The following is a 109993-nucleotide window of genomic DNA, read 5'->3' as shown; positions in this document are numbered from 1 at the left end:
GGCGGCACCGGGCCGATTGCGTCATCGGGCGTCACCCAGCCACCGCTGGCCGCCACTATGGCGCGGCGGGTTTGGGACAAGGACCGTGCGGCCGGTGAGGTGCGCCTTCGTGCTCTGTTCCCGGCCATGCTGGCCTGGCATCGCTGGTTCATGGCGTGGCGTCTGGATGAGCACGGCGCTGTCTGCACCACCCATCCTTGGGAAGCCGGGCGCGACAATGCGCCGGACTGGGATGGTGCGATGGCGGGGATCGATGCCTCGGATGTGGGCGAGTATCAGCGCCGCGACACCAGCCATGTGAACAGCGCCGACCGGCCCACCAAATACGACTATGATCGCTATATCAAACTGGTGAAGATCGGGCGCGAGGTTGGTTGGGATCAGCAGAAACTGCTGGAGGTCAACCCGTTCCGCGTCGCCGACCCGACCATGAGTTTCGCCACACTGCGCGCCGCCCGTGATCTGTTGGCGATAAGCGAGGAACTGGGGATCGAAGCCGAGGGTCTTGACGCGGATGTGGTCCGGCTTGAGGCCGGTGCACGGTCGCTGTGGAATGAGCCGCTGGCTGCCTTTGATGCCCGCAATGCGCATACTGGCGAATGGGCCGAAAGTGTCTCTAACGCAAGCTATTTGTGCTGGTTTGGAGGGATTGAAGCCCCTCAGATGCTGGACCGTGTGAAGACTGTGCTGACCACCGTCCCGCACCCGATCCCCAGCTATGACCCGAACATGCCCAAGTTTGATGAGCGCCGGTATTGGCGCGGGCCAACCTGGGCTTTCATGAACATGCTGATAGGGTTCGGACTGGCGGAAATGGGCCACGGTGTCGAAGCCGAAACCTTGCGCCTGAAAACCGCGCGTCTGATCGCGGGCCACGGCTTTGCGGAATATTACGACCCGATCACCGGCAGCCCGGCCGGGGGCAATTCGTTCACTTGGACAGCCGCCGTCTGGCTGCATTGGGCAGGGAGGAACTGATGGGCAGCATCGAGCTCAAATCCGTCGAAAAATGGTTCGGCGAAGTGCAGGTGATCAAAGGCATCGACCTGCAGATCGAAGAGGGTGAGTTTGTCGTCTTCGTCGGCCCCTCGGGCTGTGGCAAGTCCACCCTGTTGCGGATGATCGGCGGGCTCGAGGATATCTCGCGCGGGTCGCTTCTGATCAACGGGAATGACGTCACTGATCACCCTCCCTCAAAGCGCGGGCTGACGATGGTGTTCCAGTCCTATGCGCTCTATCCCCACCTGACCGTGGCCGAGAATATGGGCTTTTCGCTGAAGGTGGCAGGTGTTCCGAAGGCCGAGATAACCGAGCGTGTGGGCAAGGCCGCCGAAGTGCTCAAGCTGGAACCTTATCTGGAACGTCGCCCCAAGGACCTGTCCGGTGGGCAGCGCCAGCGCGTGGCGATCGGGCGTTCGATCGTGCGCGACCCCACCGCATTCCTGTTCGACGAGCCTCTGTCCAACCTCGACGCCGCTTTGCGGGTCGAGATGCGGTATGAGATTGCCAAGCTGCACCAGAGCCTCAATCGCACCATGATCTATGTGACCCATGATCAGGTCGAAGCGATGACCCTGGCCGACCGCATCGTCGTGCTGGAATTCGGCAAAATCGCGCAGGTCGGTACGCCGCGTGAGCTATACGAGCGCCCCGCCAACCTGTTCGTGGCACAGTTCATCGGCAGCCCGAAAATGAACGTCCTGCCCTGCACCGTGTCAGGTGACCAGTTCCAACTGGAAAACGGCGGCAGCGGACCTTTCGACCGCACCGGTACGGCCACGATGCTGGGCATTCGCCCGGAGCATATCAGTGTGGTCGAACCCGGCGCGGGCCACAGCGACGGGCTGGTCGAGGTGGTCGAATACCTCGGTGCCGATATGTTCGTCATTGTCGATTGCGGCACCGAGGAGAAAGTCACCGTCCGCCTTGGTGGCGATACCGAGATCAAGGCCGGAGCAAAGATCGGCCTGCACTTTGCGCCTGAAAAGCTTCAGTTTTTTGATGAGGAGGGGCAGGCGCTGTAGGTGACATGGGATGGAGCGTATCAGTGCAGCTCCATTCCTTCGGGCCAACTGAGTTTGGTATCCAATTGAATCGTCTCCGATTGACCCGGCGCCAGCTCCAGCTCCCATGCCAGAATGCCGCGCCGGTTGTCTACGTTTTCTTCGTTTGGTTTCGGCTGGGCAGTCCAGGTGATCTCAAGATCGTCCTGTTCGGAAAAAGGCACGCGGTCCAAAATGCGGAGCGGCCAGGTTTCGCCTGTCAGATTTTCAATCTTAATCTGGACGCGTTCCTGACTTTGATTGGAGCGTGAAATAAGACCAACATCGCCTTGGCTACGCCCCAGGATGTTGCGGTTGACGGTCAGGGCGTAAAGCGGGCCAAACCCCATCTCAACCTCTTCCCGTGGACCAATGCTTGCGGTGCTGTCCGCTGCCACCAACACTCCGTTGACCCGCCATCTGGCATAGTTCGCCGACAGCAACATCTGGTCGTAAGGATTGGTGAAACGTGCTGTGCGATACGCCGTTTCATCGCGACGTGGGTTTGCCAGCGCAAACAGTTCAACCGACTGGGTCATGCTGTCCAGGGCGAATTCGGCAATCTCAGACCCGCTCGCGATCGAGATCGGCTCGGACAAGGTATAGGTAATGCCGGTGCCCTGAACGGATGCGGGATCGGGTGCAAAGCCCGCAGTTTCCTCCACCACCACCGGGGCTTCGACAACTGGTTCTTCAAGATTTGCAACGTATTCGCTGATTGACCTGCGTTGGGAAAAGATACGCGATGCGCTGTTTTGCCCAACGGGTTGAAGTGTCGACACGCTAAGCCTGACGTCCTGCCAGTTCTCGCCAGTCTCCTGCGTCACCAGAACGCGTCGGTCGATCCGGACTTCGGGCGTGTCTGTGGTCTTCAGATCAAATTCGTACCCGGGTTGCCATCCTGCGTTGTAGAATTCGATGTAAGACAGGGAAATAGCGCCCTCGGACGCCGCTTTGGCAGTGACGTCCACAGCGATGAACAGTCGCTCGTCCGTTTCTGGCAGCAAGGCAGCCAGATCGGCTTGTGCTGCGTCCAGTTGCTCTTCCAGATCGACCAGTTTCTCTTCGATTTTGCGTGCTTCGATTTCGGCGGTTTGGGCAGTGTTCTCGGCGTTCAGAGATTCTTCTCCAACCATTTGAGCAATTCTGCGCAGGTTTTCAGCATCTGAACCTGCCAGACCCTCGTTCCGGCCCAGATTGGACAGGAATGCGATCTTATGACGGGCCGCCTCGGCCCTGAGCCGCGCAGTTTCGGCCCTGTCCTCTACCGCCGCGATCTGGTTTTCGATATCAGTGACGCGATCCTCGGCCTGTTTGACCTCATCGCTGACGTAGTCATGCCAGGGCACATCATCTCCGCGAACAATGAGCGCGGATCGGCTGAGCCCATCGGCCTGAACCTGCATCGTTGACAACTGGGTATCCGGATCACTGGCCGGGACGCCCAACAGTACCAGCCGATGTGTGCCGGCAGGGATCGAATAGCTTCCGGTTCGAAGAACTTCGACTCCTTGTGGGTATACTGTCACTTCGCTGACTTTGGTGTCGATTGTGAAAGTTTCGGCAGACAGCAACGTCGGCGCAAGCGCCAACAGATAAAACAGGTTTTTCATAAGTGCTCGCAGAGAAAAGGTTCCGGCTACCCGCAAAGGTTGCAGGCGCTTTATTTCACTACAAGAAAAAGAAAAAGGGCCACCCGGATTTGGTGGCCCTTGTGGCATTTCTGTTGGAACGGGTTCAGCCCTTTTTCAGAACTTCACGACCCAGCAATTCGGCGATCTGCACTGCGTTCAGTGCAGCACCCTTGCGCAGGTTGTCCGAGACGCACCACAGGTTGATGCCGTTTTCAATGGTCGAGTCCTGACGGATGCGGCTGATGAAGGTGGCGAAATCGCCCGCACATTCGACCGGCGAGACGTAGCCGCCGGCCTCGCGCTTGTCGATCACCATGATGCCCGGTGCTTCGCGCAGGATGTCACGGGCTTCGTCTTCGTCCAGGAATTCCTCGAACTCGATGTTCACAGCCTCAGAGTGGCCAACGAAGACCGGAACGCGGACGCAGGTTGCCGTGACCTTGATCGACGGATCGACGATCTTCTTGGTTTCCACAACCATCTTCCACTCTTCCTTGGTCGAGCCGTCTTCCATGAAGACGTCAATCTGCGGAATGACGTTGAAGGCGATCTGCTTCTGGAACTTCTTCGGTTCAACCTCGGTGGTGGGGTTGTAGACCGCTTTGGTCTGATCCCACAGCTCGTCCATACCCTCTTTACCGGCGCCCGAGACCGACTGATAGGTCGACACCACAACGCGCTTGATCTTGGCGCGGTCGTGCAGGGGCTTCAACGCGACAACCATCTGCGCAGTCGAACAGTTCGGGTTGGCGATGATGTTCTTGTTCTTGTAGTCGTGGATCGCCTCAGGGTTACATTCCGGCACGATCAGCGGAATCTTCGGGTCATAGCGATAGAGCGACGAGTTATCGATCACCACGCAGCCAGCCGCTGCCGCCTTGGGGGCATACGTCTTGGTTGCGTCTGAGCCGATGGCAAACAGAGCCATGTCCCAGCCGGTGAAATCGAAGGTGTCGATGTCCTGGGTCGTCAGTGTCTTGTCGCCAAAGCTTACTTCGGTACCCAGCGAACGACGGCTTGCCAGGGCGGCAAGTTCATCGACCGGGAACTGGCGTTCCGCCAGGATGTTCAGCATTTCGCGGCCCACGTTACCCGTGGCGCCGGCGACAACGACGCGATAGCCCATTTCATGTCTCCAAAGTTAAGGACGCGCGTTCATAGCCGCGCGGCGAGAAAGAAAAAAGGGTTTTCGGGGCGATATTCCCCCAATGACGCCGATTTTACGCGGCAAGGAGCGTCAGGCGTCGTTCAGAAGCCGTTCGTAAAGCGCCACTAGGGTCTTGGCCTCGCCATATATATCGAAATTCTGCTCGACATGGGCGCGGGCGGCGATGCCGGATTGCGTCAGGGAATCGCGGTCGGTCAGCATTTCGGCGGCGGCATCAGCCAAGGCGGGGATGTCACCGGGCTCCACCACGCGGCCTAGCGACGGGTTGGTGACAATCTCGGAAAACGCGCCCACATCGGTGGCGACAACCGGCACGCCGCAAGCCATCGCCTCCAATGGGGTGAGGCCGAACCCTTCCCACCGTTGCGGGGCGATGAACAGATCCAGCACCTGATACCACTCGGCGATCTGGTCCACGGTCACCTCGGGTTTGAACAGGATACGGTCGGACAGGCCCGCCTTGGCGACCTTGTCTTTCAGTTCGGCCAGAAAGTCGGTGTGTTTCTCGGTGGCGCGGCCCATGACGATGCCGTGCACGTCTTCAAAGCGGCCACACAGGTCGATCATCGCATCAACGAAGGCGTCGGTGCCTTTCTGGTGGCGAATGCGGCCATAGCAGCCCAGCAACAGGCCTTCGGGCAGGTCCAGTTCTGCCCGAACAGCGGATTTGTCTTCGGGCGGAGTGAAATCCTGCAGGTTGATGCCATGCATGATCACCTGCGCGTCGCGCTCCAGATACCCGGCCGTCTTGCGCGAGGTGGCGACCACCGCGTCCATCTTCTCGATTAGCCATTTGGTGTAACCGGTGTGGGCCCGTTGCGAGGCGCTGGTGAAAAGCAGTTTCAGCTTCAGCCGCAGGATGTTGCGCAGGAACAGGCCCAGCAGCATCTCGGTGTTGCGGCGGGCGTGCCAGACACGCTGGGTTTTGCGCGACAGAAAGGGTAGGCGGCCCAGAGGGATATGCGGGATGTCCGATGGCAGGCCCGGCCCCGTCGCGGCGATGTCGATCCATTGAACCTGCAGCGGCACCAGCCGGGCAATCGTCGCCGTCACGCCCGAAAGCCTGCGTTTTAGATTGGGGGCAATGACGCGCGGGTCGGACATGGGTGCTCCTGACGGTTTCAGCGTCAGTCGACGCTGTCGCGGCTGAATAGGTAGATCACGCAGCCAATGGCAAGCGTGATCGCGAAAAAGCCGAATATCGCTGTGTAGGGCGCGGTCGGGCTGATGTCCACTGTGGCCGCATGGATGCGTCCCGTGACGAATTGCGCAATGCCAACGCCGCCAATGCCAAAGAGGTTCAGCAGGGTCATGCCCCGCCCCACCAGATGCGGAGCCACAAAGGCGCGGCCATGCGCCATGATGACCGGAAAGCTGGCCCCGAGGAAGCCAATCACCGCCATCAGCAGTACTGACAGCCAGACCGCGCTGTCGATCCACAGGCACAGCAGCACCAGCGCCGCCGTGCCCAGCGCATTGCCGCCGAAGATCACCCATTTCCGCGTACCCAGCATCCGGTCAAGCGGACCATAGGCAAAGGTGCCCGCAATCATCGCCGCCCCCATGATCAGCGTCGCCGTACCGATCTGGGTGGTGCTGAGTTTGAAGATATCGCTCAGATATGGCCCGGCCCACAACCCACGCGTGGCCGCCGCGGGCGCATAGGCCACCAGCATCAGCGGCAGGATCGCCCAAAGCGCGGGTTCCTTCAGCAGGTCCAGCACAGACCCCCGGTGCTCGGTCTCAACCCGTTTTGGATCGTGCACGGTGATCCAGATGCCCAGCGCAATGGCACCCGAGAACAGCGCCAGCACCCACATCGTCGCGCGCCACCCCATCAGCTCGACCGCCAGCGCGGTGGGGTAGGAGGCCACCAGATTGCCCACCGAGCCCACGCCCAGCATCACCGCCGCCAACGTCGCAAAGCGCGCGGGCGGGTATTCCCGCGCAAAGATGTAGTAAGATGCCATCAGCACCGGAGAACACCCGACACCGATCAACCCCATGGCGACAGCGACATGAAACGGTGTACTGGCCAGGGCAAACAGTGCCGCGCCGCCCGCGCCGCCGACCAGCAACAGAACTGCTGCTGTCAGGCGCGGCCCGATCTGATCCAGTGCCCAACCCACTGGCAACTGCATGGCGGCAAAAACCAGAAACCAAAGCCCCGAGGCAAAGGCCAGATCCTCGGGCGTGGCGCCGATATCGCGGCCCAGATCAACGCTCAGCACCGCCAGAAAGGCGCGAAAGAACTGGCTGAGCACATAGCCCAGGCACAAGACTACCAGACCTGCCTTCATGAACCGCCCCTTCTCCCCCAAGCTGCGCAGAAACGCTTGGCACGTCCCGGTGCGCCACACAAGCTTGTGTGTTATACTGTTTTCACCGGACAGCGTTCACATTCGGGCTATTTGTTCCGATACCCATGATCCCGAGGTGCCGATGAAAGACGCACAGGCCGCCTTTTATGACAGCCTTCCCCGACAGCGGGACTTCACCAGTTTGGCGCAACCAGCGAGGTTTACGCCCGTGCCGGGTGACTGGGCGCTGGGCGTGGCCGATATCGTCGATTCCACCGGTGAGATTGCAAGGGGTCGTTACAAAACCGTCAACATGGTGGGCGCGGCGGTGATCTCGGCAATGATAAACGCGCTGAAGGGGCAGGAGTTTCCCTATGTTTTCGGTGGCGATGGCGCCGGATTTGCGATCCCCGCAAGCGCCGTCGATACCGCCCGCACGGTGCTGGCCGAGCTGCGGCGCTGGGCCGATGAAGAGTTCTCGATCGCATTGCGCGGGGCATTGGTGCCGGTATCCGAAATCCGCTTGACGGGCCGGGACTTGCGAGTGGCGCGCTATGCGCCCTCGGACGGGGTGGATTACGCCATGTTCTCGGGCGGCGGGCTGGTCTGGGCCGAAACGCAGATGAAATCCGGTGCGTTCGAAGTGCCGCCCGCCGAACCGGGCGCACTGCCTGATCTGACCGGCCTGTCCTGCCGCTGGTCCAACAGCAAGGCGCGTCATGGGCAGATCGTTTCGCTGGTGGTGCAGCCGACGCAGAAAGCGACCGAGAGCGATTTTGCCGATCTGGCCCGGTCGGTTCTGACCGCCTCGGAACGGTTGGAGCGTGCCGGCCACCCAGTGCCGGAAAACGGCCCTCCGATCAGTTGGCCACCCCCGGATGTCGAGCTTGACGCGCGTGTTTCCCGCGCTGGGCGTAACCTGCTTGGGCAAAGGATAAAGCTGCTGGGGCAGAACTTGCTGATCGCGCTGTTGTTCAAAACCGGTAAGCGGTTGGGTGAGTTCGATCCCGGCCACTATAAACATATGGTCAGTCGGAACGCAGACTTCCGCAAGTTTGATGACGGGCTGAAGATGACACTGGATTGCGATCCGGCGACGCTCAAGCAAATCAGGATTATGCTGGAACAGGCGCGCGAACAGGGCAAGGTCCGCTATGGGTTGCACGCACAGGACGAGGCGATGATGACCTGTTTTGTGCCCTCGGCGATGCGGGACGACCATGTGCATTTCGTTGACGGGGCTTCGGGCGGTTACGCGCAGGCTGCTGCTGCAATGCAGGGTTAGCGCGCTATTTTGCCTTCCACTTAGCAGCCAGTGCCCTTGCGGCTTGCGCCAGCAGCATCACATCAATCCCAACCGCCAGAAACTGTGCACCCATCTCCAGATAAGCCTGATTGGTTTCGTCATTGGTGCCCAGAATGCCGGGCGCTTTGCCCGCGGCTTTGATCCGCACGATTGCATCGGCGATGGTGGCGCGCACCTCGGGCGCGGCGCTGTTGCCCTGAAATCCCATATCGGTGGACAGGTCCGCCGGGCCGATGAACACGCCATCGACGCCATCAACCTGCAGAATGTCGTCCAGTGCCGCCATCCCGGCGCGGTTTTCCACCTGCACCAGCAGGCAAATCTGCTCATCCGCGGTCTGAATATAGTCCGAGACCGAGCCATAACCCGTAGCCCGTGCCGCCCCGGCACCGACCCCGCGCAGGCCTACGGGCGGATATCGGCAGGCCCGCACCAACTCGCGTGCCTGTTCGACGCTGTTGACCATTGGCACCAGAATGGTCTGCGCGCCGATATCCAGCACCATCTTGATCAGTGCGGTATCGCCCACCGGCACCCGCACCACCGGGTGCGAGGGGCTGGCGGCAAGCGCCATCAGCTGATCCCGCAGCGAGCGGATGTCATTCGGCGCGTGCTCTCCGTCGATCACCAGCCAGTCGAAACCTGCGGTGCCCATGATCTCAGCCGCGACGGGTTCGGCAAAACTGCTCCAGCAGCCGATCAACTGATCTCCCTTTATTAGAGCCTGTTTAAACGAGTTATCAGGTGCAGCCATATGGGAACCTCTAGGTAAGTGAGCGGGCGATTTCGGTGATAACATCATAGGCCATGCGGACGTCATCCTCGGTGGTTTCGAACTGACCGACCTGAAAGCGGATCACCAGATCACCATCGACGCGGGTCTGGGTTAGATAGATGCGGCCATCATCGTTGATCGCGTTGATCAAACGCAAGTTCAGATCGTCCAGGTCCGTATGCCCATCGGGTATGTAGCGGAAGGTCCAGAGCGACCACATTGGCGGAGTGACGATTTGAAAACCCGGCGCAGCCGCCAGCCGGTCATGCAGGTCAATGGACCAGTTGACATGGTTGCGCAGCCTTTCGCGCAGCCCCTCCAACCCATAGGCGCGCAGCACGAACCACAGTTTTAACGCTCTGAACCGACGGCCCAGAGGCACTGACCATTCCGAATAGTTGATGATCCCGTCCTTGCCGTGCGTCTTGAGGTATTCCGGACTGATCGCCAGCGTCTGCACCAGATCGTCGGGGTTCTTCAGGAAATGCGCACAGCAATCGAACTGCACGCCCAGCCATTTATGCGGATTGAACACGATGCTGTCGGCCTGCGCGATCCCGGGCCAATAGTGGCGGTATTCCGGACAGATCATAGCTGACCCCGCCCAAGCCGCGTCAATATGGGAATACAGCCCGTATTTCTGCGCGATCTTCAGGCATTCATCCACCGGATCGGTCGCCCCGGTGCCGGTTCCCCCGACACACAGAATGACACCCGCGGGCTGTTGACCAGAGTCTAAGTCGGCTTGAATCGCCGTTTCCAGCGCCTCGGGGTCCATGCCGCGCCAGTCTCCCTTGATCGGGATGCGCACCAGATTGTCCTGTCCGACCCCGGCCACCCAGATGGCGCGATCCACCGAGGTATGTACTTCGGCCGAGCAATAGACGCGCAGTGGCTTCTGCCCGAACAAACCCTGCTGGTTTCCCTGCCAGTTCAACGCCTTTTCCCGCATGGTCAGCACCGCCGCCAGCGTCGCCGAGGAGGCTGAGTCCTGAATGACGCCGGCAAACCCTTTGGGCAGGTCCAGCGCCTGACGCAGCCAGTCCATCATCCGCGTTTCCATCTCGGTCGCGGCGGGTGAGGTCTGCCACAACATGCATTGCGGCGCGATGGCGCTGGTCAGAAACTCGGCCAAAACCGACGGAGGCGATGTGTTGGCATTGAAATAAGCAAAGAACCGGGGGTGTTGCCAATGGGTGATCCCCGGCATCACGATATCCTCGAAATCGCGGAAGATATCCTCCATCGCCTGCGCCTGTTCCGGTGGATGGGCAGGCAGGGCGTCCAGAACCTCGCCCGGTTCGGTTCGGGCGCGAACGGGCCTGTCACCCACGGTCAGGTGGTAATCCTGCGCCCATTCGGTAATTTTCTTACCCCAGTCAGTGAACTCATCCCACTTCATCGCAGACCTCATTATTGACCCGGCGCACGTCTTACATGGCCGGATTTTACTCCGCCGACAGTGATGGTCATCCGTGGCCTAAGGTCAACGATCTTTCGATCATGTAACCTTTCAATAGCCCTGAACACAGTAAATTGCGCATGACAATTCAGTGTCTATTTTGGGCTAAATCCGCATAAACACCCAGAAAAACGGATTGGCCCGTTGCAGTGCAGCCGGAATTCGGCGAGAATTTCCTATGACCAATGAAGTACCATTGACGTCACGTTCATTGCCCATTGCATTACTTCGGGCCAGAGAACGGGTCATGGGGCCCATTCGCAAGATGCTGGCGGATGTCGGTGTAACCGAACAGCAATGGCGCGTATTGCGCGTTCTGGAAGAGGAAGGCCCGCAAGAGCCGACCCATCTTGCGGACCGGGCGTGCCTGCTGTTGCCCAGCCTTACCCGCATTCTGCAAAAGCTCGAGGTCAAGGGCCTGATCCTAAGGGAAGTCCACCCCGGTGACAGGCGCAGGCAGATCGTCGACATTTCGGCAAAGGGAAAGCAGATTATCCGCGACAACATACAGGTGACCATTCATCTGGCCGAGGATTTGCGCACCAAGCTGGGCCCGGAACGGCATGAGACGCTGCTAGATCTGTTGAATGAACTGCGTGATCTGGAAACGTGACGCCTCACCTTCGAACCCCGCCGGAGAAAGGTATTATCTCCGGCGGGGCGGCCAGACGTGTACTGGATTATGTGCCTGGCCCGAGGCCGGTTGCGTCGGATAGATACCGACGGTCCGGCCTGCGCTTCAGAAAACGTGCCGGACCGAAATAACCCGGCTCTCTGACGCAAAGTCTTTGGGGGTAAAGTCTTTGGCCGTAGTTCTCTGAAGTATTCGCACCCGGTAACGCCGCGTGGTTCGCGGGATTATAGGATGTCTTCACGTCCAGACGGGTGCATGTTTACCCGCCGTACTTGTGAGCGGCGGCCAGAGCTCGCCGTACCCCGATTAGTCGGCGAAATCGCTCTGCCACTCATCAATTTAGAACTGTTCCGGTGGTTTCCAAGGCAGAACGCCTGGATTGTGACAGATATTGCTCAAGTTTTCTTGGACTGACAGTTTGTTCTGCTGCACTTGGGCATGCGCAATACCGAGAGTCTTGTCCTACCCGATAGCGGCACCAAGAAGCGGGCTGCCTGAAATAAATGGAAGCCATGATGCCAGTCACTGTGTTTTCTCTTCCCGAACCGATTGCAATTCCGGTTCAAGGGCAGCAGGCGGCGTATCCGGTGGGGCGGATCTTCTGTGTCGGACGCAACTACGCGATACACGCGGCCGAAATGGGGCACGAGGTCGATCGTGAGGCTCCGTTCTATTTCACCAAATCCGCCCCAAATGCGGTGCTGACCGGGGCGACCTTGCCGTATCCGCCGGGCACCGGGGATTTTCATCACGAGATGAAACTGACGGTGGCCCTTGGCAAACCCGTCTTCCGCGCCACCAATACGCAGGCTTGGGATGCGGTTTACGCCTATGGCTGTGCGCTGGACATGACCCGCCGCGACCTGCAAATCTGCGAGCGAAACAAGCAGCGTCGCTGGGATCTGGTCAAGGACCTTGAGGCCGGAACTGTGTTTGCGCCGCTGACTCGTGCGGCGGACTGGTCGCCGCAAGATGCCACCCGCATTCATCTGAGCGTGAATGGCGAAATCCGTCAGGATGCAAAGCTGAGCGAGCTGATCTGGAAGATTGACGAGATTATCAGCCATCTGCCCGGCTACTACCACCTGCGGCCCGGAGACCTGATCCTGACCGGCACACCTGCCGGTGTCGGCCCGGTGCAGGCTGGCGATGTGATAGACGGTGGTATTGATGGGTTGCAGCCGATCCAATTGACGCTGACGGATGCAGAATAGAACTTATTTAGGGTCTTTCAGCCAGTCTGTTTCAAATTCTACGTCATCCAGCCCGGCAAACCGGCGGACCCGGTCCAGTTCCGATTGCAGCCGCCGAGTACGGGCATCCGACCAGCGCACGGATCGTTCCGGCCACAGTGCGCTGACTTGCAGAATACCCCGGTCACGCTGCGCCTTCATATCGATGCGGCCGATCATCCGGTCGCCCTCCAGCAGAGGGAAGACATAATACCCGTAGGTCCGCTTGGCGGCAGGGACGAAGACCTCGATCCGATAGTGGAAGCCGAACAGCCGTTCGGCCCGGTTGCGGTCGCGCAGCATGGGGTCGAACGGGCTGAGAACCCGGATACGGCCCGGTGATGCGGGCAGGTCAGTCTCGGTCAGCCCTGGTCGGGCCAGCAGTTTCCGCACCTGCCCGTTGGCGCAGGTCACTTCGATTTCCTCCAAATCCCCGCTTGTTAGAGCCTGTTGGCACCAAGTTTTCGCCTCGGACACGCTGACCGTGTCCCAAAACGCCGCCAGCTCTCCGGACGTGGCAAAGCCCAGCCGGTCCAGCGCGGCATTGCACAGCCAGTCCGCGGTCGCCTCGGCATCGCAGTGCATGTTGCCCGGGCACAGATGCGTGTCGATCACCCGTTCCGTCAGGTCATAGCGTTTCTGAAACCCGTTGCGGCCAATCACCGTCAGGGCCCCCGACCGCCACAGAAACTCCAGCGCAGTTTTCGAGGGGTGCCAGTCCCACCAACCGCCCGATCCTTTCTTTTCGTCTTTGCCCACATCGGAGGACGATACCGGCCCGTGGTCGCGGATATGTTGCAGGACAGTGGCAAATTGCTGTTCAAAACCGTCGCGACGCCAGTTCTTCCAGCGAGATTTCAGCAGATCGGCATCCCGTTGAAACCGCAGGTGCCAGTGCGGATAGAACTCCATCGGAATGACCGCTGCGTCATGGGTCCAGTGTTCGAACAATGCCTTGTCGCGCTCATATAGACGTTTGAGGTTCTTCGCGCGGTAAGAAGGCCGCCGCGAAAACAGGATCATGTCATGGGCGCGGGCGACGGTGTTGATGCTGTCCAGCTGCACAAAACCCAGCCGGTGGATCAGGTCCAGCAGGTCCGCACCCTTGGCCCCACCCGAAGGCTGTTCGGCCAGCGCGTGACGGTCCATGAACAGAGCACGAGCCGCCTTGTTGTCCAGCCGTGGCAACGCCATGGCATTAGCGCCGTTTCAGAGTGTCACCAAAGCTGATCTTGGGGGTCAGGGTCACGCGGGTGTCGATCTCGGCTTCCGGATCGGCCAGTTGCCGGGCGATGATCTCAGCCGCCTTCCGTCCAATCTCCAACCGGCAGGCATCCATCGTGGCCAGCTTGCGCGGCAGGCCTTGCAGCAGCTCGACATTGTTGAACCCGGCCAGGCCGATCTGCCCCGGTATGTCGATGCCCTGTTCCAGCAGGTACAACAGTCCGCCCGCGCCAATCATGTCGTTGGAATAATAAAGGAAATCCAGATCCGGAGAGCGATCAAGCATGGCCTGTGTCATCTCACGCCCTTTGGCAAGGGCCGAACCTCCGGAATAGAACTCGCGATCCTCGATCTCGACACCGTTCTTGCCGAGAACTTCGGTGAAGCCTTCAAAACGTTTCCGCGCGCGGTGGTCCAGCGGCATCTTGGTGCCCATGAAACCGATATGTTCGTAACCCGCTTTCAGAATCGCCTCAGCCATTTCACGCCCGGCCCGGCGGTGCGAGATGCCAACCATTGCGTCCACAGGTTTGCCATCGGTATCCATGATCTCAACCACCGGAATACCTGCCGAATCCAGCATGGCACGGGCGGCCTCGGTATGCTCCAGCCCTGCGATTATCACCCCCGAAGGCCGCCACGAGAGCATCTCGTACAGGACCTTTTCTTCCTTTTCGGGCAAATAGTCGGTGACGCCGACCACGGGCTGCAATTCGGTATCTTCCAGCACCTGATTGATACCGGTCAAAACCTCGGGGAAGACCATGTTTGACAGTGACGGGATGATCACCGCGACCAGATTCACCCGGCTTGAGGCCAGCGCGCCTGCGATCTTGTTGGGTACGTATCCAAGCTCTTTCGCGGCGGCCAGAACGCGTGTGCGGGTGGCGTCGGACACGTCGCCCCGGTTTCTCAGAACCCGGCTGACCGTCATCTCTGACACTCCGGACGCTTCCGAGACATCACGAAGGGTAAGCGGGCGTTTTGTTTCTGTGGTCACGGAGGGCACCTGCACTGTTGTTTTGCCTGATGGTAGCGTGAACAGGACGCGTTTTACAACTGTTGTGCAAAACTCATGACAACCGAAAAAAACCGCGTTACAGAGGGCCTTGCGCGGCCCCGTGGCTCAACTGGATAGAGCAGCCCCCTCCTAAGGGGCAGGTTGCAGGTTCGAATCCTGCCGGGGTCGCCAGTTTCAGGCTGTTTCGTTCTGCAGGCGAATGGTGCTCCAGACGCAATCGTGGTCCGACAAGGGGGTGCCTGAGGCGGAAATAGAGGTCAGAAGCCCGCTTTCGACAGGTGCGAATCCGCGACCTGCCAGCCAGTCCAGTTTCATTTTTCGGTTCGGGTGCGGGGTGATCAGGCTTGGCCGCGTCGTGTGCCCCGGCGGGGTGAAAGCCCAGGAATAGCCGTGACCCTCGGCCAGATCGAACAGGGTTTCCTGCCGCCAGTCGAAATCGGGCGGAAGGTGGTTGCCGGTGTTCAGGTCTCCGCCGATGAGAACCGGGAGACCGGGTGCAAAAGCATCCACGGTTTGCAGCAACCGTTCAAACTGAGCATGCCGGTGCGCCGTGTCCGCGTTGCTTTCCAGATGTGTCGAGACCACGCAGACAGGGCCGCTGGCACCGGGGATCACTGCGGCGATGGCCATTCGACCGCCGACACGGGGTTGATCGGGGTCGACCGCGCCGGCCTCGGGCGTGAACCAGTGGCCGTGATCGTCCAGACGGATCAGGGCAGTGCGTTCAAACGGGACCGAAGACAGGATCGCGTTGCCGTGCCAGCCCCATTCGTTGAACGCATCGGTGCAGAAGGATCGTTCGGTCGGGCCGCCCAGGTCGAGCTCGTGAAATTCGACCCCGAAGGCGTAGACCATGCCCAGTGCGCGCGCCATCTCTTCGGTAGTGTGGCGCTGCGCGGTGCGGGCCATGCCGTAATCAACCTCAGACAACAGAACAACGTCCGGAATGATCGGTTTCAGGTGGGCGGCGGTGTCTTCGGGGAACAGACAGCGTTCCACATTCCAGGCGGCCACGGTGAATTGCGCGGGTAACTGAGTAGCCGAAGCGTCACCCCCTACCTGCAGAGCGTTCATGGCGGGCAGGCCGGACAACAGGCCCCGGTGAGCCTCAGACGTGCGTGGCGCGTCCAGAATTTCCTGACGCTGATCCGGAGTCACAGCGGGAAGAACCTTCAATATTTCAGTAATCAAAGGACTTTTCCCGTTTCCACATCGAACAGCCTAAGAGCGTCTGGCTTGAGGGTGACGCGGATCTCACCGGTTTGAACTTCGTGGTCCTTGCCGACCATCACAGTAAAGGGCTGATCCGCGATCGCGCCGTGCAAAAGGCGGTGGGCGCCCAGTTCTTCAAGAATGTCGACACGGAACGTGACGGAACCCTGATCGTCCAGTTCTACATCCTCGGGTCGGATGCCCATTGTGACGGGGCCGACATAGGCGGCGGGGGCGGGCATCAGCCCGTCATACCCGTTGATCCGGACCTGCTGTTCAGCCACCTCAGCCTCGATCAGATTCATCGGTGGTGCGCCCATGAAGGATGCAACAAAGGTCGAGGCCGGGTTGTGATAGATTTCATACGGGGTGCCGATCTGTTCGATCTGACCTGCATTCAGAACGATGATGCGATCCGCCATCGTCATCGCCTCGACCTGATCGTGGGTCACGTAGACCGCAGTGGTGCCAAGGCGGCGCTGCAGGGCCTTGATCTCGATCCGCATTTGGTTGCGCAGCTTGGCGTCGAGGTTCGACAGCGGTTCATCAAACAGGAACAATGCCGGATCGCGGACCACCGCGCGGCCCATGGCAACGCGCTGACGCTGACCGCCGGACAGTTGTGCTGGCTTGCGGTCCAGGTACTCGGTCAGGTTCAGCATCTTGGCGGCGTCTTCCACCTTGGCCGCGATTTCCGCGGCCGGTGTGCCGCGGTTCTTCAGCCCATAGCCGATATTCTTGCGCACCGTCATATGCGGGTACAGAGCATAGTTCTGGAACACCATTGCAATGTCCCGATCCGCCGGGTCCACATCGTTGACCACCCGATCGCCGATTTTCAGAGTACCTTCGGTGATATCCTCGAGCCCTGCGATCATCCGCAACAGGGTGGATTTACCGCAGCCCGAGGGGCCGACCAGAACGACGAACTCGCCATCGTGAATGGTGAAGCTGGTGCTTTCTACCGCCTTAAAGCCGTTGGGATAAACCTTGCGGATGCCCTCTAAAGAAACCTGAGCCATGCGCGTATTCCTTATTTGTCGGATTCTGTGAGGCCCTTGACGAACCAGTTCTGGAAAAAGATGACGATGGCCACAGGCGGGATCATCGCCACGATGGCCAGCGCCAAAGCCTGTCCATGTTCGGGGATCTGGCTGTCAGTATAGGACAGTACGATCTGCTTGATGCCCCGGACCAGGGTGAAGAAGCTTTCATCGGTGGTGATCAGGGTCGGCCACAGATACTGGTTCCAGCCAAAGACGAACATGATGATGAAGATCGCCGCGATCATCGTCCGGCTGAGGGGCACGAGGATGTCGATGAAGAACTTCCACGGGCCTGCACCGTCGATGCGGGCGGCCTCGGCCAGTTCCTCAGGCACGGACATGAAGAATTGACGGAAGAAGAAGGTGCCGGTCGCCGAGGCGATCAGTGGCACGATCAGGCCGGTATAGGTGTTTGTCAGGCCCAGCTTCTGAATCGCTTCGTAGGACGGCAGGATACGCACCTCGAGCGGCAGCAGCAGAGTGGTAAAGATCATCCAGAAGGCCAGCGTGGCAAAGCGGAGGCGGAAATAGACGATTGCATAGGCGGCCATCATCGAGATGATGATCTTGCCCACCGCAAAACCGATGCCCAGAATGAACGAATTCATCAGCATCAATGTGCCGTCGACCGTCTGGGTGAAGCCGCCCTTTTCAAGCATGGCAGCGTGGAAATTCTTGCCCAGATCGTCGCCCAGCGTCAGTTGCAGCCCTTCGCGGTGGATCGTCACCGCATCGTGGCTGGCTGTGGTCAGCGCCAGCAACGGCGGCAGGATCATCAGCAGGGAGCCGAGGATCAGGACGACGTGATCTCCGACTGTTTCCCAGCGAATGCGGCGGGGGCGGGTCTCGGCGGTTGTTTCAAGCGTTGTGTCAGCCATGACAAGCCCCTCAGGTATAGTGAATCCGGCGTTCAACAAGCCGGAATTGAAAGACGGTCAGGATCAGTACCAGAACCATCAGGACAACGGATTGCGCCGAGGAACCGCCAAGGTCATTACCCCGGAACCCGTCCAGATAGACCTTGTAGACCAACGTCATCGGGTTGTTGCCGGGTTCGCCCTTCATCAGCGCGTCGATGATGCCGAATGTGTCAAACAGCGCATAGGTGATGTTGATGATCAGCAGGAAGAACGCGGTCGGCGCTAGCAGGGGGAAGGTGACTTGCCAGAACCGTCCAGTGGCCGAGCGGTTGTCGATCATCGCCGCCTCGCGCACGGAACGCGGGATGGATTGCAGGCCCGACAGGAAAAAGATGAAGTTTACCGGAATCTGCTTCCAGACCGACACGATGATCATTGCGGTCGCGGTGGCGTTGTAATCGACGCCCAGTTTGAAATCCCAGCCGAACATCTGGAAGAACTTGGTCATCGGGCCGGTGCTCTGGTCGAAAAACAGGATGCCAAGGAAGCCCGCGACCGGCGGCGCAATGGCGTAGACCCACATCAGCAGCGTCCGATAGGTCTTGGCCCCGCGCAGCACTTTGTCGGCCTTCACCGCCAGCAACAGCGCGATGGCCAGCGAGAAAAAGGTGACCAAGACAGAAAAGACAACGGTGAACCATGCGATGCGCTTGTACTGATCATTGCCCATAAGCGAGGTGTAGTTGTCTGCCCCGACAAAGGTCGATCCGAACCCGAACGGGTCCTGCAGAAAGAACGATGATTGCAGCGCCCAGCCCGCGGGCCAGTAGAAGAAGATGCCGATGATCATCAATTGTGGCAGCAGCAGCGCCACAGGTAGCCAGATATTGTCGAAGCCCGCGCGTTTCATGACCCGTCCGTTCAGAATAGAAGTGATGGCCGCGCCGAGAAGACGCGACCACCCTGGGGGTGATCCCGGGGCTTAACCCTGGGTCTTGGCGAAGCGGGCCAGCAGTTCGTTGGCTTCCTCTTCGATGGTTTTGAAAGCGGTTTCCACGTCGGTTTCACCAGTCAGGATACGGCCATATTCGCGGTTCATGATGTCGCGGATCTGGACGTAGAAGCCCATGCGGTATCCCTTGGTGTTCTCGCCGGCTTTGTCCTGCAGCTGGTTCACACCAACTTCGGCGGCCGGGAAACGGTCATAGTGGCCTTCTGTTTTGGCAAGCTCATAGGCGGCCTCGGTGATCGGTACGTAACCGGTTTCCTGATGCCAGAAGTATTGGGTTTCGGGCGCGGTGAGGAAGCGGAAGAATTCGGCCGTCGCCTTGTTTTCCTCGTCCGACTTGCCCGACATCGCGAACAGGGCAGCACCACCAATGAAGGTTTGGGTCGGCTCAGCTGTCACGGCTTCCCAATAGGGCAGTTCAACTGCGCTGAATTCGAAGCCAAGGTCTTTCTGCAGCAGACCGCCAAACGAACCCGACGAGCCCAGCCACATGGCAACTTTGCCTTCTTCGAACGGCTTGGCGTTGTCACCCCAACCGGTGCCGTACCATTCGAACAGGCCGTTGTCTTTCCACTCGTTCACGGCAGTGAAATGTGCCTTGATCGCATCGTTATTGACCAGAATCTGTGTGTCGGTACCGTCATAGCCGTTGTTGTTGGTTGCAAACGGCAGGTCATGACGCGACATGAAGTTCTCGGTAAAGATCCACGGCAGGTGTGACTGGCTGAGCGCAATGTAGCCCGCTTCTTTCAGTGCCGGAGCGGTGGTCGATTGGAACTCTTCCCAGGTTTTCGGCGGCGTCACGCCTGCAGCTTCCAGCGCGTCGACGTTGTAATACAAAATCGGCGTCGAAGAGTTGAAAGGCATGCCGATCATTTTACCATCGCTGTCGGCGTAGAAGTAGCGAACACCAGCGATGTAGTCGTTGATATCAAAATCAACGCCGTTATCGGCCAGCAGGTCCTGAACCGGAACGGTCGCGCCTTTGGCGGCGATCACGGTGGCAGCACCGGCGTCGAAAACCTGCATGATGTTTGGCTGTTCTCCGGCGCGGAAGGCCGCAATACCTGCGGTCAGCGTCTCTTCGTAGCTGCCTTTGTAGATCGGAGTGATTTTGTATTCGTCCTGTGAAGCATTGAACTTCTCGGCAACCTTGTTGACGGTTTCCCCCAACTGTCCGCCATGGGCGTGCCACCAGGTGATTTCGGTTTCTGCAAAGGCCGCAGTCGCGGTGAACGCGAGTGCTGCGGCTGTTGCGCAAAACTTCAGGTTGGTCATTTCGATCCTCCGGTTCGATTTCGGCCCCTTGCAGCAAAGAGACCGGTGGCAACAGATGCCAGGTTGTTGCGCAGGCTCTCCTGCAGCGTTGTTCAACGTGCAGCCCTCCGACCTGCATGGCGAGCCGTGTCTGGATTCTGCACACGTGCTCACATAATGTTAACGTATGACAGTTCGATGAAAGATTTCTAGCAATATTGACAAATTAATCCAAAAAAGAGGACAGATTTGGCGTGACAGACGACAGCAGCAAATCCGCCGAAAGGCCCCGCCGCGTGACGGCGCAAGCCGTCGCCGACGCGGCTGGAGTGTCGCGTTCCGCCGTCTCACGCGCCTTTACGCCGGGCGCTTATCTTGATGTAAACAAAAGAAAAAAAATCCATAAGATAGCCGCGCGCATGGGTTATCAGCCCAACGCTTTGGCGGCAGGGTTAAAGGGGGGGCGGTCGCATCTGGTGGCAGTTTTTGTCGGCAACATGCGCAGTACGTACGATTCCGAATTCGTGAACCGTTTGGTGGGTCGGCTGAACGCATTGAACAAGTGGCCGATTCTGATTGATGGCGGTGATGACCGCGCCGAAGCAGCAATTGACCAGGTGATGCGATACCCGCTGGACGCCCTGATTCTGCGCGGCGGTAGTATGCCCGGACCGCTGGTCGAGCAGTGCAGCAAGTTCGGCGTCCCCATGATCTCATCCGGCCGTATCGTGGATGCGCCGGGGGTCGATAACGTGTGCTGTCGAAACGCCGAGGGTACGCGGATCGCGACGCAAACACTTATTGATCGCGGACGCACACGCTTCGGGTACATCGCAGGCGCGACTTGCTTTGCTTCGTCCGCTGACCGCCGGGCGGGTATTTTGGCTGTCCTTGAAAAGGTTGGGTTATCCCTGATCGCGGAAGAGACCGGGGAATTTACCGTCGAGGCCGGGTATAAAGCGTCGATGAAACTGCTGCGGGATCACCGCCTGGATGCGCTGGTCTGTGCCAATGATGCCAGCGCAATCGGCGCGCTGACCGCGGCGCGGGAAATCGGGCTGGATGTACCCGGTGCGCTGTCGATTGTAGGCTTCGACGATATCGAAATGGCCCGATGGCCCACCTTCAATCTGAGCACCGTGAACAATCCCATCGACCAGTCGGTCGAGCACGTGATCCACTTGCTTGAACGCCGGCTATCCGAGCCCGGCAAGGCGAGCGAAACCCTTCTGATCGATCCCTATTTCGTGCCGCGCGGGACCCACTGATCACTTGCGGTGCTCGCGTTAAGGTTTGAGTTTCTTGGTGCTCAGCCTGTTGAAATCGGAAGGTTCGGGGAACCGGGCACGCGTGCGGTTGGCGAACGCCACCAGTGACAGCATCACCGGCACTTCGACCAGAACGCCCACCACGGTGGCCAAGGCGGCGCCCGAGTTCAGTCCGAACAGGCTGATGGCGACCGCGACCGCCAGCTCAAAGAAGTTGGACGTGCCGATCATGGCGCAAGGGGCGGCAATACGATGGGGGATTTTCAACGCATGGGCCGCTGCATAGGCCAGGGCAAAAATCCCGTAGCTCTGAATCAGGATCGGTACGGCGATCAGGACAATCACCAGCGGTTTCGCCAGAATGGTCTGCCCCTGCAGGCCGAACAGGATAACAACGGTGGCAATCAGGCCCAGCACCGACCACGGTTTCACCTTGGCCGAAAACGCGTCAATGGCGTCTTGCGAGCCCAGTTTCCACCGCGTGATCAACCCCGCGATCAGGGGCAGCACGACATAAAGCACGGTCGCCAGCACCAAAGTCTTCCACGGGACCGCGATATCGGTGACACCCAGCAGAAATGCGACGATGGGTGCAAAGGCCACGACCATGATCAGATCGTTGACCGAGACCTGCACCAGCGTGTAGGTCGCATCCCCCTTGGTCAGTTGCGACCAGACAAACACCATCGCGGTGCAGGGGGCCGCGCCCAGCAGGATCAGACCGGCGGTGTATTGCGCTGCGTCTTCGGGGCGAATCCACGGTGCGAAGACATAGTCGAAGAACAACACCGCCAGCAGTGCCATGGTGAAGGGCTTGATCAGCCAGTTGACCACCAGTGTCACGATCAACCCTTTCGGCTGGCGTGCCACGCCCGCAACCGCGCCGAAATCGACGCTGACCATCATCGGATAGACCATGGCCCAGATCAGCAGGGCCACCACCAGATTAACACTGGACACCTCGGCCGAGGCGATCAACCCGACTAAACCCGGTGCGGCCAGACCGATTAGTACGCCTCCAACCATAGCAAGGGCGACCCAGACGGTCAGGTAGCGTTCGAAAATGCTCATGAGTAGGCCTCGGTGGTCTGATCGGTCAGTTTGCCCGACGTCAGCGCCGCCAGCGCGACCATCACGGTGGCGGTGCCCAGAACCAATGCCAGCCCGCCGATCTGATAGGTCAGCCCGGACAGCACGGTGCCCACAAGGCGACCCGTCGCGTTGGCCATGTAATAGAAGCCCACATCCATTGTCACCCGTTCGGATTTAGTAAACGCCAGGATCAGGTAAGAATGCAGCGAAGAGTTGACCGCAAAGATAGCCCCGAACACCAGCAGGCCCATAACCAGCGTGACGGTCAGCCATGTCTGCGGACCCGAGGACACCAGCACTGCAACCGTCAGCGCTGCCGGAACACAAAATAGGGCAGTGGCCCAGCTGCGGGCGGCGTAGATCAGGTCGCCTTCGCTGCGCTCCGACGCGCGCAGAATTTTGGGTGCGCTAGCCTGAACGGCTCCGTAGAGGATAACCCAGACGGCCATGAAAGTGCCGATCATAAAAAACGCAGCGCGGTTGCCTTCTTCGGTGCCGTCGGACAGGACCGCATAGAAATAGATCGGGATGCCGACCACAAACCACACGTCCCGCGCGCCGAACAGAAACACCCGCGCTGCCGACAGCCAGTTCACATTTGACGATTTCGAGAAAACCTCGGAGAATTTCGCTCCCTTGCGCCCCTTGGGCAGGCCGGGTGGCATCAACAGGATGACGGCCACCAAAATAACCGCCAGCACAATCGCCATGGCCAGCGTGGCCCAGACAAAGCCCAGAGTGGCCAGTAACGCAGTGCCCAACAAAAAGCCCAGTCCTTTGACGGCGTTTTTCGAGCCGGTGAGAACAGCAACCCAGCGAAACAGCCCGCTGCCCTCGGTCGGCGCCAGCAGCTTCACAGCGGATTTCGAGGACATCTTGGCCAGATCCTTGGCCACGCCACTGGCCCCCTGCACGATCATCACAAAGGCAACTTTGGCCGGAATCGCCCAGTTAGGGTCTAGTTGGGTTAGAACAAGCAGCGCCCCCACCTGCAAAGCCAACCCAGCATACAGCGTCGAAGTCAGGCCGAACCGCGCCGCGATCCAGCCCGCCGCAAGGTTCGTCCCCATCCCGGCGATTTCATAGAGAACAAACAGATATGCCAACTGAACCGGCGAGAAACCCATCGTATGAAAGTGCAGCAGCACCAGCATCCGCAGCGCCCCGTCGGTCAGCATAAAGGCCCAATAGGCCGCCGTGACCGCAAAATAGGCCGACAGTCCTTCGGGCCGGGATGTCACAGCAAGGCTCCAACCTTGAGCGCGACATCGACCAGACGGTGCGCATATCCCATCTCGTTGTCATACCACGCATAGATTTTCACCTGCGTCCCGTTCACCACCATGGTTGAGGGCGCATCGACGATCGAAGACCGCTCGTCATTGGTGTAATCGGTCGAGACCAGCGGGCGCGTTTCATAACCCAGAATGCCTTTCAACTCGCCCTCGGCTGCGGCTTTGAAGAAGGCGTTGACCTCTTTGACGGTGGTTTCGCGCTCCACCTCGAAAACGCAGTCGGTCAACGAGGCGTTCAGCAGAGGCACTCGTACCGCGTGGCCGTTCAACCGTCCCTTCAGTTCCGGATAGATCAGCGTGATCGCGGTGGCCGAGCCGGTGGTGGTCGGGATCAGCGAATTCAGCGCCGAACGCGCGCGGCGCAGGTCCTTGGCCGGGCGGTCCACGATGGTTTGCGTGTTGGTCACGTCATGGATCGTGGTCATCGAGCCGTGGCGGATGCCTAGGTTTTCGTGGATCACCTTGACCACAGGGGCCAGACAGTTGGTGGTGCAGGACGCCGCCGTCACGATGTGATGCGTGGCCGGGTCATAGGTGTCTTCGTTGACGCCCATGACGATATTGGCGGTGGGACCGTCCTTGACCGGAGCCGAGACGACAACCTTTTTCACACCTGCTGCGAAATAGGGGGCTAGCTTGGCCTCGGTCTTGAAGACACCGGTGCAGTCGATCACCACGTCCACACCATCCAGAGGCAGATCGTTCAGACTCTTGGTGCCGATAAAAGGCAGGCGGGTGCCGTTGATGGTGACGCCGTCCGCGTCGTGCGAGAACTCCGCGTCCCAGCGCCCGTGTACCGTGTCGAACTCCAGCAGGTGCGCGTGCATCTCGGGGTCGCCGACCCCGTCATTGATCCAGGCGATCTTTGCGCCCTTTTCCAGCAACGGCTTCAGGACCAGTTTTCCCATCCGGCCCAGGCCGTTTACAGCGTAAGTCGTCATTTCGTGTCCTCAAGTGACGTTCTGCCGATGTCATCGACAGCAGTTTGCAATGCGATTCGGTCCAGGCTTTCGACCGGGAGAGAGGTAAAGGCCTCGATCCGGCGCTTCAGCGCGCCATAGGCATTCTGGAAAGCCAGGCTTTTTTCCGCATCGGTACCGGTGGCTTTGACCGGGTCCACCATGCCCCAATGGCCGCTGATCGGCTGGCCTTCCCAGGCCGGACATTCTTCGTTGGCGGCCTGGTTGCAGACGGTAAAGACAAAATCCATTTCGGGCGCGCCCGGTGCGGCGAACTCGGACATATGCTTGGAACGCAGGACCGAGGTATCGTGCCCCTTGTCGCTCAGCACCTGAACAGCAATTGGATTAAGCTCGGTCGCTGGCTGGGTTCCAGCGGAATATACATTGAACCGATCGCCGCCCAGTTCGCGCAGCAGCGATTCGGCAAAGATCGAGCGGGCAGAGTTACCCACGCACAGAAACAGTACATTGAACTTGCGGTCCGTCATGGTGTCACTTCCTTGGCTGAAAGGCATGCAGATATCAGGGCGGCCACGGCAGCAATCGAGGACCAGAAAATCCAGCATATGCTGCACGTTCTTCATATCGACCGAATAGAGCAGAGAGGTTCCCGACCGTTCCTGCGTCACCAACCCCGAGCGTTGCAACGCGTTCAGGTAGTTCGACAGGGTGCTGGCCTTGATATCCAGCTCTGCCGCCAGCTCTCCGGCGGGCACAGTGTCAGGAAAACGTCGCATCAACATGCGAAACACCGAGATGCGCTGCGGGTGCCCGAGGATGGCAAGTTGGTCAGTTACTTGTTCTATCATATTTCATGAAATATAGAAATAATAATGGCACGACAATCCGGGAAATGCGCCGTTACAGAAATTTCACAGTCAGAACTTGCAGGCGTCGTGGCTCGGGTCAAAAGATCTGGTTGCGTTGGCGGTGTGATACTGTGAATCGCCGCAATCGCTGCGGGAAAAATCACAAAGATCAAGACTTGCGCGCGCTACCCCGACCGTTTAAACGGGCCATCGCTTGCCTCAATAGCTCAGCTGGTAGAGCAGGTCCTTCGTAAGGACAAGGTCGGGGGTTCGAGTCCCTCTTGAGGCACCACGACAAAGAAATTAAAAGTCACTTTTCTCACACTTAGCATTTTTCATAGTGAAGCAATCCACCTTTCAAACCACCTTTCTACAGTCGATGTAGTTAGTTTTTAGGGTTTCTAAGATTGAAGGTAGCGATAGCCATTCTGGGTTTAGAAACTCTTCGTTAAACTAATGACACTTCAGTCTAGTGAAATTGGAAAATGGCTCGAATAGCGCCAAGCACGAGCTTCTGATTGTTTACCCATAATTGTCATGTCTTTTACATGTTCTGGCCAAAGTGACAGTAGAAATCCTCTACTTTTACTCCCGGAAGGCATTGGTATTTCAACGATGTTTCCCGTGTCATCCTTCCACATTGCGATTGAGTGGTTTGCGGGTAAGTGTCCTTGCTTGTTTGATTTCTCGATCAGTCCATACGACGTAAATGTCAAAACAGAGTTACCCGGATCGTCGGCAAGGTTGGATGCGTACTGTGCTGGCCAACGGTTCCGAATCTGAGGACCATCAGGTGTGGCTTTGGCTGGAACAGTTGACTAATAAGTGCCGTTCTACTTTCCTCCACGTCTCATGCAGGCAAAAGCCGCCGCACACTACCTTGGCGTTTCAGCATCCAAGCTTAGAACTTTGGGAATTCCGGCTAAGGTGTGTGTGGGAAACAAGTTGTATGACATTAGAGATCTTGATGCTTACGCGGATCAATTGTCATACGAGGATGAATACACCGAGGCCACAACAGAGGCTGACAAAGAATGGGGTGGCACAAAGAATAGTTCGAATGCATGGTAGTCGGATTTGCAATCCGCTGCTGAGCAGGCTCATCTTTTCGCATGTTGGAGATAAACTGATTGCTCGTATTCATCGATGAAACCGGCGATCCTGGCTTTAAGCTGGAAAAGGGTTCATCCCCAAAAGAATTTCAATCTGATTCGTTAATCGCCCGGGATAAGCAATCGTGATCGACTGGGTTACGCCCACCTGACAGCATGGCAATTTCAGCGTCCCTCTGGGACGTCACGAATGTCATAGTTTTTCGGCCAATGACTGAAAGCTTCTCAATCATACAATCGGCCAATACGATGTTTTGTTGTTCTGACAATTCCTCCCGAAAGAGATACCGAAAATAGTTGTCCTTGGCTTTTTGCTTAGTGGAATCGGCTGCTGCCGGTGCCGTTGAAAGGAGTATGATGCAAACTGATTGCAGAACTCGCACTGTCTGATTTCCTAAGTTGAGGTGAAGGAGTTATCACTAAAAGCAGCCCAGCAGTTTCAAACAAGAAAAACCGAAGTGTGTAATCCTCATCACTGACCAACCCCGCAGAATCGGCCAGACTGATTGCAGTTAACGAGTTGGCGCTCATGGTGTTTTGAGAGCGCAGTTTTTCATTATCTTCCCTGCATCTGGGGCGCGCTTGTGGTGAGCGCGCCCTAATTCTTGTTTCCAGCCCCTTGTCGTACCCCTGATGGAGTCTCTGGCTTCCTAAAAAAGAAGAGGCCCGGATAGTGTATGATTAACACAGCGTGAATGACGTGTTCTCGCTGAGTTCAGCCATGCTGGGGCATTGTTTCCAAATGTGTGAAAACAAAAGGCACGAGTTTAGGGGTGGCCGTTATGTCAACTGGTGTGAACTTTGATCTGAGCGATAGCCAAAACAAGTGGTCTGAATGGACTATGCGCCCAAAGAAGCGTGAGCGAAAACTAACGGACTACGCCTCTGGGTTTGTCGTCATACTTTCGGCAATTGTCGTAAGTGGTTTACCTCAAGACTTGCCGTTCTGATAATACGAAACAAACCTCCCGGATTAGGTCGCGGGCCTCTTGGCACACCAGCTCGGCGCGGGAAACTGCGCGGTTGTCCCCGCCAACTGCGTTGCCGAGCGCCGTTGTTAGCTCCGAAGCGTTTGAAACGTTGAATGTGGTCATGATTGCCCCAATTCGCGACCGTGCAAGCTTCGTCGCCACCCTGTTGTTTACGTGCAATTAGGTAACCAGCCATCCCACACAAAGCAAGAACAAGAACGGAACAAGGGCGGAACAAATAGGGTCGAATACAACTAAGGTGCCGGTGGGTTTCTTGGCTGCGACGATCAATTCGGTTAGGCTTTCTGTATTCGCTTCAAGCCAAATTGTAATTGGAGCCACCCCAATGAAATTCGATTCAGTACTTGCATTTTTGCTTGGGTTTGTTTTCAGCCTGTCCGCCTGCAGCGATGTCTTCCATGCAAATTTCGAAAATGGAACGCCCGGCCAGTCGCCGCTTTCAAACCCGCCCGGCCCACCTCCAGGCGACAGCATCAGCGTGGGATCAGACGAGTTCTTCTTTGTCGGGACAGCCGACGCAATTGAAGGCGACCTCTCCCTCAATTTCCGCGAGCGACCCCCTGCTACAGACACTTCCGGGGACCACATCATTTTCAGAACGTCGCCCATAAACGACGACGCTGCGCCAATCTACATAAGGTGGCAGGGGCAGTTCCTCGATGCCGGAGGAATGATAATAGATAGCGGCGTAGTGGGGGAATACTTTGGCAGAGTGATGTTCGATAACGGCCAAGTGTTGATGTTCGACACCCCAGTCGGCAGCTACAACATTGGTGACAGTCACACTGTCTTAATTTCCCTGTTTCCAGAAAACATGGTGTACCGCCTCGCTATGTTTGGCGAGACATCGTTGGATTCAGGATTTGCAGAAGCAGACCTGAGAGAACTAGACGGGGCACCGCAGAACGAGGGGTTCGTAGATATCTCTGTGACCGCCTCTTCGGACCAAAACCGTTTCTACGTAATGGACGATTTGACGGTTTCGCTTCGCGACCTCGGCAAGTGAAAAGAGTTGAACGGTGCACTTTGCTGGACGGATGGCCTCCCCAAAAATAGCGAGTGTACCTGGATTGGTTAACAGGATGCACTTAGACCAAGCTGCCGCCGAGAACCGAATCCGCCTGTCACGTCAATTTAAAGGTGATGGGTGGAGTGAGGGGCTGGACGAGGGGGTAAAGCCAGCCCCTCAAACTCTGGGGGTCCCGGAGTTGTGTGTGTGGTTGCTCCGTTAACTCAGAATTAACGAACTATGCGTGTCCGCGATATTGGGGGTTCCCCGTATTTGGCAAAATTAATCTTTCGAACACATTTCGGACAGAGCCAGCAGATACCAAGAGGACGCGGCGCGCCTGATGGGGATTAGCGATTTCAACGAGGGGGTACGAGTTCGGCGTGTCGCATCTTCAGTTTTTGCAAGCGAAGCGCCATCACTTTCAAATTACCATTTGTAGTGCGGAGCCCGCTCGCCATTCCAAAACCGCGCAACGTCCATCGTATCAATGATCAGCGAAGTCGTATTGAAGCCGATAAGAAGGATGACCCACCAGTAAAGCGCGGGTTCGGTGACAGCGTTTGGCAGATTCGTCAGGAAATAGGGTATCATTGGAATCCACAGAATGTGGCCTATACCAAGCAGCCTCACAAACCCTAGCCTCAGGTAAATTGCTATCATTATGGAAATGCCGACCCCGACCGACAACAGGTTGAACCAGGCATAGAAGGTATTGAGGAACAGCAGGGAGGCCAAATTTACGAGAATTAGGCAGACTACCCAAACTCTCGCAACCGGGTTGAACCTGAAAAGGACGATCCAAAGAATTTCAAACGCGCGCATTTGGCCGATCCTATCAATTCAACATCACAGTTGTCATTAATCAGCGGTCCAGCTTTAGAGCCGGGGTCGGATTTGCCAGGATCGTGCCCACTGCCGGAGCAATGCCTTCAACAGACGCACCATCACAAAACCGAACTTGGCCGGGAACGGTTGCCCAAGTTTGTGCTTAATCCCATTCAAATCCACTTGGCACTCCAAAGCAAAGTCACTGATGCTCCGGCTCTACTTCCTATCTGCGCGCCCGTTCGATCAAAACGGCGCATGAATTCAGCGCCTGACTCGCCTTCTTTTCGCTCCAAAGTGACAGTTTCCTCTGAATCCGAAACGCTCACGATGGCACGATGGACATCTTCCTCCAGATTTTGAGGATATTCACCCTCTGTTGAGATTGGGTTTCCTTGTTTGTCAAAGAACTCACCCTTAGTGATGACGACTTTGAATTCGTCGCCAGACTTCTCTTCCAGCTTGTTGATACGGTTCCTGATGTTCGCTTTGCTGCCTCCAATGCTGTGATCCGGCGTTTAAGTTCTGTGGTTTCAAGCACCCGCCTGTACTGCTCGACCAGCCCCATGACAGTTGCCCCCTCCAGCGGCGTGATTTCCCCCTCAGAAACCGCCTTCAGCACCGCCTGCGAGGCTTTTGAGGCCTCGCCAGCAGTACTGATTGGCGGAAGCTCAAAGCTGATAGGAGCGTCCTTTCGGGTGGGCGCTATTCGCTCAATGCTGAGACGCAGGGCCGTGCTGTCTCCCTCCAGCGCCATCTCAACGGCCTTCTGGGTGATTGCTTCAGATTGACCTTCAAGCAGTTCCTCCACAGCACGAGTGACCCGGTGAAGGCCCAAGGCAGTGCCCACGGGTGACTACAATGAAGCCCCGCTCAATCAGGGTTTCGAAATAACCGGCGGCTGTTTTCCGGCTAGGGGCAAGTGTGTCTCTGATGTCTTTCTGGTCCAGTTCGACAACAGGCACTTTACCAAGCTTGGGAAGCACGTGCAGTTCCAGAGGCGAATACCACCATCCGGCTTTGCCATCACCCTTATGCTCTGCCTTACAGCTTTCGAACGCGTCCTCAGCTATGTCTTTCAAAAGGTGCAGCTTGCTGGCTTCCTCGCGCTTGAGGCGTTCCCGTTCCTTGATTGGGTCAATGCCCTTGCGAGCAACAGCCCGCCAGTTCTCGGTTTCCTGGCGGACATCACGTCAAGATATGAGTCCAGACCCATTTCACGCCGGCGCCTGTGGACAGTGACGCGGAGGAACCACTGCACCCCGCCGTCCTCACGTCGATGAAATCACAGCCCACGGCGTCAGAGCACTTCCCCGGCGAAGCCGACCTTAGAGTTGCAGCGCTGAGCTTGTTTAAAGTCGTGGCACTCATCCACCTCTCTATCCACCCTCTACAAATAGTATAGGCGGGACACAGTGGCACACAGTGACATTGAAAAATCACTGAAAATCAATTTTTTCGCGATTTCTTGAGATGCGGTGAAACGCCGTGAAACAAAGATTGGATGCCCTCTTGAGGCAACACGTTTATCCCGATTGGTGAGATTGCTAACGCTTAAGCGCGTTTTTCGCCGATGGTTGTCACGCCCAGAACCGACAGCACCTTGGCTTCGATCTGTGCGGCGTTCATACCCGCGACAGCGTACATATCCGCTGGGCTGGCTTGGTCGATGAAGATATCCGGCAACACCATCGAGCGGTATTTCAGCCCGTGATCAAACACGCCCTCATCCGCCAGCAGTTGCGCCACGTGGCTGCCGAAGCCGCCGATCGCGCCTTCTTCGATGGTGATCAGGGCTTCGTGGTTCGCCGCCAGATCAAGGATCAGCTCGCGGTCCAGCGGTTTGGCAAAGCGGGCATCTGCGATGGTAGGGGTTATCCCGCGGGCTGACAGCGCCTCGGCCGCCTTTTGCACTTCGGCCAGACGGGTGCCAAAGGACAGCAAAGCCACCCGTGCGCCTTTCTGGATCATGCGGCCTTTGCCGATTTCAAGCACCTCACCGCGTTCGGGCAAATCGACGCCCACGCCCTCACCGCGCGGATAGCGGAAAGCAATGGGGCCTTCATTATGGGCAGCGGCAGTGGCCACCATGTGCACCAGCTCCGCCTCATCCGCTGCGGCCATCACGACCATGCCGGGCAGGTTGGCCAGATAGGCGATGTCAAAAGACCCCGCATGGGTTGCCCCATCGGCACCCACAAGCCCCGCGCGGTCGATGGCAAAACGTACTGGCAGGCGCTGGATCGCCACGTCATGAACCACCTGATCGTAACCGCGCTGCAAAAAGGTCGAATACATCGCGCAGAACGGCTTCATCCCCCCGGCGGCCAGCGCCGCCGCGAAGGTCACGCCGTGTTGTTCGGCAATTGCCACATCAAAACAGCGCGAGGGGTAGCGCTCCGCAAACAGGCTGAGCCCGGTGCCATCGGGCATCGCGGCGGTCACTGCCACGATCTTGTCATCGCGCCCGGCTTCTTCGACCAGCGTTTTGCCGAAGACCGAGGTATAAGATGGCGCGTTGGATGGCGCTTTGTGCTGCTGGCCCGTCACCACGTCGAATTTGGCCGTCGCATGGCCTTTGTCCCGGGCCTGTTCGGCAGGGGCGTAGCCTTTGCCCTTCTTGGTCAGCACATGGATCAGGATCGGACCGGTCGCCCGCGCCTTGACCGTGCGCAGTACCGGTAGCAACTGGTCCATGTCGTGGCCGTCGAGGGGCCCGATATAGGAAAAGCCCAGTTCTTCGAACAGCGTGCCGCCCACGGCCATGCCTTTCAGCATTTCCTTGGCACGTTTCGCCCCTTCGCGGAAAGGTTCGGGCAGTAGCGACACGGCCCCCTTGGCGGCGGCTTTCAGGTCGTGGAACGGGGCTTCGGCATAAATCCGCGACAGGTAGCTGGACAGCGCGCCGACCGGGGGGGCGATGCTCATCTCATTGTCGTTCAGGATGACGATCAGGCGTTTCCTCAGGTGGCCCGCGTTGTTCATCGCCTCGAACGCCATACCCGCTGACATCGAACCATCGCCGATCACCGCAATCGCATCGCCCAGACCTTCGGGCGTGACGCCGCCCAAATCGCGAGCGACGGAGAATCCCAGCGCCGCGCTGATCGAGGTTGAACTATGCGCCGCGCCAAACGGGTCATAGGGGCTCTCGCTGCGTTTGGTGAAGCCGCTCAGGCCGTCTTTCATACGCAGGGTGCGAATACGATCGCGCCGCTCAGTCAGGATTTTATGCGGATAGCACTGGTGGCCGACGTCCCAGATGATCTTGTCGCGTGGTGTGTCAAACACGGCATGCAGCGCAGTAGTCAGTTCGACCACACCCAGACCTGCCCCCAGATGCCCACCGGTGACCGACACGGCCGAGATCGTCTCGGCCCGCAATTCCTGCGCCAGCTGATGCAGCTGTTTGTCCGAGAACTGTTTGAGATCCGCAGGGCGGTTCACAAGGTCCAGCAGGGGCGTGTTCGGGCGGTCAGACATGTGGCGCATTCCTGGCTTAGCTGTCCCGGGCAATAACGAAGCGGGCGGCGTCCTTCAAGGTTTCAGCCGAAGGTCCGTACCCATCCAGTGCAGTGCAGGCCTGATCAATCAGCTCCGCAGCACGGACTTTTGCCGCGTCCAGACCCAGCAATGAGACAAACGTGGCCTTGCCGGCCCGAGCATCCTTTTGCAGGCGTTTCCCGGCCTTTTCGGCATCACCTTCCACATCAAGGATGTCATCCGCGATCTGAAAAGCAAGGCCAAGAGCTTGGGCATATTGGCGCAACGGGGCCGGATCGGACTGCGCCAGCCGAGCCCCCGCACAGGCGGACCATTCGATCAGGGCGCCGGTTTTACCGGCCTGCAGACGGGTGATTTCGGCAAGTGTCAGCGGAGCAGCAGCCGACTCCGCCGCAATATCCAACGCCTGCCCCAGCACCATGCCTTGCGCCCCGCTGGCCTTGGCCAGTGTCAGGGCCAGGTCCGCGCGGACCTCGGCATTGCCGACCTCGGGGCGGGTACATAGTTCGAAGGCCAAAGTCTGCAATGCATCCCCGGCCAGAACGGCGGTGCCTTCGTCCCATTTCACATGCAAGGTCGGGCGCCCGCGACGCAGGTCATCGTCATCCATACAGGGCAGATCGTCATGCACCAGCGAGTAGGCGTGCAGCGCTTCGATCCCCGCCGCGGGCCAGATAGAGCGGTGCGCGTCCACGCCAAGCAGACGCGCGCTTTCCAGCACAAGAAACCCGCGCAGCCGCTTGCCGCCTTCGGTGGCATAGGCCATCGCCCGGGTCACATCCAGATCGTCCAGCGCGCTCAGAACCAGATCGAACTGATCCTGAATGCGCGCCGCGTCCTGCGCTAGCCTTTCGCGAAACATTTACTGACCTTCGACAGGGGTCGTCCCGGTCGGCTGACCATTGGCGTCCAGCGTGATCGCGGCCACCTTTTCCTCGGCCCGCTTCAGCTCATCTTCACAGCGCTTCTTCAATGCCGCCCCGCGTTCATACAGCGCAATGGATTGGTCCAGCGCCACGTCACCGCGCTCCAGCTGGCCGACCACGGCCTCCAGCTCTTTCATCGCCTGTTCGAATGTCATTTGATCAACGGGGGTATCGGTCATCGGGCTGCCTTCATCAATTCTTCCACATGGGCGCGTGTGGCCTCGGCCAGTGCGTTCAGATCATACCCGCCTTCCAGAGTCGAGACGATACGTCCCTCACACAGCTCATCAGCAATCCTGCACAGCTCAGCGGTGACCCAGGCGAAATCGCCGGTGGACCAGTTCAGATTGGCCAGCGGGTCGTCCTGATGGGCGTCAAACCCGGCCGAGAGGATGATCAGTTCAGGCCTGAAAGCGCGTAGGCGAGGGAAAGCCAGCGTTTCATAAGCCGCGCGCATCTCGGCCCCACCCGTACCTGGGGCCAGGGGAATGTTCAGAATTGTCTCATACGCGCCGGTCTCGTCCGGGCGCCCCGATCCGGGCCACAAAGGCATCTGCTGGCTGGTGATCACCAGCGCACGTTTTTCATCCCACAGCAAGTCCTGCGTGCCGTTGCCGTGATGCACGTCGAAATCCACAACGGCGACCCGGTTCAACCCGTGATGATCCAGCGCATGCTTCGCCCCCAGAGCGGCATTACCAAACAGGCAGAACCCCATTGCCTTGTCGGTTTCAGCATGATGCCCTGGGGGCCGGATCGCACAAAACGCATTCGGAGCGTCTCCGCCCAGCACCATGTCCACCGCCCGTACCACGGCCCCGGCAGCGCGATAGGCCGCATCCACCGAGCCCGGAGACATGAACGTATCCCCGTCAATCTGGGCGAACCCCTCGTCCGGGCGCGCGGCGCGAATGTCCCGGATGTAGCTTTCCGAATGAACCCGCAACAGATCTTCATCTGCCGCCAGAGGCGCCGTCACCCGGTTCAGGTCCAACCCCTCAAGCGAATGCAGGATATGCTCCAGCCGTGCGACTCGCTCTGGGTGCCCATTGGGCGTCACATGACCCAAACAATCCGCATGAGTCAGAAGGGCAGTTTTCATCACGATCCCCTGTTCATCTGCCTAAGATCAGTCCGGCGCCAACATATATCCGGCGCCGCGCACCGTCTGCAGATACCGAGGCTGCTTGGGATCCTGTTCGATCTTGCGACGCAGGCGGGTAATCTGCACATCCACCGCCCGCTCCTGCGCCTGACCCTTGTCGCGGCCCAGATCTTCGACCAGCTTGGCGCGGCTGATCGGCTCTCCCGGCTGGGCCGAGAAGATCTTCATCAGTTGGCTCTCGGTGGCGGTCAGCCGCACGGGATCTTCGCCCTGCCACATCTCGCCGCGTTCCACGTCATAGCGGATCGGGCCAAGGTTCAATATCTTGGTCGCGGTGTCCTGCGCCGGTGTTTCCGGCATCCGCCGCAGTATCGCATTAATCCGCAGCAGCAGCTCTTTCGGCTCGAACGGCTTGGCCAGATAGTCGTCCGCCCCGGCCTCAAGCCCAGCGATGCGGTGCTCGGTCTCGCCCCGTGCGGTCAGCAGCAGGATCGGTGTAGTATGGGTTTCGCGCAGCGTCCTGGTCAGGCTCACGCCATCTTCACCGGGCATCATCACATCCAGCACGATCATGTCAAAATCCAGCCCCGACAACACCCGCCGCGCATGGGCTGCGTCGCGGGCGGCGGTCACCAGAAACCCGCTCCGCATCAGGAATTTCTTGAGCAGATCACGAATACGCTCATCGTCGTCGACGATCAGCAGATGGGCATCCAAATCGCTCATGAGGTCGTATCCCGTAGTTTCGTGTAAGCATGACGCATATCAGCATCCATCATCGCTTCAAGCACTTTACGAAATCCCGACACGGCCTCGGGACCTGCATCTTTATACGCCGCGCGCATCCGCACGCGCTGGGCCTCGGACAGTTTGGCCTCAAGCGTTTTGCCCTTTTCGGTCAGAAACAGATGACGCTCGCGCTTGTCCACCGTGCCTACGCGACTTTCGACCAGGCCATCCTCGATCAAGGTCCGCAGCACCCGGTTCAGCGATTGCTTGGTGACCCCAAGTATAGCCAGCAGGTTGTTGACCGTTGTCCCCGGCGCCCGGTTGATGAAGTGCACGGCCCGGTGATGCGCACGGCCATAAGCCATCTGCGCCAGAATGCGATCGGGGTCTGCGGTGAAACCGCGATAGGCAAAGAACATCGCCTCGATGCCTTGCCGCAGTTGTTCGTCGGTCAGAAACAAAAGGCTTTCACCGCCAAAGACTTGTGCGGGGCGCGTATCCGACATGGTTTGCCTCATTCGTTACTCCGGACCGACTTTATGTCAGCGTTGTTGACATTCCAAGAGTGGACAGGTATCGAACCGCAGTTTCTGCGCAACTTTATGTCCGCATCGGACTTAATTGGCGCAATAATCGGAAAATTCAACCCGAGGCTGGAGGTTTCGCATGGCGGGGTATGATGATCTTGATGGCACCATCTGGTTGGATGGCAAACTGGTCCCTTGGCGCGACGCCAATGTGCACATCCTGACGCATGCGATGCACTACGCCTCATCCGTGTTCGAGGGTGAGCGCGCCTATAACGGTAAGATCTTCAAAAGCCGCGAGCATTCTGAACGTCTGATTGCCTCGGCCGAGGCGCTGGACATGCCGATGCCCTATTCTGTCGATGAGATCGAAGCGGCCAAGGAAGAGGCGTTGAAAGCCAGCGGTCTGCAGGATGCCTATGTTCGCGCGCTGGTATGGCGCGGCTCGGGTGAGGATATGGGCGTGGCTTCGGCCAGGAATCCGGTGCGGATGGCTGTCGCGGTCTGGCCCTGGGGGGCCTATTACGGCGACGCCAAGATGCAGGGCGCCAAGCTGGACATCGCGGAATGGAAGCGCCCCAGCCCGGAAACCATTCCGGTTCACGCCAAGGCGGCGGGTCTTTATATGATCTGCACCATCTCCAAGCACAAAGCCGAGGCCAAAGGCTGTTCGGACGCATTGTTCATGGATTGGCGCGGCTACGTGGCCGAGGCGACTGGGGCCAACGTGTTTTTCGTCAAGGATGGAGAGGTTCACACGCCGCTGGCCGATTGCTTCCTGAACGGCATCACCCGCCAGACTGTAATCCAGATGCTGAAGGACAAGGGCATCACCGTTCACGAACGCCGTATCAAACCTGAGGAAATGGCTGAATTTGAGCAGTGTTGGCTGACCGGTACAGCCGCCGAGGTTACCCCGGTCGGCCAGATCGGTGACTATACGTTTGAGGTCGGAGACCTGACCCGCGAGATCGCCGCCGAGTATGAGGCGCTCGTGCGCGCCTGATCCGCGCAAGCTAATGCTTTTTTTGAACCTCCGCCAAAGGCGGGGGTTTTTCTTTGCCTGACGTTCAAACTTTTGTGCAGATCGTTCAGCTGGCTGGACGAACGCACAACTGAGGATAGGTTAACCTCATGTTAGACCTGCTCAGCGATATCCTCACCCGCCTGTCCCTGCGCGGTACATTCTACTTCCGCACCTCTTTCACGCCGCCATTTGGGATCCAGGTTCCTGCTTTTGAAAATGTGGCCCGATTTCATTTCGTACAGCGCGGAGAGCTGAAGGTTTTCGTCTCTAACACGGGGGAAACACTTCGCCTAAGGCAAGGTGACCTGATCCTGATCCCACATGGCTCGGCCCATGCGCTGCTGTGCAACGAAGTCAGACCGATGGACGCGTTGCCGCTTGAGCAGGTGTTGGATGACGCCGGGTATCAGGGCGATGGCGTGCTGATTTATGGTGGAGAGGACAAAAGCCGAGATACGCAACTGATCTGCGGTCATTTCTCGTTCACCGGCCCGCCGGGGCGGCAGGGCACGGGTCATATGCTGATTGACCGGCTGCCGCCCTACATCCTGATCGAGAACTACGGCGAAGAGGCCGGAGCCTGGATCGAGGCTACACTGCGCATGATCGGGTCCGAGATCAGCGGTGCCCGGATCGGTGGCGACCTGATCGCCCTGAAACTGTCCGAGGTGTTGTTCGCCCAGGCCATCCGAGCTCACCTTGAACATCAAAGCCCCAGCGAGTCCGCTTTGGCAGGGTTCGCTGATCCGCGGATATCCCGCGCGCTGACCGCATTCCATCGGGCCCCGGCTGAGGATTGGAGTGTCGAATCGCTGGCCCGGGAAGCTGGTATGTCGCGCACTGCCTTTGCTCAGCTTTTTGCCGAGAAGATGGGCACCACGCCCATGCAATACTCGACCGACTGGCGGATGCAGATCGCCTGCCACGGCTTGACCGAGAACCGCTGGAATGTGGCCGACGCTGCGGCCGAGGTCGGCTATGCGTCAGAGGCTGCGTTTTCCCGTGTGTTCAAAAAGCAGATCGGCCTGTCCCCCGCAGCGTATCGATCCATGCACTGATCCGACCCAATTCTGAACGATCTGCACGATTTCACGGACGATCCGGAATTAAGCGTCCGAGTGTTCCTTCCTAGTTTGGGATCATGCCAAACAAGGAAAGGAAATTTCGATGTCTGTTCGTTTCGTTACCCGCACCATACACGCTTACCTGGATTACCCTGTCGCCCTTGCCCTGATGGGGCTGCCCTTTGTGCTGGGGTTGGGGCAATCCAATCCGATGGCCTTGTGGCTTTCCGTAGTCACCGGCGTCGCGGCTTTTGTGCTGACCGTACTGACCGATCACCATCTCGGCGTCTGGCGGGTGCTGCCCTACAAGTTCCATCTGGCCGTTGATCTGCTGGTCGGTGTCGTGTTCCTGGCTGCACCGGGTCTGTTTGGGTTCTCGGGCCTGGATGCGATATACTACTGGTTGAACGGCGCGGCGGTGGTCGCTGTCATATCGCTCAGCACACCGGAACAAGGTGTGGTTGCCTGAGCAGGTTGTCCACAGGTGTCACAAAATCATCGTGATACTTTCAAGAATCTGAGCCGCTTGTTTTACAAACAGGCGGCTCACTGCCGCTCACCAATCGCGTGGCCAACAACGGTTACCAGACAGGAGAGCCCCAATGACTCCAATCCTTCGCCCCAACCGCCGTGCCTTTCTGGCAGGCAGCACCGCCTTTGCCGCGTCGCTGTCCATGCCTGCGATCAGCCGTGCATCATCCCGACCCGCGTTCACGCACGGCGTTCAGTCGGGCGATGTCGACATGAGTTCGGGCATGATCTGGACCCGCACGGACCGTCCGGCCCGGGTGATGATGGAGGTGTCGACCACCGAGAGCTTTGCCGACGCCCGCAAGCTGACGCCGATGGATGCCATCCCGAACAACGATCTTGCGGTGAAGCGGCTGGTCGAAGGGCTGCCTTCGGATCAGGATATCTTCTACCGTTTCGTGGCCGCTGATCTGGGCGATATCAACATCGTATCAGAGCCTATTATTGGCCAATTCCGCACTGCACCCTCTAAGCGTCGCAATATCCGCTTTGCGTGGTCGGGTGACACCGCCGGGCAGGGCTGGGGCATCGATGACGACGGGATGCGCACCTATGCCACCATGGCGCAGCATCGACCGGACTTCTTTATCCACTCGGGCGACACGGTCTATGCCGACGGCCCGATGCGGGACCAGGTCGAGAAAGATGGCCAGCTGATCTGGAAGAACACCACCTTGATTGACGAGAAACGCAAGGTGGCCGAAACGCTGGACGAATTCCGCGCCCAGTGGAAATACAACATGATGGACACGCATGTGCGGGCGATGAATGCCGTCTGCCCAACTTTCTTCCAGTGGGATGACCACGAGGTTGTCAACAACTGGTCGGACGCCAAGGACCTGATCTCGGACGACCGCTATACCGAAAAATCGGTGCATGTCCTGCAATCGCGCGCGGGCCGTGCGTTCCACGAGATGACGCCGCTGCGGATCACGCCGGCCGAGCCGGGGCGCGTGTATCGCAAGATCTCGTACGGGCCGATGCTGGACGTGTTCTTTCTGGATTTACGCAGCTATCGCGGGCCAAACGGGCCGTCGATGGAGGGCGAAATCACCGATCAGTCCCGCATTCTGGGGGCCGAGCAACTGGCCTGGCTCAAGCGCGCGCTATCTGCGTCTCCGGCCACGTGGAAGGTGATCGCTTCCGACATGCCGATCGGTCTGATCGTTTGGGACCAGTGGAAGGATCAGAAGGGGGCCGAGGCGATCTCGAACGGGGATAATGGCCCGGCAAAGGGCCGCGAGCTGGAGATTGCTGATCTGCTGCGCTTCATCAAGACCGAAGACATCACCAACACGGTCTGGTTCACGGCGGACGTGCACTATACTGCGGCGCACTATTATGATCCTAACAAGGCGCAATTTCAGGAATTTAACCCGTTCTGGGAGTTCGTCTCCGGCCCGCTGCACGCAGGAACATTCGGCCCGAACGCGCTGGACGGCACTTTCGGGCCGCAGGTGAAATTCGTCAAAGCGCCAACCGAAGAGCAAGGCGCCAACCTGCCGCCCAGTGCGGGCCTGCAGTTCTTTGGTCTGGTCGATATTGATGGTGCGACCCAGCAGATGACCGTGCGCCTGATGGATCGCGCCGATACCGAGCTGTGGTCGGTGACACTGGACCCGCAGCGGCAAGGAATCTGAGCGCCCGCCACGTCGCGCCCCAGAGAGATCTTTGGGGCGCATTTTTACCCTTGAAATTCCCGACTAAAATAGTCAGATAGTGTACAACGCCAGATGCGCGGGTATCCGGCACGGGGTTTCGAGGCGGTTTGCGGGCTTAGCGCATGAAATGGTGAGAGCCCGCCGCCGCCTCGAAAACGAATGATCAGGGTAAAACATGGGTGATCCGCTGGACGAAATCATGGCACGGCACGAGGCAGCCACCGCTTGTGGTTGCTGCTGCGACGATGATTTTTGCGCCTATGTCGACAAGACCCCAGAATCAGAAAACCAGCTGCCGGAAATCCTGCCGACCAGCGTCACAAGCCGTCGCGGATCGGTTCGGTTTCTCAATGAAACCTCGGCGGGGTAACAGCCCTGGGCCGGGGCTGTTCAATCTCTAAACTTCAGAAATCCACGCCGCGCTGGGCTTTGATGCCGGCTTGGAACGGGTGCTTTTCCTCGGTCATTTCCGTGACCAGATCAGCATAGTCACGCAGCGCTTGCGGGGCATCGCGGCCGGTCAGGAACACGCTGGTCTTGTCGGACCGCTCATTCAGCCCGTCGATCACCTGATCCACCGACAGGTATTCGTAGCGCAAGGCGATGTTGATCTCGTCCAGAACCACCAGATCATACTCACCGCTGGCCATCAGCGCGCGGGCCTTGTCAAAGGCGGCGTTGGCGGCGGCGATGTCACGTTCCTTGTCCTGCGTGTCCCAGGTGAAGCCTTCACCCATTGTGTGCCAGGTCACCAGATCGCGCTCTTCGAAAAAGCGCCGCTCGCCGGTTTTCCACTTGCCCTTGATGAACTGCACCACGGCAACTTTCTGGCCCCAGCCCAACGCCCGGATCACCACGCCAAACGCGGCCGAGGATTTGCCCTTGCCCTTGCCGGTGTTGATCAGAACCAGCCCGCGCTCCGGGTCGACGGCTTCGGACACTTTCTTGCGGTGCTGGGCCTGCACCTTCTGCATCTTTTCCTTGTGATCTTGTGCGTCGCTCATCGGCGGAACCTCTCTTGATTTGCGCCCAAACTAAGCGAAGTTTGACAAAGGTAAAGATCAGGCCTTTGGGTCCGGGGCCGATTTGTCCTTGCCCCGATCCACGCCCAACTGCCGTTCGCGCAGAATGACCAGCACGTTGCCAGCAATGACCAGCGCCGCACCACCCAGCATGACAAGGGTCGGCAACTCATCGAACCATATATAGCCGATGACAATGGCAAACAGCATGGTCGTGTAATCATATGGCGCCAGCATTGACGCCTGCCCGAAACGATAGGACGAGGTCACAAGGATCTGCGCCACGCCACCGATCAACCCGATACAAGCCAGTATCAGAGCCTGTTCCAACGTCGGCATTGTCCATCCCCAAAAGGCTGTCAGGGATGATAACAGCGTGGCGGTCAGCGAGAAATAAAAGACCACAGCAGCGGGATGGTCGACCTGCACCAGTTGCCGGATGTGGATTTGCACGAACGCCCGCGCGATGGTGGCCGCCAGCACGCAGAGCGCGCCGATGGTGGCCGCGGTGTCCATGTTGTTGCCGCCCAGCCGTGGCCAGATCATGATCAGCACCCCCAGCAGACCGATGGCGACCGCGCCAATGCGGATCATGCGGATCCGTTCGCCCAGCATGACCGCGGCCAGAATCAGCGTGAAGATCGGCGTGGCATAGCCAATCGCCGTGACCTCGGGCAGGGGCAGCAGGCTGAGGCCGGTAAAGGTCAGGCCCATGGCACTGGTGCCCAGAACGCCGCGCCAGAAATGCCCCACGGGTTTCTTGACCACCAACCCCTGCACCAGCTCACCCCGATAGACCAGCCAGCCGATGATCACCGGAACCGCAAAGAGCGAACGGAAGAACACCATCTCTCCGGGCGGGAAATCGACCGACAACGCTTTGACCAGCGCCTGCATTGCCGTGAACAGCACCAGCGCGCAAAGTTTCAGCGATACGGCCAGAACCGGTCGATGCGATGTTAAGGGTTTTGCCATCGGCGCGACCCTGCGCTTTTACCTTGCAAAGATCAACGGTCCGAACGGTGGGTCGCCCAGGATTGAGGCAGGGGGCTGCCGATCTCTTCTGCAAATTCCTCAAGGAAACGGATCATACGCTGAACGCGCTTCTTGGCGATCCGCTTTCCCGCGTCTGTCAGCATGTCATCCGGAAGGTTCAACAACTTCACCTTCCAGTGGTCGATCGAATAATGGAGATCTTCAAGAGGACGGTTTGCGGCGAACGGGTCCGCCGCATCGTATAGTGTCCGCCCCAGTGCGCCCGATACGGAAAAGTTTCGTGCCACCCCGATTGCCCCAAGCGCATCCAGCCGATCGGCATCGCGCAGAATACAGGCCTCGGGCGTTTCCGGGGTGATATTTGCCGAGAAACTATGCGCTTCGATGGCGTGTTGAATCGCGCTGATCTGGGTCTCGTTGTAGCCCAGTTCCCTCAGGATAGGCTCTGAATCTTGTGCCGACTTGCGCGAGGCCAGATGGCGTTCGGGGTCGTCTTTCGGCAGATTGACCAGATCATGCAGATAACTGGCGGCCAGCAACACGGATCGGTCCGTTACCTCATCGGCAATGTTCTGAGCATTCACCCAGACACGGTCCAAATGAGCCAGGTCATGCGCGGGATCGGTCTCCATCCGCTGCGCGACCACTGCGCGCAGGCGCGAGCGCAGATCAGCCGATCCGTCCACGGTTCTCTCCGATCTGGCCACGGTGCAGCAGCAGGTGGTCGAGGATCACGCAGGCCATCATTGCCTCACCCACTGGCACCGCGCGGATGCCGACGCAGGGGTCGTGGCGGCCTTTGGTGATGATCTCGGTTTCCTCGCCGGACTTGGTGATGGTCTTGCGGGTGGTCAGGATCGACGAGGTCGGTTTCACCGCAAACCGCACGACGACGTCCTGCCCGGTCGAGATGCCGCCCAGAATGCCGCCCGCGTGGTTGCTGCTGTATTGCGGGCCATCCTGACCCATGAAAATCTCGTCAGCATTGGCCTCGCCGGTCAGTTCGGCGGCGGCCATGCCTTCGCCGATCTCGACACCTTTGACGGCGTTGATCGACATCATCGCTGCGGCCAGATCAGTGTCTAACTTGGCATAAACCGGTGCGCCCAGCCCGGCGGGAACGCCGCGGGCCACGACTTCGACCACAGCTCCGACCGAGTTGCCGGATTTGCGCAGGTCGTCCAGATACACGGCCCAGTTTTCGGCGGCCTGCGCGTCGGGCGTCCAGAACGGGTTCTGTTCGATCTGCGACCAGTCGAAATTGGCACGGTCGATCTTGTGCGGGCCGATCTGGGTCATGTATCCGGTGATCTGCACGTTCGGCGCGATCTGCTTGATCGCCTCACGCGCCAGCCCGCCCGCCGCCACGCGCGATGCGGTCTCACGGGCCGAACTGCGCCCACCGCCGCGATAGTCGCGAATCCCGTATTTCTGCCAATAGGTGATATCGGCGTGACCCGGACGGAACTTGTCCATGATATCGCCGTAGTCTTTCGAGCGCTGATCGGTGTTCTCGATCATCAGCTGCACGGGGGTGCCCGTTGTCTGACCTTCGAACACGCCCGACAGGATTTTCACCTGATCGGGCTCGCGCCGTTGGGTGGTGAACTTGTTCTGCCCCGGTTTGCGCTTGTCCAGCCAGTGCTGGATCATCGCCGCGTCAATCGCGACGCCCGGCGGGCAGCCGTCAACTGTGGCACCCAAGGCGGGCCCGTGGCTTTCACCCCAGGTGGTGACGCGGAAGAGGTGTCCAAAGCTGTTCATCGACATGGGGCGTGCTCCTTTGCGCGACGTGATTAGCGGGCAAGGCTCGCGGCCTCAAGCGGATTTGCGGTTGGGGCGGGGTCGCCCCAACCAGGTGTGCCTATGCCGCACGGGTCAGAGTGGCGCGGGTTTTAGTGATATTCAGTGCTGCCTGTGCAGCCTCACGCCCCTTTTCCACGAAATGCGCGCGGTAAATGGCGTTGTGGTGATCGGTTTCCTGATATTGGTGCGGGGTGAGCGAGACCGAGAGGACGGGAACGCCTGTATCCATTCCGGCACGCATCAGGCCGTCGACTACGGCTTGTGCCACGAAATCGTGCCGATAGATGCCCCCATCCACCACAAAAGCGGCACAGGCGACGGCAGCGTATTGGCCGGTTTGTGCCAGATCGCGTGCGATCAGCGGCATTTCGAACGCACCGGGGACGTCGAAAACATCAACCTGTTCGGCAGGGATGAGTTCAAGGAACCCGTCCAGCGCGCGGTCGACGATATCGGAATGCCAGTTGGCTTTGACAAAAGCATAGCGGGTGTGTGTCATCATGATCTCCTTTCGTAACAGACACGTCACCCAAGGCGATCACGAGCAGACGCGCCGCATCACCGGCACGCTGCACGTTCTCTTTCATCCGGACTGTAACCGTCGGCTCTGGCCTCTCACCAGATCTGCTTGTCACCCCGGCACCGGGGCCGCTCGCGGGCTTACGGGTCGTGGCCCGCATACCGCCGGTGGGGAATTCCACCCCGCCCTGAGAACGAGGTGGAATTTGCCAAGACGCGTTCACTTCTGCAAGGGGGTTCGCGTCCGGGCAATTGACGGGTTTTGTTTCCATGGTCGTCCTGTAAGGTCGCTGCAACCAAGGAGAGCGCGAATGAAACTTTATCACAGTCCAACCTCGCCCTATGTCCGCAAGGTGATGGTTTTGCTGCACGAAACCGGCCAGCTTGCGGATGTCGAGGTGATGACCATTGCCACCACCCCGCTGACTCCGGCCGATGAGTTGCAGGGTAAAGTGCCGCTGCAGCGCATTCCCGCGCTGGAGCGCCCCGATGGCCCGACACTGTTCGACAGCCGGGTGATCTGTGCCTTTTTGGACACGCGCGCCAAGGTGGGGATGTATCCTGACGGGACCGGGCGCTGGGATGTGCTGACGCTGGAAGCGATGGCTGACGGCATTCTGGATTCGGCGGTGGGGATGGCCTACGAAGCGCGCTTGCGTCCCGAGGACAAGCAGTGGGATACGTGGTTGGATGCGCAATGGGGTAAGATCGAACGGGCCTGTGCCGCGCTGAACCAACGCTGGATGGCGCATCTGTCAGGCCCGCTGGATATGGGGCAGGTGGCCGTGGCTTGCGCGCTGGGCTATCTGGATTTGCGCCACGATGCCCGGAATTGGCGCAAAGGCAATGATGCGCTTAGCGAATGGTTTGCCGCCTTCAACGAACGGCCCAGCATGGTAGCGACCCGTCCGGAGGGTTGACCCGGTTTCAGCTGCGCTGGCCATGACAGGCAGGGCCAGCGCATGGTCGATCAGGGCGCGCTGAACGTGGCAAGATAGGCGGCGATGTCGTCGGCGCCTTTTTTCAGTTTCACACTCATGTTCGGGCGCGCGGTCTTGTCATCCAGATATTCCTGAATGAACCCGATCGGGTCCTGCGAATAGGCAGAGATAGTTTCTTCAGTCCAGACCAGACCCTCTTCGCCGGCGCGGATCATATCATCGGTGAACATTCCGACAGGCAGGCGCTCGCTGCCATAGCGGTAGTCATTTTCGGCTCCGGCGACGCGGCCGACCACACCGTAGAGATTCGGTCCGGTGATGCCGCCTTTGACCAGAACCTCACCATCTTTGATGATCGCATGGCAGGAAGAGCAGCGGTTATAGAGTTTTTCGCCCTTGGACGGATCACCAGCCGCCAAGGCTTGTGACGTAAGGGCAATCATAAGGGTCAACACTGTTGGAATGAGTTTTTGCATTGAAGGCGTCCTGCTGAGGTTGGGAATTAATCGGGCCTTCCTAGATTCCCGTTAAAAGTGCAATCGAAATCAAACCAGCGTAAGGCTCTATAAAATATCTATTTTCAACTCAGTTTTTTCCCGGTCACGAATTTCCCGAAAGTGGAAAATTGCATGGCGAAAATAGGTCAGAATCTTGCAAGTCATGCGGCTTGTGACGGGAGGATAGCTGATCCTGATGGTCTGTTCCTGTCGGGATGTACCTGAACCGAATCACATAGACAGAAAATTCTCATTATTGGCGGATTCCCCCGCTTAAGCCTGCCTAGAACTTGAAAATTCACCCCTTCGTTGTGACATGAATGCCCAGATGCGGCGTAGTGCGCGCCTATGACCGCTGGACGAACCGATTTCTCCCGGCTAGATAGCCGCGATGAGACGCCGCTTTGATGCGGTGTTGATGCATGTTTGCCCGCAACCGCGGGCGCCGGAATCGGAGAAAACCTCGTGTCCCACGCAGAAGACAACGAAGGCACCCGCAGAGATTTCCTCTACTACGTCGCTGGCGGCGCAGGTGTCGTTGCGACGGGTGCAGCCGTATGGCCCCTGATCAACCAAATGAACCCATCGGCAGACGTTCAGGCGCTGTCCTCGATTCGCCAGGATGTCAGCGGTGTCGAGCCGGGCACGCAGCTGACTGTGAAATGGCTGGGCAAGCCTGTATTCATCCGTCACCGTACCGGCGCTGAGATTCAAGAGGCTCAGGAGCAGGACGCTGAAGGCGTAGACGCACTGCCTGATCCGTTGGCGCGCAACTTCAACCTGCCCGCCGATGCCCCTGCAACCGATGCCAACCGCGTGATGCCGTCGCCAGAAGGCGAAGCGCCCGGCGCATGGATTGTTCAGATGGGCGTTTGCACGCACCTGGGCTGTGTACCTCTGGGCGATGCTGGTGATTTCGGTGGCTGGTTCTGCCCCTGCCACGGTTCGCACTATGACCTTGCCGGTCGTATCCGCAAAGGCCCCGCGCCTGAAAACCTGCCCGTTCCGCCCGTTGAATGGGTGGACGCGACAACCATCAAGCTCGGCTAAGGGAGACCCAGATGTCCGGAATTCCCCACGATCATTACGAGCCGAAGACAAACGGTGAGAAGTGGCTGAACAGCCGACTGCCTATCGTCGGCCTGATCTACGACACCATCATGATCCCCACCCCCAAGAACCTGAACTGGTGGTGGATCTGGGGCATCGTCCTGGCGTTCTGCCTGGCGCTGCAGATCGTCACCGGTATCGTTCTGGTGATGCACTACACCCCGCATGTTGATCTGGCCTTCGCCAGCATCGAGCACATCATGCGCAACGTGAATGGCGGCTATATGCTGCGCTACCTGCACATGAATGGCGCGTCGCTGTTCTTTGTTGCGGTCTACATCCACATCTTCCGCGGCCTGTTCTACGGCTCGTACAAAGCCCCGCGTGAAATCACGTGGATCATCGGGATGCTGATCTACCTGATGATGATGGGCACTGCCTTCATGGGCTACGTTCTGCCCTGGGGTCAGATGTCCTTCTGGGGTGCGACCGTGATCACCGGCCTGTTTGGTGCGATCCCGTTTGTGGGCGACGCGATCCAGACCTGGCTGCTGGGCGGACCCGCGGTGGACAACGCCACGCTGAACCGCTTCTTCTCGCTGCACTACCTGCTGCCGTTCGTAATCGCGGCGCTGGTGATCGTGCACATCTGGGCTTTCCACACCACCGGCAACAACAACCCGACGGGTGTTGAAGTGCGCCGTGGCTCGAAAGCCGAGGCCGAGAAAGACACGCTGCCGTTCTGGCCCTACTTCGTGATCAAGGACCTGTTCGCGCTGGCCGTGATCCTGGTCGTGTTCTGGGCGATTGTCGGCTTCATGCCGAACTACCTGGGCCACCCGGACAACTACATCGAAGCCAACCCGCTGGTCACACCTGCGCACATCGTGCCTGAGTGGTACTTCCTGCCGTTCTACGCGATCCTGCGTGCCTTCACCGGTGAGGTCTGGGTTGTACAGTTCGCCAGCTTCATCACCGGCGGCATTGTTGACGCCAAGTTCTTTGGCGTGATCGCGATGTTCGGTGCGATCCTGGCCATGGCCCTGGCGCCCTGGCTGGACACCTCGAGCGTGCGTTCGGGCAAGTACCGTCCGATGTTCAAATGGTGGTTCTACCTGCTGATCATCGACTTCTTTGCCCTGATGTGGCTGGGTGCGATGCCCGCGGAAGAGCCCTATGCGACCTTCTCGCTGATCGCGTCCGCCTACTGGTTCGCCTATTTCTTCGTGATCCTGCCGATCCTCGGTGTGATCGAGAAGCCTCTGGCACAGCCCGAGACCATCGAAGAAGACTTCAACGCGCATTATGGCAAGGCTGACGCCGACGCCACGCCGGCCGAGTAAGAAGAGGGACCGGAAACATGTTCAAGAAACTTGCAATCGGTGCCGCGTTTGCTCTGGCCCTTGCTCCTGCTGCGTCCTACGCAGCAGGCGGTGGCGAGCAGCATATCGAGGACTTCCACTTCTCGTTCGAGGGGCCATTCGGAACTTGGGATCAGAACCAACTGCAGCGCGGTCTTCAGATTTATACCGAGGTCTGCGCAGCCTGCCACGGCCTGAGATACGTGCCCCTGCGCGACCTTGAGGCGCTGGGCTATTCGGAAGAAGAAGTTATTGCGTATTCGGCGGCCAACTTCGAAGTGTTCGATCCTGAGCTGGACGATTTCCGCCCGGCCATCCCGACCGACCACTTCCCGGCCAATGACGGCGTTGGGGCACCGGACCTGAGCCTGATGGCCAAGGCCCGCGCCGGTTTTCATGGCCCCTACGGTCTGGGTATCAACCAGCTGATCAAAGGCATGGGTGGTGCGGAATACATCGCCTCGCTGCTGGACGGGTACACCGGTCACGAAAAGGAAGAGGCCGGCACGGTCCTGTACGAAAACACTGCCTTCCCAGGTGGTTGGATTTCGATGGCACCCCCGCTGGCGGATGATCAGGTCGAGTTCACCGATGGTCACCCGGCCACGGTTGAAGCCATGTCCGAGGACATCGCCGCCTTCCTGATGTGGACGGCCGAACCGAAGATGATGGAGCGCAAATATTCCGGCTTCGTCGGCGTGATCTTCCTGTCGCTGCTGTCGGTCCTGCTGTACCTGGTCAACAAGCGCCTGTGGGCCGCTGTAAAGGGCAAGAAGAAGCACTAAGCGCTGATCTTCCTTAGAATTAAGAACCCCCGCGCCACTGGCTGCGGGGGTTTTTTATTTGGGGGGGGAGGGGCCAGCCCCTTCTTGGCCTGCGGCCAATTCAACTCCGAGGTATTTTGGGCCAGATGAAGAGCGAATCAGGCAGTGAGTTGGGTTTTGGTGGCGCCAGTGATTGTGGCGGTCACGATCTGCCCTTCTGTCTGAGGGGTTCCGAATGACACCTCGGTGAATTGTTCGGTGCGGCCCATATTGGGGTTTTCCATCAGGATATGATGGGTCCTGCCGATCTGCTCGGTCAGGTGCTTGGCCACCTGAGCGCCACCCGCCGTGCGGAGCCGGGCGGCCCGGTTCTTGATGATGGTGCCGTTAATCTGCTGCGGTATGCGGGCAGCTGGAGTGCCGTCGCGCTTGGAATAGGGGAAGACGTGCAGCCAGGTCAGATCGCAGTCGGTGACAAGCTTCAGTGAGTTTTCGAAATGCGCCTCGGATTCGGTCGGAAAGCCCGCGATGATGTCAGCGCCAAAGGTCATCTCGGGGCGCAGCTTGCGGGCTTCTTCGGTGAAACGGATGGCGTCGTCGCGCAGATGACGGCGTTTCATTCGTTTCAGGATCAGATCATCCCCGTGCTGCAGCGACAGGTGCAGATGCGGCATCAGGCGCGGCTCGGTGGCGATGGCCTGCATCAGGTTCTCATCCACCTCGATTGAGTCGATCGAGCTGATCCGCAGGCGCGGCAGGTCCGGCACCAGTTTCAGGATGCGCATCACCAGATCGCCCAGCTTGGGCTGTGCAGGCAGGTCGGCGCCCCATGAGGTCAGGTCGACCCCGGTCAGAACAACTTCGTTATAACCGCGATCCACCAGCCGCTTGATCTGGTCCACCACCACGCCCGCAGGAACGCTGCGCGAGTTGCCGCGACCGTAGGGGATGATGCAGAAGGTGCAGCGGTGGTCACAGCCATTCTGGACCTGCACATAAGCGCGCGAGCGGGTGCCAAACCCGTCGATCAGGTGGCCCGCCGTTTCGGTGACCGACATGATGTCGTCGACCTGCACGGCCTCGGTTTGGCCGATGAAATCCGCGGCCATACCTTTCCAGGTGCCGGGCTGCATCTTTTCGGTGTTGCCGATGACGGCGTCGACCTCTTCCATTCCGGCAAAGGTTTCGGGTTCGGTTTGCGCGGCACAGCCGGTCACGATCAGCCGCGCGTTGGGATTTTCGCGGCGCAGCTTGCGAATTTCCTGCCGAGCCTTGCGCACCGCCTCGGCGGTCACGGCGCAGGTGTTCACCACCACCGCATCGGTCAGGCCGGCCTGTTGCGACAGTTCCCGCATCGCCTCGGTCTCATAGGCGTTCAGGCGGCAGCCCAGTGTAGCGAATTTGGGCGCGCTCATCCCAGTGACCTCAGAAAGTCCGGAGTCAGAGTGCCCGAGAACACGTGGCAGGTGGGTCCGGTCATCCAGACGCCATCCTCGCGCCAGTCGATCCAGATGGTACCACCGTCCAGGTCGATCTGCACCTTACGCCCGGTGAGGCCGCGCCGTGCGGCGGCAACGGCAGTTGCGCAAGAAGACGAGCCCGAGGCCAGCGTGATGCCCACGCCTCGTTCCCACACGCGCATGCGGATATGATCTGGGCCGATGACCTGCGCCACCTGCACGTTCGTGCGCTCGGGGTACAGGGGGTGGTATTCGTACCGCGCCCCGAACTCGGTCAGAGGGATGGCCTCGGCGTCCTCGACAAAGAAGGTACAGTGCGGATTGCCCATTCCGGTGGCGGTTGGCCCACCCTCGATCGGCAGCTCCAGCGTTTCGACTTCTTCGGCCAGCGGAATCTCGTGCCAGTCCAACTGCGGCGGCCCCATGTTGACCGAGGTCAGCCCTTCGCCTGCATCGCGTGCGTACAGGGTGCCGCGTTCGGTTGTCAGTGTCAGTTCGGGTTTGCCGGTTTCCTCCATCAGGAAACGCGCAATACAGCGCGTGGCATTCCCACAGGCGGCCGAGGTCGATCCGTCGGCGTTGTAGAACACCAGGTGCGCATCCGATTCGCCGTTTTCAATCACCGCCAGCTGGTCGAATCCGACACCAAACTGCCGATGCCCGATTCCCCGCGCCAGAGCCGGCATAATCTCAACACTTTGCGCGCGCGCATCGACAATAACAAAGTCATTGCCTAGTCCGTGCATCTTCATGAAGGGCAAACCGGAGGTCAGTATTCGTTGCATGGCGCGCATATAACCCTGCGCTTGAAAGGAATCCACCCTGCGGTGAAGATTCCTGAAAAAAGGGGTTGACCCCCCCGCGCCACCTGCCTAATTAGGCCGCCTATCGGGTCGCCGGAAACAAGTTAAGTGAAGGCGAAACGAGGCGCAAAATAAAGGCTTGAACCCGGTCGGGAAAATGCCTTAGAGAGCGCCACGGATCAACAAGATCCAGACAAAAGAGTGGGCCGTTAGCTCAGTTGGTAGAGCAACTGACTTTTAATCAGTGGGTCGCAGGTTCGAATCCTGCACGGCTCACCACTTTTTATCAATATATATCAAAACCTTATGCAATGCCTTGCGTCACTTAGTTGAGCGACGGAGGCGTATACTTGTTGTTCTGGGGGACATATAGGGGACAAAAACTGCGAATTTCGTCTTTCGTGTGTTTTCATTGAAAAGAGGACCGACCGCATTGTTAGTCAGCCCCTAGTGGTTGCCAACGCAGTATAAAAAAACAGAAACTGCGACACTAGTTTCCTTGACAGCGAGTCTCTCCTGACTCATATAGGGATTATTGCATCCCGGCAGATTTATCTGTCGCAAGCCGTGGGCGTGAAAATGCTCACGGCATTCGCATTTCTGGAGGTCTAGTTGACGAAGGTCATTGCCTATATTGACGGGTTCAATGTTTACCATGCAATCGAGGATGCAAATCGTGCGGTACGAGGTGCGCGCTCACACTTAAAGTGGCTAAATCTCTGGTCATTGATGGAAGAGTTCATCGATCCATCGGTTCACAAAGTGGGCGCAGTTAAGTTCTTTACCGCATACCCGACATGGAATCCTCAGAAGCATAAAAGGCACAAGAACTATGCCGATGCTTTGGAATACGTCGGGGTTACCATAATTGAGGGGCAATTTAAGCCTAAGACAAGTTTCTGTAAAAACTGCAAAACGGAATACAAAGGACGCGAAGAGAAAGAATCTGATGTTAACATCGCGATGCATCTGATTAATGACGCGCACCTGAACTTGTTTGATCAAGCTTTCTTGGTAACAAATGATTCTGACTTACTTGGGCCAGTGAGGCTTTTGCGGAATACTTTCGACAATAAAAAGATCAAAGTAATCGCGCCGCCATTCAGACCACATAGTAAAGAGTTGTGGGCTGCGGCTGACAAAAGAGGCAAGATTCAAGAAGAGCACATGCTCCGAAATCTCTTGCCTGAGACCGCGACAGACGAGCATGGTAACGAGATTTTTCGACGCCCAGTTGAGTACGATCTGTGACGATCCTGCTCTACGTTTGTTTTTCGTATTGTATCAGGAATTGCTGTCTTACAGAGACACCTTGGCCAGTTCAGAGCTCGCGACCACCAACGGCGGTTCCTTAGGGAACGACCGAATATCAAACCACTTGAAACACGTTCCATCTGCGTTGCGCTTGTCACCCATGTGCAGGAATGAACCTGCCGTCCTGTGTCGTATCAGCGCCGCCCTGAACGCCCGCAGGTCAATCAGCCACCATCTTACAATCGATTGTCCGTCTGGCCCCGCATGGCCGTAGAACATCCAGTCGCCATAGCCGTTCACTATCTTGGATAGCTCCGTCTCAGCACCAGTAGGTAACTTTGCCCTGATGGTGAACTGGTGCGGGTATCTTGATGCGTAGCCGTGACGTCTGACCCTGGCTGCAATCCGCATGTCTTTGGCGTCTAGCATCAACAAATCCGTGGCCTGAGAATGGTCCAGCGGATCTGGTGCAGCTTGTATAATGTGATTGCCGATGATGCTCTTTATCTCGGGCAAGAACTGGTCCGACCAGTGCCGGTTGACGCTGTAATAACTCATATCAATTCTCACTAAGGAAAAGGGCGCAGATAATGCTGCGCCCCGTGTTTAATGTTGATGATTTGTCCAGTTGGGGCCTCAATGTGATTTCTAAACCTCCAATTTTCTAATCAAACGATGGGCCAAATCAGCGTTAGCTTTTGATTTAGAAACCTGTTCTTCGCACACCCGAACAATGGTCAGGATAGCTTGCATTTCATAGAAGCTGTCGTCCATTGCATCGCGGGCAATGCCCCTGATCCCCATTAACAGCGCCTCGGTCTGATCCAACATTTCGTCAGTGTCGGTAATCTCAGCAAGCAGATTCAGAGCCTTCTTTCTCGCCTCTCTGGGATCACTTGGCAGGGATGCGAAATACTCCGCGTCCTGCTGCCGTAGCGAGTCAATTTTCTTTATCTTGTCCCGGTAAACGGAATCCCCGCAGCGGGGCAAACCGCCGTTTATATGGTTTTCATACTCACTGACGCGGCTGGGTGGTTGCTTTAATCCGGGCATATCTCCCCCATTCGCGCAGGCGCGTTGTTCTTGCATTGCTGTTTCCTCCGATTGTGTTATGATCCTTAGGGATCAATATAAACACTGATCCGAAGGGATCAAGAGGTAAAATGACAGGCAACCAACTGCAAGCGGCGAGAGCGCTTATCGGATGGTCTCAGGTTCAGGTGGCAGAAGCAGCGAACGTTTCGGTTCCGACCGTCAAACGAGCTGAAGGTGCGGGCAGAATATCTGCGTCAACAAACGCGATAGACGCCATCCGTGCCGCACTAGAAGCCCAAGGCGTTCAGTTCCTGGATGAGGGAGATACGGCTTATGGGCCGGGCGTGGTTTTGGTGAGAAAGGGTGGCCAGTGAAAAAAGTTCAAAAATTGGTCCGCAATCTCGCGCTGTTAACGGCTCTCGTAACCGGCGACGGTTTAGTGTCGGCTGGGGCACAAGCTCAGCAAATCAGTGGTAACTCACTCTATGAGGCTTGTAGAAGCGAAAACTCTGTAATGGCAGGGTTTTGCATTGGCTATCTAATCGGCGTTATTGAGGGGCGCAGTATCGGTGCTTTTCAGGTCTTGGCTCAATTGGATTCCAGCGAAAATACGGAAGATGCAAACGGCCTTATCAATCACTTCCTCGGCCACTGCATCCCAGATACAGCCTCAAACGAGCAGCTTCGAGACGTAGCAGTTGAGTACCTCAGCAAGAACCCATCCATTAGGCACGAAACTGCCCGTTTACTGGTTTGGCAGGCCTATGTTGAGGCGTTCCCATGCCAAGGATGAGTAACTTTAAGAAGCTGTGCAGTTGTTCGTATCATAGATGAAACCGGCGACCTTGGCTTTAAGCTGGAAAAGGGTTCCTCCCCAAAAGAAATTCAATCTGTTTCGTTGATCGCCCGGGATAAGCAATCGTCATCGACTAGGTTACGGCCACCTGCAAGCATGGCAACTTTTGCGTCCCTCTCGGACGTTGCCAATGTCATAGGTCTCCGTCCAAAGGGAGTAAGTTTCTCAATCATGCAATCCGCCAAAACTTCGTTTTGTTGTTCCTTCAAGCCCTCAAGGGAGAGGTGTTTGACGTAGTTTTCCTTAGCGAGCTGCGTAATCTGGGCAGCTTCGTTTGCCTCGCGTGTCGCTTCATCTGCCTTAAATTCACTGCGTACAAGAATGGCGGTGAGTACGGCCACAACGAACAAGGCAGCGACTATCAAGGCTTTCTTCAATGCTGAAACTTCCCAAACTATAAAGTGAGGGTTACCTATCCCGCGCGGCGCTGTAAACCATGAAGCCCACAAACCTTCTATGCGCATAGAAAAACGAAATCAGCGCCTAGGGCCTGCTACATCCGCTACATTCGCTACATGGCCTAGCCCCCTTATGACTGAGAAAAAGCCCGCTACGGGGATTCCCGAATTGGTCTTGAGAGGGGTTGCTCATAAAATGGCCACTATGAGCTAGGCTAAGAAGTAGGCCCCCAGCATTCCTATCTTCGTTGAGGTTTTGCTATGACCATTGTCCGCACCCCGACCGAATACCGCGCCGCACTCCGGGAAATAGAGTATCTGTGGGGATCTGAGCCTGATACCGAGGAAGGCCGCAAACTGGACGAGTACCTAGCTGCGGTGGATCGGTACGAAGAAACCAAGAAACCCGTACCGGAATTGCAGGGGTAGCGTTTCGTTCCCCGCCAGACCTGATATGCGGACCACAGAGCCGTGCATGTGCCTGACGGGCAATTTGGGGCCTCTGAGGCGAAACGTGGGGTGAACCCAATTGCGTTACCTTCGGACCTCTAACTCTAAACTCAGAGCGCCGACAAAACTGCAATCAGGAATACCTTTGCAGAGACTTGAACTACCTATAATCGGCGAGGGAAGTCGGACCCGAAGTATGCCCTTTCTGCCCAATGAGGTTGCTTCCATAGTTCTCGATTTTTTCCATCTCGCATCATCGGCGAAAAATGTTGGTTCCTCCGACAGGGCCTTAAATAGTTGGTCGGAAAGTGGAGCGAGTGCATCGCTGACATTCGCCGCAAAGCTACAGTGAAAAACATCAAAGCTGCCAGCATCATTAGAAGAGTGCCAAAGTATGGTGCTATCTCCAAAATTCAGTTTGACACGCCCTCCGTCATCAGTGTTGCGCGAAGCAAAATAAAAGTCAGGTGATGGCCGCTCGTATCTTTTTAGTCCAAGTTCTCTCCCTTTCTTCCGAACAAAACTTGGATCGTCTACATGTTCCACGCAGACATCCAGGAATAGTTTCGTAACCTGCTGGGAAGTAAACTCCGCCTTTGGAACAACAACATTCGGTTCGCTAATTCTGGCGATACGTCTTTCTTCTTTCGATGCACACGCGCTTACGCCGAATAGAATGGCCCCTAGGGCTAGAAAAGAACAGAAACGATGAAGCATTTTTACCCTAAATTACTTAGCACAACCATCGTTAGAAACCTTCGAAGCGCAATGCAATTATCCCCACCGTCGCATGGTGCGCTTTTCCGGCACCCCTCGGTCAAATCTAGGGTACGTCCCCCATTGGGGGGTGAACAATCACGCCGTGCTGATGCCTGCTTTCAGGCATGAATTGCGCCCGATGGGGCGAACCCTCCGTGCGCTCTGGCTTTCCTGCTTAACGGAAAGGGGAGGGCGTATCCTTTCCCGCATAGACCGCCTCGGAAAAAGCGGTGACGGTTGCCTAAATCAGCCTATTTTAAGCTATCTATTTCGCTCTACTGTAGACGCTGTTGGCCTGCGCCAATTTGCACCACTAGCAGAATCGTGACTGAGACGCGTAGCTTCAACTCCATTCAACTTGGAGATTTATTATGGCTTACTTCCTGGTGACCTACGATGTTGTTGAGGGCAACAGCTACGATGAGATAATCAAGGAATTGGAAAGGCTAGAAGCAGTTCGCACCCAAGCGTCAGTTTGGTTGCTTGATATCCGGAACACGGCGCATCAGGTAAAAACACACCTAGCTCAGCACCTTGAAGACGATGATAAGTTGATGGTTGTCGAATTCGACAAGGAGCCAGCATGGACCAGGGGTTTTAAAGGGACAAAAACATGGATTGATGAGCGGTTCTAGTCTGGGCTGGCTTCGGTCTCGGAGTTGTTTCCGGACAACTTCTTAGGAATGTTGAATTCGAGCTTTCCGCTGCGACCATGAAGGATCATATACTTGATCCTCGCTTCCTCATCGCTGCTTTCGGGAAGTACAATCCATTTCCCGCCTATTGCGTCTATCTTCACTGGTGATATTCCTTTCGTTTTCGTGCTGCCATCTTGCGACAGCCTTCCTTGCAATACTTGGCGTCGATCCGCTTCCACTCGGGCATGAGGCCCCCGCAGTAGGCGCAGTGCCAGCCTCGGGAATAGTTTTGTGCCAGCTTGTTTGCCCGCCGTGCAATCCGGTGCGCGTTCTGCCAAGGATAGGACGTGAAGTTCACCCGCACGTAAGGCGGGTTCAGTTCTTCGATCCAGATTGATGCATACTCTCGGTCTGTCATTCTGTACCTTTTCCGGGAACTGCCATTGAAATTGCTGGGTAATTTGGAGCTAACTCCCCCTGCGGGCTTTACAGGCCATCTGCCAAGGACCATCTTGAGTGCATGACAGTTGCTGACCTTTCCATTTTCGAACTGTATTGCGTTGCAATGGCATCCGCGTCCATTCTTGTGCTGGGTTGCTGGGCGTTCTTGACCGTTCTGCGTGACACCGAAAATCAACTGTCTTGGCTGGGGTATGGATTCATTGCGCTTGGTGCGATGGGAGGGATTGTAGGCCCCGCGCTATACGGGGCCTGGATACTTTACTCTGGACTTAGCTGAGGCCCGACTCCGTTCAGCATCAGGGCGCGGACAATCATGTCCCTGACCTTGCTGGGGGCCTGAGCCGCTACCTTTTGCAGGTTGGCAGGCAAACCCGACCCCATAAGCGCTTTGACAATCTCAGGGGCAACACGCGCCTCTCGGCCCGCTGTGGCCTTCCTGAGAAATGCCCCGCCACCGTGACGTGCAGCCAGCATAGCCGCAGCACCGGCACCAGCACCTTGAATGTCACCAGTTGTGGCAAGTCCCGCACCACCGCCGACGCCACTCAACAGACCTTGCTCAATGAGTTGGCGGGCCGTGGTGGAATTACCCGTCAAAGCCCGGTGCGTGTTGCCAAAGGTGCGTTCATTGGCAATCTGCTTCTGAACCTTAGCGGCCCCCTCCGGCCCCAAAGCGGCTTGCATGGCGTCCTGCTGGCGACGTGGGCCAAACAGGCTGTCTACAACGCCGGGGGTGTCCCTGCGGTTCTGTAGCTGGTCTATCTTGCCCGATGCGTAGCCCTGTGCAACTTCGTCAGGGTGTGCAACTGCTGCCTTTTCTGCACGGCGGGCATAGTCTGCCGACACACGCGGCTTTGCACCCTCTGCGCCGATATTAACGGCATTCTCTCGGGTTCTGGCACTGGCTGCTAATTGCCTTGCGCCCCCGTACTCTGGCATCAGGTCATCAATCCGTTCGCGAACCTGCCTTGACAGCATCCCAGCAATCGCCTGTTCGTTTGTCGGACCTTGCCCAAGAGAGGGGCGGGCCATGTCATCCAAGGCTTTCTTAGCTCCATCCAGTATCGCCAAGTTGGACGGATCGCCGGGAATGCCTTCAGCCACCATGCGGTCACGGGCAAGGCTCTGCCCCCGCTCAAAGGCAGTACGGCCCATACCGGATCTGGCTAAGCTATCAAAGGCGTTCAGGTCGATATCGTGGCCCAAAGAGCGGGCCTCGTTATAGGCTGCGTCAATTCCTGGTTTGGTCTTTTGGCGGATGCCGTGAGCCAAATCATCAACCGACTGCGGCGCATCCATCCGCGATGCCTTCAGAAGGCTATCAGTCAAGCGGTCGCTCTGACCCGCCATACGGGCCGCTGAGGCGCTTTCCAGCATTTCGCGGGCTTCGGGGTTAGCATTGGCCGCTGCACGTCCCAGAGCGCGCCCACGTTCGCCCATGGCGTCGATCAACATCCCCTCGGGGCCGAGGTCATCCAGTATTGCCGCCGTCTCCGGTGTCAGAGCTTGTGCGATACGGGCCTGTGCCTGAGAAACTGGCTTACCAGCTCTGCGAGCGATGTATCCACTGACGGCAGGGGCGGCAGAAAGGGCACCTGCAGCAGCACCGCCGGTGGCCGCGCCGATGCCTGCGCTTAAGGCGGCACCTTCTGCGCGTTCCGTCAGGTCGCCATCGGTGTGACCAGCGCCAGCCAACAAACCATATCCGAATCCATCAGCCATAGAACCCGCAACCGCCTTACCCGGCGTCGAAGCCTTAGCCGCCAGACTCAGCCCAGCTTTGCCGATTCCGGCAGCGCCGGTTGCAATGCCCGCCACGTCGCCAACGGTTGAAGCGGTCGGATGGTGAGCCCGTGCCGCCTGTGAACGAGCCTGTTCTTCGGCAAGGTTTTCACTAAAGCTGTCGGTCGCGTGTGGGATGACACCGGGCGGCATCCCATATGCCACCGGACCCAGAGTTTCCCCCAAGGCCCTTACCTCATCACCGAACCCGAACAGGGCTGTATCTGCCGCGCTGCGGACACCTGCGCCGATGCTTTCGAAGTCGCGGATATTGGCACGGGGCACCATCCCGCTTTGCCGCAGGGCGGTCATGGCCCGTTCAAACAAAGACGGGTCATAAGGGGCGACAGTAGAGCCGTCCCCTGACGGAATATCCGGGTTTTGCGCCGCCTGTCGGGCTGCTGCCTGCCGCGCTTTCAACTGACGCAGCTTGAGGGCTGCGATTGGGTCGTTACTCAAAATCCTAACTCCTGATAGCGAAGGGACAGGGCTTGTTGCTGGGCAGGCGTCAAACTGTCTATGTCGATATTGTTCAGGTCCCCAACTTCCATGGTGGTAAAGTTGAAATCCCCCGCCGCTTGCTTCGAAGGAAGGCGCTGCGTGTTTCCAGTCGGCAAGTCCGCAGACCGGCCCATAAGGTACGCCTCTGCCTCCGTGGACAGCTTGCCGAATACACTCTCAACGGTATCTAGCGTGCTGAGAAGGCGCTCCTCGGACATGTCCTGTTTCAGTGCACCGAGTTGGGCTCCTAAGAGGTCGATTTCCTTTTCGGTCACCTGTCCAAGTCCGCTTGCGCCGGTTGCACTGGCTTGCTTGAGCTTTTCCAGCCGGTCGAACACCACCATGCCCTTAAGGGTTTCGAGCATCCCGGCCATGTCTGCCGATTCCTGGTTGATATGCCTCAACTTGCTGCCAATGACCCCGACTTCGGGAAGGTCGAAAAAGCCGCCACTCCTTAGCATCTTTCGGATTTCCTGCGAGGTTTCCACCACTACACTGCTTCGATTGGCTTCTGCCTGCGCCGCTGCCTGCGCGGCTTTGGCATCTGCTGCGCTTGTATCCTCTGGTCCGCCAACAATCGGGGCCATTGTCGCGATACCCTGCTCATTCAGGACAACTTGCCCCGTGGCCGGGTCGCGTACGTACATGAACCCGTTCGGGGCTTTTGGATATGCAGGAATCGGCGCGTTTCCACCACCAACGGTGATATTGCTCTGAGCTGCACCAGCCTTTTTGATATCCGTCTGATACTGAACGATATCGCCCTCATAGCCACCAGCAACAGCAGCGTCATAGTTCTGCATTAGCGTAGTCTTGTCTGGCTGCGGGTTCTGCATCTGCTCAAGCTCAATCTGAGCGCGTTTTAGCTGCATCTGACGCAGCGGGTCATTTGCCTGCGCCCACTGGTCATAGGCTTTGCTATCCGCTGCCCTGCGGTCCTCTAGTTCCGCCATCAACATGGCCCGCTGACCCTGATTGATCCATGGGCTTGAAAGCGCCTCATAGAAGGCGCTGTAGTCTTGCTGATGAGGTTGTGCGGGTTGCGGAGAACCGCCGCCAAACTTGTTGACCCACTGATTTGCGAAGTCGCCAGCGGTAACACCTGCACCACCGGCATTTAGGGCGACGGCCTGATCCCCCACAATGCTTGCAGCGCTTGCGTTGGGATTGGATAGCAACTTAGCCGCACCACCCGCGCCTTGCTGGTGGGCAAGGTATAGCTCACCCGCGCTGGGGTCGCGCCCCAAGACTTCGCGCAGATGGGCCGCATTGTCTGCTGCCAGTTGCGCCGCAGCCCGTGCCGATGCGTGTGGGTCTGTCTTATCCGCCAATCCGTACTGTTGTGCCGTGCTGTCGATGAACTGGAACATTCCGCCAGCGCTCGATTTCGGGTTCTGAGCATGTGGGTTCCCGCCGCTTTCAATTTGCGCCGTACGGGTTAGATACCCGGCAGGCAGGCCGTGCTGCTGTTCCAAACTTTCGAACACACCCTGCATCGACATGGCGTCGGGCTTGCCAAGGGCGGCCATAGTCGCGTCACCGATTTCCTGCGCTTCGGAACGTGGCCGTGCGAAAGAAGCGCCCGCGCCGGGGTTCGATGAATCGAAGACGCCGAAAGTGGGGTTAGATGGCTGTCGCCCAGAAAGGGCTGCAGCAATGAGACCTGTAGCTTTCTCACGGCCCTGTGCCTGGCTGCGCTCAATCTGCTTGCTCAGTCCGCGCACCATTAGGGCGTTGCCGATAGCGTGTAACCCTTCGCCAAGGTTTTGCGGCATCCGGTTTGAGTTCGCCATAAGGGCGTTCACAACCTGACGGTTCCGCTGCAAATCATCATACGATACGCCAGTATCGCCCCCGAAGACGAAACCCGGCTGCTTGTTGGTGCCCGTCATTGCCTTACCTCATTCGATTCCTGGCCCATGGTTTCCATCAGGGCCAGTGCTTTGTTGATTTCTGCCCAGCGAGCTTTTGCACCCTCTGATTGCCGTTTGCGGCCCGCCGCAGTCCTTGCTCCTGTTGATGCGCCTCCGTGCAGGCGACAACGGGTCTTCCCTGGCATGGGTTCATTCATGCAACGGGTGTCGTCGCGCAGTTTTGCGCCGCAGATCCGTGATTCCGTCAATGACATTTGCGCCACCCCCACATGATTGCAGGGCCATCCGAAAGGGGCAGCACACCTGTTTGCTGAAAACCCACTTGCTGATGTAGCCAGATATTGGGCCAGTCAGTGGGGCTAACCGCCGTGATGTACTCGGGTTTTTCTTCGTCCCAGAAGGCGTTGACGATGGCTTTCAGGTCTTCATCGGGGCATTCGCAGGTATCGCCCGAAAAGTGTGCCTCCACATGCCAAACGTTCTGGATATGGCTCAGAGTGAAAATGCCAATAGTGCCGTCCAGACGCCAGTACTGGACCAACCCGCTGCAGATCAGTTCTGCGGCGTCACCGGCCAGTTCTTCGAACTTGTCCTGGCCGAATTCACGCGCGAGCGATATGCGTTCGGCCTTTGCCCGAATATCCTGCTTTTCTTCCTGCGCCGCCTGCATCGCAAGCCCCCGTTATTACCTGATTTAACGGTATCATATTACCCCATACAAAGCAAGAACAAGTCGTGAACGTATGGTAACTGTGCGGTGCCAAAACATCACTGTAAAACTAGGAGATTTCCTTAGATTTTAGGGCCGACTTTCCATTGCTTCAGTAGGGTTGCCCGCTGATTAAACAGGTTTTTTCCATCACTGTGGACAGAACAACCTATTGTTTGACCCACGCAGTAAACTAGACCACGATATTCGGAGTTATTTTGATTTGATCTACTATAGAGCTGTTTAGGGGTGATAAATGACTATTCCGCAAAGTGGTTTCGTAATACTGATTGAAAGAAAACGAACTCAATCTAAAGGTTCAGGTCCAGGGCGTAGGTATCGAACCGTCGGAGAGTACAAGTGCTTTCTGGATGGTATTCCAATTACATCGCCAAATATGACAGGGGCGTCCGTGGAGCCGCGAGGCCCTGGGGACAACAGTAGCTCAGGCGTTTCGAATTCCAGAAGAATACAAGAAGGCACATACCAGCTAGGTACTCATGGGTTTTCAACTTCGAAATATCACACAATTGACTACAAGAGTGATGGTCGACCTAGACCAGGAGTCTATGTCCACGATACAGGAAAACGCACTGCAATCCTAATCCACAGAGGGGTTGGCTTCAAAGCAACTATTGGCTGCATAAATTTGACCAAGAGCATTGCTGGCCCTGACGACGACATAAGCGGGACGAACAGTTACATTCATCTTGATGAATTGATTAGGTATATGAAAACCAATCTGCCCGGTTTCCCAACTGATGCAGGCGAAAGAATTGACGATGCCTGGCTAGTCATCGAGGGGGAGCCTTGAACACACAATTCAGTCTTGTGCTTTGTGTGCAGCTATTCCTTGGGATCGTTGGCGGAGCTAAGTTTTTGGTGAGTCACGCAACCTTTCAATTTGCCTAGGTATTCAAGCAAATCTTCTGGCGTTGCTGTGGAATCTCTTACCGAGAACCTCTGACGCGTGCCCGCTACTCCTTGTTCACCCGGCAAGGATGCTTTGAATGCATTGATAAACGTGGAATAGTCCGCCAGTTCACGTGTCAAGCCACGGTATACTGTTATGCGAACTTCGCGGATGACGGCAAGTGTAACTTCTGCGGCAACTTTGGAATCAGCATATTTTGAGTTTTTTGAGTAGATTGTTGCTACACCACCAACACAGTTTAATGTTTGCGCGCCGTCATAAATGCTCTCGATAGAGGTTTTGTTCAAACCTCTGGCGGCAGTTTGCTGCAATCCAACTGCCGCCAGTCCACGATTGGCAAGGGCAGTGTCAGACGCACCTTTTACCCCTCCCGCTACGACTGACGCAGCCGTGAGTATTACAGCACCGCTGACAACATCCTGAGCCTTTTGCGAACTTCTTCCAGCGCGAAAATAGGCTTCTGCAAGCATGTTTGCTTCTCGAGCCGCTTCGACCAAACTCCCTGCGTTTTCTGGTTTAAGTGTGTTGTGACTAGAGGGATCGCCATACAACTCTCGCTCCTTGCTGCTAAAAAATAATCCGAGCAACCAGCCAGAAAGACAAATGCGAAAAATAAAAACTTGCGGAACATTAACTTCTTACCTTGGAAAACTTTAGTTGAGTATCACTCCAAAATGCGTGCTTTAGTTCAAGACAATTTCAACCTATTGGTTGCGTATCATTCTACTTCACAACCAAAGTCTGTCAAATTTTTGGCTCCTACCATTCGAAGGCAGTGAGGATTACTCCGCAACTCAGGATCACCTTGCACTCTGTTTTGTCGGTGCAGTCCTCACTAGTATTTACCGCTCGTTAACCACCTTACGGCCAATCTCAACGGAAGGATTGGAGTGGTGGAAGCGGCAATGAAAAGTCAGATATTAGACCAACTGAAAGAGGTTATTGGCCGGGACAAAAAGAGGTTCGGCAAGTTGGTCAAATTCGATGGGCAGAACGGCTTTTCAGAGGACGCTTTAAAGGGTCTTGAGGATCTGGAAGCACGTACGCCACCACCGGATGCAATCGTCGAACCTGCATATTCTCCAGGCTATGTGAACCGTGACCGCCTTTCACCCAAGAATACTGCTGGTGGTGGTTTGGTAAAAGGAGACGACGGCGCAAAGCGGCCACACTATTGGGGTCACCGTGAGCGATTGCGGCAACGGTTTCTGAAGGGTGGCCATGACCCGATGCCCGAATACGAGTTGCTGGAACTTTTGCTGTTCAACGCAATTCCGAGGATTGACGTCAAACCGCTGGCCAAACGCCTGCTTGCGGAGTTCGGTGACCTGAATGGAGTAATTGCGGCCTCAAAGCACCGGATTCTGAAAGTGGAGGGGGCTAACGATTGGGTCTACTACCATTTGCGGGTTGTCGAAGCCTTTGGGCACAGAATGGCGCAGGCTCAAGTGATTAAGCGGGATGTGGTGTCATCGTGGGAAGCCCTCGTGACCTTTTGCCGTACCGCAATGGCGCATCGTGAAATCGAGCAATTCCGTGTTCTGTATCTCGACCGCAAGAATGTCCTGATTGCCGATGAGGAACAATCCAAGGGAACGGTTGACCACGTGCCAGTTTACCCCCGTGAGGTTGTGAAACGCGCCCTGGAACTGAACGCAAGCTCGTTGATCCTGGTTCACAATCACCCGTCAGGTGATCCGACCCCCAGTAACTCCGACATTCTCATGACCGAACGTATACAGGATGCCTGCAACACTATGGGCATTCAGATCCATGACCACGTTATTATTGGGAAGAAAGAAGAATACTCTTTCAGTGCACATGGGTTGCTAACGGGTGTTTAGCCGAATACCTCGATAGCAAGCCTTTCTTTTTTGAGTGATCCCCTGATTGATGAAGTACTGTCTTGCTGCCGCTGTCCTTTCACTTGCCACGTCTGCCGCAGCAGGTTCCCTCCATGTCCGTGACGCTGACACCATTGTTGTTGATGGGACGCCGGTTAGATTGAACGGGGTTGATGCACCCGAACTCGATTCAATATCCGGGCAGGACGCTAAGCGCTGGGTGGTCAATTTCCTTCGCGGTAAGTCGATATCCTGCGACCTGAGCGGCGAGCGAACCTATGACCGCTGGGTAGGGGTGTGTTACGCTGACGGACAGGACATTGGCGCGGCTGTAATCGCTGCAGGCCACGCACTGGACTGCGCCCGATACTCGGGTGGGCGATATCGGCACCTAGAGGTAGCTTCTGCTCGGTCCAGATTGAGAAGGGCGAGTTATTGCAAATAAGGGAGAAGGTTAGATGCTTTTTGATATTCAAATTGAAGGCACACCAGACACTATTAAATCTCGGAATTACCTGATCGATTTTAGCAATCAGTTAGAAACGTTCATGAGTGGTTTGGTGAACGGCGAACTGATGCCCAACTTCTTTGGCGGCATCCTTGACGATGACGCCGAATTATTGCGACCGGCATTCAACGAACTGGTAGAACGAAACGCCTTTGGGGACATAAAGGTAGGAATAAGTGAAATCAGCGAAGACCTTTTAGTCAATCACGGACTGAGCGGTCAAAACCTCACCTACAAAATCAATACACTTTCATCATCGTCACAGCAGATTGTCAGAGCGTCAGAGCGCGAAGAACTCACTGGCCTTCTCATGCGTCCAGTGCGGAAAGTTCTCAAGTACCTTTTAAAACTGATTAACTCAATTCTGGGTTCGTTGCAGTCCGCAATAGCGGCTGCAAATCCAGTGCTGGGTGGCGCGGTCCACGCAGTAAAAGAGTTGAAAGACTATATAGAAGCCAAGGTTGACCTCGTCGGTGACCTGAGCCAGTAGGCGCACCGATGTCTGCTGTGCGGACGTAGCTGACCTTGAGCCTTTGTCTGCTTCGGGGCGCGCGGTCACCTCAAGGTTGATCCTGGCGCCCATGGGCCTGCTGCCTGGCTGAACAGATCCCTAGAAAAATGAAAACCAAAATTCGCGCACCTCAAACGCGGGTGAGGTCAAAAAAGCTACCGGAGTAGCAATTGTCTACCCAACGTTGTATGGGCGAATGTTAGAAATTGCACCTATTGAAATACGCAAAGAGCCGGTCTGCCATCTGAGCGGGCTGGGGCAGCCAATGCGGTACTGGCCATTTTACGCAGCCTGTTACCGACTTCTACGGGATCACCCGGTTGATCCATATCTGGCAACCAAGTTATATCCCACTTCCCATGTTGGATGATACCTAGCGTGGGTTCTACTTCGGCATGGCTAAGCACAGTTTCAGGCGTGATCGGGATATCGTACCGCAGCGAATAATCCACTACAGCGTTGCATAGCCCTTCTACTTGTGCGCTCGTTATTGGAAATTCACCACGGTCAAATGGCCGATTCCGGGCACCAGCCATACCCACCATCGTTACTCCGATTGCAGCAAGGTTACCTCCGCGCACATGCGCCACGAATTCGCCGTCTGCAACCGATAGGTTAGCTTCGGGAGGAAATAGGCCGGGTACTCTCGTCCCATCACTTAAGATGACTTCGTGAGCACCGCGACGATCGATCTGGCTGAGAGAGTACGATCCCGATGTCCAGTGCAAGACGATTCTTTTGAAGTTACCGCTTACTGGAGCTGCTGCTATCGCTGATGCTGGTTGTACCGGAGGAGTCGATAGCGTCTTTCCCTCAAGTATAGCTGAAGCCAAGCCGCTCTCGTATGCTGGAACTAGTTTGGAAGCCACCAGGAACTCGATGTTGGCGTCCGCGCGATCCTCTTCAGCGGAAACAGCTAATTTGATAAGCTCCTGCTGAGCAATTAGGTTTTGCAGTCTTAGCGCATTTTCAGCTTCAACGGCCGCTAGTTTATCCCGCTGTATCTGGGAATACGCCGTTGCGAACACGGATGCTGTTGCACCAATCACGGCAACAAATACTGGTACGAAAAGGCTCCAGTTAAATCTCTGGCGGTCTCGCAGAGATGACAGTTCAGTTTCAAGATCGGCACGAGCTTCTTCGGCTAAGCGGAGCCTTAATAATGCGTTCCTTTCACGATCTAGAAGAGATTTTTCGGAGTATTTCCGCATTATTCAACAGTCCTAAATAGGTTTTTAAATTTACGTAGATTGTGGCAATACTGCGTCTAGCACCCCAACCTTTCCCTCTTATTGATCGTAAAACCAACGTGCCCGGCGCCCACCCAAACCGGGCAATCCGGCCACCTAGTTTGTTCGAAAATTGAACAGATTACCCGGGATGTGTAAAGCCTGCGACTTGCCCGCTTTGGTTGAGGCCCAAGGCGGCAGGAATAGTGACCCGTCATTCGCTGCACCGCATCGGACGATCAAGTTGGGCTCAGAGCAGCCATCCGCCGACTTCTGTCTGTCTTGCGGCCTGTCCCAACGGGACCAACGGCAGTTGTGCGGGACAAACCGGAACTTCGCTGCGGTTGCTCCAATGTCGGCTTTTATACGGGTCCGAAGAAAACCTCTCTGGCGCTTTGATTTAATCAACGAAACCCTCGCTCAGGCGGTGTACGCCGAACCAAGAGCAAACGCACACAAATCAAAAGGCCATAGCAACAAATGTGCCAAATAAAAAAGCGGGTATCGTCGATAAGTACCCTATGAAAAAAAAGGGCCGCTTTTTGTAGTTTTGAAACTTAAAGAACCGCTTGGCTAACTGTAAGATCAATAGCCCAAGCGCGATAGAAAGAAACCAGAATGTTGTGCTAAACGTTGATAGCAGTAGCTCCGGACCAGCATCCGAGTCCCTCAACAAGATGACTCCAAGCACCTCTTCGAACCCCCATACAGTTCTTGCTCCAAATGCCGTCATGACGCTGTTGAAGCTTACGAGGTATATTAGGAGGCTGGAGGCGACATCGACCACTAACAATCCAAGCAGACTTATGAGGCCTTGGACACGGGAAACAAGTATTCGCGTTACAATGATCGAAAGAAAGTCTCCGATGTAGTTCACCACCAAAATCGGCACTAACACCCAGTATTGTGCATCTGAATTGAAGCTCAAAATGTCCTTGATTATGTAAAGTAGAGTCTCGCTTTCACTTAGGTTATCGGTCGTGTGCCAGTAAGCAGCGACAAAAAGGCTAATCAACACCAGCCAAGCTGTCGTAAAGAGCGTTGATGAAACGATGAAGCGAATTGTAAAGGGGTGCCGCCCAAAGATCACATCGAAGCCTGAGGTGACAATATCCCGTATGTCTGAGATGGTCGAATATGAAACGAATCTTTCAATTCGTTCGATTAGGTGTGCTTTTATCTCGTCGTTAGCTTCCTTTTCAGCCCAGGCTGCAATGGATAGTAAGAAACCACCGCACATCAACCCCACGGTAATCGGAGACGCGCCTGAAACGGTTTCGACAATGTGCTCAATCATAGTAGGTCAAGCGAGCATTAAGAACGCTGGCTCGTCAATCCCCTTCGTAAGCCGAAGTTCACTGCAGTGCGTAGGTGGAGAACTTTGGGCTCCACAGCAGACATCCGGCAGCTTCCGTCAAACATCGGGAATGTCAGCAGACTGTCGTGGGCCGACCAACGTCAAACCTTCCCCTGATATAGTGGAAAGTCACGACACTGGATGTGTGCTATACTAGTAGGGCTTCTCACCCAAGGTGGTTGGGGGAGAAACCACCGTCTCACAAATGGTTGAATGTGTAAGGTGGAGCGAGGGGCTGGACGAGGGGGTAAAGCCAGCCCCTCAAGCTCTGGGGGTCTCGGAGCTGTGTGTGATTGCTCCGTTAACTCAAAACTAACGAACTATGCGTGTCCGCGATATTGGGGGTTCCCCGTATGTGGTGGAATTATTCTTTCAGACACAATTCAGACAGAGCCAGCGGGTACCAAAAGAGCGCGGCGCGCCTGATGGGGGTTAGCGATTTCAACGAGGGGGTACGAGTTCGGCGCGTCGTGCCATCACTCCAAACTCGTGCATTTGGCTTTGAAGCATCATCAAAAACTTTGATCCCTGAAATTTCAAGGAGACCATCATGAGCTAGCTGGTCTTAGCTCAACTCGTAACTAGAAAATTGAACACGAAACGCACTAGGAGTTCGACTTTAGAATCTTCGAAGCGATGGCAATGACATCCTCAGCGGGCGCTGTGCTACTAACCACGGTTCGTGCATCGGGTGGAAGGAGCGAACGCAAAGCATCTATCAACGACATGTCAGGGTCATCCTTCGACAGGATAGCGGCGTCACCAAGAGCGGTGTAGAATTGCGATGCATTTTCGTTTCTTTGACGGCTGGAATTGAAAATCCTAACCAACCAGAGAAGCAGCAAAAGCGAACCGATTTTTGTTGTCATTGAAATGACTGTTTGGAAAAGCGCCTCCTTTTGTCTGGTTTGCTCAACTTTGGCATTTAGCTCGGCTTGTATCGTTTCCAAACCAAGATTGTAGTCGTTTTCCGCAACAAACCAATTGAGGCTGAATTTGTCGTAATTTGATAGGAACTGGTTTTCAACTTCCTCTCGTTCAATCTCAGAGCGAAGTTGGTTTTCTAACTTAGCAATTTCAAATGCTTTTATTGCATCAATCTTTGCAACGTAAAGTTGGTCGGGTATCTCGGCATTGTAGTCGGGGAGAGGGTCGAAAAGTCCCATAGTTTCTCGAAGCGGCTGCTGCGGTTTTCCAAGCGGCGAATTCTCATCTACCCCAATCAATGGCTCAACTAACGGCGGAGCAACTTTTTCCTCCTGACCTAGGTTTGGTAAAAATCTATCCCTAACTATTCGGACGGCATCTGTCGCAACTTCTTCCGATAGTTGTTCTAGGTCCGATTTGTTCAGGTCATCGATGCTTTCGGCTATAAAATCCGAGCTAACAAAGACCAAGATGCAAGCAAATATTGCTCCAATTGTCAGCAAAGTATCTTGCTTTGCGCGTCTGGCATAAGCTTTCGCTCTGCCCCTAATTTCCAAAATGTAGGCGTCAAAATCCATAAACTTCGATCCAAATGCAAAGATGCTGTCTCGCAACAGATTATAGACACCCGTAGACCTGTAAAGATTTCGTCGTCTCGCGTTGGGTGAACAAAGGTCTGAGTGCCTATGCCGATAGGTCATTCATTCGCCCGCTATGACCCCTTGTCGCACGCGTACAAACCGACCGGAAATGCACCTACAAAACAGACATAGACCGTCTGTAAAAAACCTGCAGAGGTGTATGACCTCATGCGCCATCTGTAACCCATGCCCGCTTGTTCCCGTCCCACACTCTACCGTTCGGGCCGTGCCGTTCCCATTCAGGCAGGTTTCGCCATTCATCCAGGCTGACTACTTTGCCGGTCCACGTGACAGGCCTGCCGCCCACACCGACCTTGTCAGGCACCGACCTCCGATCCTGATTTTCGCGCAAACTTTTCGCGTTATTCGGCTGCGTCTCAGGTGGGAACAGTTGGCCCACCTGATTTTTTGAGTTTTGACCGATGGGGGTCGCTACATCCGCTACATCCGCTACATGAGACCCCGATTTACCTCCCTGTGTAGCGGATGTAGCGGATGTAGCAGGGGTAGCCTGCTGATTTTTGATTTTTGCCAATGCGGCGCGGGTATCGAAAAAAGCAGCCATGACTCACCCCCTGACGATACGAAAGGCAAGGTTGCGACTAGCCCCGTCAATCACGGTTCCGGCGTCTAATTGGTGAAGCCAGCCGTGAGACGATAGAACCGACAGCAGCGATTTAACCTGCGCCGTTTCTCGCATTGAATTGGGGCCGTACAGTACAACGTCGCGGGGCAGGATTGTGTTCGCGTCTCTACCCAGCTTCAGCGCCTGCTCCGGCCAGCCGTCAACAATCCACTTGCGTAGGCGCTCGGCCTGTTCGACCCGTTCCGTTATCATCGCAGCTTCGGCCAGTCGCTTGGCTTCGCCTAGGTAGAACTGTGCTAGGTTGATAGCATCGGCCATTGCTTCAACTGATACCTCACCGGCGTTCACATCATGCCAGAGCGTAAGAACCCCGGCGATCCGAGCAGCCTGTTCAGCGGATTTAGACGCAAAGGATTTGACGTGTTCGAAATCGCCGCCATTTCCCTGTGACAGTTCTGTTGCCCGGTAGTAATCAAACAGCAGGTCTTTGGCCGCGCTGGACAGGTGCAGCGTCCTTGGCTTGAGTTCTTGAGGCTTATCTTCATCCACCGGCTTGGGGTGGCTCAAAAGTGCGTTCAGGCGTCCGGCCATCGCTACTTTCGCTACATCCGCTACTTCGGCACTTGGCCGATTCAAGCGCGCACCGATATTGCTGACAGGTTCAGTTATCAGGAACCGGGCCAAGAAGCCCTGGCCGGACGCAATCGGATCTGAAAGCAGGGGCCGTGCCGCGACCGGCTGCACCATCAAGTGCATTGCAAGTCTGCGTCCGTAGAGGGTCACTGCTCCGTCACCCGCGCGCACTCGGTCTGGCGGTTCGCCGTCCCAAAGTTTGGACAGACCCGCGACGGTTTTCATGCGGTTATCTGAGTTCATGGCGTGACCACCGAGAAACCCGCCGCCCTCATCCGAGAACAGACCCAAGCTGGGCTGACCGACAAGGTAGAGTTTTACCAACCCCTCAATCGTCGGCTCTGATGCCGTCAGTTTAGGCGACAAGGGTTGCGCAGGTTCTGAACCCATGGCCTTCAAATCAGCCTCGGCTGCTAATGCCTTGTCTGGCTTGCTGCTGGATGCCTCTTTCAAAAGGCGGTCACGCTTGGCGGTCCACAGCTTTTGGGAAAGCTGCCAGTCCGCCATGTCCTCTTTGTATTGGGCTGTTTGTTCACGTTCGAATTCTCGCAGACCATTCATGACCAGCTTGTCGCAACCGCTTTTCCGTTCGCCGGATTGTGCGACGGTCAGGCAGAATAGCGACGTAGGTGAATACCCAGCCAGGGTTTCAACATCGGCATGCGCCTGCACGGCCAGAGACGCCACAGATAGCGCCGACTGCGCCGCAATCGCTATCGGGGCCTGTGTGGCCTGCTGGATTGCCATTACGGCCCCCTTGAGCGGCCCCAGCGCATCCACCGGGTATTCATCGCCGCGCGGGATTTCCCGCAGTAGAGGTTGCGGGCCTTCTTCAATAAATGGTTTGGGCTGGATCACTGTCATATCGCGCCCCCTTCTTTCAGAATGTCGTTGAAGTCTTTGCCGACTGGCGCGTTCAGCATGGAAACCTGCCACCCTTGAGCGCTGGCTCGCTTTGCAAGTGAATGGCCAGCCTCTCGCCCGGCGTCGTCACCATCAGTGGCAACAACCAAATCCCTTGGTCGATCCGGCAGGCGCAGGGCCTTCATCCCCGATGTGCTGAGCGTGGCCCAAACCGTCGCAGGGCCGTCCAGCAGCCCCGATAACAGAGACAGGCCGGTCTCGATGCCCTCACACACCACCAACGGCCCCACGGCCTCAGACAGCACCACAGCGCCGCCAGCACACGGCCCTAGCATCATCTTGGCATTCTTCGGCAGGCGGTTGCCCCGCTTATCGAAAAACGTCCGGTGAATGCCTCCGGTGGTCACATCCGCGACCATTGCCATGCACCACGACGTGGAAGGGCCGTGGAACAGGTCTGGTGCAAACCGCAAGGACGGCGGCAGGGGGCAGGTGATACCCCGCCCCCGTAGATACGCCTCAGCCTTGGTTCGTTCGATGGGCCGGGATGCTTCCCAGATCCCGCGTGCCTGCCGAAGTTTGTTTTCTTCGTATTCCCGGCGCTTCTGATCCGCCTCCCGCTGGGCCTGCGGATCAACCTGCGCAGAACTGGCCGGAATGTTGGCCGCGTCCGCAATGGTTCGAAAATCGCAATTGGCCTTGAAGCAATGCAACAACAACTTGCCGCCCGATTCCGATACGGAAAGTGCGTTCTGATCCTTGCGGCGCTCCGTCTGGCAGACAGGGCAGGGCGCTTGCCCCTTCCCATTGCGCCAGACACCACCGAGTTTGTAAGTCAGGTCTTGCCCGTTCATGACGCACCATTTTCCTGCCCGTCGATCCGGGTCACCTTGTCCAACAACTTGTAGATGCCGTAGCGTTCGCGTCCGGTTTTGGGATCGTTGTCGAACCACTCGGTTTCGATGTTCAGGCCCTGCTCATCACGCAGGCCCATTATGAAATGGGACAGCCTGCAAGGGCTGGCGCAAAACATCGGACGTCGCATCAAGGTTTCCAAAATGCGCCGCTTGTTCTTGCGGACGTAGAACGTGCGCGTTTCACCCGATTGATCCGTGACAGCAAATTTTGCCATGCCGATCCGGGCGGGGAGGTCACGCCAAGACGTGACCCATAGAGTGTTTTGGGGAGGCTTCAGACTACTCATTGCGCTGCCTCCACGTTCAGGCCGTACCAGTGCAGGGCCACAATTGGGCAGTCACGCAGCAGGTCACGCGGCGGGTTGTTGTCGTTGTCGGGGGTGAACACCGGCGCGGCACCAAACAGGTTTTCTGGGTCGCTGTGTTTGTCGTTTGAGAGATATTTTAAGCTCATGCTCATGTCCTCAAGCTTGCGCTTTAGGTCAGAACACGTTACATTTCAGAAAGTCCTGCCACAGACTGTTAAACGAAATGCCCCGTGCCCATGTTGACCCATGGAGCGCGGGTTTCGTTTATGCGGGGGCGGGTTTGCCGACCTCATCAGCGTAGCGGTCGCACTCATCATATTCGACGCGAGTAGCGTTACCGAATTTGGTGAACTTGATCCGTCCGGCTTTCTTCTCCGCGTATAGTTGGGCGCGAGAAAGGCGCAAGTAGTCAGCCGCTTCGGGTACGGTCCCGTAACGCGGCCTTACGGCGTTAACTCCTTTGGTGTCCATGGTTTGCTCTCCTAGTCTGTGTCGATACACAGGAGGCTACCCGAATGGATCAGGTTGCAGCAAACCAAACGGCATAAAAACGTATTAAAAACAGCATATTAGCTAATACCAATGGAAATTTGGGCCGTCGGGTGAATTGGTATTAGCTCGATGCCTTCGCCCGCTTACGGCGGGCCGCAGAGACGGCACGATGCGGGGCAATCCAGTTACTATCAATGCTGTGATACTTAAAAGCCCGCTGAACGACTTTGCCAAACTTTGTACTCGGTCGTGCCTTGCCATTCCTTACCGGCGCAGTTCCAGAGAGTATCGGTTCGCCCAATTCCTCGAACACATCGGCAATCGCTTCCGCCAAACCGTATGCGTGATTGTCTTTCCCGCCCGGTCTAGGGTTGTGCGCGTCCCAGACTCGCGACATGGATAAGCGCTCCGCAAAAGAATCAATTGCGGCCCTCACCTTCTCCGGTGAAAGCCGGTCAGATGCCGGAGAGTATCCGCCCTCATCAATACTGGCGTATTCTCTATACTGGCATGGGATGTCCTTGCATGCCCTGCGGAACTCAAACCCGCTGATTTCTTCTCCACCAGATTTCGATACCAGCACTTGAAGCGCCGCTATTGCCACCTCAACTGACTCATTCTGATTCTCGCGGGCTTGAATGCTCTGGTCATTTCCGACAGGTTTGCCGCCGAATATATCACTGAACCTGCCTCGAACTTCTTCAATGTCCGTGTCAGGAAAGAGGCTGACGAGAAAATCAAGTTCAGCCTCAGCTATCGACGTGGCGGGTTTTTCGCTCATGACCGCCCGCCAATCTCAACCACATCCGCGCTTTCCTGCGTCACCAGTTCAGCCCATTTGTCCAGCGCCACGGCGCGCTCTGCCAGCAGTTCGGCCTGATTGTAAACTCTGGCAACCGCGCTAGCCTTTGATGCAGTGGCCGCGTGGTTCAATACCCGGTCAACCACAGATTCAGATATCCCGCGTTCCGCCATGTGAGTTGCAAACGCTGTTCGGAAATCATGTAGCCGCCACGGCTCAAACTCATCGCCAAGCAACTTATCAAGCCGGGTTTTCATTTTGCTCCACCCAGATATCGGGGTGCGGCCCGTCGTGGTGAATAGGAAGTCTGATGTAGCAGGGACCTTGCCGGTTTTTTTACTTTTGCTGGCCTCTGCCTTGGCTTGCTCTTGGCGAGCTAGAACCTGTTCAATCTCAGCCAGCGCCGGGGCCGATAGGTGGGTGATGTGCCCCCGGTCGTTCTTTTCCTGCGATATGGCTTTTTTGAACCGGAACTTTGAAAGCTCTAGTTCGCTCTTACACAAGTTATTGATTGAAGTGCGGCGCTGGACAGTTAACAGCAGGACACGCACAGGCGGTCCCCATAGGTCGCCAAGCTCATAGGTCTGTTTCCAGATTGCGCGAATCTCATCCAGGCTAAGAACACGATCCCTGATTTGCTCTTTGGTGGCGCGTTCGAGCCGGTCGCCCACGTCCTCAGCCAAATATTCACGCCGCCACGCCCAGCGCGTGAAGTGCTTCAAAGCCGCCCTTGTCCGGTTAGCCATGAACATCTTGCCTTCTTTGGCCTTGTCATCAATCGGCTTTTGAAGGCTGGCACGAGTCAGGTCACCAATAGGCTGGGCAAGGTGTTTACGTAGAGCATCCTCAAGTTGCCGCTTTCTCTCTTCCTGCCTTTTCAGTGTGGAGAGGTGCAGTTCGTCATATACGTTCAAAACGTCCTGAAGGGTTTGGGCTGTCGCAGCGGCGCGCTCCTGATCCCTGCGGGTCTGCTTGGCTTCTAGTACACGGTCAAACCCCCGCGCGGCCTCAGCTTCTATCTCAAGAGCCAATGCACGGGCCTCAGCCAGCCCAATCGCACCATCTTCGCGCTTTCCGGTCGGGGACCATGTGCAATAAGTCCCAAAAGTGTGCTTGCGCTTTGCGCCGCCCTTGACGCGCTTTTCGTACATCCAGACCGCACGGGCTGGGTAAACCCTCAACCGCAGGCCGGTGCGTTTCGTGTCGGATATCTCATCCCGCCCAGCAGCCGGGGGTTTGAGCTTCATCAGGAGCGCGTTGGTAAGCTCTTTCTTCACGTGGTGGCCTCTAGGGGACTCATAGGGGACAAAATGGGTTGGATTCTGATAGACGATCATGGACAATTGTAGACACTATTTACTTGGGGGACAATACGAATTGCGCCTGAACTGCAAGCAAAATATAGCATATTCTGCACACCCTCAGACGACGGCGGACAAGTGTAGATAGTGACGCAGAGTATGGGTGCTTCTGACTTTTAATCAGTGGGTCGCAGGTTCGAATCCTGCACGGCTCACCACTGACACACCAGTCAAACACCGGAAGAATAAGGAGTTTCCTCAATAGTTTGAGGTGCTTCCCGAAACTGTGGTTGGGTTTGAGTGCGGTTAGAACATAACATGAACCTTGTAAAAACGATGCCGTTACAAGGACACGATATGCCACAGATCAAGTTCAAGGATTCGACACTCAAAACGCTGTCGGCGGACAAGACCACATGGTTCACCGACCCCGACGTTAAGGGGCTGCGCCTTTGCGTGACGAAGGGAGGCGCAAAAACCTGGTGGGTCAACAAGTGGGACCCGAAGGCCCAAAAGACGCGGGCCGTGAAGCTCGGACAATGGGCAAACAAGGGTATGCACTGCGCATGGGCCAAGAAGCAGATGGGTGCGGCGCTCCTCGACATTCAGGAGGGAAATGTCCACACGAAGGACGAGCGTGAGGCTGACAAAGCGCGGCTTGGCATCCCGACATTCGCGGAGGCACTGGACCAGTACATTGAACACCGGACGAGTGAGAGGGCGTCGGGCAAGGCTCCGATGGTCGAGAAGACAGCCCGAGACTACCGCAATTCCTTCAACCTGCATTTCACGCGGTGGGCAGATACCTATGTCGATGAACTGCCGATCCATGAGATCAACCAATACCTGAACACGTTGCAGCTCACGCGCCCTCATGGGGCCAGAGCAGCGGCGGTCGTTGCTGGTGCGGTCGTGCGGTTCATCAACCGTCTATGCGCCCTTGCATTGCCGATCCCGTCGCTGCTCGACAACACCACAATCAAAAGCCGGGTCGAGACAGGTAAGCTCGACATGTCTGTCCAGTGGTCTGATCGCTGGGCCGAAATCGAACAAGTCGGCAATGAGCACATCCGCCTGTGGTGGATGCTGACATGGTACACCGGGTTTCGTCAGGAGACGTTTCGCGCGCTGACATGGGATCAAGTTGACCTTGAGGCGGGCACGGTCACATTCCGGCGCAGTAAGCATACCTACGACCGAGTGATCGCAATTTCGGACGATGCCGTCAGGCTGTTTCAAAGCCTGTCCAAGATCAAGTATGACGACTGCGATTGGGTGTTTCCATCGCGCCGCGTCGTTGGACATAGCCGTGGGCACCTCGGTCAGATGGATGCCTTGAACCTGACGAAGCCCGGAGACTTGCGCCATTTCTGGATGACCGTTGCGCGGGAAGTCGCGCCACGTCACGTTCACAGGTGGCTGGCGCAGCAGACCATGACCGACAATGACCTGCGGATGCTCGGCCACTATGGCGAACCGACGTATGAGGAACAGAAGGCGGCGGCCAATGCGATTGCGGCGGCGATCAGCAAGCGGATTCAGGCAGCACCTTCTTCCATTGTTGAATTGCGCCGAAACACCGCCTAAATTGAAAACACCAATACCTCCATGCCTATAGGTAGTGACCCGGATAGGTGTGAGGCCGACGCGTGAGAGTAGTGGCATTGCCACTCAGGAAGCGGGAGACGCGTTGGTCATGTGGGTTCCCATCACAGGACCTATAATCATGACCATTGACCAAATCGCGTCACAAATTGACTCTCTCCGCACGGACTTGATCCGTTCAAATCCACCTCTGGTAATGACCAGCGCCGAAGCCGCCGAGTTTCTTGGTGTTTCGGATGAAACGATGCTTCGCTGGCGCAAAGACGGTTTTGGACCGTCATATTCACAGCCCAATTGCCGAATTGTGCGATACCTTCGCGACGACGTGGTCGCATGGCTTGAGGAGAATCGGTGATGGCCCAGAAAATAGACAGTGTCGTTTTTCAAGAAGCCGACGCCATCAAGCAATTCCTCCTTGGGCAGAACAAGCGCGTCGAGGCATGGTTCGCCGAAAACTGGGAACGTCTCGACGACATGACAGGGCCGATCCACAAAAGCACCGTGTCAAAGGCATTGAGCGGTATGCCTGTCGTTGAACCAGTCGCGAACGCCTTGGACGTCATGTTCGACGAAATCCGGGCCGACCCTTGGGCATGGTGTGAACCGCCTGAGTCGATTGACGACCTGACATCTTACGCACCGATGAATTGGTGGTTCAAAACCCTTGAACTCGGCAAGGTTATGAAGTGGTCGCGGTTTGAGGCGATGCGCACGCGACCGTTCTCGGACAACCAACGCGAAGACGTGCAGCAGCGCCTCAGCGAATGGCGTGAACGGCTTCGCCGGGTATGCGATCAGTTCAATCGCGATCAGGCCCTTGTGCGTGCGTTAGAGTCGGATGACGATCCTGAGTATCAATGGTGGGTGCGCGATGGTGACGAAATTCGACTTGGGCGGGGCGATGGGGCATTCCGTCGCCGTGTCGGCAATCCAGGGCTGCACGGTCGGTCGGACGACGAGATCGGCATGGCTTGGGTGCTCGCAGATGCGACTTTGACGCTGCCCGACGTTGCGCGCGCCGAGTTGACCTATTCGCGGCCGCAGGGCGTTCCTGTTGCCGATCACTATTCAGAGCCAGTCGAGCCTTGGAACGGTCAGGAGTTCGCGGGGATCGAAATTGCAGAAGTCGGTGGGCAACAGGTGAAGCATCGCGTTTGCTTCTATTGGTATGGGGATCGCTATCACGTCGAAGACGTCGAACCCTTTGCAGAAATCTGGGACGATGGGTGGCGCGCGCCGTCTCAGGATGAACGCGATCTACTGGAAACCGGAATGCAGGTCACGAGTATGACCAAGGCCCAGTTCGAAGCGCAACGGGATGAATGGATAGACAGGGCTTGGAAGTCTCGAAATGAAAACATGACGTCTATGGAGCGCGTCATGAAACCTGATGGCATTCCAAGGTCTGAGATTGAAGCTGATTTCCAGAGCCGATTGGATGGTATCGACGACGAAAAGGCACGCGACGAGCAGCGGGAGATTGCTCGCCGCAGGAATGCCTTTAGGCGGGGATTGCGTCGGCGAACAATTCACCCATGATCTGACGCCGCTTGTCGCGGTCAACACGATCCCGCAGCCATTGGGAACAGGTTGCGGGGTCGTCGAGCACGCCTGCGCGTGCCATGCGGTTCAGAAGGCGGGGGTGGACTGTGGGCGGGAAGTCAAAAGGCATTCGGGTCATCCTTTTCCGTTGGGGTTGATGCTTGGCATCATACAGGCGGCGTGCAGCGGTATCCGACCACGGAACAAGGTGGGAATAACTCGGTTATAGGTCCAAGGATGATGCGCGTACTGCACAGGCGGTTTGCATTTGAGCGCGCGTGCGCGTGCGCGCGTAAAACGACAACGGCAGTCAACATTGTCGACCGCTGTTGTTGCAACTCACGTTGTTGAGCAAAACTCGTGCAGGGCGTGCAGCACGTGCATCAGTTGTAATGATTACAAAAGGTTAGTGGTGAATTGGCGTGCATCAGAGCGTGCAGGATTGTGGCGCAAGAAAGCAGTAACACGTTGAGAATAAATAGTTTTCGCGTGCATCATGTCCAAGGCTGTATGATCTAATCGGTGTTTTGCTTTGCAATCCTGATCATCGCATACGCGTAAAGCGGTAATCGTCTTGATCAATATCGTCCCTGTCTCCCGTCAGAAAGACGTCCCCTTGAGGCGTCTCTCAAGCCCAACTGATAGGCTATCAGTGGGTCCAGTGCGCCAACTCATTGAACTGTAAGCATCATTCTGCATTCGCGACTTGTAACGCACCGCATGTTACAAGGTTTTCGTCGATTTAGCCTCGACCACCCCCTTTCTCTGCCGCCGATCACCGGACCCGGGCGCATTTAGAAGATCACAAATCCACGATTTTCCCACCGCACCCGCACGGCACATTTCCCCTATGTCCTGCCACCGCATCAAAGCCGCAGCGAAACCGCGTCAGCAACGCGTTCTTGCCCATACGCCCCACCATGATGCCCGCCACCCTACTACCGCCCGTCTCTGATGCGCTCTGCAAGCCAGCGCAAACCGCCCATACGCGCCACCTGCTTTTCGCGGTTCGCTACCTGAAACTCCGGGAACGCCCACTAATCGTTCCTGATATGTTCTCTCCATGCTCGCACGTCGGCGGATAGCCCGCACCTGTCCGCCGACAACCAAACAGAGAAAGAAAATCGAATGCCTCTCCAATCCGTCACAATCCAGCCGACGCCTCACGGCTCCCGCCTCTTGGCCGAAGACATTCACACGGCCTTCCACATGGACGTGCCGCTGCCCCCTGATGACCTCCACCAACTGATCATCGCCGCCGCCAAATCGGACGACCTGCATCCGCGCGCCGAACTCATGGGCGTGATCGCTGATCGAACGCCCAGCGGCGTGCGTATCCGCGTTGTCGCGAATTCGGCCCACTTCGACATTCCTTGGCCCCTGATCGTGCGAGGCATCAAGTGACCAAGATCAAGCACCGCACCTACCAAGAGCAGCGCCAAGCCTATGACAAAATCCGCGATGTGATCGCGGGCGAAGACCGGCTGAAAAATGCAGGCGCACGATACCTCCCCGAACCCGAAGGCATGACCACCTCCCAATACACCCGCTATGTGCAGGGGTCTTCCTTCTATGCGGTCGCCGAGCGCACTCTGCGCGGCATGGTCGGTGCGGTAACTCGAAACGCCCCAGTCCTTGAATTGCCCGAACGGATTGCAGAGATGCGCGACGCGGCAACCTTCGAGGGGCATTCGCTCGACGTGCTTCTGGAAAGTGCGTTGCGCGAAGTCATGTCCCTTGGCAGGTTTGCAATGCTGCTCGACTACCCGACCGACGGCGCGGCCCCCGGCTCTGCGCCGTTCATTTCCACCTTCGACGCAGAGTCGATCTTGGACTGGAAAGAGGAACTTGTCGGCGGGCGTCAAAAACTGACCTACCTGCGTCTGCACGAAACCAACCACGATCTCGAAGACACGGGCGTCGAGCAGCACCTCGTCCTGACACTTGATCCCGCCTACACGGTCAAACGCTACCACGTCAAATCGCAGCGCAACGGCCCTGACATTCAGACCGTCGAAGAGGTTCAAGTCGGTGAAGACATCACGCCGACAATCGACGGGTCGCCAATGTTCGACATTCCGGCGGTGATCGTGTCACCCTACAACCTGAAAGCCGATGTTGAAAAGCCGCCGTTCCTTGACCTTGTGAACGTCAACCTCGCGCACTGGCGCGTGAGTGCGGACTATTACTGGTCGCTCTACCTGACGTCTCAGCCGACGCCTTGGGTCGCCGGGTCGATCAATGAGAAGAACATTCCGAGGCAAATCGGCAGCGGCGCGTTCTGGGTTCTGCCTCAAGGCGCACAAGCAGGAATGCTCGAGTTCACGGGCGCAGGCATCGCTGCGCAAAAAACCGCCCTCGACGATCTCACGGCACAAATGGCAACGCTTGGTGCGAGGATGGTCTATGATGGCAAAGGCCGCAACGAGACCACCGACACGGCCCGTCTGCGCCACCGCTCCGAATTGTCCCTGCTTCACAGCAGCGTCAACATGGTCGAAAGCGGTCTGACGAAACTCCTGCGCCTTGCCGCTGAGTGGACTCGTCCCGGCACCGCCGACGATGTTGTCTTCAAACTGCACCGTGACTTCGTGACCGCCCAGATGGACCCGGCCATTCTCACAGCCCTGCTCAAGGCATACACCGCTGGCGCGATCTCCCACGACACCTTCCTGATGAATCTCAAGAAGGGCGAACTGATGGACGTGAACCGCGCACTCGACGATGAACGCGACCTGATCGAGGAGGACGATAACGTGCTGCCCATGACTGGGGTTGCGTGATGCTCACCGACCCCGATTTTGGCCAGCACAATTCGCGAACGCCGCCCGAAGAACTCCTGATCTTTGCAGTTCTGTCTCGTGCGATCTTGGACCTGTTCGGCCCCACCACTCTGGCGTCCAATCAGGCTGAGGGAAAAAAGTCGCGACACGAAGCCATGCGGTTTCTGACGGACCATTCGGGCGCGTGGGCGAAGCGGCGAACTGAGCTTTGCGACGCCATCGGTTTCAACAGTGACGACGTTCGGGCGCGCGTCGTCCGCGTTCTCGAAGGCGACACGAAGGCTCTCGACCACTACGAGGGGCGCGGCTCTCTGAACCATGTCGAAGTGGCCCGTGAGCTATGGGAGCGTGAAAAAGCCGCGCGGGCGCGACCTCCTGACCGACGACGCAAGGAACCGAAACGGAAAGCAGTTCGATACATGGAGGCACGCCCCAAGGTCATGGCGCTTCTGGATCGACCGCGCACCGTAAAGGAACTGTCTGACGAAACTGGATTCTCCGACGGCGTGATCCGCACCGTACTGAACAAGGCGATTGAGAAAGGCACCGTCGAGAAGAACGGCCATGAATACCGAGGACTACCCGATACTTCGGTTGCGGCTGCGGCGGCGTAGCACCGATATTCGATCTACAGAACGCGAGTTAGGCTCAACTTTCTGGTCTTGTGATGGAAACGGGGCGGGTTGGGCATGACCCGCCCCAATCACGAGGAACCAGAAATGGCCGACGAAAACTACAAGCAAGCAGAAGCCCTGATTGCCGCACTCGCACCGAAAATCGCAGAGGCGATCCTTCCCCAAATCACGGAATCCGTTGAAACCCAAATGAAAGGTCTCAAGGACAAGAACGACGAGCTTCTGGACAAGCTCGCGAAGCAGAAAGCGGACGACAACCACAGCAAGCTGCTCGCTGCCGCTGAAAGCCAGTACAAAGCCCGCCTTGACGGCAACGGCGTGTATCAGGGGCGCAAACCCGGCGACTCGATCAAGATCAAGAAGTCCGATGCGCGAAACGTGAAGGCATACCGCGACGCCAAGGCTCTGGCCGAAAAACAGGGCGTGCCGCTTGAGATCGTGGCCAATGACTAAGAAGGTCACTCTGGTGCCCGGAAAGGGGCCGGTGGAGACCCCACGCAAGAAGCCGGGACCGCCCAAAGGCACGCCGCGAAAGAAAACCCAGCCGCACAAAATGGCGGTGCTCCCGGATGCAAAACGGGAGCATTACACGCGGGAGATCGTTCTCGGGCGCATGTCGATGTTTCAGGCGGGCAAAGAGCTTGGGATTTCCGATACGTCGGTTGCGCGGTATATCACCCAACTCCCCGAAGAGGAAAAACTGGCGATCCTCGCGACCGCAATGCACGACGCCAAAGTCAAAACGGCAATGCAGCACGCAGCAATCGTCAACGAGTTTGGCGAGGACACCGACAAAGACCTCAAATGGGTTCTTCGTGAGCTAAAGGCACTTCTGGAATCCGCGAAGGGTGACGAAGACCGCATGATGCAGTTGGGTGCGCTGAAAGAGCTTCGTCAGAGCCTCATGTCGCTGGCCGACCTGCATGGCAAGCTAAACAAGAAGATGGACATCCACCTGAACCTGAACGAAAGCCCTCAATTCATCCAGTTGCGTTCGATCATCCTGAAAGTGCTCAACAACCACCCAGCGGCCAAGCACGAGTTTCTGAACGAGATGGACGCTATGGGGGTCATTCAGGAACCTGTCCTTGTCGATGATCGGAGGCCGTGATGCCGTCCCAAGTCGCAAAAGCAGCCGTCGGGATCGTGAACCAACTCGAAAAGGTCGATCTCGAAAGCCCGCGTGATATGCGCGAACAGTTCGAGTCTGCGCCGCCCATTGTCGTCAAACTCCTGTCCGAATTGGCCGCGCGCCGGATGCTAAAACCAGCGACACGGTGGCCGGGGCAAAACCGATGATCCACGACCCGCACCTTCTGTCCTTCCTGCAAGGTCTGACGGTCAGCCTCGATCCAGTCGAGCGGTTCCGTCTGGCTATCGGTGAGCCTGATCCTTGGCAACGAACGCTGCTGTCCACCGATCCGCGTTTAGACGAGGCGGATCGAATGGTCCTCGCTTTGTGCGGTCGGCAGTCAGGCAAATCGACCTCTGCGGGCGGTCTCGGGTATGATGATTTCTCGCAGGGCAAGACGGTGATCCTGACAGCCCCCAGCTTGCGGCAATCGACCGAATTGTTCCGCCGGATTCTGGAATTCAAGAACACCGATCCGTTCTGCCCGCCCATCGTGCGCCAGACGCAAACGGAACTTGAGGCGCACCCGTCACACGGCGGGCGGATCATCGTTGTGCCTGCAACCGATCAGGCGCGCGGGATGACGGCAGACACCATTATCGCGGACGAGGCGTGCTTCCTCGACGACGATGCTCTGACGGCCTTCTTCCCGATGAGGCGCGAGACAGGTCGCATCTTCCTGCTGTCCACGCCGAACCTGCGCACCGGCTATTTCTACGAGACATGGACAGGTGACAAACAGGTGCGCCGCATCATGGCGCGCTCCATCGACATCCCCCGGCGCGCGGCCCAAGTCGCCTTCGACAAAGCCACCATGTCCGACACCACCTTCCGGCGCGAACACCTGTGCGAGTTTGTTGGCTCCGGCACGCCCCTCCTGTCTTGGGACACGCTCGAAAACTCAAGCAACCCGAACGTCAACGCATTGGAGCTGTCATGACCCCCGACAACCCGCCCAAGTATGAATTCCTGAAAGACGGGCGTCTTGTCCTGCCATCGAACGCCGACCCTGCGGCCTATGGCACGGTCGTTCACGGCTGGCTGAAACATCACGTTGGCATGGATTTGGGGCGCAACGACCCTTCTGCAATCGTGGTGATCCGCGACGAATGTTACCCGCAATTCACAGGTCGAGGGTTCGAGCAGGAACTTGGCCCGCGCAAATGCACCGTCGTCTTTCAAGAGACGATCCAGCTTTACAGCTACACGGACCTTGCCGACTTCTTGGTAAAGCGTCTGAACCAGATTCCGCACTGGTCCCTCGCCATCGACGCATCAGGCTTGGGCGCGCCATTCTCTTCGACCTTGGACAATGCAGGGATCGAACACCACGCCGTTGTCATGACCGCAGGCGCGAACATGTCCCGCAGCGGCAAGGACGTGAAAATCGCGAAGACGATGCTTCTGGAGAACATGGCCGTCGGCCTTGAGACCGGCGCGCTCACCGTCGCCCATGACCTTGAAGGGAAGCAAGACCTGCTGAATGAGATCGCCAGCTTTGAACTCGCCAGCACATCGTCGGGCAATCTCGTGTTGCAGGGCGGTGGAAAAGGCCACCATGCCGACCGGGCCATCGCAACGGCCCTCGCATACTTGTCCGCAACCCATCTCGAAACGACCCTCAGCGGTTCGTATCGGCTGCACGGCTGGGCCTGAATCCTTGCTGTCGCTTAGGTTGTGTGCGACGCTCGTCGTATGGAACCAGACAGCAAACGCTTTAACAAATGGGGTCTGACAGGCGATCCCGAAGAGGACAGGCGACGCAAAATCGCGATGCTCAATCGCGTCAATAAGCTGCGCGAGGCTTTCGAGGCCAGCCAACATGTCCAGATTGATCTACTCGCGGGCTTGGGCGGCAACGCGGAGCATGACAAATCGAAATCCAAGCGAACGTCGAAGTGGAGGAAGGATCGAGAAACGATCATGAAAGCCCTTGCGCTCGGCCTTCATGAATACATCCCAGAGGAAATGGCGCGGTACTACGGCTACACCTCTAGGCCCGAACCCGACAGCCACCCGACAAACTACGAGGACGACGGCAAAGCGCCGTTTTGACCCGCGCTCGCGTCTTGCTCGCTGCATTGGCTTTGGCCATTTTCACTTGCGGTCGGAGAACGACTGACTTCTCATAGCAGTGGATGAGCGAAGCTGCGTTACCCGTCCAATTGACAGCACGAATGCTCCGGTTGACGCTTCAGGGTTGTCTTCGTGGGTTCCAACGACGCTCAGGCGTGATACGAGTGCGTAGCTGCGATGTAGTTATTGATGGGCGCAATGGATAAAGTTAAAGCACAAGAACTTGAAGAGAAGCTTTCTGGGACAATTCTGCAAGACTGGAAGGTCTCCGCGTTAATTAATCACGGAAAATCTGCTGCTGTTTTTAAAGGCTACCATGTCACCACCGGTGATTTGGTCGCCGTGAAAGTGTTTGATGATGAACTGATCGCCAGATATGGCGATGCTGCCCAAATCGCAAGAATAAAGCGGGAATTGGATCTCGTTGGAAAATCCCACGCCAACATGGTCGAAATCCTTGGGGGAGGTTTTGACTGTAATACAAACAATCACTACCTAGTGATGCAGTATTTGGATGGGCCAAATCTAAAAGAATGCCTGCAAGATGTTCCCATTGAACACGTCCCCACCCTTGTCTCGCAACTTGCCAGTTGTTGTGAGTATCTCGAAACACTCGGTCTAGTACACCGAGACATCAAACCCGAAAATATTGTTCTGGTCGATGACCTTTCGCGTCTGATGCTATTGGATTTCGGAGTGGTAAGGCCGGTTGGGCAAGGAGACGTAACGGATGAAGACGGGGTTCAAGCCTTTGTCGGCACGCTGCAATATAGTTCACCGGAGTTCTTGCTGCGTACGGAAGAAGACAGCATCGAAGGTTGGCGCGCTCTGACTTTCTACCAAATTGGTGCCGTGCTACATGATTTAATTATGCGCAAGCCAATTTTTTCTGAAAGCACCCAGCCATACGCTCGCCTTGTAAATGCGGTTCAGCAAGATACCCCAACAGTTGCCAGTTCATCTTATCCAAGCTATTTGATCGAAACATCGAAGATGTGCCTCAGCAAACAGCCTGATTTGAGGATCAAACTACTAAATTGGTCTTCGTTTCATCCGCCAAAAAATCAAGAGAATTCACTAGAAGAAATACGAAAAAGAGTTTCTCAGAGAACACTGACGATAGCATCTAGCCAAGATCAAGCCACGGACGCAGGTGATCAACAAGCATCGCTTCTGGAGGACGTGATTTCACACCTTAAGGTCAAGGTGCGAAGCGTTCGAAACGCCAATCAAGCTGCTTTTCCGCCGACGACGATTACCCGCGACGGTCACACTCTAATTGTAGACTTTGACGCATCGGCCTCTCACAGCCTCGCTGGCAAGCTTCGCATTTACTTGCGCATTGAGGTGTTGGACGCCGCATCGGGTCTAATCATGGTTGAAGGAGCAGGAGTGTATACCCAAGAGGACGCGAAGGCACCGGACAGTTGGTCGGTATTGCACCAAGGCCTGTCGTCTGGCGGTGATCTAAGTTCCGCAATCGAGACCTGCATGTACTTGGCAATGGATCGAGCACAACAGATAGTTGGGGAGTTCGGATGTATGGTCCTTGATCTTGGCGAGACTGCAGAAGGGCAAGACTGATGGCTGATACTTGGTGGACAAACCCCTCCGAACTCGACGAAAAGCAGAAGGCAGTGATTGCACTCCCCGCAGACGGGCACAATCTTGTCGTTGGGCCACCTGGCTGTGGAAAGACCAATCTACTGCTGCTGAGGGCATCCTACCTACACGCCAGCGGCCTGAAGAATATCGCAGTTTTGACCTTTGCAAGATCGCTGCGGGAGTTTCTCGCTTCTGGTGCGAGCAACTACTCTTTCGCAAGCGACAAGATACAGACATACGTCCGCTGGGGAAGTGGCGTGCTGGCTGAAAACGGGGTCTCACAGACTCAAGGGAAGGGGTTTGAGGAAACACGAGCCGGGCTTCTAGATGGACTGCGCAGTGTGGCCGACCTAGCGCTGCCGCAGAACCAGTTTGACTGCATCCTGTTGGATGAGGCGCAAGACTACACGTCTGCTGAACTTGAAGTGCTGCTAAATTTCACCCCGCGTCTTTTCGCAGTTGGTGACCGCAATCAGAGAATCCAGTCGGAGGACGCCGACGCACTGCAGTTCCTCGAAGAACACGGAATTGGTTTGACAACCTTGAAGTACCACTACCGAAACGGCCTCAAGATATGTCGCGTGGCAGACGGTATTCATGGGCTTGTGGACCACGCCGACGGCATGGAGGCAACTTCGAACTATGACGAAGCGGCCTATCCGTCTACCGTTCAGTGCTTTGGCGAGTTGTCGCTCGATGAGCAAATAGAAAAGGCTCTCGATGCGATACCAGATCAACTGGCTGCGTATTCTGACGAGTATATTGGCGTCTTGTGTCCCCGGAAAGAGGAACTAGATGCGGTGGGCGAGGCTCTTTTGGCTTCTAGCATTGCAGATCAAGTCCATGTTCAGCATGGTGACTACGAGTCTCTTTCAACTGATCGTCGCGTTGTAGTCACCACTATTCACGGGGCCAAAGGCCTTGAGTTTAGGGCTGGGCACATCATTTCAGCCGACTTGGTCAAGAAATTTCGACTGCAGAAGAAAATGGCCTACACCGCCGTCACTCGCTGCAAGACGTCGCTTGCGGTCTACCATCAAAATGACCTGCCGGGTTATTTTGAAAATGGCCTACAGGCGTGTTCAGGTCCAACGAAAGAACCGAATTTGGATGATCTATTTGGTGGAGGTGCAGCATGAAGGTAGCTTCGCTTGATAGAGAAGAACTGGTCGAGTGGCTGGGTAACCAAGATCAACTGCCGACAGAACGGCTCACAGCCAAGCTTCTCAAGAATACGGCGCCTGATCGAGTCCTGATAGTTTGGGACAGCGATGGGCAGCCAAATGCGACCCCTATCATATCGGTTCACCAAAATGGAATGCGAGATTTCTTCGCTTTCGTTAGCACTTACATTTCAGCATTCAAACCGTTCTCCGCTTACTTCACAGTCGTTCCAGTCGAAAAATTGGAGCGCGTGGTTTCCACTAAATCTTTGGATGGAGTATCAAAGGAAAACTTCTCAAAGCTTGTAGCCGTTGCATTTGCTGAGGCCTTTGCACAGTCACGCGGGAAAGTACGTTCGCTGAATGATCTAACTGTTCAAGGTGTTCAAGCCACACTTTCTGCCTCACTTATGTCGGCAATTTGGAAAGGCTTTGAGCCAGACGAACTGGCGCAGCTATCGAAGCGTTGGGTCGAATCCCGCAGACTAACCTCCAGTGGAGAACTGGCCATACCGCCAAACATAGTATCGGAAGTTTGGGAGGACATTGGTGTCGGCGTTTGGGCAAAACCGACTACAACGCGTCGGCATCCCCGCAAAAAGGTCGCAAGTTACGTTGGCGAGTTCTTCAATGGGTCGCAGTCATTTGAAGATTGGTTTCTACCCATTGCAAAGGAAGCGTTGGGTACTGAGGAAGCTGTGGTCACCCTAAAAGGATCGAGAGAAGAACGAGTTAAAGCACTGCCCGGCATTTTAGAAGTGTTGTTCCGCGGTTCAACTGCAGACCAGTCATTGCTGGAGTTCGTTGCCGGTGGGCTGCTTTCAATGGTGGGAAACGGTTCAATGTCACAATTGCAGCAAACCGAGCTATTGGCGCGAGAACTCCCAAAATCGGCGCTGTGGTTTGGGGTGATGTCCGCCTTCCAATCGAGAACTGATGCGCTGACAGCTAGCAATTGTCTAGGTCGTCGAGTGCTTCGAGACCTACTCCGAGACGTAGACGTATTCAGCCCGCCTCACTATGATATTTCACTCGATGAATTGTCAGTGATAGGCGAAAAGGCACTGATAAGCGACGTGCTGAGAACTGACCATAGCGGCACAATAGACGTCGGATTGCTAGGTTCTGTTCACGCCCCGTTCCGGAGAACTCCTGCCAAGCGAGAGAACGAAGAATTGGTCCAGCAGAGCGCCAAAATTCAGTTCCAGAACGAGAGGATCGAAGAGCTTAGTTTTCTCCTTGACCGAGCCAGTCGATTGTTACGCGATTTGCGCAGTCCCACTCAGCGCGACCTGTTCGACAATGATGCAAGTCGACCAAGGAAACCTAGGTAGCTAGGCCAGAATTTGGTGACGTTGGGGGATCGCAACCACTATTGCCAAATCACCTCGCACTCGTGCAAGGTGCGAACAAATCAGAAACTTGGGGAACGGCAGGCATGCGATGAGCGCGTACGATCCACGATCAATAGCGAACCTCATGCTAGATGAGGCAGATCGGCGCGGACTGAGAATTACGAACCTGGCCCTGCAAAAGCTCCTGTACTTCGCCCACGGGATACACCTGACCAAAACCAAGAAACCGCTCGTGTCTGGTTACTTTGAGGCTTGGCAATACGGCCCTGTTCACCCGTCCGTGTATCGCGCATTCAAGTCATCTGGAGCGGCTCCGATTGCGACCCGCGCTGTTGGCAGAGACCCCTTGACCGGGAAAACTCGAGACCTGCCCAATCCCACGGATTTGCACGTTGTCGACTTGGTGTCTGACGTAATGAAGTCATATGGGCACATGTCGCCGGGTCGGCTTGTTGATCTTTCTCACGCCAAAAATTCTCCTTGGTCTGTGGTCGTGGACAAAGCGAGAACGAACGTTGCTTTTGGGATGCGTATACCGGATAATGTGATCATTGACCGATTCCAACACCACAAGGTGTCGGTGGACACAAGTCCTCGAGCAGGAGAACCGCCCAGTGACGATACGCCCTTTGCCTGACATTGACCTTGCGCGCATCGCGCCTCAACGCGATGACATGAAGCGCAGGAGTTTGGAGCAGATGAAGGGTGGGTTTTCGCCTTTTTCTTATAAACCTGTCCGTTCCTGTATCGACGACATTTTCAATGTTCAGCCTGAACTGGATTTGGGTGTTGCTAATCCAACTCCTTGGTCGGTTATCGAAGCTGAGCTGAAAAAGCGGTGCAAGCCAGACAAGCTCGACAAACAAGGTCGGAAGATCAGCGAGTTTGACATGAACCGGCGAGTTGCTCTCGGTCTGCACGACCTCGCCACGTCGGGACGTGTCTTTGGTCGCAAGCACGAGTTCTTTCCGCTTGCAATGGGGATGGGGCGAAAGGTGAATTTCTGGCTCCCGATGATCTTGGCAATCGACGAACGGGCAAGTGCGATTTTCATTGAACCGCGCCGCAGCCGGGGTTTGACAGCCGAGGGCCGACGATTTGCGTTTTCGATGATGCACGAGCGGATTCGAGCGGCTGATGAAGACTTTGCAGACGTTAGGTTGACCATCGCCCAGTTTGGAGACCCTGTGGATGGACGTCGTGCGGCCCGGCTTCACACGGATGAAGGTATCGAATTGTATACCCGTGAAGAACTCGAACTGTTGGTCGCATCTACCTACGAGATGTGGCGGGAAGTCTTGGAAGAGCGTGAGCGCGAGGCGCGTGGGCGTGCGACCGGCACTGGGCCTCTGATTTAGCGCAGCCCTTGTGACATCCTTGTAATGCTAGCCATTCGCCCTAAAAATAGTTTCAATATCAATCCGGTTAGTCGCTAGTCGAAGGAACTTTTAATCAGTGGGTCGCAGGTTCGAATCCTGCACGGCTCACCACTTTTTTAAATTAAATCAAAGACTTACGCGCCATCATGTGTGGTAGCTTTCGTGACGTACGGCTTGCCGGAAGCAATACGGAAGCAGTGTGACAGAGATTGAAGTGTGCCTATTGGATCACAGCAACCTCACTCGTTGGTCGAATTCAGGCAGAATGCAAATGGTTCAGACTTGGGCTTACTTGCCGCTGATCTTCAGGCGCCCTTGCTGCCTTGCTGCAGCGCGCCACAACTTTTTCCTAGCGCCGTCTGGCTCTAAGTTTCGGTACTTGCCGCCTGAAAACTTTGGCCAGTCCAGCGCCAGACCTTGTTTGACGAGTTCTGCGGCGAGATCGGTGCCATCAGGCAGCAGGCACTCTGCGACGATCCGGTCATAGGATACTTCGTCTTTTACAACCGCCGTGACTACATTGCCTTTACATAAGCGGATCAAAGCAAACTTTGACTTCTTGCCCCACGGGTGGTCCAGCTCGGGTGCGTCAATGCCTGCAATTCTTATTTTTGTACCACTTATGACGATGGTGTCCCCGTCAATTACATGACATTTCCCGGATAGCGTACGAACAGTTGGAGTTCGATTCCGTACTGGCGTCGCTCCGGTGTGTTTTGGCGGTACATGAGGCCGACGTTCTATCGGTTTTGGAGCCTCAGCGACTAGAGTAGGCCGTGGAGGTTTCTTCGAAAAAACACGTAGGAGAAATTTGAGCATAGCGCTTTGCCATCGAAACAACTTTGGTGAAGCATAGTTCCGAAACCTATCTGCTCCTAGTGGTTATTGAGAGCGCTATTTTCCCTTTGCTATTGTTGCGTAGACAGATCAGTCAGCACGGAGTAGGCGTTGATCTCCTTGAGTGCGACTAACACGGCCACCAAGCCGCCATTCGCCGCGTTCGCAGAACAAAGCACCACCAACGGCGGCAAGGCGCAAATAGCGGGCTTTGCAATGTGTGGCGATCGGTCAATGGCCGTCATTCGAGCCAGACGCAGCGCACTATCACTCCTTGCCTAACTTCAGCATGCTCGCACAGCACCTGACCACAAACGAAGCTAGTTAAAAACTCAGGCTTACAACACTGTCGCTGCGAGTAGCCAACTCGACGCCGAAGGTGAGCGAAAGTTCTCAAATTCTTCTCCAGATGGTTGTCCTTTCAACTGAAAGCATTCATGCTGATGTGAAGCTAGACGTGCTTGAAATTACAGGACTATTTAATGCCAAAAGACTTTACACCCGAGTTAGCCTTCAAGACCCTTGTTCGACTAAAAGGAAGAGCGGAACGCCTTGAGCCAGACCAGGTGGTCGAATCATTCTCGTCGGTTGGACCTTTGGAGGATTTGATCTCAACTGAAGACCATCAAGTGGTATTTGGCAGACGAGGTACAGGAAAAACGCATGCACTGCGATTTCTCTACTCAACTCAACTGGATCAGGGAGACTGTGCTCTGTTTGTTGATATGCGAAACCTTGGATCAGACGGATCAATGTATGGGGACCAGACTCTTCCTATCACCGACCGTTCAACACGTCTTCTCTTGGACACGCTTGCATTTATTCAAGACGGAATACTGGACTATTCTCTCAACGAACCAAATTCCAACTTGCCACAACTGGAACGGAACCTTGATGAATTCAATAATGCTTGTGCTCAAGTTCGGGTGGTTGGAGAAACAACAAGCTCCTATGAAGAAATTTCAGAGGAGGAGAAAACAAAAAAATCTGGTATTTCTGCGAAACTCGCGTCGCTCAAACCTGAGTTAGGTGCATCAGCGAATAGGGTTAACAACGAACAACTGACTTCGACCGAGAAACATCAGGTTGTGGGAACAGAAATTCTGACCGTACGGTTTCCCAATCTAAGCAGTTCGCTACAAAATCTTTGCAATGCACTTCCGGCGAAGCGAGTTTGGATCATTTTGGATGAGTGGAGTTCGATCCCGCAAGAAGTACAGCCTTTTCTTGCAGACATGCTGCGCAGAGTTTTCTTCACAATACCGCGCGTTACAGTGAAAATTGGCGCAATTGAACATCGAACTAAGTTCATGTTTGAGAACAGCTCTGGTGACGCTATTGGATTGGAGCCTACAGCTGATGTTAGGAATAATATTCGACTAGATGAGTTCCTGCTTTTCGACAACGACAAGGTTAGAAGTATCGCCTTCTTTAAGGAGTTTCTTTTCAAGCACGTCGTTAGCTACTGTCGCGACCAAGGTTGGCCAGAGCCGGATGATGCAGAGCAGCTCTATCGTCTTGCGTTTAACCAAAAGACATCCTTTGAGGAGTTTGTGAAATCGTCGGAAGGAGTTCCCCGAGACGCACTGCATGTTGCTTCTATGTGTGCACAAAAGGCTTACGGGAAGCAAATAGACATTCCGAATGTTCGAGCGGCTGGACATAAGTACTATCAGGAGGACAAGAGCTCTCAGGTGGATTCGAACCCTGCCCTACGAGATCTTCTGCAGTTTATTGTCGATACCTCAATCAGAAAAAAGAATACTAATGCATTCCTGCTAGAGGTTGGAAAAAGAGATAGAAATGTTGACCTCCTATTCGACCGCAGGCTAATCCACCTTCGGCAGAAAAATGTGTCCTCGAGAGACAGACCCGGCGTGCGATATTATCACTATAAAATCGACTACGGATGTTACGTAGACCTCATTGCCACAAAACTAATGCCAAAGGAGGTTAATTTCGATCAACAGAAAAACCTCGAAGACATCGTGGCTGGTGTAGAAGTTCCGGGAGAGGATGATGGGCGCTCTTACCGAAGGTCTATTCTCGAAATTGAAGAGTTTTATGGTAATCATCCGGAGCATCAGGAACCACAAAGTTTCTAGCAGCTCACTGCATCTAGAGTATCCGCTAGCTTTGGAACGCGGAAAGCCTACCGTACGTGAAATTCGTTCTGTGCGTCTCGATCATTTCTGCGATGCACAGCGAACGTCCCTTCTGTACCCAAGGAGTAGTTTACCTATGACCGCTCTGGGCTGTGGCCGACACTCTGCGCCAGCGAGGTCAACCGACCAGGGCAATGGCGGCTGTGGGCGCAAACTGCGCAACTGCACCCGGCACAAAAGAAGGCGGGTGCTCGTCAGCGGTCTACGCTATAAACCGATATCTGTTCTTAGCTTCGTTTAGCTTGTTCGCTGCACGCTCCGGATCGGCCATTATATTTTCTGAAATCCTGTCGCCAATACCTATCATGAAATCTCCCAACTCACTTTCCTGAGTATCTTCCAGCGCAGCCAGAGTGATACCAAGGCCAGCCAGTTGCGCCACTATCAACCTAATTTGCTCAGTGCGATGAACGTGCTTTACGTTTGTAGCGTCAACAAAGCTGCGCATTTCCAGCAAGTCATCTTCTGCCGATCCAGAAACCAAGTCCCAGATTTCATGGTTTGACCACCGGGCGCGATTTCCGTCGTCTGGATCAAGTTCGCAATAGCGTATCTTTTGCAGTGCCTCAGAAATGACGTCGCCAAACAGCGCGTCGAACTGGGGCCACGTCCTGATCTGCCACCGATCCTTGAGCAAATCCTTCCCGGCACGCACCTCAACCCGCCAAACGCGACTCTGTGAAGCCTCAGAATGGTCCAATGGCGGCAAACCATCCCGTTCTAGGTTGGCGTTCCAGATGTCCCACCAGATCGGCTTTTTCTTGTCGATCACTTCTCGGCGTTTGTCATAGATAATGACCTGCCGTCCCGGCATTTTGCCGACCGTGGCTGACGTAAACTGACCAGACTTACCGTTGCTGCGCATATCTTCTTGAGCGGCAAGATAATCGGCGCGGTTCGTGTGGCTGTGAATGACGAAGTTCTCGGGAACAAGTTCGAATTCTGGTGCAAGGATATCGACGCAGAAATCGGCGCGGCTGATACTGACTTGGTGCGCCTCATAGCGGATTCCAAGCCTAGTTAGGGTCTTATCTAAATAGGATCGCGCATACCCGAGGCCCTGTGTGGCGAGAAGCGTTGAACCCACCGAAACCCGAATGCCCCACGGGTCGCGTGCATTTGGCTTCTTGAAGAACCATGTGACGTCCAGAGGCCCGCCTTTGAGGATAAAGCGATATCCATTGCCACCATGAGGCAACAAATCAAAGTCCGCGCCACCATAGCTGAACGGAACGGGATGCCGCTCTTCCTCGGCTCGTTCCCGTTCGGTGTTCAGTAAGTCGAACAGTTCCTGAGAGATATTCGCCTGAATCGAAAGTGCGATAGTGTCGAATCCACGATGTACAACGTGCATTTTAAGGTCTCCTTGGGTTCCGGTATTTCCAGAGGGGGGTGCTACAATCACCCCCCTCTTTCGGCGAACGCCGCGCGATTTGGTTGAGGTTTGGAAAGGGGCGGGCGCTGATGCGCCCTTCGATAGTGCCTCCGGCGGGGCAGCTATTGTTTTGGGGCCGGGCTGGACGCCCGGCAGATGTTATTGGCTGGCTGCGGCCTGCTTCCGTGAAATCCAGTTTTCTGCACGCTCAGCACATTTAGCGACGTTGAGCAGGTCATTGTGAGAGAACGCGCTAGTGGTGCGCCAATCGCCTTCCCCGTTCTTGTACGACCGTGCGATATCGACGGAGAAAAACCCGTCATTGTCCCAGATCGTTGCGGTAATGAGCCCGATTTTGAATTTGAAAGCGGGTTGTTGTGTCATGATGAACTCCTTTTTGAACCGTCTGGCAGACACAGAAAGGGCGCGAGGTGGCGACACCCCGCGCCCCTGAGAGCCATCCGGCCCCAAAAACCCGCTCAGCGCTGCCAACTCTGAGCGGGCAAAACTCGAGTATTAGGAAGGTGCAGTGCTGGTATTGGCGACCCGCTTTTCAGCAATCCATTTTCGAAGATCGCGGCGAGTGTAACGGACGGAGCGGCCGGAGACTTTGATGAAGAGTGGCCCACCGCCGCGCACACGCCAATTTTGCAACGCCCGGACTGAGTAGCACAGGTAATTCGCAGCCGCTTTTTCGTCGATCAATTGATCAAGGTAGTCTGGGTTAGGTTGTGTCTGCATCTTCGCCTCACTGTTCTGAAATGCGTTGAAGGCAGACTGCAGCGTTTTCGATTTAATTGGTAACACCACATAGGTTTTTTTTCACAACCTATGTGGCGTGTAATTGTTCACGCCTCTTCAAATAGTCGATTGATGCGTTTTCCGAGAGCAACAGCCGTGCCATAGCTTTCCGGCACGCACTCATCCAAAATTGCTTTGACCATGTTGAAAAACTTACCACCAAACTCATCTTTCGACGTCTCATCTCGGTAGCAATGCGATGCGGCGGGGTGATTGGTTTCTGCTTCATAGAGCGAGGCCATGTCGACTAGCAACTGGTCGAGTGCCGGGTTGGCGCTGCCCTTCTTAGTCCCCTTGGACTCGTCCAGTAAGCCCAGCTCGACGCGGCAGGCCTCAATGATTTTAGTTGCCGCTGATTGCGCGTGTTCCAGACTATCATCATCTTCCGGAAGCGGTTGCTCGAGGTTGAAAACATCGAAACCCTGCCACCTGTCATTTAGTGATTGTGCATCTAAGACAGTCTCAAGAGATCGTCTGACTTCGGGATGCAGTGTTTCCATAGCAGCGAGGAAACTGTGCGCCTTGTCATGCAATTTGGATAGCTGCTTTCTCCGCTCCATACGCATCACTTGGGGTGCCTTGGCGAGAAATCGTTGATATCGCGTCAGGACGTGAACAAGCCGTTCTCGGAATACAATTTCTTCCCGCTGTGCTCCGATCAGCTTGCGCATCCTGTCTACCAGCTCAATCGATAGGTTTTGGTCTACTTCGTCTCGAATGGTTTGACCGCACTCTACCTCTTCCGCCACAATCTCCGCTCCGTATATAGCCTTCAATTCCATACGTCTCGTATACGTAGAAACGTCGCTTTGGAATGCCGACTACATAGGCGCACCAATAAATAGGTATACCTATACGTAGGGCGTCGCGGCTCCTGAGTTGATCCCTATGTAATGTAGATGAGCACAACAACCCTTGGTGGTGTCGCGGCTCCTGAGTTGATCCCTATGTAATGTAGATGAGCACAACAACCCTTGGTGGTGTCGCGGCTGCATGGAGTTCAAATAGCGTTAGTCATCACGACTTCCCGCACGCTTTGACCTAAGAAACGCGCGCGCTTAATTGGCACTGAAACCAGCAAGCCGAACCAAGTTCACTTCCGATATTGTGCTGGGGAATTCCAACGATGAATCACGCAGGCCTGAAACCCTGATTCATGGAATCACTTGTTTTGCATGGCTGCTGGATTCGATCAACAGGAAAGGCATCCACGACTTCTGTGGATAAGTGCGCGGATAATTTGGCGCTGAGTACGCGTTTCATCTTAAAAACTAAAGGTTTCACTCTGTTTGCCTAAAATTTAGGCGGCAAATTTCATATTTGTTTTACAATGCTTTTTTGGTTGTTTTTTTCTCGCGCCAAAAAGGAACTCGGCTGTTGCGCGTTGTTTTTTGGCAACGTGCATGAGGCCTTGAGATTCGGTGTACAACTGTACCTAGCGGCACCTATTCCAAATACTCGCCTTAAAATTTCATCCTGAGCCTTTACTGCACTGTGAGCCAGCAAAGCCATGTTTTGCTATTGAACGGCCCGCAAAGGCGCGATCCGCACGTCTTTGCGCACGGCGCGCGCCAGCCGCGATGCCACCGATCCAGCCGCCCGTTGCACCGCATCATCTGCCAGATGCGCATAGCGCAGGGTCGTTGTCAGGTTCTTGTGCCCCATAATCTCCTTTAGGGTGAATGGATCGATTCCGTCTTTCATCGCCACCGAAGCGTATGTGTGCCTGAGATCGTGTATACGGACGTCTTCCAAACCTGCTGCCTTACGTATACGCCGCCACGGCTTTTGCAGGTTGTTGAGCGGCCCTGTTTCCGACTCGCCCAATATGACGTAAGGGTTTTCCGGTTGCCGGGGCAGGTCCATCAGGATGTCATAGGCTTCCCTCGGCAGAGGAATGCAGCGGCGACCGGTCTTGCTGTCCGGCAATTCCAGATGGTGCGAGGTTACATAATCCCAGCGCAGCGTCAGAATCTCACTGAGGCGGCATCCGGTGTAGATCAGCAGCAGCAGGGCCGAGACGACGTACACAGTCTCTGTGCCGTCTTCCAGCGCCTCTGCCAGCACTTCGCCAAGCCGTATCTGTTCAGCATCTGACAGGTAACGTTTCTTCTCTTCTTCACGGAATTTCTTGATCCGGCGCGCGGGGTTTGATCCCGATTGCCGCAATCCCCAATCCTCGGCCAGATTGAACAGCTTCGACAACATGGCCGCCGCCCGGTTGGCCTGATAGGGCGTTTCGCGCAACCCGTGGTGAAACGCCACCACGTCGGCGCGGGTCACTTCGGCAATCGGTATGGGGCCAAACTTGGGGCGGATAAATCGGCGAATGACACTGTGATAGTCGCGTGCCGTGGTCGGCTTGCAATGCTGGTCGACATATTCCTCCAGAAACCGATCACAAAGCCCCGCCACGGTCGGCGCGCGTCGTTTGGCCTGTCTCTCGGCGGAAGGGTCCGATCCGCGCGCCACGTCACCCAAAAGCTGCTTCGCCCGTGTCCGCGCTTCCTCGGCGGTCAGAACGCCATGCTGGCCGATGGTGATCCGCCGTGTCCGTCGTCCGGCCCGGTATTGGACCAGATAGGTCTTCTTGCCGGACGGATAGACCCGCAGCCCAAAGCCGCGCATGTCCCGGTCCCAGACAAGGTATTCTTTGGTCTCAACGGCAAGCCCCTCAACAGCGCGTTTTGTCAGTTTGAACATATCCAGAACACTCCTTGCTTCCGGCCTGCTTCCGGAAGCTATACGGAAGCAATTGGCGGCGAATTCCGGAGTAATTCATGAATTCAAGGCGCAACGAAGGTCAACGTAAATATTTGTTTTCGCTTCGTTTTTGTCAGTATGGCGAAATCTGGCGAAATGCGGAGAAATTGCTCTGGCCGTTCTTTTAATCAGTGGGTCGCAGGTTCGAATCCTGCACGGCTCACCACTTTTTTCTTAGGGTTTAGCAAGAATAGGCGAGAATTTCTCACGCCTACAGCAACCACCTAGCACCGCCCGCACAATGCTCTGGGATATACACCACCGGCTCCGGAAACCATCGTTCAGATGGGCCAAAGGCCGGTCATGCACTAACAATCAAATTGGACCACCCAAGCGAGGCTGATCACCATCACAACAATCAAAAACCTCGTATAGCGCAGGAGCTTTCCATGACGGACAGCAAACTCTCTTCGCATGCCAAATTGATCGCCGACATGTCGTCCGCTCAGAAGAACCAAGTTCTGAACGATCACATTCGAAAAACAGGTGAGGGTGGGGTTGTCATGTTGCTATCGAGGCCGCGGGTGGACGGAACTTGAACCGTGGGATGCCCCGGCCGCGGGATGCCTGGAACTATCAGTTCGGATATCTTGGCGGTACCATCAAAAAACCGAGCTGCCCTACATCAACATAACGAACTTCTATGATCGGTTGAATACCAAGAGGATTTCCACTCGATCAAAGGAGCCCTTGCTCATTTTTTTGCGCAATAGACCCTATTTTTTTCCTTTTGCCCCATCTGTTGGCATGATCTGGATCTTGGAGATTCTGCCGCTGAGCACAGGTCGGACCGCAGGACCCACGAGTGCGCGGCGCAGGGCGATCAGGTAACACAACCAACTGAAGCACCAGAACAGGGCGGCGGTGTTTTCCAGAAGCTTGCCAGAAACAGTTAACGGTGCGGCAAGGCGGGTTACGATGGCGCACCACAGCAACACCATGGCACAGGTCAGACTTCGTGGTGCGCGTAGTGAACCCTCTGAAGTATGGGATGCGGCGCGGCCAGTGAAGGCCATGACCATGCCAGAGATCGCCCCAATGGTGAGGGCGTGCAGGGCATCGCCCGTAGGATAGGCTGCCGGAAGAAACCACACAGAGCCGATAAGCAGCAGTCCAAGAGGGAGGCAGAGAAATGCCGCGTGTAGCCCGAAGAGCAGCGGGTTGTGCCATGTGTCGAAACTGCGCCACAGCCACATCGCGGCAAGCACGGAAACGGCGGCGATGATCAGCAAGGCATTTGCAAAACCGGGAACGTCGTACAACAGAGCAAGCACGCTACAGGCCAGCAACGCCAGGGTGATCAAGCGCAGCCCTTCGTTGTAGGGTATGTCTAGCGCAGGCAAGCCTTGATGTTGACGCCAAGTGGTGGTGAAGGCGGGGACGGCACGAATGCCGATGGCGGTGATCAGCATGGCGAAGCCGATCAAAACCGCGCGCACAAGGGACAGGCTGGCCGCGACATCACCGGATTTACTGATGGTCATGTAAATGGCTTCGACCAGGCCCAGAGCCAGTGCAGCGATAGCAAACGGAATTTTGACATAGGCGCCCGCGGCTGCGATGCGCCATGTCAGAAGGCCAAACAAAGCGATGTAGTACAGACCATTGCAGAACAGGATCAGGCTGAGAGGGAGGCGGTCAGCCAAGGCCGTTGTAACGCGGCCCAAAGCCCAGAACCCCATCAAAAGCTTCAATACTGTGCCCTGTTCGGGGGGCTTGGCCACCCAGTTGGGCAGGGCAGTCAGGAGGTAGCCGCCCACAGCCAACGCGGCAAAGCCGAACAGCAGCTCATGCACATGCCACAGAACATTTGGCTCAAACGCTGGGGCGGGCAGGCCCAGGCGCACGCTCAGCGGCCACCATCCGACGCAGACAAGTGCCCAGAGTGCCGCGCCGCTGAACATGGGGCGATAGGGCGCGGCCCAGAACGATCTTGAGGTCACTCTGCCGGGACGGCCCGGTCGGCGGACCAGTCGGCGCCACATGCACCTTGCAGGAACCCATCGGAAAAGCGGGCGTCCGGCGTGAGGGATTGAAGCTTTGCGGCCGTTGTTTGTGCCGTGGCATCTCCTTGCAGTAGGGCGTGATAGGCGGTGCAAATGGCAGGGAAACCCTGTGATTGCGGAGAAAGGCGAAGGGCAGCGACACCTGAGCGCCCCAGTGTCTCGGTCTGGTAGACCGCAGCGGCGTGCGTGTCTGACAGGGTCTGCACACCGTTCATAGTCATGAACGGCTGACCTTCCAGCGTTTTCACCTCCAGCCCGTCCGGATCGTCTTCGCAGGCAAATTGGCAGTTGTCTTTGGTGCGTCCGTGCAGGCGCGCGTGATAGCAGCGGCCCGAGATCGCCAAGGGCAGGCGGCCATGGCCCCAGACCTCAATGGCGACACCTAGATCCGCGGCGGTTTTGGCCAGCACCTCAACGCTTTCCAACGGCAGTTCGGGCGGCAGGCACACCCGTGTGGCACCCAGCGAGGCAAGCCATGTCAGCGTGCCTTCGTTGTAGACATTGACCAGCGGACCAACCCAGAACGGTGTGCCTTTCGGAATATGCGGCAAGGCAGACAAGTCGTTGACCTCAACCGGCAATCCCATTTCGACAAGGTCGGCGGTCAGCTTGCGCTCGCGTTTCAGCGTGACCAGCGCAAGGCTGGTCAGGGCCACCTCTTTGCCTGCGTTTTGCAGCGTGTCGATCGCTTCAGCGATGTGCTCCTGATAAAACGGCAAACGTTTGGAACAGACCAGTTCGCCCAATACGACACGGGCAACGGGGGTGTCGGCCAAAGCGGTGTGAAACTCCAGCCAACGGTCTTTGGACCAGAAGAACTGGGTCGGCCCAGCGGTGAGATCCATGGCTTATCTCCAGGTTTTCTTGTAGGCACCGGTGGTCATGGCCTGACCCTCGGAAAGACGGGCCAACATGCCCTCGGGCAGCGGGCGGCCTGCATCCAGCGCATCCACGGCGGCACGAAAGTTGCGCACCACCTGCGCCACGTAGGAACGGGACCGCTGGCGGCCTTCGATCTTGAGCGCGGTGACGCCCGCCTTTTGCAGCTGCGGAATCAGTTTCTCGGCGTTCAGGCTGACTGGGTCTTCAAACAGGTGGCCGGTTTTTTCACCTGCGCTGAAGCATCCTTTGCACAGGGTCGGATAGGGGGCGGCTTCGCCTTTGTTGACGCGGTGAATGATGTAACCGCCCAAACGCGCATCCAGCACTCCGTTTTCGTCATGGTATTCCACATGACTTGCCGGAGAGCAGACACCGTTCATGTTGGGCGATTTGCCGGTGGCGTAGGACGACAGCGAACAGCGGCCCTCGGCCATCACACAAAGACCACCAAAGACGAACACCTCGGTCTCAACCTCGGTTTCTGCGTTAATCGCGGCGATCTCCGGCACCGAGAGCACGCGCGGCAGCACCACACGTTTCACGCCAAAGGTCTCGGCATAGTAGTTGATGACATCCGCATTGGCGGCGGCGGCCTGTACCGAGAGATGACGGCGCAGGCCCGGATGATGGCGCGCGGTGTGGGCCAGAAGGCCGGCATCGGCCAGGATCACCGCATCGGCGCCGCAAGCTTCGGCATCGGCCACGGCGCTGTGCCAGATGGCCTCGTGCCCGGCGCGCGGAAAAGTGTTGATGGCGACCAGAACCTTGGCACCATGCTGGTGGGCAAAGGCCACGCCCTCGCGCATTTCCGCGCGGTCGAAGTTCAGGCCGGGAAAGTTCCGGGCGTTGGTTTCATCGGCAAAGCCGCAGTAAACCGTGTGTGCGCCCGCTTTTACTGCCGCACGCAACGCGGCGGGGGTGCCGGCGGGGCAGACAATTTCCATTACCATAGTTCTGCCTCTTCAGGTCTGCTCAGGTTAACGCCGGTTCTTCGCTCGATCAGTGCGAGAACCCTCTGCATGGAGTGCGCCAATGGGCCGGACAGGTCCGAGAGTTCCTGCGCGAAGTCCAGTTCGGCATCGTCGACGGCGTTGCGCAGGGCCAGCGCGGCGGCCGTATCGCCTTCGATCACCAGATCGCGGGAAAAGAACAGCGCGTCCCCGTCATAGGCGCCGTGAACAAGGCCCAACAGGGCAGCCAGCGGCCCGGCGATCCTTGCGGCACCTTCTGCCGGGCCGCGCATGACCGTCACGCGCGGGCTTCCACCGTTCGGATCAAGGCAAATCACAAAAGGCAGGTCGGTCGGATCAAGGATGAACCGGGTGTGATCATGCTCTCCAAGCCTGCGGAACATGCCCGGGTGCTTTTGAGCAATCTTGCGGGAAAAGGTGGACAGGATGGCCGACAAGGGGGCGAAAGGCAAAATGCGCAACGGATAGGTGGCCATCTGCGGAAAGCGCGGAATCTGAGCGGGCGATTGGGACAAGCAGGGCTCCTTTGGCACGGTCGACACGTCTCTTGCCGGGCACTGATAAATGTTTGTGCGCGTTCCCAAGTTGATCATTGTCAATTTCGCTGCGGAATTTCGCTGATAGGCAGGCCGGGCTCTCATGAACAGGATCTCCCGTGCGATCTTTGCCCTCCTTCCCCAGCTTGCGCAGTTTCCTTGACTGGTGCGGGGACGCCAATCAGCTACTGACCGTGTCCGAGCCCGTCTCGGTTCGCCACCAAATGACAGCAGTTCACCGCAACGTTCTGGAACGGGCAGGTCCGGTGTTGCGGTTCGATTTTCCGGTGATGGGTGCTGGTATCCCTTCAAAAATGCCGGTTGTCGCGAACCTGTTCGGAACCGCCGAACGTGTATGCGCCGGGCTTGGGATCAAACCGGAGGAACTGGACGAGATGGGCGCGTTTCTAGCCGCGCTCAAAACTCCGACGCCGCCGGACGGGGTGCGGGACGCCCTGTCGCGCTGGCCGATGTTGAAGGCCGCTCTGGCGACGCGACCCAAGATCACCAAGTCTGGCCCTAGCCAGCAGGTTGTACTGGAAGGGTCGGATATTGATCTGGCCTCCATCCCGGTGCAGACCCATTGGCCGGGCGATGCGGCGCCGCTTGTGACCTGGCCGGTGGTCATCACCCGACCGCACGGTTCCGAGGCGGGCAATGTCACGTCCTATAATGCGGGCATCTACCGCGCACAGGTGTTGGACCGGGATAAGCTGATCATGCGGTGGTTGCCCCATCGCGGCGGCGCGGCCCATCACCGGAGTTGGGCGAAGCGGGGTGAAAAGACTCCGGTTGCCATTGTTCTGGGGGCGGATCCGGCCACGTTGTTGTCTGCCGCGTTGCCTCTTCCCGAGACCGTGTCCGAAATGACCTTTGCAGGCGCGCTCAACGGCGCCCGCCCCCGTATGGTGGCCGCCAAGTCGGTGCCCTTGATGGTTCCGGCCGAGGCCGAGATCATCCTTGAAGGTTGGGTGTCGCCTACCGAAACCGCGCCCGAGGGGCCGTTCGGAGATCACACCGGGTATTACAACCGGGCCGAGCCTTTCCCGGTCATGCAGGTCACTGCCGTGACCCATCGGCAGGACCCGCTGTACCTGTCCACTTATACCGGCCGCCCGCCAGACGAGCCCGCGATCATTGGCGAGGTTTTCAACCGCCTCGCGCTGCCCACTATACGCGCCCAGATTCCTGAGGTCCGCGACCTTTGGCTGCCGCCCGCCGCGTGCTCGTACCGCATGGCCGTTGTCAGTATCGACAAACGCTATCCCGGTCAGGCGCGCCGGGTGATGATGGCGTTGTGGGGGATGCTGCCGCAATTCAGCTATACCAAGATGATCGTGGTTGTGGATGACGACATCGACCCCGCAAACTGGGATGACATCGCCTGGGCGCTTGCCACGCGAATGGACCCGGGTCGGGATGTGATGACGCTGGAGAACACACCGATGGACTACCTGGACTTCGCCTCTCCGCAACCGGGACTAGCCGGGAAAATGGGCATCGACGCCACAACCAAGATCGAAAGCGAAACCAGCCGGGAATGGGGAACCGTGATGAAAACGGCGAACAAAGACGCGGACTTTGCCGCCGATCTTGTTTCCCGCCTGATGAAAGGAGCGGCGTCATGAGCCAACACCGTGTGATCCTGGGCGTGGCCGGAGCCTCGGGTGCGGCATTGGGGATGTCGGTTGCGCGGCAATTGTCCGGCTTGGACGTCGAAATCGACCTTGTCACCAGCAACGCAGCCAAACGTACGCTTCTTGAAGAGTGTGGGGGTGATGCGTTTGAAACCCTCAGGGGATTGACAACCCGCCACCATTCCATCGACAACATTGGCGCTAGCATTGCGTCAGGATCGGTCCCGGTGACGGGGATGATCGTGGCACCCTGTTCGATGCGGTCACTGGCGGCAATCGCGCATGGTCTGGATGACAACCTACTGACCCGCGCCGCCAGCGTCCAACTGAAGGAACGCAGGCGTCTGGTCCTGCTGACCCGCGAAGCGCCGCTGACATTGGTACATCTTCGGAACATGACAACCGCCACCGAAATGGGCGCGATTGTCCTGCCGCCTGTACCGGCCTTCTATCTGAAACCGCAATGCGTGTCGGATATCGTCGTCCAGATTGCCGCCCGCGCGATCGATCTGTTGGGAGTATCCGCGCCGGTGGCAAATCAATGGGCCGAAGCAGGAGTGATACCTGGCTCTAGTGCTGAGCCCTTGCGGTCCTGAACAGCAGCAGAAAAACAAACACCGAACCGATCGAGGTTGTCACGATCCCCACCGGCAACTCCTGTGGCGCCAGAAGAAGCCTGCTGAGAATGTCGGATCCCGTCAGCAAGGCCGCACCCACAATCGCCGCCGTGGGTAGAAGCCGGTTGTGCAGCGGTCCGGCGATACCGCGGGCGATATGAGGCACCATCAGGCCGACAAAGCCGATCACACCTGCGACCGAGACGAATACGGCGGTGGCAAGGGCCGCAGTGAAGAACATGCTGAACCTCAGGCCCTGGACCGGTACGCCCAGCGTGGCGGCGGTCAAGTCTCCGGTCAGCAGGGCGTCCAGCCAGCGGCTGCGATACAGCGAATAGGACAGGATCAGCAGCAGTCCGACGCAGACCAGTGGGAAGGTTTCCCAACGTGCCAGACCCAGCCCGCCCAGCATCCAGAAGATGACCGTATGCGCCGCGCGGCTGTCGCCCGCGAAGATCAGATAATTGGTGATGGCCGAGAACAGGAAGGAAACCGCCAGTCCGGCAAGGATCAGTTTTTCCGGTGCGCTTGTGCGCATGGCGTGCACCAGCGCAAGCACGATGCCCGACGCCACAAGACCGCCGCAAAACGCCGCCAGCGGCAAGGTCCAGAAACCCAGAATATCGCCGGTCACGGTGATGACGAACACGGCTCCTGCTGCCGCGCCCGAGGATAGACCAAACAGGAAGGGGTCGGCCAGATCGTTGCGCGTGGTGGTCTGCAGAACCACGCCGACAATCCCCAGCCCGGCACCAATGACGGCCGCGAACAATGCGCGGGGCAGGCGCAGGTCAAACACGATCCGGTGCAGCGCCGACATCTCTCCGTCGATCATCCCGGTGCCCAACAGGACAGCGTTGAATGCGTCTGTCGCTGGAATGGGTGTGGTTCCGTAGACGGTCGAAATCAGCAAAAGGACGGTCAGAACGACCGCCCCCAGCACGAGCACAAGGCTCAATCGGTTCATATCAGTTGAGGCCCGGGTGCATGGCGTTGGCCATTTTCGAGATCGCCTCGATATTTGCCGGTCCAGGGGTTAGTTCCTCGTACCGCAGGCCGATCCAGCGCTCGTTCTTCACGGCGTCGGTTTGTGACATTACCGGATGCTCCTGCAGGAACTTGAATGTATCTCCCGCGCCATTGCCGGTCTGGTAGTCCAGCAACACCAGGAATTCCGGGTTGGATGCGGCAACAGCCTCCCATGAGGTGCGACCCCAGCTGGTGTCCATGTCATGGGTGACGTTCTCGCCGCCGGCGGCCGCGATCATCGCATCGGGAATGGCGAATTTACCGGCGGTGAAGGGCGCGTCTGCCGGGCCATCCAGCAGGAAGACACGCGGTTTGGCCAGATCGGCGGTCTGTGCTTCGATCGCGGCCAGTTCTTCTTTCCAGCCGCCGACCAGTGCTTCCGCCTTGTCGTCGACATGCATGACCTTGCCCAGACGCAGCACATCGTCGAACAACAGATTCATGCTGGCTTCGGGGCGATCCTTGTCCAGATGCACGCAGCTTTCGGTCAGGATCATGGTCTTGATGCCAAAAGGCTCCAGAGTGTCGGGTGTCACGTCGCCGCCAGGTTTCATGCCGTAATACCAACCGGCGAAGAACAGGTCGGGTTCAGCCGCAACCAGATTTTCAACGGTCGGGTATTTCGGCGCAAGTTCGGGGATGTTACCGCGCAGGGTGTCGAATTCGGGGCTGGTCTTGTACCAGCCGGTGATGCCGGTCAGGCCCACGATCTTGTCCTGCAGGCCAAGGGCAAAGGCCATGTCGGTCATGTTCATGTCATGAACGACCAGCCTTTCGGGTTGAGATTCGAAAACCAGCGGTTCACCGCAATTGTCAATCGTTACCTCATGCGCGGAGGCGCTGCCTGCCATGGCGGTGATCAGGGCCGCAGACCAGATATGTTTCATTGGGGAGAGTTTCCTTAAGTTAATTTGAAACTGGGGTTCTTCGGATATCCAGTGCCGGGATCACTCGGCCTTCATGCTGGAAACACAGATAATCGACGCCAAACGTGTCGCGCACATGCGCGGGCGTCAGCACTTCGGCCACGGGGCCGAAACTGGTCAGACGCGTGGATTTCATCAGCGCCACGTGGGTGGCAAACTCGGGGATCATGACCAGATCGTGCACGATCATGACCACCGTGATGCCCAGTTCGGCCACCAGCGACAGCATTCTCCCCTTGGCGTCCGGGTCCAAATGGTTGGTGGGTTCATCCAGAAACAACAGAGACGGGTTTTGCGCCAGGGCGCGGGCGATATGCGCGCGCTGGCGTTCACCGCCGGACAGCAGGGCCATCCGCTTGTCCGCCAGTGAGCCCAGCCCGGTCAGGTCCAGTATCCGATCAAGCTCGACCGCGTGGTCTTCGGTGGATCGGTCTGAGCGGATCGGAATCTGACCCAGCGCTACATAGTCTCGCAGCAGCAGCCGACCGTCCGGGAACTCCTGCTGGCTGACAACGGCGATCATGCGTGCACGGTCTTTGGACGACATCTGTTTCAGGCTGCGCCCATCGACAAGGACGTCCCCCAGAACCATCTCAGCTGCACCGCATAAAAGGTTCAGAAGCGTAGTTTTCCCGGCCCCGTTTGGTCCGGCTATGGCCAAAACCGCACCCCTGTCCAGTTCGAAGGATGCTCCCTGTAGTAGGACGTCGCCGTTGAGTGCGTAGTATTCTAGGCCACGCGCGATCAGAAACGCTGAGTTTGTCACGGGTGCACCTCCACGTTCAGACGGGGCATACGAGCCAAGGTTTTGTTGAACAATGCACGCGGACGGTCAGAAGCATTGGTCCAGCCGTCCCCACTGTCTTGGAATTGCCGCGCAAACTGGGCCAGAGCATCAATGTCCTGCGAGGATTTGACGTCACCAAACAGGTATTGCGCTTTGCCAACAGCCTGAAAGCCTACGGTTGTCGGTCGGTCACAACCAGCCATGCAGGAAACCATGCGTATGGAAAACCCGGAAGGTAGCCGGTGCGTCAGCGCCTTTCCGATCGCATGCGCGGCGTCCGTGCCGTTGCAGGTCTCGCAAATCAGCAGGAAGTGTTGGGGGTCGTTTGCCATTGCCCACTCCGCTTATTGCCGAAGCGAGGTGGCGGCAATGTAATAGCGTAACGCGTTCGTCACTTTGCCTCCTTCCGGGACGCCCCGCCCCGGGTTGGTTGAAAACATGATGGCAGGTCTCCTGACTTGCGGGTCTTGGCTTGGCCATCCTTCCCGGCCTGTGGGCCAGTGGATTTATGGCGTCGCTCACCGCTTACAGTTGCGGGGGCAGTCACGGAGTTGGCGCCGGTTAGCGGACCTCACCGTATTCCCTTTTCATCCCCAATTGGGGGAACCATCATCAGATTGACTGCCCGAGATCGCCCAGTGCGTCAATATGAAAGTTTCATCCTGTTCGTTCGTTACTGGCCAGCTCTGAGGCATAAGGGTGGCCAGTTAAGGACGTTGTTCGCAAAAACTGGCTGGAATGATCTCGGCAGGGAGATAGACTCAGATCATGCGATATTGGTTTCACCTTGCAACGATTCTGGCATTGAGCCTGTGCGGTTCTTCTGCGCTGGCGGCACCGGGGGCTGAACTGGAATGGTCCGAATTGCCTGACCCGTCCGTTCAGGTCTTCGAGGACCCCTACCGCGATCTCAGCCCGGAGCAGTTCGACGATCTGATTTTCGTCGTGCGCCTGCGCGGCAGGCTGCGTCAG

General features: G+C 56.8%; 116 protein-coding genes, 3 tRNA genes and 2 riboswitches (2 of these 121 cut by a window edge). Of the genes, 50 read left to right on the top strand and 69 right to left on the bottom strand.

The window, feature by feature from the left end:
- Both ACR0IK_RS09905 and ACR0IK_RS09900 read left to right on the top strand, forming a co-directional pair.
- On the top strand, positions 1–978 hold the 3' portion of the coding sequence (locus ACR0IK_RS09905) for an MGH1-like glycoside hydrolase domain-containing protein (protein ID WP_480641359.1). Its footprint begins 270 nt before the window's first position; the window shows 978 of its 1248 coding nt (coding positions 271–1248); its start codon lies off the left edge, out of view; the stop codon is at positions 976–978.
- Positions 978–2024: an ABC transporter ATP-binding protein gene (locus tag ACR0IK_RS09900; protein WP_480641358.1), complete on the top strand. Its 1047-nt coding sequence runs from the start codon at positions 978–980 to the stop codon at positions 2022–2024. The genes ACR0IK_RS09905 and ACR0IK_RS09900 overlap by 1 nt, the downstream gene beginning before the upstream one ends.
- Before the next feature lie 20 nt (positions 2025–2044).
- On the opposite strand, the gene ACR0IK_RS09895 is transcribed toward ACR0IK_RS09900, so the two are convergent.
- From ACR0IK_RS09895 to ACR0IK_RS09880, 4 genes are all read right to left on the bottom strand, one after another.
- On the bottom strand, positions 2045–3655 hold the full coding sequence (locus ACR0IK_RS09895) for a DUF4139 domain-containing protein (RefSeq protein WP_480641357.1): 1611 nt from the start codon (positions 3653–3655) through the stop codon (positions 2045–2047).
- A gap of 124 nt (positions 3656–3779) precedes the next feature.
- On the bottom strand, positions 3780–4802 hold the full coding sequence (locus ACR0IK_RS09890; protein WP_480591756.1) for an aspartate-semialdehyde dehydrogenase: 1023 nt from the start codon (positions 4800–4802) through the stop codon (positions 3780–3782).
- A gap of 111 nt (positions 4803–4913) precedes the next feature.
- Entirely contained in the window at positions 4914–5948 is a 1035-nt protein-coding gene (locus tag ACR0IK_RS09885; RefSeq protein WP_480641356.1) for a glycosyltransferase family 4 protein, read from the bottom strand.
- A gap of 23 nt (positions 5949–5971) precedes the next feature.
- A complete protein-coding gene (locus ACR0IK_RS09880; RefSeq protein ID WP_480641355.1) occupies positions 5972–7144 on the bottom strand; it encodes an MFS transporter in 1173 nt (390 codons plus the stop codon).
- Positions 7145–7286: 142 nt separating this feature from the next.
- Here ACR0IK_RS09880 and ACR0IK_RS09875 point away from each other — a divergent pair, with 142 nt between their 5' ends.
- Positions 7287–8429, top strand: coding sequence for a DUF3095 domain-containing protein (locus tag ACR0IK_RS09875; RefSeq protein ID WP_480641354.1), 1143 nt, complete (start codon positions 7287–7289; stop codon positions 8427–8429).
- A 4-nt stretch (positions 8430–8433) separates the two neighbouring features.
- Here ACR0IK_RS09875 and ACR0IK_RS09870 read toward each other — a convergent pair whose 3' ends face one another.
- Positions 8434–9204 (bottom strand): HpcH/HpaI aldolase family protein, encoded by a 771-nt coding sequence (locus ACR0IK_RS09870; protein ID WP_480641353.1) that lies wholly within the window; start codon positions 9202–9204, stop codon positions 8434–8436.
- Between the two features lie 10 nt (positions 9205–9214).
- On the bottom strand, positions 9215–10627 hold the full coding sequence (locus ACR0IK_RS09865; RefSeq protein ID WP_480641352.1) for a pyridoxal phosphate-dependent decarboxylase family protein: 1413 nt from the start codon (positions 10625–10627) through the stop codon (positions 9215–9217).
- A 238-nt stretch (positions 10628–10865) separates the two neighbouring features.
- On the opposite strand from ACR0IK_RS09865, the gene hpaR reads away from it, so the two are divergent.
- Positions 10866–11300 carry a homoprotocatechuate degradation operon regulator HpaR gene (gene hpaR, locus ACR0IK_RS09860; protein WP_480591726.1) on the top strand — a complete coding sequence of 145 codons (435 nt, stop codon included), beginning with the start codon at positions 10866–10868 and terminating at the stop codon, positions 11298–11300.
- Between the two features lie 536 nt (positions 11301–11836).
- A complete protein-coding gene (locus tag ACR0IK_RS09855) occupies positions 11837–12535 on the top strand; it encodes a fumarylacetoacetate hydrolase family protein (protein WP_480641351.1) in 699 nt (232 codons plus the stop codon).
- 3 nt (positions 12536–12538) lie between these two features.
- Here ACR0IK_RS09855 and ACR0IK_RS09850 read toward each other — a convergent pair whose 3' ends face one another.
- Entirely contained in the window at positions 12539–13747 is a 1209-nt protein-coding gene (locus ACR0IK_RS09850; RefSeq protein ID WP_480641350.1) for a winged helix-turn-helix domain-containing protein, read from the bottom strand.
- A gap of 4 nt (positions 13748–13751) precedes the next feature.
- On the bottom strand, positions 13752–14777 hold the full coding sequence (locus tag ACR0IK_RS09845; protein WP_480591713.1) for a LacI family DNA-binding transcriptional regulator: 1026 nt from the start codon (positions 14775–14777) through the stop codon (positions 13752–13754).
- Positions 14778–14892: 115 nt separating this feature from the next.
- Here ACR0IK_RS09845 and ACR0IK_RS09840 point away from each other — a divergent pair.
- Positions 14893–14969, top strand: a tRNA-Arg gene (locus ACR0IK_RS09840).
- Between the two features lie 3 nt (positions 14970–14972).
- Here ACR0IK_RS09840 and ACR0IK_RS09835 read toward each other — a convergent pair.
- The 5 genes from ACR0IK_RS09835 to ACR0IK_RS09815 all read right to left on the bottom strand — a co-directional run bounded on the left by ACR0IK_RS09835 (position 14973) and on the right by ACR0IK_RS09815 (position 20203).
- Entirely contained in the window at positions 14973–15989 is a 1017-nt protein-coding gene (locus ACR0IK_RS09835; protein WP_480591706.1) for an endonuclease/exonuclease/phosphatase family protein, read from the bottom strand.
- A complete protein-coding gene (locus tag ACR0IK_RS09830; protein ID WP_480591703.1) occupies positions 15986–17032 on the bottom strand; it encodes an ABC transporter ATP-binding protein in 1047 nt (348 codons plus the stop codon). The genes ACR0IK_RS09835 and ACR0IK_RS09830 overlap by 4 nt, the downstream gene beginning before the upstream one ends.
- An 11-nt stretch (positions 17033–17043) precedes the next feature.
- Positions 17044–17934 (bottom strand): sn-glycerol-3-phosphate ABC transporter permease UgpE, encoded by an 891-nt coding sequence (gene ugpE / locus ACR0IK_RS09825; protein WP_480591700.1) that lies wholly within the window; start codon positions 17932–17934, stop codon positions 17044–17046.
- Positions 17935–17944: 10 nt separating this feature from the next.
- Positions 17945–18826: an ABC transporter permease subunit gene (locus tag ACR0IK_RS09820; protein WP_480591696.1), complete on the bottom strand. Its 882-nt coding sequence runs from the start codon at positions 18824–18826 to the stop codon at positions 17945–17947.
- 72 nt (positions 18827–18898) lie between these two features.
- Positions 18899–20203 carry an extracellular solute-binding protein gene (locus ACR0IK_RS09815; protein ID WP_480641349.1) on the bottom strand — a complete coding sequence of 435 codons (1305 nt, stop codon included), beginning with the start codon at positions 20201–20203 and terminating at the stop codon, positions 18899–18901.
- A gap of 233 nt (positions 20204–20436) precedes the next feature.
- Between ACR0IK_RS09815 and ACR0IK_RS09810 the strand changes: the two genes are divergently transcribed.
- A complete protein-coding gene (locus tag ACR0IK_RS09810; RefSeq protein WP_480591691.1) occupies positions 20437–21450 on the top strand; it encodes a LacI family DNA-binding transcriptional regulator in 1014 nt (337 codons plus the stop codon).
- Between the two features lie 18 nt (positions 21451–21468).
- On the opposite strand, the gene arsB is transcribed toward ACR0IK_RS09810, so the two are convergent.
- From arsB to ACR0IK_RS09790, 4 genes are read right to left on the bottom strand one after another with little or no spacing between them, the layout of a single operon-like run.
- Positions 21469–22521 carry an ACR3 family arsenite efflux transporter gene (gene arsB / locus ACR0IK_RS09805; RefSeq protein ID WP_480641348.1) on the bottom strand — a complete coding sequence of 351 codons (1053 nt, stop codon included), beginning with the start codon at positions 22519–22521 and terminating at the stop codon, positions 21469–21471.
- Positions 22518–23783 carry an organoarsenical effux MFS transporter ArsJ gene (gene arsJ / locus ACR0IK_RS09800; protein ID WP_480641347.1) on the bottom strand — a complete coding sequence of 422 codons (1266 nt, stop codon included), beginning with the start codon at positions 23781–23783 and terminating at the stop codon, positions 22518–22520. Before arsJ ends, arsB begins: the two co-directional genes overlap by 4 nt.
- On the bottom strand, positions 23780–24778 hold the full coding sequence (locus ACR0IK_RS09795; protein WP_480641346.1) for an ArsJ-associated glyceraldehyde-3-phosphate dehydrogenase: 999 nt from the start codon (positions 24776–24778) through the stop codon (positions 23780–23782). Before ACR0IK_RS09795 ends, arsJ begins: the two co-directional genes overlap by 4 nt.
- Positions 24775–25608: an arsenate reductase/protein-tyrosine-phosphatase family protein gene (locus ACR0IK_RS09790; RefSeq protein WP_480591675.1), complete on the bottom strand. Its 834-nt coding sequence runs from the start codon at positions 25606–25608 to the stop codon at positions 24775–24777. The genes ACR0IK_RS09795 and ACR0IK_RS09790 overlap by 4 nt, the downstream gene beginning before the upstream one ends.
- A gap of 216 nt (positions 25609–25824) precedes the next feature.
- On the opposite strand from ACR0IK_RS09790, the gene ACR0IK_RS09785 reads away from it, so the two are divergent.
- A tRNA-Thr gene (locus ACR0IK_RS09785) sits at positions 25825–25900 on the top strand.
- Between the two features lie 2137 nt (positions 25901–28037).
- On the top strand, positions 28038–28718 hold the full coding sequence (locus tag ACR0IK_RS09780) for a hypothetical protein (RefSeq protein WP_480641345.1): 681 nt from the start codon (positions 28038–28040) through the stop codon (positions 28716–28718).
- Between the two features lie 432 nt (positions 28719–29150).
- Here the strand turns inward: ACR0IK_RS09780 and ACR0IK_RS09775 are convergent, their stop codons facing one another.
- The 8 genes from ACR0IK_RS09775 to ACR0IK_RS09740 form a co-directional block, all read right to left on the bottom strand.
- Positions 29151–29546 (bottom strand): hypothetical protein, encoded by a 396-nt coding sequence (locus ACR0IK_RS09775; protein ID WP_480641344.1) that lies wholly within the window; start codon positions 29544–29546, stop codon positions 29151–29153.
- 328 nt (positions 29547–29874) lie between these two features.
- Positions 29875–30360: a hypothetical protein gene (locus tag ACR0IK_RS09770; protein WP_480641343.1), complete on the bottom strand. Its 486-nt coding sequence runs from the start codon at positions 30358–30360 to the stop codon at positions 29875–29877.
- A gap of 743 nt (positions 30361–31103) precedes the next feature.
- Positions 31104–33032 (bottom strand): 1-deoxy-D-xylulose-5-phosphate synthase, encoded by a 1929-nt coding sequence (gene dxs, locus ACR0IK_RS09765; protein ID WP_480592173.1) that lies wholly within the window; start codon positions 33030–33032, stop codon positions 31104–31106.
- 16 nt (positions 33033–33048) lie between these two features.
- A complete protein-coding gene (locus tag ACR0IK_RS09760) occupies positions 33049–33915 on the bottom strand; it encodes a polyprenyl synthetase family protein (RefSeq protein ID WP_480592175.1) in 867 nt (288 codons plus the stop codon).
- Positions 33916–34158 (bottom strand): exodeoxyribonuclease VII small subunit, encoded by a 243-nt coding sequence (locus ACR0IK_RS09755; protein WP_058272726.1) that lies wholly within the window; start codon positions 34156–34158, stop codon positions 33916–33918. It abuts the gene before it with no gap.
- Positions 34155–35081: a histone deacetylase family protein gene (locus tag ACR0IK_RS09750; protein WP_480641342.1), complete on the bottom strand. Its 927-nt coding sequence runs from the start codon at positions 35079–35081 to the stop codon at positions 34155–34157. Before ACR0IK_RS09750 ends, ACR0IK_RS09755 begins: the two co-directional genes overlap by 4 nt.
- 27 nt (positions 35082–35108) lie before the next feature.
- Positions 35109–35810, bottom strand: a complete 702-nt coding sequence (locus tag ACR0IK_RS09745) for a response regulator (RefSeq protein WP_480592179.1) — start codon at positions 35808–35810, stop codon at positions 35109–35111.
- Entirely contained in the window at positions 35807–36319 is a 513-nt protein-coding gene (locus ACR0IK_RS09740) for a MarR family winged helix-turn-helix transcriptional regulator (protein ID WP_420585637.1), read from the bottom strand. Before ACR0IK_RS09740 ends, ACR0IK_RS09745 begins: the two co-directional genes overlap by 4 nt.
- Positions 36320–36479: 160 nt before the next feature.
- On the opposite strand from ACR0IK_RS09740, the gene ACR0IK_RS09735 reads away from it, so the two are divergent.
- The 5 genes from ACR0IK_RS09735 to ACR0IK_RS09715 all read left to right on the top strand — a co-directional run bounded on the left by ACR0IK_RS09735 (position 36480) and on the right by ACR0IK_RS09715 (position 40993).
- Positions 36480–37346 (top strand): branched-chain amino acid aminotransferase, encoded by an 867-nt coding sequence (locus ACR0IK_RS09735; protein ID WP_480641341.1) that lies wholly within the window; start codon positions 36480–36482, stop codon positions 37344–37346.
- 128 nt (positions 37347–37474) lie between these two features.
- A complete protein-coding gene (locus tag ACR0IK_RS09730) occupies positions 37475–38425 on the top strand; it encodes an AraC family transcriptional regulator (protein ID WP_480641340.1) in 951 nt (316 codons plus the stop codon).
- A 109-nt stretch (positions 38426–38534) separates the two neighbouring features.
- Complete coding sequence (locus ACR0IK_RS09725; RefSeq protein WP_480592185.1) at positions 38535–38900, top strand: SPW repeat domain-containing protein; 366 nt, start codon at positions 38535–38537, stop codon at positions 38898–38900.
- A gap of 133 nt (positions 38901–39033) precedes the next feature.
- Positions 39034–40602 (top strand): alkaline phosphatase D family protein, encoded by a 1569-nt coding sequence (locus ACR0IK_RS09720; RefSeq protein ID WP_480641339.1) that lies wholly within the window; start codon positions 39034–39036, stop codon positions 40600–40602.
- A 196-nt stretch (positions 40603–40798) separates the two neighbouring features.
- Positions 40799–40993 (top strand): hypothetical protein, encoded by a 195-nt coding sequence (locus ACR0IK_RS09715; RefSeq protein ID WP_480641338.1) that lies wholly within the window; start codon positions 40799–40801, stop codon positions 40991–40993.
- Positions 40994–41027: 34 nt separating this feature from the next.
- Here ACR0IK_RS09715 and cobO read toward each other — a convergent pair whose 3' ends face one another.
- From cobO to ACR0IK_RS09690, 5 genes are all read right to left on the bottom strand, one after another.
- Positions 41028–41627, bottom strand: coding sequence for a cob(I)yrinic acid a,c-diamide adenosyltransferase (gene cobO, locus ACR0IK_RS09710; protein WP_170672728.1), 600 nt, complete (start codon positions 41625–41627; stop codon positions 41028–41030).
- Between the two features lie 57 nt (positions 41628–41684).
- Complete coding sequence (locus tag ACR0IK_RS09705) at positions 41685–42620, bottom strand: DMT family transporter (protein WP_480641337.1); 936 nt, start codon at positions 42618–42620, stop codon at positions 41685–41687.
- Positions 42621–42652: 32 nt separating this feature from the next.
- Positions 42653–43327: an HD domain-containing protein gene (locus ACR0IK_RS09700; protein WP_480592193.1), complete on the bottom strand. Its 675-nt coding sequence runs from the start codon at positions 43325–43327 to the stop codon at positions 42653–42655.
- The gene (aroC, locus tag ACR0IK_RS09695) at positions 43311–44411 is read right to left on the bottom strand and encodes a chorismate synthase (RefSeq protein WP_480641336.1); all 1101 of its coding nucleotides are present in this window, start codon (positions 44409–44411) and stop codon (positions 43311–43313) included. The genes ACR0IK_RS09700 and aroC overlap by 17 nt, the downstream gene beginning before the upstream one ends.
- Before the next feature lie 94 nt (positions 44412–44505).
- Positions 44506–44946, bottom strand: coding sequence for a 6,7-dimethyl-8-ribityllumazine synthase (locus ACR0IK_RS09690; protein WP_480592197.1), 441 nt, complete (start codon positions 44944–44946; stop codon positions 44506–44508).
- Between the two features lie 72 nt (positions 44947–45018).
- A riboswitch (FMN riboswitch) is annotated at positions 45019–45166 on the bottom strand.
- A gap of 111 nt (positions 45167–45277) precedes the next feature.
- On the opposite strand from ACR0IK_RS09690, the gene ACR0IK_RS09685 reads away from it, so the two are divergent.
- Entirely contained in the window at positions 45278–45886 is a 609-nt protein-coding gene (locus ACR0IK_RS09685) for a glutathione S-transferase (RefSeq protein ID WP_480641335.1), read from the top strand.
- A 50-nt stretch (positions 45887–45936) separates the two neighbouring features.
- Here ACR0IK_RS09685 and ACR0IK_RS09680 read toward each other — a convergent pair whose 3' ends face one another.
- Complete coding sequence (locus tag ACR0IK_RS09680) at positions 45937–46383, bottom strand: c-type cytochrome (RefSeq protein WP_480641334.1); 447 nt, start codon at positions 46381–46383, stop codon at positions 45937–45939.
- 486 nt (positions 46384–46869) lie between these two features.
- Between ACR0IK_RS09680 and petA the strand changes: the two genes are divergently transcribed.
- Genes petA through ACR0IK_RS09665 form a run of 3 tightly spaced genes read left to right on the top strand, consistent with a single transcriptional unit; the run spans position 46870 to position 49600 of the window.
- Positions 46870–47454 (top strand): ubiquinol-cytochrome c reductase iron-sulfur subunit, encoded by a 585-nt coding sequence (petA, locus tag ACR0IK_RS09675; RefSeq protein WP_170405069.1) that lies wholly within the window; start codon positions 46870–46872, stop codon positions 47452–47454.
- 11 nt (positions 47455–47465) lie between these two features.
- Positions 47466–48797 carry a cytochrome b gene (petB, locus tag ACR0IK_RS09670; RefSeq protein ID WP_170405072.1) on the top strand — a complete coding sequence of 444 codons (1332 nt, stop codon included), beginning with the start codon at positions 47466–47468 and terminating at the stop codon, positions 48795–48797.
- A gap of 17 nt (positions 48798–48814) precedes the next feature.
- The gene (locus ACR0IK_RS09665) at positions 48815–49600 is read left to right on the top strand and encodes a cytochrome c1 (protein ID WP_480592203.1); all 786 of its coding nucleotides are present in this window, start codon (positions 48815–48817) and stop codon (positions 49598–49600) included.
- 137 nt (positions 49601–49737) lie between these two features.
- On the opposite strand, the gene mtaB is transcribed toward ACR0IK_RS09665, so the two are convergent.
- Both mtaB and dapF read right to left on the bottom strand, forming a co-directional pair.
- Positions 49738–50994 (bottom strand): tRNA (N(6)-L-threonylcarbamoyladenosine(37)-C(2))-methylthiotransferase MtaB, encoded by a 1257-nt coding sequence (mtaB, locus tag ACR0IK_RS09660; protein WP_480641333.1) that lies wholly within the window; start codon positions 50992–50994, stop codon positions 49738–49740.
- The gene (dapF, locus tag ACR0IK_RS09655) at positions 50991–51833 is read right to left on the bottom strand and encodes a diaminopimelate epimerase (RefSeq protein ID WP_480641332.1); all 843 of its coding nucleotides are present in this window, start codon (positions 51831–51833) and stop codon (positions 50991–50993) included. The genes mtaB and dapF overlap by 4 nt, the downstream gene beginning before the upstream one ends.
- 212 nt (positions 51834–52045) lie before the next feature.
- On the opposite strand from dapF, the gene ACR0IK_RS09650 reads away from it, so the two are divergent.
- Positions 52046–52121, top strand: a tRNA-Lys gene (locus tag ACR0IK_RS09650).
- Between the two features lie 333 nt (positions 52122–52454).
- Positions 52455–53093 (top strand): NYN domain-containing protein, encoded by a 639-nt coding sequence (locus tag ACR0IK_RS09645; protein ID WP_480641331.1) that lies wholly within the window; start codon positions 52455–52457, stop codon positions 53091–53093.
- Between the two features lie 48 nt (positions 53094–53141).
- On the opposite strand, the gene ACR0IK_RS09640 is transcribed toward ACR0IK_RS09645, so the two are convergent.
- Together ACR0IK_RS09640 and ACR0IK_RS09635 are read right to left on the bottom strand one after the other, a co-directional pair.
- Positions 53142–53654, bottom strand: coding sequence for a hypothetical protein (locus tag ACR0IK_RS09640; RefSeq protein ID WP_480641330.1), 513 nt, complete (start codon positions 53652–53654; stop codon positions 53142–53144).
- A gap of 90 nt (positions 53655–53744) precedes the next feature.
- The gene (locus ACR0IK_RS09635; protein WP_480641329.1) at positions 53745–54185 is read right to left on the bottom strand and encodes a hypothetical protein; all 441 of its coding nucleotides are present in this window, start codon (positions 54183–54185) and stop codon (positions 53745–53747) included.
- A gap of 74 nt (positions 54186–54259) precedes the next feature.
- Here ACR0IK_RS09635 and ACR0IK_RS09630 point away from each other — a divergent pair, with 74 nt between their 5' ends.
- Together ACR0IK_RS09630 and ACR0IK_RS09625 are read left to right on the top strand one after the other, a co-directional pair.
- Entirely contained in the window at positions 54260–54505 is a 246-nt protein-coding gene (locus tag ACR0IK_RS09630; protein WP_480641328.1) for a helix-turn-helix domain-containing protein, read from the top strand.
- On the top strand, positions 54502–54924 hold the full coding sequence (locus tag ACR0IK_RS09625) for a Rap1a/Tai family immunity protein (protein ID WP_480641327.1): 423 nt from the start codon (positions 54502–54504) through the stop codon (positions 54922–54924). Before ACR0IK_RS09630 ends, ACR0IK_RS09625 begins: the two co-directional genes overlap by 4 nt.
- Before the next feature lie 92 nt (positions 54925–55016).
- Here ACR0IK_RS09625 and ACR0IK_RS09620 read toward each other — a convergent pair whose 3' ends face one another.
- The gene (locus ACR0IK_RS09620) at positions 55017–55364 is read right to left on the bottom strand and encodes a hypothetical protein (protein ID WP_480641326.1); all 348 of its coding nucleotides are present in this window, start codon (positions 55362–55364) and stop codon (positions 55017–55019) included.
- Between the two features lie 282 nt (positions 55365–55646).
- Here ACR0IK_RS09620 and ACR0IK_RS09615 point away from each other — a divergent pair, with 282 nt between their 5' ends.
- Positions 55647–55814, top strand: coding sequence for a hypothetical protein (locus ACR0IK_RS09615; protein WP_480641325.1), 168 nt, complete (start codon positions 55647–55649; stop codon positions 55812–55814).
- 105 nt (positions 55815–55919) lie between these two features.
- Here the strand turns inward: ACR0IK_RS09615 and ACR0IK_RS09610 are convergent, their stop codons facing one another.
- A complete protein-coding gene (locus tag ACR0IK_RS09610; RefSeq protein WP_480641324.1) occupies positions 55920–56552 on the bottom strand; it encodes a hypothetical protein in 633 nt (210 codons plus the stop codon).
- 413 nt (positions 56553–56965) lie between these two features.
- Here ACR0IK_RS09610 and ACR0IK_RS09605 point away from each other — a divergent pair, with 413 nt between their 5' ends.
- The gene (locus ACR0IK_RS09605) at positions 56966–57229 is read left to right on the top strand and encodes a hypothetical protein (RefSeq protein ID WP_480641323.1); all 264 of its coding nucleotides are present in this window, start codon (positions 56966–56968) and stop codon (positions 57227–57229) included.
- A 160-nt stretch (positions 57230–57389) separates the two neighbouring features.
- On the opposite strand, the gene ACR0IK_RS09600 is transcribed toward ACR0IK_RS09605, so the two are convergent.
- The 5 genes from ACR0IK_RS09600 to ACR0IK_RS09580 form a co-directional block, all read right to left on the bottom strand.
- Complete coding sequence (locus tag ACR0IK_RS09600) at positions 57390–57650, bottom strand: hypothetical protein (RefSeq protein ID WP_480641322.1); 261 nt, start codon at positions 57648–57650, stop codon at positions 57390–57392.
- 302 nt (positions 57651–57952) lie between these two features.
- Complete coding sequence (locus ACR0IK_RS09595; protein ID WP_480641321.1) at positions 57953–59935, bottom strand: hypothetical protein; 1983 nt, start codon at positions 59933–59935, stop codon at positions 57953–57955.
- Positions 59932–61869: a transglycosylase SLT domain-containing protein gene (locus ACR0IK_RS09590; RefSeq protein WP_480641320.1), complete on the bottom strand. Its 1938-nt coding sequence runs from the start codon at positions 61867–61869 to the stop codon at positions 59932–59934. Before ACR0IK_RS09590 ends, ACR0IK_RS09595 begins: the two co-directional genes overlap by 4 nt.
- Entirely contained in the window at positions 61866–62105 is a 240-nt protein-coding gene (locus tag ACR0IK_RS09585; protein WP_480641319.1) for an HGGxSTG domain-containing protein, read from the bottom strand. The genes ACR0IK_RS09590 and ACR0IK_RS09585 overlap by 4 nt, the downstream gene beginning before the upstream one ends.
- Positions 62096–62521, bottom strand: a complete 426-nt coding sequence (locus ACR0IK_RS09580) for a hypothetical protein (RefSeq protein ID WP_480641318.1) — start codon at positions 62519–62521, stop codon at positions 62096–62098. The genes ACR0IK_RS09585 and ACR0IK_RS09580 overlap by 10 nt, the downstream gene beginning before the upstream one ends.
- Positions 62522–62816: 295 nt before the next feature.
- On the opposite strand from ACR0IK_RS09580, the gene ACR0IK_RS09575 reads away from it, so the two are divergent.
- Positions 62817–63374, top strand: a complete 558-nt coding sequence (locus tag ACR0IK_RS09575; protein ID WP_480641317.1) for a DUF5675 family protein — start codon at positions 62817–62819, stop codon at positions 63372–63374.
- A gap of 32 nt (positions 63375–63406) precedes the next feature.
- On the opposite strand, the gene ACR0IK_RS09570 is transcribed toward ACR0IK_RS09575, so the two are convergent.
- Positions 63407–64045, bottom strand: coding sequence for a hypothetical protein (locus ACR0IK_RS09570; RefSeq protein WP_480641316.1), 639 nt, complete (start codon positions 64043–64045; stop codon positions 63407–63409).
- 354 nt (positions 64046–64399) lie between these two features.
- Here ACR0IK_RS09570 and radC point away from each other — a divergent pair, with 354 nt between their 5' ends.
- From radC to ACR0IK_RS09555, 3 genes are read left to right on the top strand one after another with little or no spacing between them, the layout of a single operon-like run.
- Positions 64400–65338 carry a RadC family protein gene (gene radC / locus ACR0IK_RS09565; protein ID WP_480641315.1) on the top strand — a complete coding sequence of 313 codons (939 nt, stop codon included), beginning with the start codon at positions 64400–64402 and terminating at the stop codon, positions 65336–65338.
- A 49-nt stretch (positions 65339–65387) separates the two neighbouring features.
- Entirely contained in the window at positions 65388–65783 is a 396-nt protein-coding gene (locus ACR0IK_RS09560) for a thermonuclease family protein (RefSeq protein ID WP_480641314.1), read from the top strand.
- A gap of 13 nt (positions 65784–65796) precedes the next feature.
- A complete protein-coding gene (locus ACR0IK_RS09555; RefSeq protein ID WP_480641313.1) occupies positions 65797–66336 on the top strand; it encodes a hypothetical protein in 540 nt (179 codons plus the stop codon).
- A 233-nt stretch (positions 66337–66569) separates the two neighbouring features.
- On the opposite strand, the gene ACR0IK_RS09550 is transcribed toward ACR0IK_RS09555, so the two are convergent.
- The 11 genes from ACR0IK_RS09550 to ACR0IK_RS09500 all read right to left on the bottom strand — a co-directional run bounded on the left by ACR0IK_RS09550 (position 66570) and on the right by ACR0IK_RS09500 (position 76390).
- A complete protein-coding gene (locus tag ACR0IK_RS09550) occupies positions 66570–67568 on the bottom strand; it encodes a hypothetical protein (protein WP_480641312.1) in 999 nt (332 codons plus the stop codon).
- 478 nt (positions 67569–68046) lie between these two features.
- The gene (locus ACR0IK_RS09545; RefSeq protein WP_480641311.1) at positions 68047–68883 is read right to left on the bottom strand and encodes a hypothetical protein; all 837 of its coding nucleotides are present in this window, start codon (positions 68881–68883) and stop codon (positions 68047–68049) included.
- A gap of 665 nt (positions 68884–69548) precedes the next feature.
- Entirely contained in the window at positions 69549–70448 is a 900-nt protein-coding gene (locus ACR0IK_RS09540) for a hypothetical protein (RefSeq protein ID WP_480641310.1), read from the bottom strand.
- 229 nt (positions 70449–70677) lie between these two features.
- Positions 70678–70836: a hypothetical protein gene (locus ACR0IK_RS09535; RefSeq protein ID WP_480641309.1), complete on the bottom strand. Its 159-nt coding sequence runs from the start codon at positions 70834–70836 to the stop codon at positions 70678–70680.
- A 243-nt stretch (positions 70837–71079) separates the two neighbouring features.
- The gene (locus ACR0IK_RS09530; protein WP_480641308.1) at positions 71080–72594 is read right to left on the bottom strand and encodes a YfjI family protein; all 1515 of its coding nucleotides are present in this window, start codon (positions 72592–72594) and stop codon (positions 71080–71082) included.
- Complete coding sequence (locus ACR0IK_RS09525) at positions 72591–73448, bottom strand: DUF7146 domain-containing protein (protein ID WP_480641307.1); 858 nt, start codon at positions 73446–73448, stop codon at positions 72591–72593. Before ACR0IK_RS09525 ends, ACR0IK_RS09530 begins: the two co-directional genes overlap by 4 nt.
- Positions 73445–73798 (bottom strand): hypothetical protein, encoded by a 354-nt coding sequence (locus ACR0IK_RS09520; protein WP_480641306.1) that lies wholly within the window; start codon positions 73796–73798, stop codon positions 73445–73447. The genes ACR0IK_RS09525 and ACR0IK_RS09520 overlap by 4 nt, the downstream gene beginning before the upstream one ends.
- Positions 73795–73965 (bottom strand): hypothetical protein, encoded by a 171-nt coding sequence (locus ACR0IK_RS09515; protein ID WP_480641305.1) that lies wholly within the window; start codon positions 73963–73965, stop codon positions 73795–73797. Before ACR0IK_RS09515 ends, ACR0IK_RS09520 begins: the two co-directional genes overlap by 4 nt.
- A gap of 118 nt (positions 73966–74083) precedes the next feature.
- Entirely contained in the window at positions 74084–74290 is a 207-nt protein-coding gene (locus ACR0IK_RS09510) for a helix-turn-helix domain-containing protein (RefSeq protein WP_480641304.1), read from the bottom strand.
- A gap of 142 nt (positions 74291–74432) precedes the next feature.
- A complete protein-coding gene (locus ACR0IK_RS09505) occupies positions 74433–75092 on the bottom strand; it encodes a hypothetical protein (protein WP_480641303.1) in 660 nt (219 codons plus the stop codon).
- On the bottom strand, positions 75089–76390 hold the full coding sequence (locus ACR0IK_RS09500; protein WP_480641302.1) for a tyrosine-type recombinase/integrase: 1302 nt from the start codon (positions 76388–76390) through the stop codon (positions 75089–75091). The genes ACR0IK_RS09505 and ACR0IK_RS09500 overlap by 4 nt, the downstream gene beginning before the upstream one ends.
- 381 nt (positions 76391–76771) lie before the next feature.
- On the opposite strand from ACR0IK_RS09500, the gene ACR0IK_RS09495 reads away from it, so the two are divergent.
- The 3 genes from ACR0IK_RS09495 (at position 76772) to ACR0IK_RS09485 (ending at position 79558) form a co-directional block, all read left to right on the top strand.
- A complete protein-coding gene (locus ACR0IK_RS09495) occupies positions 76772–78001 on the top strand; it encodes a tyrosine-type recombinase/integrase (RefSeq protein WP_480641301.1) in 1230 nt (409 codons plus the stop codon).
- A gap of 109 nt (positions 78002–78110) precedes the next feature.
- Positions 78111–78374, top strand: a complete 264-nt coding sequence (locus tag ACR0IK_RS09490) for a helix-turn-helix domain-containing protein (protein ID WP_480641300.1) — start codon at positions 78111–78113, stop codon at positions 78372–78374.
- Positions 78374–79558, top strand: coding sequence for a hypothetical protein (locus tag ACR0IK_RS09485; protein ID WP_480641299.1), 1185 nt, complete (start codon positions 78374–78376; stop codon positions 79556–79558). Before ACR0IK_RS09490 ends, ACR0IK_RS09485 begins: the two co-directional genes overlap by 1 nt.
- Here the strand turns inward: ACR0IK_RS09485 and ACR0IK_RS09480 are convergent.
- The gene (locus ACR0IK_RS09480) at positions 79521–79691 is read right to left on the bottom strand and encodes a hypothetical protein (protein ID WP_480641298.1); all 171 of its coding nucleotides are present in this window, start codon (positions 79689–79691) and stop codon (positions 79521–79523) included. The genes ACR0IK_RS09485 and ACR0IK_RS09480 overlap by 38 nt on opposite strands.
- A 998-nt stretch (positions 79692–80689) precedes the next feature.
- Here ACR0IK_RS09480 and ACR0IK_RS09475 point away from each other — a divergent pair.
- The 14 genes from ACR0IK_RS09475 to socB all read left to right on the top strand — a co-directional run bounded on the left by ACR0IK_RS09475 (position 80690) and on the right by socB (position 91668).
- Positions 80690–80965: a hypothetical protein gene (locus ACR0IK_RS09475; RefSeq protein ID WP_480641297.1), complete on the top strand. Its 276-nt coding sequence runs from the start codon at positions 80690–80692 to the stop codon at positions 80963–80965.
- Entirely contained in the window at positions 80962–82344 is a 1383-nt protein-coding gene (locus tag ACR0IK_RS09470; RefSeq protein WP_480641296.1) for a DUF4055 domain-containing protein, read from the top strand. The genes ACR0IK_RS09475 and ACR0IK_RS09470 overlap by 4 nt, the downstream gene beginning before the upstream one ends.
- Positions 82344–82958 (top strand): hypothetical protein, encoded by a 615-nt coding sequence (locus ACR0IK_RS09465; protein ID WP_480641295.1) that lies wholly within the window; start codon positions 82344–82346, stop codon positions 82956–82958. Before ACR0IK_RS09470 ends, ACR0IK_RS09465 begins: the two co-directional genes overlap by 1 nt.
- A 105-nt stretch (positions 82959–83063) precedes the next feature.
- On the top strand, positions 83064–83432 hold the full coding sequence (locus ACR0IK_RS09460; protein WP_480641294.1) for a hypothetical protein: 369 nt from the start codon (positions 83064–83066) through the stop codon (positions 83430–83432).
- Positions 83425–84090 (top strand): hypothetical protein, encoded by a 666-nt coding sequence (locus tag ACR0IK_RS09455; RefSeq protein ID WP_480641293.1) that lies wholly within the window; start codon positions 83425–83427, stop codon positions 84088–84090. Before ACR0IK_RS09460 ends, ACR0IK_RS09455 begins: the two co-directional genes overlap by 8 nt.
- Positions 84090–84278 (top strand): hypothetical protein, encoded by a 189-nt coding sequence (locus tag ACR0IK_RS09450; RefSeq protein WP_480641292.1) that lies wholly within the window; start codon positions 84090–84092, stop codon positions 84276–84278. Before ACR0IK_RS09455 ends, ACR0IK_RS09450 begins: the two co-directional genes overlap by 1 nt.
- Positions 84275–85051: a terminase large subunit domain-containing protein gene (locus ACR0IK_RS09445; RefSeq protein ID WP_480641291.1), complete on the top strand. Its 777-nt coding sequence runs from the start codon at positions 84275–84277 to the stop codon at positions 85049–85051. Before ACR0IK_RS09450 ends, ACR0IK_RS09445 begins: the two co-directional genes overlap by 4 nt.
- The gene (locus ACR0IK_RS09440) at positions 85048–85767 is read left to right on the top strand and encodes a hypothetical protein (protein ID WP_480641290.1); all 720 of its coding nucleotides are present in this window, start codon (positions 85048–85050) and stop codon (positions 85765–85767) included. Before ACR0IK_RS09445 ends, ACR0IK_RS09440 begins: the two co-directional genes overlap by 4 nt.
- Before the next feature lie 39 nt (positions 85768–85806).
- Positions 85807–86166 (top strand): hypothetical protein, encoded by a 360-nt coding sequence (locus ACR0IK_RS09435; protein WP_480641289.1) that lies wholly within the window; start codon positions 85807–85809, stop codon positions 86164–86166.
- A gap of 219 nt (positions 86167–86385) precedes the next feature.
- Complete coding sequence (locus ACR0IK_RS09430) at positions 86386–87771, top strand: serine/threonine protein kinase (protein ID WP_480641288.1); 1386 nt, start codon at positions 86386–86388, stop codon at positions 87769–87771.
- Positions 87771–88931 (top strand): AAA family ATPase, encoded by a 1161-nt coding sequence (locus ACR0IK_RS09425; RefSeq protein WP_480641287.1) that lies wholly within the window; start codon positions 87771–87773, stop codon positions 88929–88931. The genes ACR0IK_RS09430 and ACR0IK_RS09425 overlap by 1 nt, the downstream gene beginning before the upstream one ends.
- Complete coding sequence (locus tag ACR0IK_RS09420) at positions 88928–90289, top strand: hypothetical protein (protein ID WP_480641286.1); 1362 nt, start codon at positions 88928–88930, stop codon at positions 90287–90289. Before ACR0IK_RS09425 ends, ACR0IK_RS09420 begins: the two co-directional genes overlap by 4 nt.
- A gap of 109 nt (positions 90290–90398) precedes the next feature.
- Positions 90399–90947, top strand: coding sequence for a type VI toxin-antitoxin system SocA family antitoxin (gene socA, locus ACR0IK_RS09415; RefSeq protein ID WP_480641285.1), 549 nt, complete (start codon positions 90399–90401; stop codon positions 90945–90947).
- Entirely contained in the window at positions 90925–91668 is a 744-nt protein-coding gene (socB, locus tag ACR0IK_RS09410; protein WP_480641284.1) for a type VI toxin-antitoxin system SocB family DNA replication inhibitor toxin, read from the top strand. The genes socA and socB overlap by 23 nt, the downstream gene beginning before the upstream one ends.
- Positions 91669–91977: 309 nt before the next feature.
- Here the strand turns inward: socB and ACR0IK_RS09405 are convergent, their stop codons facing one another.
- The gene (locus ACR0IK_RS09405; RefSeq protein WP_480641283.1) at positions 91978–92508 is read right to left on the bottom strand and encodes a thermonuclease family protein; all 531 of its coding nucleotides are present in this window, start codon (positions 92506–92508) and stop codon (positions 91978–91980) included.
- Positions 92509–93008: 500 nt separating this feature from the next.
- Here ACR0IK_RS09405 and ACR0IK_RS09400 point away from each other — a divergent pair, with 500 nt between their 5' ends.
- Positions 93009–94631 carry an ORC-CDC6 family AAA ATPase gene (locus ACR0IK_RS09400; RefSeq protein WP_480641282.1) on the top strand — a complete coding sequence of 541 codons (1623 nt, stop codon included), beginning with the start codon at positions 93009–93011 and terminating at the stop codon, positions 94629–94631.
- A 262-nt stretch (positions 94632–94893) separates the two neighbouring features.
- Here ACR0IK_RS09400 and ACR0IK_RS09395 read toward each other — a convergent pair whose 3' ends face one another.
- The 5 genes from ACR0IK_RS09395 to ACR0IK_RS09375 all read right to left on the bottom strand — a co-directional run bounded on the left by ACR0IK_RS09395 (position 94894) and on the right by ACR0IK_RS09375 (position 99570).
- Positions 94894–96045 carry a hypothetical protein gene (locus ACR0IK_RS09395; RefSeq protein WP_480641281.1) on the bottom strand — a complete coding sequence of 384 codons (1152 nt, stop codon included), beginning with the start codon at positions 96043–96045 and terminating at the stop codon, positions 94894–94896.
- Between the two features lie 180 nt (positions 96046–96225).
- The gene (locus tag ACR0IK_RS09390) at positions 96226–96450 is read right to left on the bottom strand and encodes a hypothetical protein (protein ID WP_480641280.1); all 225 of its coding nucleotides are present in this window, start codon (positions 96448–96450) and stop codon (positions 96226–96228) included.
- 132 nt (positions 96451–96582) lie between these two features.
- The gene (locus ACR0IK_RS09385) at positions 96583–96807 is read right to left on the bottom strand and encodes a helix-turn-helix transcriptional regulator (RefSeq protein ID WP_480641279.1); all 225 of its coding nucleotides are present in this window, start codon (positions 96805–96807) and stop codon (positions 96583–96585) included.
- A gap of 107 nt (positions 96808–96914) precedes the next feature.
- The gene (locus ACR0IK_RS09380) at positions 96915–97538 is read right to left on the bottom strand and encodes a hypothetical protein (protein WP_480641278.1); all 624 of its coding nucleotides are present in this window, start codon (positions 97536–97538) and stop codon (positions 96915–96917) included.
- An 847-nt stretch (positions 97539–98385) separates the two neighbouring features.
- Positions 98386–99570, bottom strand: a complete 1185-nt coding sequence (locus tag ACR0IK_RS09375; protein WP_480641277.1) for a tyrosine-type recombinase/integrase — start codon at positions 99568–99570, stop codon at positions 98386–98388.
- Between the two features lie 449 nt (positions 99571–100019).
- Between ACR0IK_RS09375 and ACR0IK_RS09370 the strand changes: the two genes are divergently transcribed.
- Positions 100020–100169, top strand: a complete 150-nt coding sequence (locus ACR0IK_RS09370) for a hypothetical protein (RefSeq protein WP_480592231.1) — start codon at positions 100020–100022, stop codon at positions 100167–100169.
- Between the two features lie 177 nt (positions 100170–100346).
- Here the strand turns inward: ACR0IK_RS09370 and ACR0IK_RS09365 are convergent, their stop codons facing one another.
- The 4 genes from ACR0IK_RS09365 to ubiT are packed head-to-tail and all read right to left on the bottom strand — an operon-like array spanning position 100347 to position 104004.
- Entirely contained in the window at positions 100347–101573 is a 1227-nt protein-coding gene (locus ACR0IK_RS09365) for an NnrS family protein (RefSeq protein WP_480641276.1), read from the bottom strand.
- Positions 101570–102481, bottom strand: coding sequence for a ubiquinone anaerobic biosynthesis protein UbiV (ubiV, locus tag ACR0IK_RS09360; RefSeq protein ID WP_480641275.1), 912 nt, complete (start codon positions 102479–102481; stop codon positions 101570–101572). Before ubiV ends, ACR0IK_RS09365 begins: the two co-directional genes overlap by 4 nt.
- Positions 102482–102484: 3 nt before the next feature.
- Positions 102485–103462, bottom strand: coding sequence for a ubiquinone anaerobic biosynthesis protein UbiU (gene ubiU, locus ACR0IK_RS09355; RefSeq protein WP_480641484.1), 978 nt, complete (start codon positions 103460–103462; stop codon positions 102485–102487).
- Entirely contained in the window at positions 103462–104004 is a 543-nt protein-coding gene (gene ubiT, locus ACR0IK_RS09350; RefSeq protein ID WP_480641274.1) for a ubiquinone anaerobic biosynthesis accessory factor UbiT, read from the bottom strand. The genes ubiU and ubiT overlap by 1 nt, the downstream gene beginning before the upstream one ends.
- A gap of 140 nt (positions 104005–104144) precedes the next feature.
- Between ubiT and ACR0IK_RS09345 the strand changes: the two genes are divergently transcribed.
- Entirely contained in the window at positions 104145–105653 is a 1509-nt protein-coding gene (locus ACR0IK_RS09345) for a UbiD family decarboxylase (RefSeq protein WP_480641273.1), read from the top strand.
- Complete coding sequence (locus tag ACR0IK_RS09340; RefSeq protein ID WP_480641272.1) at positions 105650–106258, top strand: UbiX family flavin prenyltransferase; 609 nt, start codon at positions 105650–105652, stop codon at positions 106256–106258. The genes ACR0IK_RS09345 and ACR0IK_RS09340 overlap by 4 nt, the downstream gene beginning before the upstream one ends.
- Here ACR0IK_RS09340 and ACR0IK_RS09335 read toward each other — a convergent pair.
- Genes ACR0IK_RS09335 through ACR0IK_RS09320 form a run of 4 tightly spaced genes read right to left on the bottom strand, consistent with a single transcriptional unit; the run spans position 106233 to position 109353 of the window.
- Positions 106233–107246: a FecCD family ABC transporter permease gene (locus tag ACR0IK_RS09335; RefSeq protein WP_480592246.1), complete on the bottom strand. Its 1014-nt coding sequence runs from the start codon at positions 107244–107246 to the stop codon at positions 106233–106235. The two genes, ACR0IK_RS09340 and ACR0IK_RS09335, sit on opposite strands and share 26 nt — an antisense overlap.
- Position 107247: 1 nt before the next feature.
- The gene (locus ACR0IK_RS09330; protein ID WP_480592248.1) at positions 107248–108195 is read right to left on the bottom strand and encodes an ABC transporter substrate-binding protein; all 948 of its coding nucleotides are present in this window, start codon (positions 108193–108195) and stop codon (positions 107248–107250) included.
- Between the two features lie 19 nt (positions 108196–108214).
- Entirely contained in the window at positions 108215–109000 is a 786-nt protein-coding gene (locus tag ACR0IK_RS09325) for an ABC transporter ATP-binding protein (protein ID WP_480641271.1), read from the bottom strand.
- Positions 108997–109353, bottom strand: a complete 357-nt coding sequence (locus ACR0IK_RS09320) for a DUF1636 family protein (protein ID WP_480641270.1) — start codon at positions 109351–109353, stop codon at positions 108997–108999. The genes ACR0IK_RS09325 and ACR0IK_RS09320 overlap by 4 nt, the downstream gene beginning before the upstream one ends.
- A gap of 94 nt (positions 109354–109447) precedes the next feature.
- Positions 109448–109647, bottom strand: a riboswitch (cobalamin riboswitch).
- A gap of 142 nt (positions 109648–109789) precedes the next feature.
- Here ACR0IK_RS09320 and ACR0IK_RS09315 point away from each other — a divergent pair.
- Positions 109790–109993, top strand: the beginning of a protein-coding gene (locus tag ACR0IK_RS09315; RefSeq protein WP_480641269.1) for a DUF3299 domain-containing protein. 561 nt of this gene lie beyond the right edge of the window; the window shows 204 of its 765 coding nt (coding positions 1–204); the start codon lies at positions 109790–109792; its stop codon lies beyond the right edge, outside the window.

The organism is Ruegeria sp. BF7 (genome assembly GCF_056538605.1).
The sequence above is the reverse complement of the archived record's forward strand: the minus strand, read 5'-3'. Positions and strand labels throughout refer to the sequence as shown.

What these genes read in the sequence shown, in the direction of transcription:
- ACR0IK_RS09900 (WP_480641358.1), top strand. Translation starts at nt 978, where the DNA reads ATGGGCAGCATCGAGCTCAAATCCGTCGAAAAATGGTTCGGCGAAGTG.
- ACR0IK_RS09895 (WP_480641357.1), bottom strand. Translation starts at nt 3,655, where the DNA reads ATGAAAAACCTGTTTTATCTGTTGGCGCTTGCGCCGACGTTGCTGTCT.
- ACR0IK_RS09890 (WP_480591756.1), bottom strand. Translation starts at nt 4,802, where the DNA reads ATGGGCTATCGCGTCGTTGTCGCCGGCGCCACGGGTAACGTGGGCCGC.
- ACR0IK_RS09885 (WP_480641356.1), bottom strand. Translation starts at nt 5,948, where the DNA reads ATGTCCGACCCGCGCGTCATTGCCCCCAATCTAAAACGCAGGCTTTCG.
- ACR0IK_RS09880 (WP_480641355.1), bottom strand. Translation starts at nt 7,144, where the DNA reads ATGAAGGCAGGTCTGGTAGTCTTGTGCCTGGGCTATGTGCTCAGCCAG.
- ACR0IK_RS09875 (WP_480641354.1), top strand. Translation starts at nt 7,287, where the DNA reads ATGAAAGACGCACAGGCCGCCTTTTATGACAGCCTTCCCCGACAGCGG.
- ACR0IK_RS09870 (WP_480641353.1), bottom strand. Translation starts at nt 9,204, where the DNA reads ATGGCTGCACCTGATAACTCGTTTAAACAGGCTCTAATAAAGGGAGAT.
- ACR0IK_RS09865 (WP_480641352.1), bottom strand. Translation starts at nt 10,627, where the DNA reads ATGAAGTGGGATGAGTTCACTGACTGGGGTAAGAAAATTACCGAATGG.
- hpaR (WP_480591726.1), top strand. Translation starts at nt 10,866, where the DNA reads ATGACCAATGAAGTACCATTGACGTCACGTTCATTGCCCATTGCATTA.
- ACR0IK_RS09855 (WP_480641351.1), top strand. Translation starts at nt 11,837, where the DNA reads ATGCCAGTCACTGTGTTTTCTCTTCCCGAACCGATTGCAATTCCGGTT.
- ACR0IK_RS09850 (WP_480641350.1), bottom strand. Translation starts at nt 13,747, where the DNA reads ATGGCGTTGCCACGGCTGGACAACAAGGCGGCTCGTGCTCTGTTCATG.
- ACR0IK_RS09830 (WP_480591703.1), bottom strand. Translation starts at nt 17,032, where the DNA reads ATGGCTCAGGTTTCTTTAGAGGGCATCCGCAAGGTTTATCCCAACGGC.
- ugpE (WP_480591700.1), bottom strand. Translation starts at nt 17,934, where the DNA reads ATGGCTGACACAACGCTTGAAACAACCGCCGAGACCCGCCCCCGCCGC.
- ACR0IK_RS09820 (WP_480591696.1), bottom strand. Translation starts at nt 18,826, where the DNA reads ATGAAACGCGCGGGCTTCGACAATATCTGGCTACCTGTGGCGCTGCTG.
- ACR0IK_RS09815 (WP_480641349.1), bottom strand. Translation starts at nt 20,203, where the DNA reads ATGACCAACCTGAAGTTTTGCGCAACAGCCGCAGCACTCGCGTTCACC.
- arsB (WP_480641348.1), bottom strand. Translation starts at nt 22,521, where the DNA reads ATGAGCATTTTCGAACGCTACCTGACCGTCTGGGTCGCCCTTGCTATG.
- ACR0IK_RS09795 (WP_480641346.1), bottom strand. Translation starts at nt 24,778, where the DNA reads ATGACGACTTACGCTGTAAACGGCCTGGGCCGGATGGGAAAACTGGTC.
- ACR0IK_RS09790 (WP_480591675.1), bottom strand. Translation starts at nt 25,608, where the DNA reads ATGATAGAACAAGTAACTGACCAACTTGCCATCCTCGGGCACCCGCAG.
- ACR0IK_RS09780 (WP_480641345.1), top strand. Translation starts at nt 28,038, where the DNA reads ATGAAATTCGATTCAGTACTTGCATTTTTGCTTGGGTTTGTTTTCAGC.
- ACR0IK_RS09775 (WP_480641344.1), bottom strand. Translation starts at nt 29,546, where the DNA reads ATGCGCGCGTTTGAAATTCTTTGGATCGTCCTTTTCAGGTTCAACCCG.
- dxs (WP_480592173.1), bottom strand. Translation starts at nt 33,032, where the DNA reads ATGTCTGACCGCCCGAACACGCCCCTGCTGGACCTTGTGAACCGCCCT.
- ACR0IK_RS09760 (WP_480592175.1), bottom strand. Translation starts at nt 33,915, where the DNA reads ATGTTTCGCGAAAGGCTAGCGCAGGACGCGGCGCGCATTCAGGATCAG.
- ACR0IK_RS09755 (WP_058272726.1), bottom strand. Translation starts at nt 34,158, where the DNA reads ATGACCGATACCCCCGTTGATCAAATGACATTCGAACAGGCGATGAAA.
- ACR0IK_RS09750 (WP_480641342.1), bottom strand. Translation starts at nt 35,081, where the DNA reads ATGAAAACTGCCCTTCTGACTCATGCGGATTGTTTGGGTCATGTGACG.
- ACR0IK_RS09745 (WP_480592179.1), bottom strand. Translation starts at nt 35,810, where the DNA reads ATGAGCGATTTGGATGCCCATCTGCTGATCGTCGACGACGATGAGCGT.
- ACR0IK_RS09740 (WP_420585637.1), bottom strand. Translation starts at nt 36,319, where the DNA reads ATGTCGGATACGCGCCCCGCACAAGTCTTTGGCGGTGAAAGCCTTTTG.
- ACR0IK_RS09735 (WP_480641341.1), top strand. Translation starts at nt 36,480, where the DNA reads ATGGCGGGGTATGATGATCTTGATGGCACCATCTGGTTGGATGGCAAA.
- ACR0IK_RS09730 (WP_480641340.1), top strand. Translation starts at nt 37,475, where the DNA reads ATGTTAGACCTGCTCAGCGATATCCTCACCCGCCTGTCCCTGCGCGGT.
- ACR0IK_RS09725 (WP_480592185.1), top strand. Translation starts at nt 38,535, where the DNA reads ATGTCTGTTCGTTTCGTTACCCGCACCATACACGCTTACCTGGATTAC.
- ACR0IK_RS09720 (WP_480641339.1), top strand. Translation starts at nt 39,034, where the DNA reads ATGACTCCAATCCTTCGCCCCAACCGCCGTGCCTTTCTGGCAGGCAGC.
- ACR0IK_RS09715 (WP_480641338.1), top strand. Translation starts at nt 40,799, where the DNA reads ATGGGTGATCCGCTGGACGAAATCATGGCACGGCACGAGGCAGCCACC.
- cobO (WP_170672728.1), bottom strand. Translation starts at nt 41,627, where the DNA reads ATGAGCGACGCACAAGATCACAAGGAAAAGATGCAGAAGGTGCAGGCC.
- ACR0IK_RS09705 (WP_480641337.1), bottom strand. Translation starts at nt 42,620, where the DNA reads ATGGCAAAACCCTTAACATCGCATCGACCGGTTCTGGCCGTATCGCTG.
- aroC (WP_480641336.1), bottom strand. Translation starts at nt 44,411, where the DNA reads ATGTCGATGAACAGCTTTGGACACCTCTTCCGCGTCACCACCTGGGGT.
- ACR0IK_RS09690 (WP_480592197.1), bottom strand. Translation starts at nt 44,946, where the DNA reads ATGACACACACCCGCTATGCTTTTGTCAAAGCCAACTGGCATTCCGAT.
- ACR0IK_RS09685 (WP_480641335.1), top strand. Translation starts at nt 45,278, where the DNA reads ATGAAACTTTATCACAGTCCAACCTCGCCCTATGTCCGCAAGGTGATG.
- ACR0IK_RS09680 (WP_480641334.1), bottom strand. Translation starts at nt 46,383, where the DNA reads ATGCAAAAACTCATTCCAACAGTGTTGACCCTTATGATTGCCCTTACG.
- petB (WP_170405072.1), top strand. Translation starts at nt 47,466, where the DNA reads ATGTCCGGAATTCCCCACGATCATTACGAGCCGAAGACAAACGGTGAG.
- ACR0IK_RS09665 (WP_480592203.1), top strand. Translation starts at nt 48,815, where the DNA reads ATGTTCAAGAAACTTGCAATCGGTGCCGCGTTTGCTCTGGCCCTTGCT.
- mtaB (WP_480641333.1), bottom strand. Translation starts at nt 50,994, where the DNA reads ATGAGCGCGCCCAAATTCGCTACACTGGGCTGCCGCCTGAACGCCTAT.
- dapF (WP_480641332.1), bottom strand. Translation starts at nt 51,833, where the DNA reads ATGCGCGCCATGCAACGAATACTGACCTCCGGTTTGCCCTTCATGAAG.
- ACR0IK_RS09640 (WP_480641330.1), bottom strand. Translation starts at nt 53,654, where the DNA reads ATGAGTTATTACAGCGTCAACCGGCACTGGTCGGACCAGTTCTTGCCC.
- ACR0IK_RS09635 (WP_480641329.1), bottom strand. Translation starts at nt 54,185, where the DNA reads ATGCAAGAACAACGCGCCTGCGCGAATGGGGGAGATATGCCCGGATTA.
- ACR0IK_RS09630 (WP_480641328.1), top strand. Translation starts at nt 54,260, where the DNA reads ATGACAGGCAACCAACTGCAAGCGGCGAGAGCGCTTATCGGATGGTCT.
- ACR0IK_RS09615 (WP_480641325.1), top strand. Translation starts at nt 55,647, where the DNA reads ATGACCATTGTCCGCACCCCGACCGAATACCGCGCCGCACTCCGGGAA.
- ACR0IK_RS09610 (WP_480641324.1), bottom strand. Translation starts at nt 56,552, where the DNA reads ATGCTTCATCGTTTCTGTTCTTTTCTAGCCCTAGGGGCCATTCTATTC.
- ACR0IK_RS09605 (WP_480641323.1), top strand. Translation starts at nt 56,966, where the DNA reads ATGGCTTACTTCCTGGTGACCTACGATGTTGTTGAGGGCAACAGCTAC.
- ACR0IK_RS09600 (WP_480641322.1), bottom strand. Translation starts at nt 57,650, where the DNA reads ATGACAGACCGAGAGTATGCATCAATCTGGATCGAAGAACTGAACCCG.
- ACR0IK_RS09590 (WP_480641320.1), bottom strand. Translation starts at nt 61,869, where the DNA reads ATGACGGGCACCAACAAGCAGCCGGGTTTCGTCTTCGGGGGCGATACT.
- ACR0IK_RS09585 (WP_480641319.1), bottom strand. Translation starts at nt 62,105, where the DNA reads ATGTCATTGACGGAATCACGGATCTGCGGCGCAAAACTGCGCGACGAC.
- ACR0IK_RS09580 (WP_480641318.1), bottom strand. Translation starts at nt 62,521, where the DNA reads ATGCAGGCGGCGCAGGAAGAAAAGCAGGATATTCGGGCAAAGGCCGAA.
- ACR0IK_RS09575 (WP_480641317.1), top strand. Translation starts at nt 62,817, where the DNA reads ATGACTATTCCGCAAAGTGGTTTCGTAATACTGATTGAAAGAAAACGA.
- radC (WP_480641315.1), top strand. Translation starts at nt 64,400, where the DNA reads ATGAAAAGTCAGATATTAGACCAACTGAAAGAGGTTATTGGCCGGGAC.
- ACR0IK_RS09560 (WP_480641314.1), top strand. Translation starts at nt 65,388, where the DNA reads ATGAAGTACTGTCTTGCTGCCGCTGTCCTTTCACTTGCCACGTCTGCC.
- ACR0IK_RS09555 (WP_480641313.1), top strand. Translation starts at nt 65,797, where the DNA reads ATGCTTTTTGATATTCAAATTGAAGGCACACCAGACACTATTAAATCT.
- ACR0IK_RS09550 (WP_480641312.1), bottom strand. Translation starts at nt 67,568, where the DNA reads ATGCGGAAATACTCCGAAAAATCTCTTCTAGATCGTGAAAGGAACGCA.
- ACR0IK_RS09545 (WP_480641311.1), bottom strand. Translation starts at nt 68,883, where the DNA reads ATGATTGAGCACATTGTCGAAACCGTTTCAGGCGCGTCTCCGATTACC.
- ACR0IK_RS09540 (WP_480641310.1), bottom strand. Translation starts at nt 70,448, where the DNA reads ATGGATTTTGACGCCTACATTTTGGAAATTAGGGGCAGAGCGAAAGCT.
- ACR0IK_RS09530 (WP_480641308.1), bottom strand. Translation starts at nt 72,594, where the DNA reads ATGACAGTGATCCAGCCCAAACCATTTATTGAAGAAGGCCCGCAACCT.
- ACR0IK_RS09525 (WP_480641307.1), bottom strand. Translation starts at nt 73,448, where the DNA reads ATGAACGGGCAAGACCTGACTTACAAACTCGGTGGTGTCTGGCGCAAT.
- ACR0IK_RS09520 (WP_480641306.1), bottom strand. Translation starts at nt 73,798, where the DNA reads ATGAGTAGTCTGAAGCCTCCCCAAAACACTCTATGGGTCACGTCTTGG.
- ACR0IK_RS09515 (WP_480641305.1), bottom strand. Translation starts at nt 73,965, where the DNA reads ATGAGCTTAAAATATCTCTCAAACGACAAACACAGCGACCCAGAAAAC.
- ACR0IK_RS09510 (WP_480641304.1), bottom strand. Translation starts at nt 74,290, where the DNA reads ATGGACACCAAAGGAGTTAACGCCGTAAGGCCGCGTTACGGGACCGTA.
- ACR0IK_RS09505 (WP_480641303.1), bottom strand. Translation starts at nt 75,092, where the DNA reads ATGAGCGAAAAACCCGCCACGTCGATAGCTGAGGCTGAACTTGATTTT.
- ACR0IK_RS09495 (WP_480641301.1), top strand. Translation starts at nt 76,772, where the DNA reads ATGCCACAGATCAAGTTCAAGGATTCGACACTCAAAACGCTGTCGGCG.
- ACR0IK_RS09490 (WP_480641300.1), top strand. Translation starts at nt 78,111, where the DNA reads ATGTGGGTTCCCATCACAGGACCTATAATCATGACCATTGACCAAATC.
- ACR0IK_RS09485 (WP_480641299.1), top strand. Translation starts at nt 78,374, where the DNA reads ATGGCCCAGAAAATAGACAGTGTCGTTTTTCAAGAAGCCGACGCCATC.
- ACR0IK_RS09480 (WP_480641298.1), bottom strand. Translation starts at nt 79,691, where the DNA reads ATGCCTTTTGACTTCCCGCCCACAGTCCACCCCCGCCTTCTGAACCGC.
- ACR0IK_RS09475 (WP_480641297.1), top strand. Translation starts at nt 80,690, where the DNA reads ATGCCTCTCCAATCCGTCACAATCCAGCCGACGCCTCACGGCTCCCGC.
- ACR0IK_RS09465 (WP_480641295.1), top strand. Translation starts at nt 82,344, where the DNA reads ATGCTCACCGACCCCGATTTTGGCCAGCACAATTCGCGAACGCCGCCC.
- ACR0IK_RS09460 (WP_480641294.1), top strand. Translation starts at nt 83,064, where the DNA reads ATGGCCGACGAAAACTACAAGCAAGCAGAAGCCCTGATTGCCGCACTC.
- ACR0IK_RS09455 (WP_480641293.1), top strand. Translation starts at nt 83,425, where the DNA reads ATGACTAAGAAGGTCACTCTGGTGCCCGGAAAGGGGCCGGTGGAGACC.
- ACR0IK_RS09450 (WP_480641292.1), top strand. Translation starts at nt 84,090, where the DNA reads ATGCCGTCCCAAGTCGCAAAAGCAGCCGTCGGGATCGTGAACCAACTC.
- ACR0IK_RS09445 (WP_480641291.1), top strand. Translation starts at nt 84,275, where the DNA reads ATGATCCACGACCCGCACCTTCTGTCCTTCCTGCAAGGTCTGACGGTC.
- ACR0IK_RS09440 (WP_480641290.1), top strand. Translation starts at nt 85,048, where the DNA reads ATGACCCCCGACAACCCGCCCAAGTATGAATTCCTGAAAGACGGGCGT.
- ACR0IK_RS09435 (WP_480641289.1), top strand. Translation starts at nt 85,807, where the DNA reads ATGGAACCAGACAGCAAACGCTTTAACAAATGGGGTCTGACAGGCGAT.
- ACR0IK_RS09430 (WP_480641288.1), top strand. Translation starts at nt 86,386, where the DNA reads ATGGATAAAGTTAAAGCACAAGAACTTGAAGAGAAGCTTTCTGGGACA.
- ACR0IK_RS09425 (WP_480641287.1), top strand. Translation starts at nt 87,771, where the DNA reads ATGGCTGATACTTGGTGGACAAACCCCTCCGAACTCGACGAAAAGCAG.
- ACR0IK_RS09420 (WP_480641286.1), top strand. Translation starts at nt 88,928, where the DNA reads ATGAAGGTAGCTTCGCTTGATAGAGAAGAACTGGTCGAGTGGCTGGGT.
- socA (WP_480641285.1), top strand. Translation starts at nt 90,399, where the DNA reads ATGAGCGCGTACGATCCACGATCAATAGCGAACCTCATGCTAGATGAG.
- ACR0IK_RS09405 (WP_480641283.1), bottom strand. Translation starts at nt 92,508, where the DNA reads ATGCTCAAATTTCTCCTACGTGTTTTTTCGAAGAAACCTCCACGGCCT.
- ACR0IK_RS09400 (WP_480641282.1), top strand. Translation starts at nt 93,009, where the DNA reads ATGCCAAAAGACTTTACACCCGAGTTAGCCTTCAAGACCCTTGTTCGA.
- ACR0IK_RS09395 (WP_480641281.1), bottom strand. Translation starts at nt 96,045, where the DNA reads ATGCACGTTGTACATCGTGGATTCGACACTATCGCACTTTCGATTCAG.
- ACR0IK_RS09390 (WP_480641280.1), bottom strand. Translation starts at nt 96,450, where the DNA reads ATGACACAACAACCCGCTTTCAAATTCAAAATCGGGCTCATTACCGCA.
- ACR0IK_RS09385 (WP_480641279.1), bottom strand. Translation starts at nt 96,807, where the DNA reads ATGCAGACACAACCTAACCCAGACTACCTTGATCAATTGATCGACGAA.
- ACR0IK_RS09380 (WP_480641278.1), bottom strand. Translation starts at nt 97,538, where the DNA reads ATGCGCAAGCTGATCGGAGCACAGCGGGAAGAAATTGTATTCCGAGAA.
- ACR0IK_RS09375 (WP_480641277.1), bottom strand. Translation starts at nt 99,570, where the DNA reads ATGTTCAAACTGACAAAACGCGCTGTTGAGGGGCTTGCCGTTGAGACC.
- ACR0IK_RS09370 (WP_480592231.1), top strand. Translation starts at nt 100,020, where the DNA reads ATGACGGACAGCAAACTCTCTTCGCATGCCAAATTGATCGCCGACATG.
- ubiV (WP_480641275.1), bottom strand. Translation starts at nt 102,481, where the DNA reads ATGGATCTCACCGCTGGGCCGACCCAGTTCTTCTGGTCCAAAGACCGT.
- ubiU (WP_480641484.1), bottom strand. Translation starts at nt 103,462, where the DNA reads ATGGAAATTGTCTGCCCCGCCGGCACCCCCGCCGCGTTGCGTGCGGCA.
- ACR0IK_RS09340 (WP_480641272.1), top strand. Translation starts at nt 105,650, where the DNA reads ATGAGCCAACACCGTGTGATCCTGGGCGTGGCCGGAGCCTCGGGTGCG.
- ACR0IK_RS09335 (WP_480592246.1), bottom strand. Translation starts at nt 107,246, where the DNA reads ATGAACCGATTGAGCCTTGTGCTCGTGCTGGGGGCGGTCGTTCTGACC.
- ACR0IK_RS09330 (WP_480592248.1), bottom strand. Translation starts at nt 108,195, where the DNA reads ATGAAACATATCTGGTCTGCGGCCCTGATCACCGCCATGGCAGGCAGC.
- ACR0IK_RS09320 (WP_480641270.1), bottom strand. Translation starts at nt 109,353, where the DNA reads ATGGCAAACGACCCCCAACACTTCCTGCTGATTTGCGAGACCTGCAAC.